At 61.0% G+C, this 111,828-nt stretch carries 115 protein-coding genes, 5 tRNA genes, 3 rRNA genes and 1 riboswitch (1 of these 124 cut by a window edge); of the genes, 37 read left to right on the plus strand and 86 right to left on the minus strand.

All coding sequences use genetic code 11. The annotated features are described in order from the left end of the window. From eat to IMX18_RS21650, 16 genes are all read left to right on the plus strand, one after another. Positions 1 to 135 carry the 3' portion of an ethanolamine permease gene (gene eat, locus IMX18_RS21575; protein ID WP_015268800.1) on the plus strand. Its footprint begins 1,314 nt before the window's first position, so 135 of the gene's 1,449 nt are visible here — the last part of the coding sequence; its start codon lies beyond the left edge, outside the window; it ends in the stop codon at positions 133 to 135. 46 nt (positions 136 to 181) lie between these two features. Continuing rightward, a complete protein-coding gene (locus tag IMX18_RS21580) occupies positions 182 to 1,576 on the plus strand; it encodes an ethanolamine ammonia-lyase subunit EutB (protein WP_013970694.1) in 1,395 nt (464 codons plus the stop codon). Between the two features lie 8 nt (positions 1,577 to 1,584). Further along, positions 1,585 to 2,403, plus strand: a complete 819-nt coding sequence (eutC, locus tag IMX18_RS21585) for an ethanolamine ammonia-lyase subunit EutC (protein ID WP_015268799.1) — start codon at positions 1,585 to 1,587, stop codon at positions 2,401 to 2,403. 108 nt (positions 2,404 to 2,511) lie between these two features. Continuing rightward, on the plus strand, positions 2,512 to 2,970 hold the full coding sequence (locus IMX18_RS21590) for a GNAT family N-acetyltransferase (protein ID WP_003257044.1): 459 nt from the start codon (positions 2,512 to 2,514) through the stop codon (positions 2,968 to 2,970). Positions 2,971 to 3,220: 250 nt separating this feature from the next. Next, the gene (locus IMX18_RS21595) at positions 3,221 to 3,868 is read left to right on the plus strand and encodes a DedA family protein (protein ID WP_015268798.1); all 648 of its coding nucleotides are present in this window, start codon (positions 3,221 to 3,223) and stop codon (positions 3,866 to 3,868) included. 9 nt (positions 3,869 to 3,877) lie between these two features. Beyond that, positions 3,878 to 4,693 carry a M90 family metallopeptidase gene (locus IMX18_RS21600; protein WP_013970691.1) on the plus strand — a complete coding sequence of 272 codons (816 nt, stop codon included), beginning with the start codon at positions 3,878 to 3,880 and terminating at the stop codon, positions 4,691 to 4,693. 93 nt (positions 4,694 to 4,786) lie between these two features. Then, positions 4,787 to 5,314, plus strand: coding sequence for an inorganic diphosphatase (ppa, locus tag IMX18_RS21605; protein WP_003255365.1), 528 nt, complete (start codon positions 4,787 to 4,789; stop codon positions 5,312 to 5,314). A gap of 375 nt (positions 5,315 to 5,689) precedes the next feature. Further along, entirely contained in the window at positions 5,690 to 6,391 is a 702-nt protein-coding gene (locus tag IMX18_RS21610; RefSeq protein WP_015268796.1) for an XRE family transcriptional regulator, read from the plus strand. Between the two features lie 431 nt (positions 6,392 to 6,822). Beyond that, positions 6,823 to 7,974 carry an efflux RND transporter periplasmic adaptor subunit gene (locus IMX18_RS21615; RefSeq protein WP_015268795.1) on the plus strand — a complete coding sequence of 384 codons (1,152 nt, stop codon included), beginning with the start codon at positions 6,823 to 6,825 and terminating at the stop codon, positions 7,972 to 7,974. Beyond that, positions 7,971 to 8,657: an ABC transporter ATP-binding protein gene (locus tag IMX18_RS21620; RefSeq protein WP_015268794.1), complete on the plus strand. Its 687-nt coding sequence runs from the start codon at positions 7,971 to 7,973 to the stop codon at positions 8,655 to 8,657. The genes IMX18_RS21615 and IMX18_RS21620 overlap by 4 nt, the downstream gene beginning before the upstream one ends. After that, a complete protein-coding gene (locus IMX18_RS21625) occupies positions 8,657 to 9,868 on the plus strand; it encodes an ABC transporter permease (protein WP_043936052.1) in 1,212 nt (403 codons plus the stop codon). Before IMX18_RS21620 ends, IMX18_RS21625 begins: the two co-directional genes overlap by 1 nt. Further along, positions 9,868 to 11,064: an ABC transporter permease gene (locus IMX18_RS21630; protein WP_217190802.1), complete on the plus strand. Its 1,197-nt coding sequence runs from the start codon at positions 9,868 to 9,870 to the stop codon at positions 11,062 to 11,064. The genes IMX18_RS21625 and IMX18_RS21630 overlap by 1 nt, the downstream gene beginning before the upstream one ends. Before the next feature lie 332 nt (positions 11,065 to 11,396). Then, the gene (locus tag IMX18_RS21635) at positions 11,397 to 13,166 is read left to right on the plus strand and encodes a copper resistance system multicopper oxidase (protein ID WP_015268791.1); all 1,770 of its coding nucleotides are present in this window, start codon (positions 11,397 to 11,399) and stop codon (positions 13,164 to 13,166) included. A 14-nt stretch (positions 13,167 to 13,180) separates the two neighbouring features. After that, positions 13,181 to 13,486 (plus strand): hypothetical protein, encoded by a 306-nt coding sequence (locus IMX18_RS21640; RefSeq protein ID WP_015268790.1) that lies wholly within the window; start codon positions 13,181 to 13,183, stop codon positions 13,484 to 13,486. Further along, positions 13,476 to 14,423: a copper resistance protein B gene (locus IMX18_RS21645; protein ID WP_015268789.1), complete on the plus strand. Its 948-nt coding sequence runs from the start codon at positions 13,476 to 13,478 to the stop codon at positions 14,421 to 14,423. Before IMX18_RS21640 ends, IMX18_RS21645 begins: the two co-directional genes overlap by 11 nt. A 9-nt stretch (positions 14,424 to 14,432) precedes the next feature. Then, positions 14,433 to 15,110 (plus strand): c-type cytochrome, encoded by a 678-nt coding sequence (locus IMX18_RS21650; protein ID WP_043935276.1) that lies wholly within the window; start codon positions 14,433 to 14,435, stop codon positions 15,108 to 15,110. 172 nt (positions 15,111 to 15,282) lie between these two features. On the opposite strand, the gene IMX18_RS21655 is transcribed toward IMX18_RS21650, so the two are convergent. From IMX18_RS21655 to IMX18_RS21665, 3 genes are all read right to left on the minus strand, one after another. After that, on the minus strand, positions 15,283 to 15,546 hold the full coding sequence (locus IMX18_RS21655) for a DUF3077 domain-containing protein (protein ID WP_015268787.1): 264 nt from the start codon (positions 15,544 to 15,546) through the stop codon (positions 15,283 to 15,285). Between the two features lie 157 nt (positions 15,547 to 15,703). After that, positions 15,704 to 15,946 carry a hypothetical protein gene (locus IMX18_RS21660; protein WP_015268786.1) on the minus strand — a complete coding sequence of 81 codons (243 nt, stop codon included), beginning with the start codon at positions 15,944 to 15,946 and terminating at the stop codon, positions 15,704 to 15,706. A gap of 363 nt (positions 15,947 to 16,309) precedes the next feature. Then, positions 16,310 to 17,515, minus strand: a complete 1,206-nt coding sequence (locus IMX18_RS21665; protein WP_013970683.1) for an RtcB family protein — start codon at positions 17,513 to 17,515, stop codon at positions 16,310 to 16,312. Positions 17,516 to 17,606: 91 nt separating this feature from the next. Beyond that, positions 17,607 to 17,748: riboswitch (FMN riboswitch) on the plus strand. 80 nt (positions 17,749 to 17,828) lie between these two features. On the opposite strand from IMX18_RS21665, the gene ribB reads away from it, so the two are divergent. The 4 genes from ribB (at position 17,829) to dxs (ending at position 21,887) form a co-directional block, all read left to right on the plus strand. Beyond that, positions 17,829 to 18,479, plus strand: coding sequence for a 3,4-dihydroxy-2-butanone-4-phosphate synthase (gene ribB / locus IMX18_RS21670; protein WP_100413291.1), 651 nt, complete (start codon positions 17,829 to 17,831; stop codon positions 18,477 to 18,479). A gap of 197 nt (positions 18,480 to 18,676) precedes the next feature. Then, positions 18,677 to 18,919 (plus strand): exodeoxyribonuclease VII small subunit, encoded by a 243-nt coding sequence (locus IMX18_RS21675; protein ID WP_003255380.1) that lies wholly within the window; start codon positions 18,677 to 18,679, stop codon positions 18,917 to 18,919. Beyond that, complete coding sequence (ispA, locus tag IMX18_RS21680) at positions 18,916 to 19,803, plus strand: (2E,6E)-farnesyl diphosphate synthase (RefSeq protein ID WP_039614624.1); 888 nt, start codon at positions 18,916 to 18,918, stop codon at positions 19,801 to 19,803. Before IMX18_RS21675 ends, ispA begins: the two co-directional genes overlap by 4 nt. A gap of 188 nt (positions 19,804 to 19,991) precedes the next feature. After that, positions 19,992 to 21,887, plus strand: a complete 1,896-nt coding sequence (gene dxs / locus IMX18_RS21685; protein ID WP_024086183.1) for a 1-deoxy-D-xylulose-5-phosphate synthase — start codon at positions 19,992 to 19,994, stop codon at positions 21,885 to 21,887. 115 nt (positions 21,888 to 22,002) lie between these two features. On the opposite strand, the gene IMX18_RS21690 is transcribed toward dxs, so the two are convergent. From IMX18_RS21690 to nrdR, 12 genes are all read right to left on the minus strand, one after another. Further along, positions 22,003 to 22,815 (minus strand): cobalamin-binding protein, encoded by an 813-nt coding sequence (locus IMX18_RS21690; protein ID WP_015268781.1) that lies wholly within the window; start codon positions 22,813 to 22,815, stop codon positions 22,003 to 22,005. Then, positions 22,815 to 23,234, minus strand: coding sequence for a hypothetical protein (locus IMX18_RS21695; RefSeq protein WP_015268780.1), 420 nt, complete (start codon positions 23,232 to 23,234; stop codon positions 22,815 to 22,817). Before IMX18_RS21695 ends, IMX18_RS21690 begins: the two co-directional genes overlap by 1 nt. Beyond that, positions 23,231 to 23,848 (minus strand): GTP cyclohydrolase II, encoded by a 618-nt coding sequence (ribA, locus tag IMX18_RS21700; protein WP_015268779.1) that lies wholly within the window; start codon positions 23,846 to 23,848, stop codon positions 23,231 to 23,233. The genes IMX18_RS21695 and ribA overlap by 4 nt, the downstream gene beginning before the upstream one ends. Positions 23,849 to 24,012: 164 nt before the next feature. Next, positions 24,013 to 24,756 carry a substrate-binding periplasmic protein gene (locus tag IMX18_RS21705; RefSeq protein WP_015268778.1) on the minus strand — a complete coding sequence of 248 codons (744 nt, stop codon included), beginning with the start codon at positions 24,754 to 24,756 and terminating at the stop codon, positions 24,013 to 24,015. Positions 24,757 to 24,772: 16 nt separating this feature from the next. Then, the gene (locus IMX18_RS21710) at positions 24,773 to 25,276 is read right to left on the minus strand and encodes a phosphatidylglycerophosphatase A family protein (protein ID WP_015268777.1); all 504 of its coding nucleotides are present in this window, start codon (positions 25,274 to 25,276) and stop codon (positions 24,773 to 24,775) included. Beyond that, positions 25,273 to 26,241, minus strand: a complete 969-nt coding sequence (gene thiL / locus IMX18_RS21715; RefSeq protein WP_217190804.1) for a thiamine-phosphate kinase — start codon at positions 26,239 to 26,241, stop codon at positions 25,273 to 25,275. The genes IMX18_RS21710 and thiL overlap by 4 nt, the downstream gene beginning before the upstream one ends. A gap of 18 nt (positions 26,242 to 26,259) precedes the next feature. Beyond that, positions 26,260 to 26,760, minus strand: a complete 501-nt coding sequence (gene nusB, locus IMX18_RS21720; protein ID WP_013970674.1) for a transcription antitermination factor NusB — start codon at positions 26,758 to 26,760, stop codon at positions 26,260 to 26,262. Next, complete coding sequence (gene ribH, locus IMX18_RS21725; RefSeq protein ID WP_003255395.1) at positions 26,757 to 27,233, minus strand: 6,7-dimethyl-8-ribityllumazine synthase; 477 nt, start codon at positions 27,231 to 27,233, stop codon at positions 26,757 to 26,759. The genes nusB and ribH overlap by 4 nt, the downstream gene beginning before the upstream one ends. 92 nt (positions 27,234 to 27,325) lie before the next feature. After that, a complete protein-coding gene (gene ribBA, locus IMX18_RS21730) occupies positions 27,326 to 28,417 on the minus strand; it encodes a bifunctional 3,4-dihydroxy-2-butanone-4-phosphate synthase/GTP cyclohydrolase II (RefSeq protein ID WP_003259341.1) in 1,092 nt (363 codons plus the stop codon). Positions 28,418 to 28,435: 18 nt separating this feature from the next. Next, the gene (locus tag IMX18_RS21735; protein WP_003255399.1) at positions 28,436 to 29,101 is read right to left on the minus strand and encodes a riboflavin synthase; all 666 of its coding nucleotides are present in this window, start codon (positions 29,099 to 29,101) and stop codon (positions 28,436 to 28,438) included. A gap of 42 nt (positions 29,102 to 29,143) precedes the next feature. Beyond that, positions 29,144 to 30,274, minus strand: coding sequence for a bifunctional diaminohydroxyphosphoribosylaminopyrimidine deaminase/5-amino-6-(5-phosphoribosylamino)uracil reductase RibD (gene ribD, locus IMX18_RS21740; protein ID WP_015268775.1), 1,131 nt, complete (start codon positions 30,272 to 30,274; stop codon positions 29,144 to 29,146). Positions 30,275 to 30,276: 2 nt separating this feature from the next. After that, positions 30,277 to 30,741: a transcriptional regulator NrdR gene (gene nrdR / locus IMX18_RS21745; RefSeq protein ID WP_003255402.1), complete on the minus strand. Its 465-nt coding sequence runs from the start codon at positions 30,739 to 30,741 to the stop codon at positions 30,277 to 30,279. 106 nt (positions 30,742 to 30,847) lie between these two features. Here nrdR and IMX18_RS21750 point away from each other — a divergent pair, with 106 nt between their 5' ends. Genes IMX18_RS21750 through trxA form a run of 3 tightly spaced genes read left to right on the plus strand, consistent with a single transcriptional unit; the run spans position 30,848 to position 32,876 of the window. Next, on the plus strand, positions 30,848 to 31,300 hold the full coding sequence (locus IMX18_RS21750) for a YbaY family lipoprotein (protein ID WP_217190805.1): 453 nt from the start codon (positions 30,848 to 30,850) through the stop codon (positions 31,298 to 31,300). Beyond that, positions 31,301 to 31,972 carry a class I SAM-dependent methyltransferase gene (locus IMX18_RS21755; protein ID WP_217190807.1) on the plus strand — a complete coding sequence of 224 codons (672 nt, stop codon included), beginning with the start codon at positions 31,301 to 31,303 and terminating at the stop codon, positions 31,970 to 31,972. A 31-nt stretch (positions 31,973 to 32,003) separates the two neighbouring features. Next, a complete protein-coding gene (gene trxA / locus IMX18_RS21760; protein WP_013970670.1) occupies positions 32,004 to 32,876 on the plus strand; it encodes a thioredoxin in 873 nt (290 codons plus the stop codon). 131 nt (positions 32,877 to 33,007) lie between these two features. Here the strand turns inward: trxA and IMX18_RS21765 are convergent, their stop codons facing one another. Further along, complete coding sequence (locus IMX18_RS21765) at positions 33,008 to 33,352, minus strand: hypothetical protein (protein WP_043935270.1); 345 nt, start codon at positions 33,350 to 33,352, stop codon at positions 33,008 to 33,010. Between the two features lie 131 nt (positions 33,353 to 33,483). On the opposite strand from IMX18_RS21765, the gene IMX18_RS21770 reads away from it, so the two are divergent. From IMX18_RS21770 to IMX18_RS21790, 5 genes are all read left to right on the plus strand, one after another. Continuing rightward, entirely contained in the window at positions 33,484 to 34,062 is a 579-nt protein-coding gene (locus IMX18_RS21770; RefSeq protein ID WP_015268772.1) for a DUF2796 domain-containing protein, read from the plus strand. Next, on the plus strand, positions 34,063 to 34,773 hold the full coding sequence (locus IMX18_RS21775) for an ABC transporter ATP-binding protein (protein ID WP_085665379.1): 711 nt from the start codon (positions 34,063 to 34,065) through the stop codon (positions 34,771 to 34,773). Further along, positions 34,773 to 36,038 (plus strand): ABC transporter permease, encoded by a 1,266-nt coding sequence (locus IMX18_RS21780; protein WP_085665378.1) that lies wholly within the window; start codon positions 34,773 to 34,775, stop codon positions 36,036 to 36,038. Before IMX18_RS21775 ends, IMX18_RS21780 begins: the two co-directional genes overlap by 1 nt. Before the next feature lie 150 nt (positions 36,039 to 36,188). Next, the gene (locus IMX18_RS21785; RefSeq protein WP_075044449.1) at positions 36,189 to 36,683 is read left to right on the plus strand and encodes a DUF3299 domain-containing protein; all 495 of its coding nucleotides are present in this window, start codon (positions 36,189 to 36,191) and stop codon (positions 36,681 to 36,683) included. A gap of 109 nt (positions 36,684 to 36,792) precedes the next feature. After that, a complete protein-coding gene (locus IMX18_RS21790) occupies positions 36,793 to 37,476 on the plus strand; it encodes an OmpW/AlkL family protein (protein ID WP_217190809.1) in 684 nt (227 codons plus the stop codon). Here the strand turns inward: IMX18_RS21790 and IMX18_RS21795 are convergent. Next, a complete protein-coding gene (locus IMX18_RS21795; RefSeq protein ID WP_217190811.1) occupies positions 37,464 to 38,669 on the minus strand; it encodes an MFS transporter in 1,206 nt (401 codons plus the stop codon). The genes IMX18_RS21790 and IMX18_RS21795 overlap by 13 nt on opposite strands. Before the next feature lie 102 nt (positions 38,670 to 38,771). On the opposite strand from IMX18_RS21795, the gene IMX18_RS21800 reads away from it, so the two are divergent. Next, the gene (locus IMX18_RS21800; RefSeq protein WP_013970662.1) at positions 38,772 to 39,215 is read left to right on the plus strand and encodes a winged helix-turn-helix transcriptional regulator; all 444 of its coding nucleotides are present in this window, start codon (positions 38,772 to 38,774) and stop codon (positions 39,213 to 39,215) included. A 130-nt stretch (positions 39,216 to 39,345) separates the two neighbouring features. Here IMX18_RS21800 and IMX18_RS21805 read toward each other — a convergent pair whose 3' ends face one another. Together IMX18_RS21805 and IMX18_RS21810 are read right to left on the minus strand one after the other, a co-directional pair. Next, complete coding sequence (locus IMX18_RS21805; protein ID WP_100413295.1) at positions 39,346 to 40,278, minus strand: NAD-dependent epimerase/dehydratase family protein; 933 nt, start codon at positions 40,276 to 40,278, stop codon at positions 39,346 to 39,348. Next, entirely contained in the window at positions 40,271 to 41,155 is an 885-nt protein-coding gene (locus IMX18_RS21810) for a sugar nucleotide-binding protein (protein WP_024086179.1), read from the minus strand. The genes IMX18_RS21805 and IMX18_RS21810 overlap by 8 nt, the downstream gene beginning before the upstream one ends. Positions 41,156 to 41,419: 264 nt before the next feature. Between IMX18_RS21810 and IMX18_RS21815 the strand changes: the two genes are divergently transcribed. Further along, positions 41,420 to 42,460, plus strand: a complete 1,041-nt coding sequence (locus tag IMX18_RS21815; protein ID WP_137137872.1) for a Fe(II)-2OG oxygenase family protein — start codon at positions 41,420 to 41,422, stop codon at positions 42,458 to 42,460. 17 nt (positions 42,461 to 42,477) lie between these two features. Continuing rightward, a complete protein-coding gene (locus tag IMX18_RS21820; protein WP_013970658.1) occupies positions 42,478 to 43,272 on the plus strand; it encodes a TSUP family transporter in 795 nt (264 codons plus the stop codon). Positions 43,273 to 43,280: 8 nt separating this feature from the next. Here IMX18_RS21820 and IMX18_RS21825 read toward each other — a convergent pair whose 3' ends face one another. After that, positions 43,281 to 44,090 carry a helix-turn-helix domain-containing protein gene (locus IMX18_RS21825; protein ID WP_015268762.1) on the minus strand — a complete coding sequence of 270 codons (810 nt, stop codon included), beginning with the start codon at positions 44,088 to 44,090 and terminating at the stop codon, positions 43,281 to 43,283. 178 nt (positions 44,091 to 44,268) lie between these two features. Between IMX18_RS21825 and IMX18_RS21830 the strand changes: the two genes are divergently transcribed. Both IMX18_RS21830 and IMX18_RS21835 read left to right on the plus strand, forming a co-directional pair. After that, positions 44,269 to 45,711 (plus strand): alanine/glycine:cation symporter family protein, encoded by a 1,443-nt coding sequence (locus tag IMX18_RS21830; RefSeq protein ID WP_054572945.1) that lies wholly within the window; start codon positions 44,269 to 44,271, stop codon positions 45,709 to 45,711. 71 nt (positions 45,712 to 45,782) lie between these two features. Beyond that, positions 45,783 to 46,772, plus strand: a complete 990-nt coding sequence (locus IMX18_RS21835) for an asparaginase (protein ID WP_015268761.1) — start codon at positions 45,783 to 45,785, stop codon at positions 46,770 to 46,772. 126 nt (positions 46,773 to 46,898) lie between these two features. On the opposite strand, the gene IMX18_RS21840 is transcribed toward IMX18_RS21835, so the two are convergent. The 9 genes from IMX18_RS21840 to IMX18_RS21880 form a co-directional block, all read right to left on the minus strand. Then, positions 46,899 to 46,994, minus strand: a tRNA-Sec gene (locus IMX18_RS21840). 6 nt (positions 46,995 to 47,000) lie between these two features. Next, entirely contained in the window at positions 47,001 to 48,923 is a 1,923-nt protein-coding gene (gene selB, locus IMX18_RS21845) for a selenocysteine-specific translation elongation factor (protein ID WP_217190812.1), read from the minus strand. Next, complete coding sequence (gene selA, locus IMX18_RS21850) at positions 48,920 to 50,347, minus strand: L-seryl-tRNA(Sec) selenium transferase (protein WP_085721419.1); 1,428 nt, start codon at positions 50,345 to 50,347, stop codon at positions 48,920 to 48,922. Before selA ends, selB begins: the two co-directional genes overlap by 4 nt. Before the next feature lie 158 nt (positions 50,348 to 50,505). After that, positions 50,506 to 51,426, minus strand: a complete 921-nt coding sequence (fdhE, locus tag IMX18_RS21855) for a formate dehydrogenase accessory protein FdhE (RefSeq protein ID WP_217190813.1) — start codon at positions 51,424 to 51,426, stop codon at positions 50,506 to 50,508. A gap of 4 nt (positions 51,427 to 51,430) precedes the next feature. Further along, positions 51,431 to 52,087, minus strand: coding sequence for a formate dehydrogenase subunit gamma (locus tag IMX18_RS21860; RefSeq protein ID WP_100413299.1), 657 nt, complete (start codon positions 52,085 to 52,087; stop codon positions 51,431 to 51,433). After that, positions 52,084 to 53,034: a formate dehydrogenase subunit beta gene (fdxH, locus tag IMX18_RS21865; protein WP_054572947.1), complete on the minus strand. Its 951-nt coding sequence runs from the start codon at positions 53,032 to 53,034 to the stop codon at positions 52,084 to 52,086. Before fdxH ends, IMX18_RS21860 begins: the two co-directional genes overlap by 4 nt. Then, entirely contained in the window at positions 53,034 to 56,102 is a 3,069-nt protein-coding gene (fdnG, locus tag IMX18_RS21870) for a formate dehydrogenase-N subunit alpha (RefSeq protein ID WP_137108957.1), read from the minus strand. Before fdnG ends, fdxH begins: the two co-directional genes overlap by 1 nt. 271 nt (positions 56,103 to 56,373) lie before the next feature. After that, a complete protein-coding gene (locus tag IMX18_RS21875; protein ID WP_015268755.1) occupies positions 56,374 to 57,135 on the minus strand; it encodes an SDR family NAD(P)-dependent oxidoreductase in 762 nt (253 codons plus the stop codon). Between the two features lie 21 nt (positions 57,136 to 57,156). After that, positions 57,157 to 57,942, minus strand: a complete 786-nt coding sequence (locus tag IMX18_RS21880) for a sulfite exporter TauE/SafE family protein (RefSeq protein ID WP_043935263.1) — start codon at positions 57,940 to 57,942, stop codon at positions 57,157 to 57,159. Between the two features lie 199 nt (positions 57,943 to 58,141). Here IMX18_RS21880 and IMX18_RS21885 point away from each other — a divergent pair, with 199 nt between their 5' ends. Beyond that, positions 58,142 to 59,524 carry an aminotransferase-like domain-containing protein gene (locus IMX18_RS21885; RefSeq protein ID WP_100413300.1) on the plus strand — a complete coding sequence of 461 codons (1,383 nt, stop codon included), beginning with the start codon at positions 58,142 to 58,144 and terminating at the stop codon, positions 59,522 to 59,524. Positions 59,525 to 59,667: 143 nt separating this feature from the next. On the opposite strand, the gene IMX18_RS21890 is transcribed toward IMX18_RS21885, so the two are convergent. Further along, entirely contained in the window at positions 59,668 to 60,210 is a 543-nt protein-coding gene (locus IMX18_RS21890) for a single-stranded DNA-binding protein (protein ID WP_013970644.1), read from the minus strand. Between the two features lie 9 nt (positions 60,211 to 60,219). Then, entirely contained in the window at positions 60,220 to 61,614 is a 1,395-nt protein-coding gene (locus tag IMX18_RS21895) for an MFS transporter (RefSeq protein WP_015268752.1), read from the minus strand. 129 nt (positions 61,615 to 61,743) lie between these two features. Between IMX18_RS21895 and uvrA the strand changes: the two genes are divergently transcribed. Further along, positions 61,744 to 64,578: an excinuclease ABC subunit UvrA gene (uvrA, locus tag IMX18_RS21900; protein WP_013970642.1), complete on the plus strand. Its 2,835-nt coding sequence runs from the start codon at positions 61,744 to 61,746 to the stop codon at positions 64,576 to 64,578. A 136-nt stretch (positions 64,579 to 64,714) separates the two neighbouring features. Here uvrA and bfr read toward each other — a convergent pair whose 3' ends face one another. The 54 genes from bfr to tyrS all read right to left on the minus strand — a co-directional run bounded on the left by bfr (position 64,715) and on the right by tyrS (position 108,637). Then, positions 64,715 to 65,179, minus strand: a complete 465-nt coding sequence (bfr, locus tag IMX18_RS21905; RefSeq protein WP_003257116.1) for a bacterioferritin — start codon at positions 65,177 to 65,179, stop codon at positions 64,715 to 64,717. A gap of 164 nt (positions 65,180 to 65,343) precedes the next feature. Then, positions 65,344 to 66,783 carry a catalase gene (locus IMX18_RS21910; RefSeq protein ID WP_217190814.1) on the minus strand — a complete coding sequence of 480 codons (1,440 nt, stop codon included), beginning with the start codon at positions 66,781 to 66,783 and terminating at the stop codon, positions 65,344 to 65,346. Between the two features lie 172 nt (positions 66,784 to 66,955). After that, complete coding sequence (rplQ, locus tag IMX18_RS21915; RefSeq protein ID WP_003255451.1) at positions 66,956 to 67,342, minus strand: 50S ribosomal protein L17; 387 nt, start codon at positions 67,340 to 67,342, stop codon at positions 66,956 to 66,958. A gap of 42 nt (positions 67,343 to 67,384) precedes the next feature. Beyond that, positions 67,385 to 68,386, minus strand: coding sequence for a DNA-directed RNA polymerase subunit alpha (locus IMX18_RS21920; RefSeq protein WP_003255452.1), 1,002 nt, complete (start codon positions 68,384 to 68,386; stop codon positions 67,385 to 67,387). Positions 68,387 to 68,408: 22 nt separating this feature from the next. Beyond that, positions 68,409 to 69,029 (minus strand): 30S ribosomal protein S4, encoded by a 621-nt coding sequence (rpsD, locus tag IMX18_RS21925; protein WP_003257114.1) that lies wholly within the window; start codon positions 69,027 to 69,029, stop codon positions 68,409 to 68,411. Positions 69,030 to 69,044: 15 nt separating this feature from the next. Beyond that, entirely contained in the window at positions 69,045 to 69,434 is a 390-nt protein-coding gene (gene rpsK / locus IMX18_RS21930) for a 30S ribosomal protein S11 (protein WP_003255454.1), read from the minus strand. An 18-nt stretch (positions 69,435 to 69,452) separates the two neighbouring features. Then, positions 69,453 to 69,809: a 30S ribosomal protein S13 gene (rpsM, locus tag IMX18_RS21935; protein WP_003257112.1), complete on the minus strand. Its 357-nt coding sequence runs from the start codon at positions 69,807 to 69,809 to the stop codon at positions 69,453 to 69,455. 131 nt (positions 69,810 to 69,940) lie between these two features. Beyond that, complete coding sequence (gene rpmJ / locus IMX18_RS21940; RefSeq protein WP_002555468.1) at positions 69,941 to 70,057, minus strand: 50S ribosomal protein L36; 117 nt, start codon at positions 70,055 to 70,057, stop codon at positions 69,941 to 69,943. A gap of 28 nt (positions 70,058 to 70,085) precedes the next feature. Then, positions 70,086 to 71,417, minus strand: coding sequence for a preprotein translocase subunit SecY (secY, locus tag IMX18_RS21945; RefSeq protein WP_003257108.1), 1,332 nt, complete (start codon positions 71,415 to 71,417; stop codon positions 70,086 to 70,088). After that, positions 71,418 to 71,852: a 50S ribosomal protein L15 gene (gene rplO, locus IMX18_RS21950; RefSeq protein WP_003257107.1), complete on the minus strand. Its 435-nt coding sequence runs from the start codon at positions 71,850 to 71,852 to the stop codon at positions 71,418 to 71,420. A gap of 3 nt (positions 71,853 to 71,855) precedes the next feature. Next, positions 71,856 to 72,032: a 50S ribosomal protein L30 gene (gene rpmD / locus IMX18_RS21955; RefSeq protein WP_003255463.1), complete on the minus strand. Its 177-nt coding sequence runs from the start codon at positions 72,030 to 72,032 to the stop codon at positions 71,856 to 71,858. 2 nt (positions 72,033 to 72,034) lie between these two features. After that, positions 72,035 to 72,535, minus strand: coding sequence for a 30S ribosomal protein S5 (gene rpsE / locus IMX18_RS21960; RefSeq protein WP_003255465.1), 501 nt, complete (start codon positions 72,533 to 72,535; stop codon positions 72,035 to 72,037). A gap of 3 nt (positions 72,536 to 72,538) precedes the next feature. Beyond that, a complete protein-coding gene (gene rplR / locus IMX18_RS21965; RefSeq protein WP_009397496.1) occupies positions 72,539 to 72,889 on the minus strand; it encodes a 50S ribosomal protein L18 in 351 nt (116 codons plus the stop codon). 10 nt (positions 72,890 to 72,899) lie between these two features. Then, entirely contained in the window at positions 72,900 to 73,433 is a 534-nt protein-coding gene (gene rplF / locus IMX18_RS21970; protein ID WP_009681972.1) for a 50S ribosomal protein L6, read from the minus strand. A gap of 12 nt (positions 73,434 to 73,445) precedes the next feature. Next, complete coding sequence (gene rpsH / locus IMX18_RS21975) at positions 73,446 to 73,838, minus strand: 30S ribosomal protein S8 (RefSeq protein ID WP_009681971.1); 393 nt, start codon at positions 73,836 to 73,838, stop codon at positions 73,446 to 73,448. 209 nt (positions 73,839 to 74,047) lie between these two features. Beyond that, a complete protein-coding gene (gene rpsN / locus IMX18_RS21980; protein WP_013970638.1) occupies positions 74,048 to 74,353 on the minus strand; it encodes a 30S ribosomal protein S14 in 306 nt (101 codons plus the stop codon). A gap of 13 nt (positions 74,354 to 74,366) precedes the next feature. Then, a complete protein-coding gene (gene rplE, locus IMX18_RS21985) occupies positions 74,367 to 74,906 on the minus strand; it encodes a 50S ribosomal protein L5 (RefSeq protein ID WP_003257095.1) in 540 nt (179 codons plus the stop codon). Between the two features lie 20 nt (positions 74,907 to 74,926). Next, a complete protein-coding gene (gene rplX / locus IMX18_RS21990; RefSeq protein ID WP_013970637.1) occupies positions 74,927 to 75,241 on the minus strand; it encodes a 50S ribosomal protein L24 in 315 nt (104 codons plus the stop codon). 11 nt (positions 75,242 to 75,252) lie between these two features. Beyond that, positions 75,253 to 75,621, minus strand: a complete 369-nt coding sequence (gene rplN, locus IMX18_RS21995) for a 50S ribosomal protein L14 (protein WP_002555479.1) — start codon at positions 75,619 to 75,621, stop codon at positions 75,253 to 75,255. A 23-nt stretch (positions 75,622 to 75,644) separates the two neighbouring features. Beyond that, the gene (gene rpsQ / locus IMX18_RS22000) at positions 75,645 to 75,911 is read right to left on the minus strand and encodes a 30S ribosomal protein S17 (protein WP_003255478.1); all 267 of its coding nucleotides are present in this window, start codon (positions 75,909 to 75,911) and stop codon (positions 75,645 to 75,647) included. Positions 75,912 to 75,913: 2 nt separating this feature from the next. Then, on the minus strand, positions 75,914 to 76,105 hold the full coding sequence (rpmC, locus tag IMX18_RS22005; protein ID WP_002555481.1) for a 50S ribosomal protein L29: 192 nt from the start codon (positions 76,103 to 76,105) through the stop codon (positions 75,914 to 75,916). Next, the gene (gene rplP, locus IMX18_RS22010; protein WP_003255479.1) at positions 76,105 to 76,518 is read right to left on the minus strand and encodes a 50S ribosomal protein L16; all 414 of its coding nucleotides are present in this window, start codon (positions 76,516 to 76,518) and stop codon (positions 76,105 to 76,107) included. Before rplP ends, rpmC begins: the two co-directional genes overlap by 1 nt. Positions 76,519 to 76,530: 12 nt before the next feature. Continuing rightward, positions 76,531 to 77,217 (minus strand): 30S ribosomal protein S3, encoded by a 687-nt coding sequence (gene rpsC, locus IMX18_RS22015; RefSeq protein WP_003255481.1) that lies wholly within the window; start codon positions 77,215 to 77,217, stop codon positions 76,531 to 76,533. A 13-nt stretch (positions 77,218 to 77,230) separates the two neighbouring features. Continuing rightward, positions 77,231 to 77,563, minus strand: a complete 333-nt coding sequence (gene rplV / locus IMX18_RS22020; protein WP_003103908.1) for a 50S ribosomal protein L22 — start codon at positions 77,561 to 77,563, stop codon at positions 77,231 to 77,233. Between the two features lie 11 nt (positions 77,564 to 77,574). Next, a complete protein-coding gene (rpsS, locus tag IMX18_RS22025; protein WP_003255482.1) occupies positions 77,575 to 77,850 on the minus strand; it encodes a 30S ribosomal protein S19 in 276 nt (91 codons plus the stop codon). 16 nt (positions 77,851 to 77,866) lie between these two features. Continuing rightward, positions 77,867 to 78,691, minus strand: a complete 825-nt coding sequence (gene rplB / locus IMX18_RS22030) for a 50S ribosomal protein L2 (RefSeq protein WP_015268750.1) — start codon at positions 78,689 to 78,691, stop codon at positions 77,867 to 77,869. Positions 78,692 to 78,705: 14 nt separating this feature from the next. Next, complete coding sequence (rplW, locus tag IMX18_RS22035; RefSeq protein WP_003255484.1) at positions 78,706 to 79,005, minus strand: 50S ribosomal protein L23; 300 nt, start codon at positions 79,003 to 79,005, stop codon at positions 78,706 to 78,708. After that, positions 79,002 to 79,604: a 50S ribosomal protein L4 gene (gene rplD, locus IMX18_RS22040; RefSeq protein WP_008089819.1), complete on the minus strand. Its 603-nt coding sequence runs from the start codon at positions 79,602 to 79,604 to the stop codon at positions 79,002 to 79,004. The genes rplW and rplD overlap by 4 nt, the downstream gene beginning before the upstream one ends. A gap of 12 nt (positions 79,605 to 79,616) precedes the next feature. Then, complete coding sequence (gene rplC / locus IMX18_RS22045) at positions 79,617 to 80,252, minus strand: 50S ribosomal protein L3 (RefSeq protein WP_003257089.1); 636 nt, start codon at positions 80,250 to 80,252, stop codon at positions 79,617 to 79,619. 80 nt (positions 80,253 to 80,332) lie between these two features. Next, positions 80,333 to 80,644 (minus strand): 30S ribosomal protein S10, encoded by a 312-nt coding sequence (gene rpsJ / locus IMX18_RS22050; RefSeq protein WP_003186070.1) that lies wholly within the window; start codon positions 80,642 to 80,644, stop codon positions 80,333 to 80,335. A gap of 141 nt (positions 80,645 to 80,785) precedes the next feature. Continuing rightward, complete coding sequence (gene tuf / locus IMX18_RS22055; protein WP_013970626.1) at positions 80,786 to 81,979, minus strand: elongation factor Tu; 1,194 nt, start codon at positions 81,977 to 81,979, stop codon at positions 80,786 to 80,788. Between the two features lie 27 nt (positions 81,980 to 82,006). Beyond that, positions 82,007 to 84,154: an elongation factor G gene (fusA, locus tag IMX18_RS22060; protein WP_015268748.1), complete on the minus strand. Its 2,148-nt coding sequence runs from the start codon at positions 84,152 to 84,154 to the stop codon at positions 82,007 to 82,009. 30 nt (positions 84,155 to 84,184) lie between these two features. Then, positions 84,185 to 84,655 (minus strand): 30S ribosomal protein S7, encoded by a 471-nt coding sequence (rpsG, locus tag IMX18_RS22065; protein WP_003246741.1) that lies wholly within the window; start codon positions 84,653 to 84,655, stop codon positions 84,185 to 84,187. A 106-nt stretch (positions 84,656 to 84,761) separates the two neighbouring features. Continuing rightward, a complete protein-coding gene (rpsL, locus tag IMX18_RS22070; protein ID WP_003257088.1) occupies positions 84,762 to 85,133 on the minus strand; it encodes a 30S ribosomal protein S12 in 372 nt (123 codons plus the stop codon). A gap of 211 nt (positions 85,134 to 85,344) precedes the next feature. Next, positions 85,345 to 89,544 (minus strand): DNA-directed RNA polymerase subunit beta', encoded by a 4,200-nt coding sequence (gene rpoC / locus IMX18_RS22075; protein ID WP_013970632.1) that lies wholly within the window; start codon positions 89,542 to 89,544, stop codon positions 85,345 to 85,347. Between the two features lie 64 nt (positions 89,545 to 89,608). Then, positions 89,609 to 93,682, minus strand: coding sequence for a DNA-directed RNA polymerase subunit beta (gene rpoB, locus IMX18_RS22080; RefSeq protein WP_013970631.1), 4,074 nt, complete (start codon positions 93,680 to 93,682; stop codon positions 89,609 to 89,611). Positions 93,683 to 93,902: 220 nt separating this feature from the next. Then, positions 93,903 to 94,274, minus strand: a complete 372-nt coding sequence (gene rplL / locus IMX18_RS22085) for a 50S ribosomal protein L7/L12 (RefSeq protein ID WP_013970630.1) — start codon at positions 94,272 to 94,274, stop codon at positions 93,903 to 93,905. Positions 94,275 to 94,352: 78 nt separating this feature from the next. Continuing rightward, positions 94,353 to 94,853, minus strand: coding sequence for a 50S ribosomal protein L10 (gene rplJ, locus IMX18_RS22090; RefSeq protein WP_003257082.1), 501 nt, complete (start codon positions 94,851 to 94,853; stop codon positions 94,353 to 94,355). A 197-nt stretch (positions 94,854 to 95,050) separates the two neighbouring features. After that, entirely contained in the window at positions 95,051 to 95,746 is a 696-nt protein-coding gene (gene rplA / locus IMX18_RS22095) for a 50S ribosomal protein L1 (protein ID WP_013970629.1), read from the minus strand. Next, positions 95,746 to 96,177 carry a 50S ribosomal protein L11 gene (gene rplK, locus IMX18_RS22100; protein ID WP_003255500.1) on the minus strand — a complete coding sequence of 144 codons (432 nt, stop codon included), beginning with the start codon at positions 96,175 to 96,177 and terminating at the stop codon, positions 95,746 to 95,748. Before rplK ends, rplA begins: the two co-directional genes overlap by 1 nt. A gap of 119 nt (positions 96,178 to 96,296) precedes the next feature. Continuing rightward, positions 96,297 to 96,830: a transcription termination/antitermination protein NusG gene (nusG, locus tag IMX18_RS22105; protein ID WP_003255501.1), complete on the minus strand. Its 534-nt coding sequence runs from the start codon at positions 96,828 to 96,830 to the stop codon at positions 96,297 to 96,299. 9 nt (positions 96,831 to 96,839) lie between these two features. Continuing rightward, positions 96,840 to 97,208, minus strand: coding sequence for a preprotein translocase subunit SecE (gene secE / locus IMX18_RS22110; RefSeq protein ID WP_003257081.1), 369 nt, complete (start codon positions 97,206 to 97,208; stop codon positions 96,840 to 96,842). Positions 97,209 to 97,252: 44 nt separating this feature from the next. Then, a tRNA-Trp gene (locus tag IMX18_RS22115) sits at positions 97,253 to 97,328 on the minus strand. A 54-nt stretch (positions 97,329 to 97,382) separates the two neighbouring features. Continuing rightward, positions 97,383 to 98,576: an elongation factor Tu gene (tuf, locus tag IMX18_RS22120; protein ID WP_013970626.1), complete on the minus strand. Its 1,194-nt coding sequence runs from the start codon at positions 98,574 to 98,576 to the stop codon at positions 97,383 to 97,385. 78 nt (positions 98,577 to 98,654) lie between these two features. Next, positions 98,655 to 98,730 (minus strand) — tRNA-Thr (locus IMX18_RS22125). Between the two features lie 29 nt (positions 98,731 to 98,759). Then, positions 98,760 to 98,833 (minus strand) — tRNA-Gly (locus IMX18_RS22130). A gap of 24 nt (positions 98,834 to 98,857) precedes the next feature. Beyond that, positions 98,858 to 98,941 (minus strand) — tRNA-Tyr (locus tag IMX18_RS22135). 152 nt (positions 98,942 to 99,093) lie between these two features. Next, entirely contained in the window at positions 99,094 to 99,519 is a 426-nt protein-coding gene (locus tag IMX18_RS22140) for a hypothetical protein (protein WP_015268745.1), read from the minus strand. Positions 99,520 to 99,526: 7 nt separating this feature from the next. Continuing rightward, the gene (locus IMX18_RS22145; protein ID WP_015268744.1) at positions 99,527 to 100,276 is read right to left on the minus strand and encodes a pantothenate kinase; all 750 of its coding nucleotides are present in this window, start codon (positions 100,274 to 100,276) and stop codon (positions 99,527 to 99,529) included. After that, positions 100,266 to 101,225 (minus strand): bifunctional biotin--[acetyl-CoA-carboxylase] ligase/biotin operon repressor BirA, encoded by a 960-nt coding sequence (gene birA / locus IMX18_RS22150; RefSeq protein ID WP_015268743.1) that lies wholly within the window; start codon positions 101,223 to 101,225, stop codon positions 100,266 to 100,268. Before birA ends, IMX18_RS22145 begins: the two co-directional genes overlap by 11 nt. Positions 101,226 to 101,495: 270 nt before the next feature. Then, positions 101,496 to 101,611: ribosomal RNA gene (rrf, locus tag IMX18_RS22155) — 5S ribosomal RNA — on the minus strand. A 131-nt stretch (positions 101,612 to 101,742) separates the two neighbouring features. After that, positions 101,743 to 104,634, minus strand: a 23S ribosomal RNA gene (locus tag IMX18_RS22160). 317 nt (positions 104,635 to 104,951) lie between these two features. Further along, positions 104,952 to 106,488, minus strand: a 16S ribosomal RNA gene (locus IMX18_RS22165). Together the 16S, 23S and 5S rRNA genes form the textbook arrangement of a ribosomal RNA operon. A gap of 949 nt (positions 106,489 to 107,437) precedes the next feature. Continuing rightward, complete coding sequence (tyrS, locus tag IMX18_RS22170) at positions 107,438 to 108,637, minus strand: tyrosine--tRNA ligase (RefSeq protein WP_013970622.1); 1,200 nt, start codon at positions 108,635 to 108,637, stop codon at positions 107,438 to 107,440. Positions 108,638 to 108,850: 213 nt separating this feature from the next. Between tyrS and IMX18_RS22175 the strand changes: the two genes are divergently transcribed. Then, positions 108,851 to 110,272, plus strand: a complete 1,422-nt coding sequence (locus IMX18_RS22175; RefSeq protein WP_015268742.1) for a peptidoglycan DD-metalloendopeptidase family protein — start codon at positions 108,851 to 108,853, stop codon at positions 110,270 to 110,272. 4 nt (positions 110,273 to 110,276) lie between these two features. Next, on the plus strand, positions 110,277 to 111,368 hold the full coding sequence (locus IMX18_RS22180) for an anhydro-N-acetylmuramic acid kinase (protein ID WP_217190200.1): 1,092 nt from the start codon (positions 110,277 to 110,279) through the stop codon (positions 111,366 to 111,368). A gap of 59 nt (positions 111,369 to 111,427) precedes the next feature. Here the strand turns inward: IMX18_RS22180 and erpA are convergent, their stop codons facing one another. Beyond that, the gene (erpA, locus tag IMX18_RS22185; RefSeq protein WP_015268740.1) at positions 111,428 to 111,778 is read right to left on the minus strand and encodes an iron-sulfur cluster insertion protein ErpA; all 351 of its coding nucleotides are present in this window, start codon (positions 111,776 to 111,778) and stop codon (positions 111,428 to 111,430) included. Positions 111,779 to 111,828: the final 50 nt, after the last annotated feature.

Below are 111,828 nucleotides of genomic sequence, written 5' to 3' on the forward strand. Positions count from 1 at the left end.
GTGGTGATTGGCGCCGCAGTGATCTATGCGGTATTAATTGCCTACTTTGCTTTCTACAGCCGCCACCACCTGGTCGCGGGTACACCGGAAGAGGAATTCGCCGCGATCCAGAAGGCCGAAGAGGCCTTGCACTGATCGCCGCCACCCGCCGCGGGGCAACCCGCGGCTCTGGAGAGTCTGTATGGCAAGTTTCGTACACACGGTCGGCCACCTGGTCTACCGCTTCGACAGCCTCAAGGAAGTGATGGCCAAGGCCAGCCCCGCCCGCTCGGGGGACTACCTGGCGGGCGTCGCGGCCAGCAATGATGGCGAACGGGTCGCCGCGCAGATGGCCCTGGCCAATATCCCGCTGACGCATTTCCTCAACGAAGCGCTGATCCCTTACGAAGATGATGAAGTCACGCGCCTGATCATCGACACTCACGACGCCCAGGCCTTCGCCCCGGTCAGCCACCTGACCGTGGGTGGCCTGCGCGACTGGCTGCTGAGCGAAGAGGCCAACGAGGACAGCCTGCGCAGCCTGGCACCCGGGCTGACGCCGGAAATGGCCGCAGCGGTGTCGAAGATCATGCGCGTGCAGGACCTGGTGCTGGTGGCACAGAAGATCCGCGTGGTCACCCGGTTCCGTGGCACCATGGGCCTGCGCGGGCGCCTGTCGACCCGGCTGCAGCCCAACCACCCGACCGACGAGCCGGCCGGCATCGCCGCCAGCATTCTCGACGGCCTGCTGTACGGCAACGGCGACGCCATGATCGGCATCAACCCGGCCACCGACAGCATCGCCTCGATCTGCGCCCTGCTGGAGATGCTCGACGCCATCATCCAGCGCTACGACATCCCCACCCAGGCCTGCGTGCTGACCCACGTCACCACCTCGATCGAGGCGATCAACCGTGGCGTGCCACTGGACCTGGTGTTCCAATCCATTGCCGGCACCGAGGCGGCCAACGCCGGGTTCGGCATCAACCTGAACGTGCTGCAGGAAGGCTACGAAGCGGGCCTTTCGCTGAAACGCGGCACCCTCGGGCAGAACCTGATGTACTTCGAAACCGGCCAGGGCAGCGCGCTGTCAGCCAACGCCCACCACGGCGTCGACCAGCAGACCTGTGAAACCCGCGCCTATGCCGTGGCCCGCCACTTCAAGCCGTTCCTGGTCAACACCGTGGTCGGTTTCATCGGCCCGGAGTACCTGTACAACGGCAAGCAGATCATCCGCGCCGGCCTCGAAGACCACTTCTGCGGCAAGCTGCTGGGAGTGCCAATGGGTTGCGACATCTGCTACACCAACCACGCCGAAGCCGACCAGGACGACATGGACACCCTGCTGACCCTGCTGGGCGTGGCCGGGATCAACTTCATCATGGGTATCCCAGGCTCCGACGACATCATGCTCAACTACCAGACCACCTCGTTCCATGACGCGCTGTACGCGCGCCAGACCCTGGGCCTGAAGCCCGGGCCGGAATTCGAGGCATGGCTGGCCCGCACCGGCATCTTCACCCAGGCCGATGGCCGGGTGCGCTTTGGTGACAACCTGCCGCCGGCCTTCCGCCAGGCCTTGGCACAGCTTGCATAGGGATGACCATGGACCACCGCACGCCTACCCCCGAAAACCCCTGGCTGGCCCTGCGCAACCTGACCCCGGCGCGCATCGCCCTGGGCCGCACCGGCACCAGCCTGCCTACAGGTGCACAACTGGACTTCCAGTTCGCCCACGCCCAGGCACGCGATGCCGTGCACCTGGCCTTCGACCATGCCGGCCTGGCTACCCAGCTGAGTGACCGCGGGCGCGAAAGCCTGGTGCTGCACAGCGCCGCCAGCGACCGCAACCAGTACCTGCAACGCCCGGACCTGGGGCGACGGCTGAACGAAGATTCGGTTGCCGCGCTGCGCCAGCATGCCCAGGCCAACCCCGGCGGGGTCGACCTGGCCATCGTCGTCGCTGACGGCCTCTCGGCACTGGCCGTGCACCGCCACACCCTGCCGTTCCTGGCGCGCTTCGAGGAACAGGCCGCCGCCGACGGCTGGACCAGCGCCCCGGTGGTGCTGGTGCAGCAGGGCCGCGTGGCAGTGGCCGACGAGGTTGGTGAGCTGCTGGGCGCACGGATGACGGTGATGCTGATCGGCGAACGCCCGGGGCTCAGCTCGCCCGACAGCCTTGGCCTGTACTTCACCTATGCGCCAAAGGTCGGCCTGACCGACGCCTACCGCAACTGCATTTCCAACATCCGCCTGGAGGGCCTGAGTTATGGCATGGCGGCGCACCGCTTGCTGTACTTGATGCGCGAAGCCTGCCGGCGCCAGCTTTCCGGGGTGAATCTGAAGGACGAGGCCGAGGTCCATAGCCTGGAGAGCGAAAACAGCACCGGCCAGAAAGGTAACTTCCTGCTCGGCAAAGGATAAAAAACATGTCACGGAAGGCGGATTGCACTTGCGCCAAGCATTGGGCAGCATGCCTTTGAAAGCTGCTGGCAATCCGCTGTTTCCCCTAATGGACTCTGAGGGCCGCACATGCGCATCATCAAGGCAACCCTGGAACACCTCGATCTGCTTACGCCGATGTTCGTCAAATACCGCGAGTTCTATGGGCAGCTACCCTACCCCGACAGTTCGCGCAGCTTCCTGGAAAAGCGCCTGAAGCGGGATGAGTCGGTGATCTACCTGGCGCTACCCGATGATGATGACGGCAAGCTGCTGGGCTTCTGCCAGCTGTACCCGAGCTACTCGTCGCTGTCGCTGAAGCGGGTATGGATTCTCAACGATATCTACGTGGCCGAGGACTCGCGGCGCATGCTGGTGGCCGACCACCTGATGCGTGAGGCGAAGAAAATGGCCAAGGAAACCAACGCCGTGCGCATGCGGGTGTCAACCAGCGCGGACAATGAGGTAGCGCACAAGACTTACGAATCCATCGGGTTTCGTGAGGATAACGAGTTCAAGAGCTATATCCTGCCGATCAGCCAGGATTGACCTGCACCGGCCCTTTCGCGGGCTCGCCCGCTCCCACAGGTACAGCACAGCCTTAGGAAGCAGTGATATCTCTTTGGGAGCGGGCATGCCCGCGAAAGGGCCGGTACAGGAATACCCCCTGCCGTAACCCCCCGCTACAAACTCCCCGGGCATGATCCTGACTTAGCCGTATAATGGCCCACCTGTCGTGTGTGAAAATTTACCCATCCGCAGGTAACCGAGCCTACGCCCAAGAACACAGGTGCTGTACATGGATTTCAACCCGCTGGACCTTATCCTGCATCTCGATGCCTACCTCGATCTGCTGGTCACCAACTACGGTCCCTGGATCTACGCCATCCTCTTCACCGTGATCTTCTGTGAAACCGGGCTGGTGGTCATGCCCTTCCTGCCTGGCGATTCGCTGCTGTTCATTGCCGGCGCCGTGGCCGCCGGTGGCGGCATGGACCCGTTGCTGCTGGCCGGCCTGCTGATGGCCGCCGCGATCCTCGGCGACAGCACCAACTATGTGATCGGCCGCACGACGGGCGAGCGGTTGTTCAACAACCCCAACTCGAAGATCTTCCGTCGCGACTACCTGCAGCGTACCCACGACTTCTATGAACGCCACGGCGGCAAGACCGTGACCATGGCGCGCTTCCTGCCCATCCTGCGCACCTTTGCGCCGTTCGTCGCCGGCATCGCCCACATGCACTACCCGCGCTTCCTCGGTTTCAGCGTCGCCGGTTCGCTACTGTGGGTCGGCGGCCTGGTGACACTGGGCTACTTCTTCGGCAACGTGCCATTCATCAAACAGCACCTGTCGCTGATGGTGGTGGGCATCATCATCCTGTCGCTGGTACCGATGATCCTCGGCCTGCTGCGTGGCCGTCTGGGCCGCACGGCCAAAGCGCACTGAAACTTGCCGATGTGGTCGTTCAGCGCCTGGCGGCGCAAGCGCACCCTGGCGCGCTATCCCATCACCCCCCAGCAATGGCAGGCCGTGCGCGAGCGCCTGCCAATGCTGGACGGCATCACTGACGAAGAGGATCGCTGGCTGCGTGAAGCCTGCATCCTGTTCCTGCTCGACAAGCACCTCACCTGCCTGCCCGGCGTCGAGCCGGATGACGAGCAGCGCCTGTTGCTGGCGGCCCAGGCGCAATTGCCGCTGCTGCACCTGGGCGAGCTGAACTGGTACCAGGGTTTCCACGAAATCATCCTCTACCCCGACGACTTCAAGAGCCCCCAGCGCCACCGCGATGCCAGTGGCGTGGAGCACGTGTGGGACGGTGAGCACAGCGGCGAAGCCTGGCAGCAGGGCCCGATCATCCTCGCCTGGAGCGGCGTGCTGGCCAGTGGTGGCTGGGAGGCCTACAACCTGGTCATCCATGAACTGGCGCACAAGCTCGACATGCTCAATGGTGATGCCAACGGCCTGCCGCCGCTGCACAGCGGCATGCCCGTGGATGAATGGGCAACCGCCATGCAACAGGCCTATGACGACCTCAACCGCCAGCTGGACGCCAACCCCGACGCCGAAACCGCCATCGATCCATATGCCGCAGAGAACCCCGCAGAGTTCTTTGCCGTAACCAGCGAGTACTTCTTTAGTGCTCCCGACCTGCTGCAACAGGCTTATCCACAGGTCTACCGCCAGTTGTCGCTGTTCTACCGCCAGGACCCGCTGGCGCGCCTGTGCCGGCTGCAGGCCGAACACCCGGAATACCGCGAAAGCCACGCCTGACGGGGCCGCACATCAGGCCAGGCGTGGCATGCCCATGCAGAATGTGCCTATAATCGCCGCCACTTTTTTGGTCAAACACGGGGGCACTGCCCAATGAGCTACAGCAAGATTCCGGCGGGCAAAGACCTGCCGAACGACATCTACGTCGCCATCGAGATCCCGGCCAACCACGCGCCGATCAAATACGAGATCGACAAGGACAGCGATACCCTGTTCGTCGACCGTTTCATGGCTACCCCGATGTTCTACCCAGCCAACTACGGCTTCATCCCGAACACCCTGGCCGATGACGGTGATCCGCTGGACGTGCTGGTCGTTACCCCTTACCCGGTAGCCCCAGGTTCGGTTATCCGCGCCCGTCCGGTCGGCGTGCTGAACATGACCGACGACGGCGGCGGCGACGCCAAGGTCATCGCTGTTCCTCACGACAAGCTGTCGCAGCTGTACGTCGACGTGAAGGAATACACCGACCTGCCAGCCCTGCTGATCCAGCAGATCGAGCACTTCTTTGCCAACTACAAAGATCTCGAGAAGGGCAAGTGGGTCAAGATCGAAGGCTGGGAAGGCGCTGACGCCGCCCGCGCCGCGATCACCAAATCGGTTGCTGCCTACAAGGGCTGATGCCGGTTGCATGAAGAACCCCGCCTCGGCGGGGTTTTTTATGGCCATTCGTCAACACCTGCGTTCGCGGCCCTCTTGTTGAATGACCTGCCTTCGCGGTCGGTTGTAGGAGCGGCCTTGTGTCGCGATCGGGCGCGAAGCGGCCGTAAAATCAGCAAATGCGGTCTCTCAGGTACATCGTGCGGGATGGTTTGGGGCCGCGTCGCGCCCCGTCGCGACACAAGGCCGCTCCTACAGCTACCGCGCCAACGCCTGATGCGGTAATAAATCCTACGCAGTCCTACTCCAACGCCCTACAAACAGGCGCTTTTCACACAAGCTCCATCAACATCCGGTTCATATCCTTGCTGGCACCCCGCCGCTACACTCGCCGCCATGAACACATCCGGTGACAGACTCAAAGCCCTCCTCCACGAATGTGGCCTGACCCCTTCTGATTTCGCCGCCCAGCGCAGCGTCACGCCCCAGCACGTCAACAACTGGCTCAAGCGCGGCGTGCCCCTGGCCCGGCTGGACGAAATGGCGGACCTGTTCTGCGTGCATCGTCGCTGGTTGCGCACGGGCGAAGGCCCCAAACACCACAACCCGATCCTGCGCACCTGCCCACCGGGGCCGGCGCCCGCCAACCCGCCCACGCCGCTATCGGCGCAAGGCGGCCGTACATTGAAGGTGCCCTTTTACGAGCTGCACAACGGCCTGCTGTCGCCCGTGGCCGGCAAACACCTGTGCCTGCCCGCAAAAGCCCTGAAAGGGTTGGGAGTGCATGCCGACGACGCCATCTGCCTGGCCATGCCCGCCAGCAACATGACCCCGCTGATTCCGCTGCAAGCTACCCTGGCCATCGACCTGGGCATGACCCAGGTGGTCGAGGGCGAAACCTATGCCCTGCTGCACAACGGCGTGCTCAGGGTTAACAACCTCAGCCTCGGCCAGCACGGCACGCTGTACCTGCACAGCCATGATCGGCGCAACTATGCGGTCGAACGCTACACCGCCGCCCAGCGCCAGACACAAGGGCTGAAGATACTGGGCTGGGTGTTCCACTGGTCGCATTTCCGCCAGCAACGGCCCGACTGAAACAACCTGTGCCATTTTTTGCTGGGCATCCTGCGCGCGCCCTTGTATGCTACGCCGCACATTCAGCCCCGACCGGCGCAAGCCGCGGTCCAGAGGGCTCGGCGATATCCCACACGGGCATCTGCCATCTCTTTCGGCCCCTTGATGGCCACACAGTTAAGGCGATTGCGGCTTACCATAAATTAGTCGGAAGCGTCCCCGAGAAGCCGGCCACAAGCCGGCTTTTTAATGCCCGCCATTCTCATCCTCTGAACTTTCTGCAGCCTTCCCATGGCCGGGGAATCGCCGTTGCGTGAGCGAAAAAAATCTCATTCGCCATTTTTATGACACTATACTAACGCTCATCCGAAAATCGTCGGATAAATGACGTTTCGCGTGGAGCTTTCACCCTCCTGATCTAGGCTCAAGCCATATGGGAGGAGGTGTAGTCCATGCGCAAATTATTGATTGGCTCGTCGATCCTGGCTTGTCTCGTGGTGTTGGGCGGCTGGTTGAGCCGCCCGCAGCCGTTGCCGGTCAGGCTGCTGGAAGTTGAGCGGGGGCCGGTTGAGACGGTGGTGGCCAACACGCGCGCGGGTACGCTGAAGTCCTGTCGACGCTCGCACCTGTCCTTCAATGTCGGCGGCCAGGTTGCCGAGTTGCTGGTCAGCGAGGGCCAGCGGGTCCAGCCGGGTCAGGTGCTCATGCGCCTGCGGCAGGACGAGCAACAGGCCAGGCTGCAGGAAGCCGAGGCGCGGCTGGAGGCCCAGCGCAACACCCGCGAACAGCGCTGCCAGCAAGCTCTCCTGGACCGACGCGACCTTGATCGCCTGGGCCAGCTGGCCGACCGCAAGTTGATTGCCGCCGATCGCCTCGATCAGGCGGCAACCAAGGCCAACCTGGCGAAGCTGATGTGCAGTGCCAGTGCCGTGTTGATACGCGAGGCCGACGCCAGCCTGCAGTTGCAGCGCTCACTGCTGGAACAGACGACTCTGCGCGCGCCATTCGCCGGCATCGTCGCAGAAATCAACGGCGAACTCGGCGAGTTCGTCACCCCTTCGCCGCCAGGTATTCCCACGCCGCCAGCAGTCGACCTGATCGACGACAGCTGCCTGTATGTAGAGGCACCGATCGATGAGGTGGACGCTGCCCGGGTTCACCCAGGAACCGCCGTACGGATCAGCCTGGATGCCTTCCGTGGTCAGCATTTCACCGGCCGCGTCAGCCGCATCGCGCCCTATGTGCGCGAACTGGAGAAGCAGGCGCGCACCGTCGATGTCGAGGTGCGCTTCGACCAGCCGCCGGCAGACCTGGCCCTGCTCACCGGTTATAGCGCCGATGTCGAGATCCTCCTGGAGCAGCACACGGGTGCCTTGCGCATCCCCACCGAGACCCTGCTGGAGGGGCAGCGCGTGCTGCGATATGACCCGAGCGCCCGGGTGTTGCGCGAGGTGCAGGTGCAAACCGGGCTGAGCAACTGGCGCTGGACCGAGGTGCTTGCAGGGCTGGACGAGGACGCACGCATAGTCGCCAGCCACGAGCAGGAAGGGCTCAAGGATACCGTGGCGGTGATCCCTGTGGATGCCGCGGAGACCGAGAAATGATCCGCCTGCGCGGCGGTAGCCGCAGCTTCCAGTTGGGCGAGCAGCAGGTGATGGGGCTGGATGGCCTGGACCTGGACATCGCCGCCGGTGACTACATGGCGGTGATGGGCCCGTCAGGCTCGGGCAAGTCGACCCTGCTGAACATCCTCGGCCTGCTCGACGCGCCGAGCGCCGGCGAATACTGGCTGCAGGGCGAGGCCACGGCGTCGCTGAGCGAGGCGCGCCGCGCCCAGTTGCGCAGCCGACTGATAGGTTTCGTGTTCCAGTCCTACCACCTGATCGCACGGCTGACGGTGCTGGAAAACATCGAGCTGCCGATGGTCCTCGCCGGCATTGGTGCGGCACAACGGCGCAAGCGCAGCAGCCAATTGGTGGCACGCCTGGGGCTGGGCGAGCGCATTGCCCACCGCCCGGCCGAGCTGTCCGGTGGCCAGCGCCAGCGCGTCGCGATCGCCCGGGCGATGGTCATGCAACCGGCGCTGCTGTTGGCCGACGAACCCACCGGCAATCTCGATAGCCAGGCCGGCGCAGAGGTCTTCAGCCTGCTGGAGGAGCTCAACGGCGAGGGCCTGACCCTGATAGTGGTGACCCACGATGCCAGCCTGGGCGCCCGTGCACAGCGCCAGCTGCACATGCGTGACGGGCGGATCCACAGTATTGCGCCGCAGTGGGCGCGGGCCTGATGCGCGCTGCCGATGCCCTGGGCTTCTGGCTAGGTGCCTTGCGTGGGCATCGCTCACGCAGCCTGATGCTACTGCTGGCCATCGCTATCGGGGTGGTCGCGGTCAATCTGCTCACCGGTCTTGGCGCGGGGGCGCGGGCCTTCGTCCTGAACGAGTTCTCGCTGCTCGGGCGCGACATACTCATCGTTTTCCCGGGGCGCAAGGAAACCACCGGGCGAATGCCGCCGCTCACCGGGCTGACGCCACACGAGTTGACCTTGCAGGATGTCCAGGCCATCACCCGGTTGCCGGGCATCCGCCGGGTCGCGCCGCAGCAGGCCGGGCAGATGGAGGTAATAGTCGGCAACCGCAATCGTGAGGTGCTGACGCTGGGCACCACCCGGGACTTCTTCGCCATTCGCCAACTGACGGTCGTACAAGGCCAGCCCCTACCGACGCTGGACCCTGAGCAGGCTGAAGCCGTCTGCGTGATCGGCGGCAAACTCCGGCGCGAACTGTTCGGGGCTCGCCCGGCCCTGGGTGAATGGTTGCGCGCCGGCGACCGGCGCTTCCGGGTGGTCGGCATTCTCGGTGAGCGGGGCGAATCGTTGGGGATGGATTTCGCCGAGATGTTGATCATCCCGGTGGCCAGTGCACAGGCCTTGTTCAATAGCGAGGGGTTGTCGCGGGTGTTTGTCGAGGTGCATGGTCCGAGCTTTCTCGACCGTAGCAAGCAGCTGATACTCGCCGCGCTCAAGGAGCGTCACGAGGGTGAGGAGGACGTTACCCTGGTCAGCCAGGACAGCCTGCTCAGCGCCTTCGACCAGATACTCGCGGTGCTGACCCTGGCGGTGGCTGGCATTGCCGCGATCAGCCTGCTGGTGGCAGGCATCCTGATCATGAACGTGACCTGGATTGCAGTGAGCCAGCGCAGCGCCGAGATCGGCCTGCTCAAAGCCATAGGCGTGACGGCGGCGCAGCTGCGCCTGCTGTTCCTCGGCGAGGCAGCGCTGTTGGCCCTGACAGGGGCACTGGCAGGGCTGCTGCTGGCCGAAACCTTGCTCTGGCTGGGGCGCCTGGCGTTCGATCTGCCGCTCTATGCCCCCTGGTGGGCGCGGGCTGGAGCAGTGCTGCTGGCACTTGGCACGGCGCTGCTGTTCGCCTGGCTGCCGGCCGCTCGGGCCTCGGCGCTGGAGCCGGTGGCGGCGCTACGCCCGCCGGGGGCGCACTGATGCGCTGGCAAGATGGTTTCCGGCTGACCAGCTCGGCGCTGACCTGCCGCCCGCTGCGCAGCCTGCTGACCCTGCTCGGGGTAGCGATCGGCATAGCCGCCGTGGCGCTGCTCACGGCCATCGGCGAGGGCGTGCGCGGCTATGTGCTGGAGAACTTCTCGCAGTTCGGTACTCGGATCATCACCGTGCGCCCGGGCAAGACCCAGACCAGCGGCCTCGGCGGCCTGCTCGGCAGCGTACGGCCACTGACCATCAGTGACACCGATGCCCTGCGGCGCTTGCCGCATGTCGAGGCAGCTGTGCCGATCATTCAGGGTAGCGGGGATGTCCAGTTCGGCCAGCTGAGCCGGCGCAGCGACATTCTCGGTAGTGGCCATCAATTGGCACAGGCCTGGCGCATGCAGCTGAGCCTGGGCGAGTTCCTGCCCGCGGCCCGTGACGGTCGTTCGCCGCCCTATGTGGTGCTCGGCCATCAGCTGCGTGCCGAGCTGTTCGGTGCGCGCAATCCGCTGGGCGAGTTGATTCGCGTCGGCGGCGTGCGTTTCCGGGTGATCGGCGTGATGGAAAAGAAGGGCCAGTTGCTCGGTTTCAACCTCGACGATATCGCCTACATCCTGGTGGATTGGGCGCAAAGCCTGTTCAACCGCACCGGGGTGGTCAAAGCCCATGTAGTGTTCGGCGCAGGCACCACTTCAAAGGCGTTGAGCCGGCAGATTCGCGAGGTGCTTGGCGAACGGCACGGCGCGGAGGACTTCAGCCTGACCACCCAGGATGACATGCTGCGCAGCTTCAACCGCGTGCTCGGCACCCTGAGCCTGGCCATCGGTGCCTTGGGGGGTATTTCGCTGTTGGTTGGCGCGGTCGGCATTCTCACCATCATGACGACCGCTGTGGGCGAGCGCACGGCGGAAATCGGCCTGTTGCGGGCGATTGGCGCCAGCCCGCGGCAGGTGCTCGGGCTGTTTCTCGCCGAAGCGACGCTGCTGTCCATGGCCGGTGGCTTGCTTGGCCTGCTGTTGATGGGCCTGCTGCTCGGGCTACTGCACCTGGCCATGCCGAGCCTGCCCTTGGCGCTGCATCCGCTGTTTCTGCTACTGGCGCTGCTGCTGGCGGCGGTGCTCGGCATTCTCGCCGGCCTGGCTCCGGCCGTGCGGGCGGCCCGCTTGCATCCGGTGGCGGCGCTGCGCATCGAGTAGCGGCCAGGCCAAAGAGCCCCTTGATGGGGCTGCTTTGCAGCCCTTCGCGGGCACGCCCGCTCCCACAGGTCCCGCGCATGTCCTGGCTACAGCGCCATCCCTGTGGGAGCGGGCGTGCCCGCGAAGGGCCGCAAGGCGGCCCCAGATTCTGCATGCCATGCGCTTCGTCAGTCATACCCACCGCAAGCTGACAGAAAAGTAATCTGAAGCTCAGCCAGCTGACAGCGCAGGTCCGCTAGCGTGAAGGAAGATTGTGGGGCTTCTCGACCCACGGGCTGGGGCGTTCAACCGCCTGAACACCAGCAACTTTTCGACTGACTGGACGCAACGGCATGCAAAGCAAAACCACCAGACGCTCCTTCGTCAAAGGCCTTGCCGCTACCGGACTGCTTGGCGGGCTGGGCATGTGGCGCACGCCGGTCTGGGCCGTGACCAGCCCCGGCCAACCGAATGTGCTGAGCGGCACCGACTTCGACCTCTACATCGGTGAGCTGCCGGTCAACATTACCGGCGCTGCGCGCACAGCGATGGCCATCAACGGCTCCATTCCCGGGCCCATCCTGCGCTGGCGCGAAGGCGATACCGTGACGCTGCGTGTGCGCAACCGCTTGCAGCAGGACACCTCCATCCACTGGCACGGCATCATCCTGCCGGCGAACATGGACGGCGTGCCGGGCCTGAGCTTCCATGGCATCGCCCCCGACGGCATGTATGAGTACAAGTTCAAGGTCCAGCAGAACGGCACCTACTGGTACCACAGCCACTCCGGTTTCCAGGAGCAGGTCGGGGTGTATGGCGCCCTGGTCATCGACGCGAAAGAGCCTGAGCCGTTCACCTATGACCGGGACTACGTGGTCATGCTCAGCGACTGGACGGATGAAGACCCTGCACGGGTGCTGTCCAAGCTCAAGAAGCAGTCCGACTACTACAACTACCACAAGCGCACGGTGGGCGATTTCGTCAACGATGTGAGCGAAATGGGCTGGTCCGCCGCGGTAGCCGACCGCAAGATGTGGGCCGAGATGAAAATGAGCCCCACCGATCTCGCTGACGTGAGCGGCTACACCTACACCTACCTGATGAACGGCCAGGCCCCCGACGGTAACTGGACGGGCGTGTTCAAGCCGGGCGAAAAAATCCGCCTGCGCTTCATCAATGGCTCGGCCATGACGTATTTCGATGTGCGAATTCCCGGCTTGAAGATGACGGTTGTCGCGGCGGACGGGCAGCATGTAAAGCCCGTTTCGGTCGACGAGTTCCGCATTGCCGTTGCCGAAACCTACGATGTCATCGTCGAACCCGAAAGCGAGCAGGCTTACACCATTTTCGCCCAATCCATGGACCGTACCGGGTATTCCAGGGGCACCCTGGCGGTTCGCGAGGGCTTGCAGGCCCCTGTTCCCGCTGTCGATCCACGGCCGACCATTTCCATGAGCGATATGGGCATGGACCATGGCGGTATGGGCGGCATGGATCACGGCAGCATGGCCGGCATGGACCACGATGACATGGCAGGCATGGACCACGGCAGCATGGCCGGCATGGACCATGGCGAAATGGCTGGCACCAGCGCGCCCATGCAGAGCCACCCAGAGTCCGAGACCAACAACCCCCTGGTCGACATGCAAACGATGACCCCGACGCCAAAACTGGGCGATCCGGGCATCGGCCTGCGTGACAACGGCCGCCGTGTGCTGACCTATGCCGACCTGCGCAGCACCTTCCCGGACCCGGACGGCCGCGCGCCTGGTCGCACAATAGAGTTGCACCTAACCGGCCACATGGAAAAGTTCGCCTGGTCCTTCGACGGCATCAAGTTTTCCGATGCCGAGCCACTGCGCCTCAAGTATGGTGAGCGCCTGCGCATCACCCTGGTCAACGACACCATGATGACTCACCCCATCCACCTGCATGGCATGTGGAGCGACCTGGAGGATGAGAACGGCAACTTCATGGTGCGCAAACACACGATCGACATGCCGCCTGGCTCAAAACGAAGCTATCGCGTCACGGCAGATGCCTTGGGGCGTTGGGCCTATCACTGTCACCTGCTGTTCCACATGGAAATGGGCATGTTCCGCGAAGTCCGCGTGGACGAATGAACTGGAGATCCGAGATGAGCAAACCAATGAAACGAAGCGCGTTTTTTCTCTCTGCTGCGATAGCCGGCCTGTTTGCAGTTTATGCCCCATCATCCTGGTCCGACGGCAACGATCAGCAGTCTGCCGATGCCAAGGAAGCCAGGAGTGCCCAAGGCATGGACCATGGCGCCATGAAAGGGATGGATCACAGCTCGATGAAAGGTATGAACCATGACGCCATGAAGGGTATGGACCATGGTTCGATGCAGGGCATGGACCACGGCAAGATGATGGAATCCCATGGCAGTAACAAAGCCAAGGCAGGGAAAGATGCTCAATAGCCTGGCACGACCATCGCTGCTGGCACTGACCGTTACGCTGGGGGCGCTGGGTGCTGCGCCCAGCTTCGCCGCTGAAGAAATGGACCATTCGATGATGGACCACGGCGAGATGGATCATGGCAGCATGCAGGGCATGGACCATGGCGCGATGAATCATGGAGCTATGAATCATGAGGCTATGGACCATTCGACAATGAACCAAGGCTCGGCGGATACACCGACAACAAGCCGTACCCCGATCCCGGTGCTGACCGATGCCGACCGCCAGGCAGCCTTCCCCCCATTGGGTGGGCATCAGATGCACGACAGTGCTATCAACAGCTTCTTCCTGCTGGATCAGCTCGAGTACCAGGATGCGGATGAAGGCAGCACGCTGGCCTGGGATGCTTCTGGCTGGGTAGGCGGCGATATCAACCGGCTGTGGATCCGCTCCGAAGGTGAACGCACCAACGGTGTCACCGAGGATGCCGAATTGCAGCTGCTGTACGGCCGCTCGATCAGCCCATGGTGGGATGTGGTTGCCGGGGTGCGCCAGGACTTCAAGCCTGAATCCCCCCAGACCTGGGCGGCGTTCGGTATCCAGGGCATGGCGCTTTACGACTTCGAAGCCGAAGCCACCGCGTTCATTGGCGAGAACGGCCAGACTGCCGCGCGCCTGGAAGGCGACTACGACATTCTGCTGACCAACCGCCTGATCCTGCAGCCGACCGCTGAAGCCAATTTCTATGGCAAGAACGACCCTGGGCGCGGTGTGGGTTCCGGCCTGGCAAATACCGAAGTCGGGCTGCGCCTGCGCTATGAAATTGTCCGCCAGTTCGCCCCCTACATCGGCATCACCTGGAGCCGCTCCTACGGCAAAACCGCCGATTTCGTCCGCGACGACGGTGGTGATGTGGATGAAGCGCGTTTCGTGGCCGGTATCCGCATGTGGTTTTGAGAACCAGACATGAAAAGAACAATAACAACGCTTGTTGCAGCAGGCGCGGTGGCCAGCGTGGCCGTGCTGGGTGCTGCGTACTCTGGCCTGGTCAATGTGGGGGCCGATGATCCCCATTTCCCCGCCGTGCATGCCTTTCTGGCCATGGCACGGGACCGCTCGATCGCAGTACGGGCCAGGGACATCGAGGTGCCAGACCTGAAAGATGAAGCGCTGATTCGTACCGGCGCCGGTAACTACAATGCCATGTGCATCGGCTGCCACCTTGCCCCTGGCGTCGAGAAGACCGAGCTCAGCCAGGCTCTGTATCCATCACCCCCCAACCTGACCAAAAGCGGGATCGGTAGCGACCCCGCTGCGGCGTTCTGGATCATCAAGCACGGCATCAAGGCCTCCGGCATGCCGGCCTGGGGCAAGAGCATGGGCGATGAATACATCTGGGGCATCGTCGCCTTCCTGGATCAGCTACCCCAGTTGAACGCCCAGCAGTACAAAACGATGGTCGCGGCCAGTGGCGGCCACCAGCATGGTGGTGGCGAAAGTGAAATGCACAACCATGAAGGCCAGCACCGCGGCAACGTGCCTGGCCACCATGGTGAGCAGGCCTCGGGCGCAAGCCAGCATGATGAGGGGCATTCAAAGGCCCATACTCATCGCGATGGCAAGCAGCACATGCATAAAGACTGAAGGCAGGTTACGCAGCACGCGATCCGCCGGGTCCAGCGGGCCAGCAGGTGTATACCGACAGGTTTGCAGCGCCTATGAGACCGAGCGCCGCGCGGGCGGCGCTCGGTCTCATAGGCGCTGAAATTGCTAAGGCGAACACCTTGCGGCCTTCACACAACCTGAAGGCAAACGCTCACTGCCCCATGCCCAGCTCGGCATCATCCATCAGCGCCTTGGCCATCGCACTCAGGTAGTGCGCAGCCCAGATCATCATCGGCTTCTCATCCATCAGGCCGGTGATGGTCAGTTCGCGGACATAGCCCATCAACTCTGAGGACTGCTCGCGGGCATCGCGGCAGGGGATGCCGGGCTCGATGCGGAACAGTGGATGGGTGCCGTGTTCGCCTTGGTAGAAGGTGGTTTTGCCGACGGTGAACTGGGTGTCTTCTGTGGTCATTGTTGAATCCCCCTGAAATTTCTCGACTGCTTGCTCTGGCCCTTTCGCGGGCACGCCCGCTCCCACAGGTACTGTGCAAGTCTTGAGTACTGTGAAGATCCTGTGGGAGCGGGCGTGCCCGCGAAGAGGCCGGAACAGGCAACACATTGCTTAGGCCCTAGTGCAAAGTCCTGGGCCCAGTGGGCATCTGCACCTGAATCAATGCCGACTCCAGCAAAGCCCGCAGCGTCTCCAGTTCATGCATCGACGTCATCATCAAAACCGACGCCGGCGACTTGGGCGGCAGCAGCATGGCCTGATGCACAACGGTCGCAGCGCACAGCGCATAGTCCGTGGCCTGGATCAGGGTGTCTTCAAGGGAATGAATATCGTGGGGTGGATCGGGGACAATCTTAAGCATGGTGACACTCTCTATAGGTTGGCTAGAGCTGCCACTCATGACTTGCAGTGTGATGGGTGGCAGCCACGTACGGGTCTGCAAGACCGGCAGAGAGCAAAATCCGGCAGGTTCGAAAACCTCCCGTACGCAGCCACCATTAAGCGCGCGCAATGGCATGCCATTGGCATCGGTGATCGGCATTTTGCTCTGGACAGGCTTGCAGGCCCGGTCGCTGATTTGGCAACGACAGGGCCACACTAGGCCGCCAGGAACACCACCGCAATGGCTCAAGGGCGCTAGGAAGCTATTTCAGAAACGCCCTACGCGCAACGGGAAAAATCTGATTATTACCGGCGCGATTGAGGGGATGTCGCGGTAAACCCGTCAGCCCTTCACACACACCACCTGCCGCAAGGTGTGCACCACCTCCACCAAGTCCTGCTGCGCGCGCATCACCGCATCGATGTCCTTGTAGGCCATGGGGATCTCGTCGATCACCTCCTTGTCCTTGCGGCATTCCACATGCGCCGTGGCCCGCCGCTGGTCTTCCACGGTGAAGCGGCTCTTGGCCTTGGTCCGGCTCATCACCCGGCCGGCACCATGGCTGCAGGAACAGAAAGACTCCTCGTTGCCCAGCCCTCGCACGATGAAGCTCTTGGCCCCCATCGAGCCGGGAATGATGCCCAACTGCCCTTTCTGCGCCGACACCGCCCCCTTGCGCGTCACCAGCACCTCTCGGCCAAAATGCTGCTCGCGCTGCACATAGTTATGGTGGCAGTTCACCGCTTCCAGGCTGGCCTCGAACGGTTTGCCCAGCGCCTTGCGAGCCGCACCGACCACCGCCAGCATCATCAGTTCGCGGTTCTGCCTGGCGTAGTCCTGCGCCCACTCCACCGCTTCGACGTAGTCGGCGAAATGGCGGCTGCCTTCCTCGAAATACGCCAGGTCCTTGTCCGGCAGGTTGGCCAGGTGCTGGCGCATGTCGGCCTGGGCCAGTTCGATGAACAGGTTGCCGATGGCATTGCCCACGCCCCGGGAGCCGCTGTGCAGCATGAACCAGACGCGGTCGGCCTCGTCCAGGCACACCTCGATGAAGTGGTTGCCGCCGCCCAGCGTCCCCAGGTGATGGCGGTTATTGGTCTTCTCCAGGCGCGGGTACTTGTCGGTGATGGCCTTGAAGCGCCCGGCCAACTGCCCCCAGGCCTTGTCCGCCTTGGCCGGCACATCGGCCCAGGCGCCCTGGTCACGTTTGCCGAAGGTCTTGCCATGCGGCACGGCGTGCTCGATGGCATTGCGCAGGCCATGCAGGTTGTCCGGCAGGTCGCGGGCGTGCAGCGACGTGCGCGCGGCGATCATGCCGCAGCCGATATCCACCCCCACCGCGGCGGGGATGATCGCGCCAACCGTGGGGATCACACTGCCGATGGTCGAGCCCTTGCCCAGATGCACGTCCGGCATCACAGCCAGGTGCTTGAAGATGAACGGCATCCTCGCCGTGTTGAGCAGTTGCTTGCGCGCGTCGTCTTCCACCGGTACGCCGTCGGTCCACAACTTGACCGGCTTGCCGCCGGCAACCTGAAGAATGTCCATGGGGCTGTTCCTCGAATGCATAGCCGAATGATACCGCCAAAGGTCGTAGAGCCGTCGGTTGCCAGCGAGGTGGCAATGTGCTGTATGCTTGGCGGGTCTTCAGGGCGGGGTGAAAGTCCCCACCGGCGGTAAATCGAAAGATGAGCCCGCGAGCGCCCCGGCCATGCCGGGGGTCAGCAGATCTGGTGAGACTCCAGAGCCGACGGTCATAGTCCGGATGAAAGAAGGCGTCAGGCAGGGGCCATCCGGGCGCCCCTGCGCGCGCATTTTGTTCGCCCCGAGACGTTCATCGATCATTCACGAGGAGCGTTTCATGTCCACCATGCACCACCCGCAATTCCCCAATGTCAGCGCCGCCATCGCCGCCTTCAAGGCCGGGCGCCCCGTGCTGCTGCTCGACGACGACGACCGCGAGGACGAAGCGGACATCATCGCCGCCGCCGAGAACATCTCGCTGCAGACCATGGCCATGATGATTCGCGATTGCAGCGGCATCGTCTGCCTGTGCCTGGACGAGGCCACCGTCGACGAACTGCAACTGGCACCCATGGTGCAGAACAACCAGGCACGCCACGGCACCGGCTTTACCGTCACCATCGAGGCGGCGGAAGGCATTACCACCGGGGTGTCCGCCCAGGACCGCATCACCACCATTGGCGCGGCATTGCGCTCTACTGCGGAGCAGCGCCATATCGTCAGCCCGGGGCATGTATTCCCGCTGCGCGCCCGCAATGGCGGGGTGCTGACCCGCCGTGGCCACACCGAAGGCTCGGTGGACCTGGCACGCCTGGCCGGGTTGCGCCCGGCGGCAGTGCTGTGCGAACTGATGAACCCCGATGGCACGATGGCCCGTGGCGAGCAAGTGGCGGTGTATGCGCGGCAATACAATCTGCCGGTGCTGACCATCGAGGAACTGGCGCGGTACCGTGAGGCCATGCTGGAGCTGGAAGCAGAGCCAGCCTGACAGGCCACCTTGGGGCCATTCGCGGGCTTGCCCGCTCCCACAGGTGCACTACAGGTCTTGAAGACTGTGATGTACCTGTGGGAGCGGGCAAGCCCGCGAAAGGGCCCTTGAAACCAACAGCGTTGCCCCTGAAGTTTGCTCCCCCCGCCCCGCTCTGCTAGTGTCGCGCCGTTCTGAATGCCACCGAGACAGTCGCCATGGCCCGCAAAAAAGCCTCCCTCGATTTCGAGCAATCCCTCGCAGACCTGCAAGCACTGGTCGAGCGCCTGGAGAACGGCGAGTTGTCGCTGGAAGAGTCGCTGGCCGCCTTCGAGCAAGGCATCGCCCTGACCCGCGATTGCCAGGGTGCCCTGGCCCAGGCCGAACAGAAGGTGCAAATCCTGCTGGAACGCGATGGCGAACTGGCTGCCCAGCCCTTCGACGCGGAGCCGGAAGCATGATCGGCACCTACCAGGCCAGCTGCCAGGCGCGGGTCGACGCCGCCCTCGAACCGTTGTTCGTCGCCCCGACCAAGGAACTCGAACGCCTTTACGCCGCCATGCGCTACAGCGTGATGAACGGTGGTAAACGCGTTCGTCCGCTGCTGGCTTACGCGGCCTGCGAAGCATTGGGCGCCCCGGCCGAACAGGCCAACGGCGCAGCCTGTGCGGTGGAACTGATCCACGCGTACTCGCTGGTGCATGACGACCTGCCGGCCATGGATGACGACGACCTGCGCCGCGGCCAGCCGACCACCCACAAAGCCTTCGATGAAGCCTGCGCGATCCTCGCCGGCGACGGTTTGCAGAGTCTGGCCTTCAGCGCCTTGCTCGACCCGCGTCTGAGCCCGCAGGCTGACAGCATTCGCCTGGCCATGGTCCAGGCCCTGGCCAAGGCTGCCGGCCCGGCAGGCATGGTCGGTGGCCAAGCCATCGACCTGGGCTCGGTTGGCCTGAAGCTGGACCAGCAGGCGCTGGAGTTCATGCACCGGCACAAGACCGGCGCGCTGATCGAAGCCAGCGTGCGCCTCGGCGCCCTGGCCAGCGCCCGCGCCGAACAAGCGCAACTGGATGCCTTGCAGACCTATGCACAGGCGATCGGCCTGGCCTTCCAGGTGCAGGACGACATTCTCGACGTGGAAAGCGATACCGCCACCCTGGGCAAACGCCAAGGGGCCGATATCGCCCGTGACAAACCGACCTACCCGGCGCTGCTGGGCCTGGAAGCGGCCAAGGCCTATGCAATCGAACTGCGCGACCAGGCGCTGGTCGCACTGCAAGGGTTCGGCGAAAAGGCCGAACCGCTGCGGGCGTTGGCGCGTTACATCGTCGAACGCCGCAACTGATTTGACTGGGGCCGCTGTGCGGCCCTTCGCGGGCAAGCCCGCTCCTACAGGACAGCGCTGCACCTGTGGGAGCGGGCTTGCCCGCAAAGGGCTGCACAGCAGCCCCATGCGACACCCGTCTGAATGGGCAGTATTTCCTACAATGGGGTAAACTGCCGCGTCTTCACACACCTATAACGACTCGCCTGATGCCCACGACGTTTCAAGAGATCCCCCGCGAACGCCCGGTCACGCCGTTGCTCGACCGCGCTGACACGCCTGCCGGCCTGCGCCGGCTGGCCGAAGCCGACCTGGAGACCCTGGCCGACGAACTGCGCCAGGAACTGCTCTACACCGTGGGTCAGACCGGTGGGCATTTTGGTGCCGGCCTGGGCGTCATCGAGCTGACCATCGCCCTGCACTATGTCTTCGACACCCCCGACGACCGGCTGGTGTGGGACGTGGGGCACCAGGCCTACCCGCACAAGATCCTCACCGGGCGCCGTAACCGCATGCTCAGCCTGCGCCAGAAGGACGGCATCGCCGCCTTCCCGCGCCGCAGCGAGAGCGAGTACGACACCTTCGGCGTCGGCCACTCCAGCACCTCGATCAGCGCTGCACTGGGCATGGCCATTGCCGCCCGCCTGCAGAACAGCGACCGCAAGTCGATCGCGGTGATCGGTGACGGCGCGCTGACCGCCGGCATGGCCTTCGAGGCGTTGAACCACGCCCAGGAAGTCAACGCCGACATGCTGGTGATCCTCAACGACAACGACATGTCGATTTCGCGCAATGTCGGCGGCCTGTCCAACTACCTGGCCAAGATCCTCTCCAGCCGCACCTACGCGAGCATGCGCGAAGGCAGCAAGAAAGTGCTGTCGCGCCTGCCAGGCGCTTGGGAAATCGCCCGCCGCACCGAGGAGTACGCCAAGGGCATGCTGGTGCCGGGCACGCTGTTCGAAGAACTGGGCTGGAACTACATCGGCCCGATCGACGGCCACGACCTGCCGACCATGATCGCCACCCTGCGGAATATGCGTGACCTCAAGGGCCCGCAGTTCCTGCACGTGGTGACCAAGAAGGGCAAGGGCTTCGCCCCGGCCGAGATCGACCCGATCGGCTACCACGCCATCACCAAGCTGGAGCCGGCCGACAAACCCGCCGCACCGAAGAAAGCCAGCGGCCCGAAATACTCCGCGGTGTTCGGCCAGTGGCTGTGCGACATGGCTGCCGCCGACAACCGCCTGGTGGGCATCACCCCGGCGATGAAGGAAGGCTCCGACCTGGTCGAGTTCAGCGAGCGCTACCCGGAGCGTTACTTCGACGTGGCGATCGCCGAGCAACATGCCGTGACCCTGGCGGCCGGCATGGCCTGCGAGGGCAGCAAGCCGGTGGTGGCGATCTACTCCACCTTCCTGCAGCGCGCCTACGACCAGCTGATCCACGACGTGGCGGTACAGAATCTTGACGTGCTGTTCGCCATCGACCGCGCCGGCCTGGTCGGCGAAGACGGCCCGACCCACGCGGGCAGCTACGATCTGTCATACCTGCGCTGCATCCCGGGCATGCTGGTGATGACCCCAAGCGACGAAAACGAGCTGCGCAAGATGCTCAGCACCGGCCACCTGTACAACGGCCCGGCGGCTGTGCGCTACCCGCGTGGCACCGGCCCGAACGCGCCGATCAGCGGTGACCTGGAGCCGCTGGAAATCGGCAAGGGCGTGGTCCGTCGCCAGGGCGAGAAAGTCGCCTTGCTGGTGTTCGGCGTGCAACTGGCCGAGGCCATGCAGGTGGCCGAGCAGATCAACGCTACCGTTGTGGACATGCGTTTCGTCAAACCGCTGGACGAGGCGCTGGTGCTGGAACTGGCCGCAAGCCATGAGCTGCTGGTGACCATCGAAGAAAACGCCATCATGGGCGGTGCCGGTGCGGCTGTGGGTGAGTTCCTGGCCAGCCAGGCGATCGTGAAACCGCTGCTGCACCTGGGGTTGCCGGACATCTATGTCGAGCATGCCAAGCCGGCGCAGATGCTGGCTGAGTGCGGGCTGGATGCGGCTGGGATCGAGGCTTCGGTGAAGGCTCGGATGGCCAGGCTCGGGCTTTGAGATTTTGGGGCCGCTTTGCGGCCCATCGCGACACAAGGCCGCTCCTACAGGGGCCGCGCAGTTCTTTGTAGGAGCGGCCTTGCGTCGCGATCGAGGGCGCAGCCCTCGCAAAAGCTTACTTGGACGCCGGCGCGTTAGCCTCGAGCAACGCACACAAACGCGCCGTAGCTTCGATCATCTGCCCACTAGGCCGCTCCAGGCCTTTGTCTGGCACCACCAGTAAACGATCATCGGCAACCGCACGCAGTTGCGGCCAGGCCTTCCAACTCTCCAGCTGCGCCTGATCACCCGCCAGAATGACCTGTGGGTTGCGCAGCAGCACAGACTCCACATTTACCTGCGGCGCCGCCTGGGTGAGATCGGCGAAGACATTACGCGCGCCGCAAACGGCCAGGGCATCGCTGACCACCTGCCGGCCACCGAGCGTGTACAGCGGTCGGTCCCAGACCTGGTAGAACACCTGCAAGGGCTCGTCCCGTCGATACTGCTGGCGCAGCTGCCGCAGCCGGTCACGCAGGGCCTGGGCATACCGATGGCCCTGTTCGGCACGGCCGATTCGTTCGGCGATGGCTTCGATCTGCTCGATCAGCTGGTCGATGTCATGGGGTTCTGCGCTATACGTTGCGATACCCAGGCGCTTGAGCTGGTCGCGTTGGGCCGGCGGCACGCTGCCCGGCCACAGCAGCAACAGGTCGGGGCGCAGGCTGAGCAGGCGTTCGAGGTCCAGTTGCCCCTGGCGCCCCACCGAGGGCAACTCGCGCAGCGCCGCCGGCCGTTCGCCACCGTCGAGCACACCGACCAGCAGGTCATCGGCCTGCAGTTCGAGCATGATCTCGCTCATCGACGGGGCCAGGCTGACCACTCGCAGGGGTTCGGCGGGCAGTGCGGAGCAGACGAGCAGCGCCAGCAGGCCGGGCAGCAGGCGCATCAGCCGAGCTGGCGTGGAATACGATAGAGGTACAGCACCACTGCGGTGGACAACGCCAGCAGGATCTGCGGCACCGCCTCGAGGCCGACCAGCACCGACAAAGCGGCGACCCAGGCCGGGAAGCAGGCATACAACATAGCCAGGCGCCGCACCCGCGCCAGTTCGATCCAGGCGGCGGGCTCTTCTCCAGTGCCGAGCACCTTGGAAGTGGCGATGAGGGCGCGCTTGTAGGCACTAAAGCGCGGCAGGCTGAGGAACATGGTCGCCGCGCCGGCAATGAACAGTGGCATGGCCAGCACCGAGGCCAGCGCATCACCGCCACCGAAGGCCCAGGCCATCACTGGCAGCGGCACCAGGCCCACCGCCAGGTATTGCCACCAGGCCAGCGCCAAGCGCCGCTTGACCTCGGCGCGGGTCACGCCTGAGGCACCTCGCCCTGGTGCTCGTTACCCAGCATGTGGCCCAGCTTGCCGGCCTTGGTTGCCAGGTAGTAGCGGTTGTGCGGGTTGTGCCCGGTGTGCAGCGGTACGCGCTCGGCGACGACGATGCTCATGTCGGTCAGGGCTTTGACCTTGCGCGGGTTGTTGGTCATCAGGCGCAACGACTTCACGCCCAGGTGCTCCAGCATCGGCAGGCACATGGCGTAGTCGCGCTGGTCGGCGGCGAAGCCCAGGCGCTCGTTGGCCTCGACGGTATCGGCGCCACCGTCCTGCAGCTCGTAGGCGCGAATCTTGTTCAGCAGGCCGATGCCACGGCCTTCCTGGCGCAGGTACAGCAGCACGCCACGGCCTTCACGGGCGATGGCCTGCAGCGCGGCTTCCAGCTGCGAGCCGCAGTCGCAGCGCTGGCTGAACAGGGCATCGCCGGTCAGGCACTCGGAGTGCAGGCGCCCCAGCACCGGCTGGCCGTCCGCGATGTCACCCAGGCTGAGCACCACGTGCTCACGGCCAGTGGCTTCGTCGAGGAAGCCATGCATGGTGAAGGTCGCGAAGGGAGTCGGGAGTTTAGAGGCGGCAACAAAGACGACGGGCACGTTGTGCTCCTGGAATAAGTTTAAATTTCTCGTGGGCCGATTGTATCAGCAGGTTGGGGGATGTGGGCTGGCTGAATACCGTGGGGTAAGATCGAAAAGTTCGATGCTTAGCAAAGGTCTGTACTCAATCCTGTGGGAGCGGGCATGCCCATGAAACGGGGCGCTCAATGTGGTTTGCTATCCGGGCTGAACGGATACGGCTGCTGCCAGTGCTCGAAGATCGGCTTCAGCTCACCACTGCGCACCAGCTCGGTCATGCGCTTGTCGAACAGGTCGCGCAGGGCCTTGGCCTGGTCGCTGCGGGCAAAGGCCAGGTACAGCGGCAGTTCGGCCACATGGGTGCGGCGGAAGCGCTCGGGCTGGGAGGTCTGGCCGAGCACATAGTCGATCTCGGTCAGCGCATCGATGTAGAAGTCCACACGGTCATGCTCGAGCATCGGCAGGATGCCTTCGCGGCGCTGGACTTCGCGGAAGTCATGCACATCGGGCAGATAGCTACCGAAGTCGTAGCCACGCACCCAGGCCAAGCGGTAGCGACCTATGGTCTGCCGAGTAGGTACTGGCTTGCTGACCAACCCTAGCGCGTAGATGTGGTCCATGTCGAAGTGCCAGCGCGGGTACAGGTTGTCGTCGTTCTCTTCCTTGTACGAGCCTACCCAGGCGTCAGCCTCGCCACGCTTCACCAGCCCGACCGCACGGCTGTAGGGCGCGCTCTGGGTCACTACCTTGACCCCGGCCGGCTCGAACACCTTGCGCAGCACGTCCCAGGCTACCCCGGTACCGTCGGCGTTGGTGTAGTCGAGCCACTCTTCGCTGACCAGGTGGATCTGCTTCGGCACACCCTCGGCAGCCGCCGCCCACGGGGCAAGGCTCAGCAGCATTGCCAGCAGCACGGTCCTCATGGCCATTCACACGCTCCCTGTATCAGGCAACCGCCCAAACCAGAACCTGCATCCCCAGCCAGGCAAACACGCCAGCCAGGATATCGTCGAGCATGATGCCAACGCCCCCATGCACATGGCGGTCGACCCAGCGGATCGGCCACGGCTTGAGAATGTCGAAGAAGCGGAACATCAGGAACCCCGCCAGCAGCCACTGCCAGCCTTCCGGCACCAGCCAGAGGGTTATCCACATGCCGACGATCTCGTCCCAGACAATGCCTTCATGGTCGTGCACGCGCAAGTCATTGGCGACCTTACCGCATAGCCAGAAGCCGAACAGCATGCTCACGCCCAGCAACAGCCAGTAGCCCCAGTCGGGCAGCATCTGCCACATCGGGATGAACGGTATGGCCACCAGCGAGCCCCAGGTGCCCGGCGCCTTTGGCAAGGTGCCAGAACCGAAACCGAAGGCGATGAAGTGCCACGGGTTGCGCCAGACCGAAGGCGGAACAAACTCCGCAGGCACCTGGTTGGGGTGATCGGTCACGGTGTCTCCCTAAAATGTTGATAGCCGCGTTGCCGCGGGGTGATGTCCTGGCCCTGCCGGTCGCGCAGGCTCACACCCTGCCCTTCGAGCACCCGCCCGATGACGTGGAATGCCGCCAGGCCTTGTGCCTGCAGGGATGAAAGCTCGGCTGGCGGCAAGGTGAACGCCAGCACGTAGTCATCGCCACCGGTCAGCGCCGCATGTACGGCCGCCTCGGCGCCGAGCAAGCCCTGCAGGGCGGATGACACCGGCACCTGCTCCAGGTTCACTTCGAGCGCCACGCGGGAGCCCTTGGCGATATGCCCGCAGTCGGCCAGCAGGCCGTCGGAAATATCCAGTGCCGAAGTTGCACGCCCGCGCAGCAACTGGCCCAGGGCGAGCTGCGGCGACGGCGACCAGTAATGGTCGAGCAACGGTTGCGCCAGCGCGGCATCGGCCTGGCGCTGGCCCAGCACCAGCGGCAAAGCCCCTGCCGCGTTACCCAACTCGCCCCCGACGCAAAGCAGGTCGCCCGGGCGAGCGCCATCACGGCGCAACGCCTGCCCCACCGGAACCCGGCCGAACACGGTCATGGTGATACTCAGGGGGCCGCGAGTGGTGTCGCCACCGATAAGGCTTAGCTGGCAGTGGCCGGCCATGCGGTTGAGGCCGCTGGCGTAGGCTTGCAGCCAGTCGGCGCTGACCTCGGGCAAGGTCAGGGCAAGGGTGAAGCCGATGGGGGTGGCGCCCATGGCAGCCAGGTCGCTGGCCGCCACGGCCAGCGAGCGCTGGCCGAGCAACCAAGGGTCGCACAGAGCCGGAAAATGCACCCCGGCAACCAGGGTGTCGGTGGACACCGCCAGTTGCTCGCCGGCAGGAAGGCCCAGCAAGGCGCAGTCGTCACCAATGCCAAGGGCCACGCCTTCACCGCCTTGCGCACAGGGCGCGGCGGCGAAGTAATGGCTGATCAGCTCGAACTCACCCATGGTCCGCAAGCGCCAGGATCAGCGCTTGTTCGCCTTTACTTCTGCTTCGCGCAGGTTCGGGGCCAGCTTGTCCAGCACACCGTTGACGAACTTGTGGCCATCGGTGGCACCGAAGACCTTGGCCAGCTCGACACCTTCGTTGATCACCACGCGGTACGGTACGTCGACGCGTTTGATGAACTCCCAGGTAGACAGACGCAGCACGGCCAGCTCGACCGGGTCGAGCTCTTCCAGTGCCAAGTCCAGGCATGGCTTCAGGGCGCTGTCGATTTCGCTCTTGATCGCCGGGACCCCATGCAGGATCTCGCGGAAATAAGCGCCGTCGACATCGGAGAAATCGTTATCGACCCGGAACTGCGCTTCGATCTCGTTCAGCGAATGCTGCGCCATGTGCCACTGGTACAGTGCCTGGGTCGCGAGCTTGCGGGCTTCGCGGCGCTTGGCACTCTTCGATGGCTTGCCGGCATCCGCAGGTTTTGGATCGCGCGGGTTGAAACGATCGCTTTCGTCGCTAATCACTTGGCCTCCAACTGCGCCAGCAGGCTGACCATTTCCAGAGCGGACAGGGCAGCTTCAGCACCTTTGTTGCCGGCCTTGGTGCCGGAACGCTCGATGGCCTGCTCGATGGAGTCGACGGTCAGTACGCCGAAGGCCACCGGAACACCGAACTCCATGGACACCTGGGCCAGGCCCTTGGTGCATTCGCCCGCCACGTATTCGAAGTGCGGGGTACCACCACGGATCACGGCGCCCAGGGCGATGATCGCGTCGTAGGCGCCTTGCTGGGCGACCTTCTGTGCCACCAGCGGGATTTCGAATGCACCCGGGGCACGGATGATGGTGATGTCGCTTTCGCTGACACCGTGGCGTACCAGGGCATCAACGGCACCGCTTACCAGGCTTTCGACGACGAAGCTGTTGAAGCGGCCAACCACCAAAGCATAGCGACCTTTGGGGGCGATGAAGGTACCTTCGATGGTCTTCAGGGTCATTCCGATATTCTCATCTTCAAGAGCGAGGCCGCATGCTGGCGGCCTCGACAGGGGTATGGACTCGAGCTGGAGGGCGTCACTGCCGCCTCAAGTCACTCGGAGGGCACGTATTCTACAACTTCCAGATCGAATCCGGATATCGCGTTGAACTTCATCGGCGAACTCATCAGGCGCATCTTGCGCACACCGAGGTCGCGCAGGATCTGCGAACCTGCACCCACGGTGCTGTAGGTGGTCGGTGCCTTGACTGGTGCATCGCCAGCGCTTTCGCGGATGTGCGCCAGCAGCACGTCGCCGTCCAGCGGGTGCCCCAGCAGCAATACCACGCCGCTGCCGGCCTCGGCCACGGCAGCCATGGCGGCGCGCAGGCTCCAGCGGCCCGGTTGCTTGACCAGCAGCAGGTCGCGCAGCGGGTCCATGTTGTGTACGCGGACCAGGGTCGGCTCTTCGGCGCAGATCTTGCCCAGGGTCAAGGCCATGTGCACGTCACCTTCCACCGCGTCGCGGTAGGTGACCAGGTTGAACTCACCCAGCTCGCTCTCGACCGGTTGCTCGGAGACGCGCTGCACGGTGCGCTCGTGGATCATGCGGTAGTGGATCAGGTCGGCGATGGTGCCGATCTTCAGGCCGTGCTCGGCGGCAAACACTTCCAGTTCGGCGCGGCGCGACATGGTGCCGTCGTCGTTCATCACTTCGCAGATCACGCCACTTGGCTCGAAACCGGCCATGCGTGCTAGGTCGCATGCGGCCTCGGTGTGGCCGGCACGGGCCAAGGTACCGCCAGGCTGGGCCATCAGCGGGAAGATGTGGCCAGGGCTGACGATATCTTCGGCCTTGGCGTCCTTGGCAGCGGCCGCCTGCACGGTACGTGCGCGGTCAGCGGCGGAGATGCCGGTGGTGACACCTTCGGCGGCTTCGATCGACACGGTGAACTTGGTGCCGAAGCCCGAGCCGTTGCGCGGCGCCATCAGCGGCAGCTTCAGGGTCTCGCAGCGCTCGCGGGTCATCGGCATGCAGATCAGGCCGCGGGCGTGCTTGGCCATGAAGTTGATGTGCTCAGGCAGGCAGCACTCGGCCGCCATGATGATGTCGCCTTCGTTCTCGCGGTCTTCGTCATCCATGAGGATGACCATTTTGCCCTGGCGGATGTCTTCGACCAGTTCTTCGATGCTGTTGAGCGCCACGCGGCACCCCCTTCTCAATCAGGATTTCAAGAAGCCGTTGGCGGCCAGGAAGCTTTCGGTAATGCCACTGCCCTTGCTCGGTTCGGCAGCCTTGTCACCCAGCAGCAGACGCTCCAGGTAACGGGCCAGCAGGTCGACCTCAAGGTTTACCCGACGCCCTGCACGGTAGTCGGCCATGATGGTTTCGGACAGGGTGTGCGGGACAATGGTCAGCTCGAACTCGGCGCCATTGACCTCGTTGACCGTCAGGCTGGTGCCGTCGACGGTGATCGAACCCTTGTGGGCGATGTACTTGGCCAGTTCCTTCGGTGCACGCACGCGGAACTGGATGGCGCGGGCGTTATCGCTGCGCGAGATGATTTCGCCGACCCCGTCGACGTGGCCGCTGACCAGGTGCCCGCCCAGCCGGGTAGTGGGAGTCAGGGCTTTTTCCAGGTTGACCTTGCTGCCGCTCTTGAGGTCGATGAAGGCGGTGCGCTTGAGGGTTTCGACGCTGACGTCGGCCCAGAAGCCGTCGCCCGGCAGCTCGACGGCGGTCAGGCACACGCCGTTGACGGCGATGCTGTCGCCGAGCTTGACGTCACCCAGGTCGAGCTTGCCGGTTTCGACGTAGACGCGCACGTCGCCACCCTTGGGGGTCAGGCTGCGGATGGTGCCGATGGATTCGATGATGCCGGTGAACATGGGGTCTTCCTCAAAAACGTTTTGCGCAGGGCAAGCCAGGCATTATACGCGGGGTGCCGGCAGGGGGATGGCCGTGACCCGCCAGTCATCGCCCACTGCGCGCATTTCGGTAATTTTCAGCCGCGGCGCTTCGCTCATCTTGTCCAGTGGCCAGTCCAACAGCGGACGGGCCTGGGAACCGAGGAAAGTGCCGGCGACGAACAGCTGGTACTCGTCGATCAGGCCTAGCCGGGAGAAGGCGCCGACCAGGCCGGCACCGGCTTCCAGCAGGACTTCGTTGATGCCGCGGGCCGCCAGTGCCTGCAGCAACGCCGACAGGTCTACCTGGCCATTGTCACCCGGCAAGCTGAGCAGTTCGTGGCCGGCAGCGGCATAGCGCGGGTCATCTGCGACAGCGGTCACCACCAGCGCCGGGCCAGCCTGGAAAAACGGCGCATCCAGCGGCAGGCGCAGGTGGCCATCGATCAGCACGCGCAGCGGTGTGCGGCTGAGAGCCAGGGCAGTGGTTTCGGCATCCAGGCCCAGCTCGGCGCCGCGCACGGTCATCCGCGCGTTGTCGGCCAACACGCTGGTGGCGCTGGTCAGTACCACGCTGGAGCGGGCACGCAGGCGCTGCACCGCCGAGCGGGCGGCCGGGCCGGTGATCCACTGGCTTTCGCCACTGGCCATGGCGGTGCGGCCATCCAGGCTCATGGCCAGCTTGGCGCGAACGAACGGCAGGCCGTGCTCCATGCGTTTGAGGAAACCGGGGTTGAGTGCGCGGGCCTCGGCCTCGAGCACGCCGCTGGCCACTTCGATACCGGCCTCGGCCAGGCGCCGCAGGCCCTGCCCCGCCACTTGCGGGTTGGGGTCCTGCATGGCGGCTACCACCCGTGCCACGCCTGCCTTGACCAGCGCTTCAGCGCACGGTGGCGTGCGGCCATGGTGGCTGCACGGCTCAAGGGTGACATAGGCACAAGCGCCACGGGCACGCTCACCGGCCTGGCGCAGCGCATGCACTTCGGCATGCGGCTCGCCGGCGCGCACATGCCAGCCTTCGCCGACCACCTCGCCATCGCGCACGATCACGCAGCCTACGCGCGGGTTCGGGTGGGTGGTGTACAGGCCCTTGCGCGCCAGCTCCAGCGCGCGGGCCATGTAGTGGGCGTCGAGGATGGCAGCTTGGCTGGGCATGGTCACTCTTTAGCCGGCTCGCGAGCCAGGCGGTCGATTTCTTCGCGGAACTCGTCGAGGTCCTGGAAGCGGCGGTAAACCGAGGCAAAACGGATATAGGCCACTTCGTCGAGCTTGCGCAGCTCGGCCATGACCATCTCACCCACTACCAGCGATTTGACTTCACGCTCGCCGGTGGCACGCAGGCGGCTCTTGATATGCGCCAGCGCAGCTTCCAGGCGCTCGACGCTGACCGGGCGTTTTTCCAGTGCCCGCTGCATGCCGGCGCGCAGCTTTTCTTCGTCGAAGGGTTGGCGCGTGCCGTCCTGCTTGATCAGCCGGGGCAGCACCAGCTCGGCGGTTTCGAAGGTGGTGAAGCGCTCGCCGCAGGCGACGCATTCACGGCGGCGGCGCACCTGCTCGCCCTCAGCGACGAGACGAGAGTCGATTACCTTGGTGTCGTTGGCACCGCAAAAGGGACAGTGCATGGTGGCAGGCAACAAAAAAAGGGAGGGCCATGGTAGCGCATCCCACTGGCAAGACAAGCCAAAGGGGTTAACATCCATGGGAAATCTACCCGTGAAGGACTACCCCATGCACTACCGAGCGCTCGTCGTGCTGTGCTGCGCCGCCCTGCTCGCTGCCTGCGGCAGCGACAGGCCGAAGCCCGACACCCCTCCGGCACCCACGCCAGCCCGCACGGCCAAGCCGGCCACAGTACTGGGCCCGCTGCCGGCCTACCAGCGCGAGCTGAGCGGCACCTTGCTGGAAATCCCCGCCGGTGCCGACGTGGAGCTGGCCTTGCTGGTCATCGACGAACGCGACCGCCCACAACGCTTGCTGGCCAGCAGCAACCTGACCGGCACCGGCCAGGCCCTGCCCTACCAACTGCGCTTCAACCCCGAGGCCTTCCCCGCTGGTGCCCGGGTCGAGCTGCGCGGCCGCGCCAGCAGCTCTGGCCAGCTGATCATGCACCTGCCGCCGGTGCGCATTACCCAGGCCCAGACCCAGGCCATCGGCCCGCTGCGTTTCGAGAAGGCGCCGTAAGTGGCGCCAGTCTCCCTACAACAGCCCCTGCAACAGGCCCTCAGCGGCCTGATCGGCGAAGCGCGTCTTGTCGTCAGCGAGCTGCCCGGCTGCGACCTCAAGCTGTGGCTGATCGACGACCAGAACATGGACCGCGCCTTCAGCAGCGAAGAGACCCGGCGCATTCTTGAAGAACCGCCCTACTGGAGCTTCTGCTGGGCCAGCGGCCTGGCCATGGCCCGTTACCTGGCCCAGCACCCGGAATGGGTAGCCGGCAAGCGCGTGCTAGACTTTGGCGCCGGCTCCGGTATCGCCGGTATTGCCGCCGCCCGCGCCGGTGCGCTGGAAGTGGTGGCCTGCGACCTCGACCCGCTGGCACTCGATGCCTGCCGCGCGAATGCCGCGCTGAACGGGGTGGAACTGGGTTACAGCAGCGATTTCTTCGCCGAAGACGACCGCTTCGATCTGATACTGGTTGCCGACGTGCTGTACGACCGCGCCAACCTGCCGCTGCTGGATGCCTTCCTCGGCCGCGGCCGCCAGGCGCTGGTGGCCGACTCGCGGGTACGCGACTTCAGCCACCCGCTGTACCAGCAGCTGGGTGTGCTGGAAGCGCTGACCCTGCCGGACCTGGCCGAGCCGCACGAATTCCGCCGGGTCAGCCTGTACCACGCCAGCCGCGACACCTTATAGTGGTGTTATCCACGAGTTTGCGAGAGTCGCGATGACCCAAGACACGCCTTACATTTTCGACGCTACCGATGCCACCTTCCAGCAACTGGTTATCGAGAACTCCTTCCACAAACCGGTGCTGGTGGATTTCTGGGCCGAGTGGTGTGCGCCGTGCAAGGCACTGATGCCGCTGCTGGCGAAGATCACCGAGGGTTACCAGGGCGAGTTGCTGCTGGCCAAGATCAACTGTGACGTGGAGCAACAGGTAGTTGCCCAGTTCGGCATCCGCAGCCTGCCGACCGTGGTGCTGTTCAAGGACGGCCAGCCGGTGGACGGTTTTGCCGGTGCGCAGCCGGAATCGGCGATCCGCGCCATGCTCGAGCCGCACGTGCAACTGCCTGCCGCGCCCACCGCCTCGCCGCTGGAGCAGGCCAAGGGACTGTTTGCCGAAAGCCGTTTTGCCGAGGCCGAAGCGCTGTTGCAGGCGCTGCTGGGTGAGGACAACAGCAATGCCGAGGCACTGATCCTGTATGCCCGTTGCCTGGCCGAGCGCGGGGAGCTGGGTGAGGCCCAGGTGGTGCTGGATGCGGTCAAGACTGACGAGCACAAAGCTGCACTGGCCGGTGCCAAGGCACAACTGACCTTCCTGCGCCAGGCCGCCAGTCTGCCGGAAGTGGCTGACCTGAAAAGCCGCTTGGCGCAGAACCCGCAGGATGATGAAGCGGCTTATCAGCTGAGCGTGCAGCAGTTGGCGCGCCAGCAGTATGAAGCGGCGCTGGAAGGGTTGTTGAAGCTGTTCCAGCGTAACCGTGGTTATGAGAACGGGCTGCCGCAGAAGGCGTTGCTGCAGGTGTTCGAGCTGCTGGGCGGTGATCACCCGCTGGTCGGCGTGTATCGTCGCAAGTTGTCGGCGGCGATGTTCTGACAATGCCGGGGCCGCTTTGCGGCCCATTCGCAGCACAAGGCTGCTCCTACACCACGTGTTGCGCAGTCCCTGTAGGAGCAGCCTTGTGCTGCGAATGGGCTGCAAAGCAGCCCCCAAAATCCTGAAAGCCTTCACCCAACCCAGTGATACACCGGCGCGTCCACGCCACTTTCCACCTTGACTTCACTGCTATGCCGCAAGCGCACCAGCAGCCGCTTACCCGCCGCCGTACTTCCCGCCAGCCCTTCGAGCCGATCCAGCAATTCCGGCCCGCTCATCTGCCCCGCCAGGCGCAACACCTCACGCGCCGCAGTCCATTGCCCGTCATCCTGACGCGTTGTCGCCACGGTTTCGGTTGCTGCGGTCTGCGCCACTGCGGGCAATTCGATCTGCCGCCCCAGTTGTGCCCACTCTTCAGGCGCCAGCTCGATGGTCAGGTCCACAGGCCAATCACCAATCTGTCCACGAATTCTCATGCTGCATTCCCTGAACCCAAGTCTAATGCCGCCATCCTACCCCAACATGAAACCTGCGCCACGCAGGCTGGCAGCACGGGGAAAAGCTGTTATAACATAACCCAATCTTCTTGCCCGCTCCGGAGTCATCCATGCGTCGCCTGTTGCTTGCCCTGCCCTTCGCCTTGCTGCCACTGGCCGTGGCCCATGCCCACGATGATGACCACAATCACGACCACGCCCACGGCACCCTCGGCGCCCACGAGCATGGCGTGGCCAAGCTCAATGCCGTGCTCGATGGCAACACTCTGGAGCTGGAGTTGGACAGCCCGGCAATGAATCTGGTCGGCTTCGAACACGCTGCCAACAGCGACGCCGACAAGGCCAAGGTCGCGGCGGTGCGCCAGCAGCTGGAGCAGCCACTGAAGCTGTTCGGCCTGCCCGCCGCTGCCGGTTGCAAGGAAGACCAGCAGGAACTGGAAAGCCCGCTGTTCGGTGATGCCCCGAAAGCCGACGACGATGGTGACGACCACGAGCACAGCCACCAGCACAGCGACATCGGCGCCCATTACCAGCTGACCTGCGCCAACCCCGACAAACTGGCGCAGGTGGACCTCGCTCCGCTGTTCAAGGCGTTCCCGGCTACCCAGAAAATCACCGTTCAACTGATCGGCCCCAATGGCCAGAAAGGCGCGGAAGCCACGCCAGCCAAGGCTGCGGTCGTGTTCTGAATGCGCCAGCCGTTGATCGAACTGCATGACCTGGTCTTCGCCTGGCCCGGACAGCCGGCGCTGCTGGATATTCCGGCATTCCGCCTGGAAGCTGGCGAAGCCCTGTTTCTCAAGGGCCCCAGCGGCAGTGGCAAGACCACATTGCTGGGCCTGCTGGGCGGGGTGAACGTAGCGGGCCAGGGCCGCATCCAGTTGCTCGGCCAGGACCTCGGCCGCCTGGGCCAAGGCGCCCGTGACCGCTTCCGGGTCGACCACACCGGTTATATCTTCCAGCAGTTCAACCTGCTGCCGTTCCTCTCGGTACGCGAAAACGTCGAGCTGCCCTGCCGCTTCTCGCGCAGCCGCAAGGCCCGCGCCGAGCAGCGCCATGGCAGTGTCGACCAGGCAGCCAGCACCTTGCTGGCCCACCTGGGCCTGGACGACCCCGCCCTGCTCGCCCGCCGCGCCGACAGCCTGTCGATCGGCCAGCAGCAACGGGTCGCTGCCGCCCGCGCACTGATCGGCCAACCCGAACTGGTGATCGCCGACGAACCGACCTCGGCGCTGGATGCCGACACCCGTGAAGCGTTCATCCGCCTGCTGTTCGATGAATGCCGCGCCGCCGGTGCCAGCCTGCTGTTCGTCAGCCACGACCAGAGCCTGGCGCCGCTGTTCGACCGCCACCTGTCGCTGGCCGAACTCAACCGTGCCGCCAAGCCCCGGGAGGCCTGATGTACCTGCTCCGCCTTGCCCTGGCCAGCCTGGCCAACCGCCGCTTCACCGCATTCCTCACCGCCTTCGCCATCGCCCTGTCGGTGTGCCTGCTGCTGGCCGTGGAACGGGTCCGTACCGAGGCCCGGGCCAGCTTCGCCAGCACCATCAGCGGTACCGACCTGATCGTCGGCGCCCGCTCCGGCTCGGTGAACCTGCTGCTGTACTCGGTGTTCCGCATCGGCAACGCCACCAACAACATCCGTTGGGACAGCTATGAGCACTACGCCAAGGACCCGCGGGTGAAATGGGCCATCCCCATCTCGCTGGGCGATTCGCACCGTGGTTATCGAGTGATGGGCACTACCGGCGACTACTTCAGCCATTACCAGTACGGCCGCCGCCAGCACCTGGAATTGAGCCAGGGCCGCGCGTTTGCCGATGATCCGTTCGAGGTGGTGCTGGGTGCCGAAGTGGCCGAGGCGTTGCACTACAAGCTGGGCGACAAGCTGGTGCTGGCACATGGTGTCGCCGCGATCAGCCTGGTCAAGCACGATGACAAACCGTTCACCGTGGTCGGTGTGCTCAAGCGCACCGGTACGCCGGTCGACCGCACGCTGCATATCAGCCTGGGCGGCATGGAAGCCATCCACATCGACTGGCACAACGGTGTGCCGGCCCGTGGCGCCGGGCGTATCAGCGCCGAGCAGGCACGGACCATGGACCTGCAGCCGGCCGCCATCACTGCGTTCATGCTCGGCCTGAACAGCAAGATCGCGACATTCAGCCTGCAGCGGGAGATCAATGAATACCGCAGCGAGCCGTTGCTGGCGATCCTGCCCGGGGTAGCCCTGCAGGAGCTGTGGAGCCTGATGGGCACCGCGGAGCAGGCGTTGTTCGTGGTGTCGCTGTTCGTGGTGCTGACCGGCCTGATCGGCATGCTTACGGCGATTCTCACCAGCCTCAACGAACGCCGCAGGGAGATGGCGATATTGCGCTCGGTTGGCGCCAGGCCGTGGCATATCGCAGGGCTGCTGGTGCTGGAGGCACTGTCGCTGGCGGCGATCGGGATCGCTGCCGGGCTTGGCTTGCTGTATGCGGGAATCGCCCTGGCGCAGGGGTATGTGCAAGCCAACTATGGTTTGTATTTGCCGCTGGCCATGCCGAGCGCTCATGAATGGACGTTGCTGGCTATCATACTGGGAGCTGCGCTGTTGATGGGCAGCGTGCCGGCGTGGCGGGCCTATCGGCAGTCGTTGGCCGATGGCTTGTCCATTCACCTCTGAGGGCGTGCAATGATCCAATACCTCACTGCCTTCTTCGCGGGTGAACCCGCTCCCACAAGGTCCACCACAAGCTTCAAAGCCTGTGCAGGACCTGTGGGAGCGGGTTCACCCGCGAAGAGGCCAGTACAGGCAGTACAACTACTCCTGGTCATGCTGCTTTCACTGGCATCGCCCACCTGGGCCTCGGAACCCCGCGAACTTGACTGGCCCGCCCTCATCCCCGAAGGCGCCCCGGTCATCCCGCCCCAACTCGCGCCGCTGCACGACATGTCGCAGCTCAGCAACGCCCTGTCCGCCGAGTCCGCCCCGCCGGCACGCCAGCAGGCACCCGACGCCCCGGTGGTAAAAAGCCTCGACGGCCAGCAGATCAAACTGCCCGGCTACATCGTGCCGCTGGAGGTGAGCGAAGAAGGCCGCACCACCGAATTCCTGCTGGTCCCCTACTACGGCGCGTGCATCCACGTGCCACCTCCACCCTCGAACCAGATCGTGCACATCTTCAGCGAAATGGGCGTGCGCGTAGAAGACCTCTACCAGCCCTACTGGATCGAGGGAAAGCTGCAGGTTAGAGCCTCCAGCAGCGAACTGGCCGATGCCGGCTACCAGATGGAAGCCGAGAAAATATACGCTTATGAGCTGAGATGAGAACTGTTTCGAATTCGTGACGACGCTTCTTTGAGCTGGGTCAAACTTTCTGTTTAACGGCATCCGTACCATTGGACTACTCGATTACTCACGTCCTCTGGGAGCTTCCATGAACAAGTCCTTGCTCAGCGCCGCCCTCGCGGCCCTGGCGCTCGCTGCCCCTGTCGCCCACGCCCACCAGGCAGGCGATATCATCGTCCGCGCAGGAGCCATTACCACAGCTCCCAACGAAAGCAGCGGCGACCTGAAATTCGACGGCAACAAAGTCTCGGGCACCAAGGCGACTCTGGACAGCGACACCCAACTGGGCCTGACCTTCGCCTATATGCTCACCGACCATATCGGCCTCGAGCTGCTGGCTTCCACCCCGTTCAAGCACACCGTCGGCGTCAAAGGCCTGGGCGGCGGCCTGGACGGCAAGCTCGCCGACATCAAGCAGCTGCCACCGACCCTGTCGTTGCAGTACTACCCGATGGAACCGACTTCCAAGTTCCAGCCGTATGCCGGCGTCGGCATCAACTACACCCTGTTCTTCGACGAAGACCTCAGTAGCGCACGCAAGCAGCAGGGCTTCAGCAACCTGAAGCTGCAAGACTCGGTCGGCATCGCCGGTCAGCTGGGCATGGACTACATGATCACCGACAACTTGCTGGTCAACGCATCGGTCTGGTACGTCGACATCGACACCAAGGCCAGCGTCAACGGCCCGAGCGCACTGGGCTACAGCAAGACCAAGGTCGACGTCGATGTCGACCCGTGGGTGTACATGGTCGGCCTTGGCTACAAGTTCTGACCTGAACACTGCAGGGCGGCTTCGGCCGCCCTCGCGCGTTGCAGCCATAGCCAGTACCCCAGCGCCACCGCGCTGATGCCCATCCCAAGCCAACACACCGCTGCCCAACCCCAATGGGCATACACCCAGCTCGCCAGCACTGCCCCCACTCCGCTGCCAAGCGAATAGCAGCACATGTAGGCGCCGATCAACCGGCTGGCCATTGCGCCACGCCCGGCCAGTAGCAGGCTCTGGTTGGTGACATGCACCGCCTGCACGGCAAAGTCCAGCATCAGCACACCCAACCCGAAGGCCATCAGTGAATGCCCGACGAAGGCCGTGGGCAGCCATGACAGCACCAGCAGAACCAGCGCCAGACCGGTGGTGCGCTCCCCCAGCCCCTGGTCGGCCAGGCGACCGGCGCGCGCTGCCGCCAATGTGCCGGCAACACCCGCCAGGCCGAACAGACCGACCTCGGTATGGCTCAGCGCCAGTGGCTCGGCACTCAGGGGCATGACCATGGCACTCCAGAGCACGCTGAACGCAGCGAAGATCAACACGCCGAACAGCCCGCGCTGACGCAGCAGCCGGTCGTGCCGGTACAGCCTGAACTGGGCAACGATCAGCGCCCGGTAGCCAGACCGCAGCGACACCGGTTGCCCCGCGGGCAGGCTGCGCCACAGCACCAGGGCCAGCAGCATCAACAGCCCTGCGGCAATCAGGTACACGCTGCGCCAGCCAGCCAGGTCGGCAAGCCCGCCCGAGACCAGCCGTGCCAGCAGAATGCCCAGCACTATGCCGCTGGTGACGATGCCCACGGCCTGCCCTTGCTGGCCGGGGGCGGCAAGGCTCGCTGCATGCGCCACCATCACCTGCACCATGACCGCCATCAGCCCGGTGATGGCCAGGGCCAGCAGCAATAGCGCCCAGTTGGGCGCCATGCCTACCCCAACCAGCGCCAGGGCCGAGAACAGCAACTGCCCGAGCAACAGGCGCTTGCGGTCGATCAGGTCCCCCAGCGGCACGATCAGCAACAACCCCAGGGCATAGCCCGCCTGGGTCGCGCCCACTACCCAACCGATCTGCTGCTGCGCCACGCCCAGGTCAGCGGCCATCGACTCGAGCAGAGGCTGGGCGAAATACACAGTCGCCACAGCCATGGCGCTGGTGATGGCCAGCAGCAGGGTTATCCAGCGTGTCAGTGCAGGGTTCATCGGGCTGGTCTCGTCAATCTGGTTTCGAATTGAAACCACATACTGGCTATTTAGCAAATGTGGTTTTAATCTGCAACCAGATGATCACGAAAGGCCCCGTCCATGCTCGATGAAAACAATGCGCAATGCCCCGTAGCCCGGGCGCTGGAGGTACTGGGAGACCGCTGGGCGCTGATGATCCTGCGCGACGCATTCGATGGGCTGCGGCGCTTCAGTGAATTCCAGAAGAACCTGGGGCTGGCGAAGAACATCCTCGCCTCACGGCTGAAGTGGCTGGTGGAGAGTGGGCTGCTGACGCTGCAACCGGCGTCGGATGGCAGTGCCTACAAGGAGTATGTGCTGACCGAGAAAGGGCGATCGGTGTTCCCGGTGGTGGTTGGCTTGAGGCAGTGGGGGGAGCGGTTTCTGTTCGAGGCGGGCGAGGTGCGTTCGGAGTTGGTGGATAGTGATACGGGGCAGGCGCTGGAAACACTGCAGGTGCGGGCCCGGGATGGGCGGGTGCTGGCGGCAGGGGATTGCCTGCGAAAAGTGGTGCGGCATGAGTGATTCTGGGGCTGCTGCGCAGCCCATCGCGACACAAGGCCGCTCCTACAGCTACCGCGCAACCTCGGCCTGGCGCGATCGCTGTAGGAGCGGCCTTGTGTCGCGATAGGGGCGCAAAGCGCCCCCAAGAATTTCAGCCCTTACCCAGAAGCCGCGACAAGCCCTCGACCATCGGCGTCGCCTGCGGAAACTCGAACCGCGCCAACAAGCGCTGGTTATCCGCCCGCGAATGGCGAATGTCACCCGAACGTGCCGCCACATAGCTGACCACCGGCAAGCTACCCACCACCTTCTCAAGTGCTGCCAGCAACTGGTTGAGCGAAGTGGCCTGGTTGAGGCCGATATTCACCGCGCCCTCCTCGACCTGCGGCTGCTCCAGCGCCTGCACCATCACCTGCACCAGGTCGCCCACGTAAAGGAAGTCCCGGGTCTGCTCACCATCACCGAACACGGTAATCGGCAAACCCTGCACAGCACGTTGGGAGAAGATGCTGATCACCCCGGAATACGGCGAGGACGGGTCCTGGCGCGGCCCGAAGATATTGAAGAAGCGGAACACCACCGGCTCCAGGCCATGCTGACGACGGTAGAAGTCCAGGTACTGCTCACTGGCCAGCTTGTCCACGGCGTAGGGGGTCAGCGGCGCCTTGGGAGTGTCTTCGGCAATCGACTCGCCTTCACCATTGTTGCCATACACCGCCGCACTGGAGGCGAACAGCACCCGGCGCAGCCCATGCACGCGCATGGCTTCGCACACGTTGAGGGTACCGATGAAATTGCTCTGGTGGGTCCGCACCGGGTCCTCGACCGAGGCCTGCACCGAGGCCACCGCTGCCAGGTGCACCACGGCACTGCAGCCAGCCGTAACCTGCGTAACCAGCTCGGCATCGGCGACATCGCCTTCAACCAGTTCCAGCCGAGGGTGGCCAACCTGCAGGTTGCCCCGCTGGCCAGTGGAGAAATCGTCGAGAATGCGTACGGCGTAGCCTTTCTCCAACAACGCATCGCACAGGTGGGAGCCAATAAAGCCGGCACCGCCGGTGATCAGGATGGGGGCGTCAGCCATGGCGGTAGAACCGGTCCAGTAGAGGCGGCAAGCCGGCGCGCCAGGCGCGCGGCTTGATGCCGAAGGTATGAAGGATTTTCTTGCAGGCCAGTACCGCGTGCTGCGGCTCTTCGCTGGCATCCGGCCGTGCGGCATGTGCCTGCGGCGTCGGCGCCTGCACGGCCAGCTGCCGGTACTGGCCTGCCTCGGCGAGGATCGCCTGGCCCAGCGCCAGCGGCGTGGTCGCCTCGTTGCCGGCGTAATGGTAGGTGCCCCACAGCGGCGCACTGCAATCGAGTTGTTTGAGCACCGACAGGATCACCCGGGCGGCGTCGTCGACCGGCGTAGGGTTGCCACGCCGGTCATCGGCCAGCAGCAGCTCCTGGGGTTGCTCGGCGCGGGTCAGGAAGCGGCCCAACGCCCCGTCGATGCTTTCGTCGAGCAGCCAACCAAAGCGCAACAGCACGTGTTGCGGGCAAGCCGCGCGAACGCTCTGCTCGATGCGCCACAGGGCCTGGCCACGCAGGCCCAGCGGTACCGGCTCGTCCTTTTCGCTGTAGGCCGTGGCCCGAGAACCATCGAACACCCGGTAGCTGGATGGCTGAACCAGGGTGATCTGGTGGTGCTGGCACAGCTCTGCCAACCGCTCCACAGCCCGCTCCTGCTGGGCCAGGCGCTGCTCGCTGACCGACTCGGCCTGGAACCAGTCGAAGTAATAGGCCAGGTTGACCAGTGCATCGGGACGATGATCGTCGAGCAGCTGGGTGAGGCTGGCCGGCGTCCAGCCGTTCTCGGGCGGGCGCGGAGCCAGGAATGCGATGTCCTCCTCGGCCCCAAGACGAATCAGCGCTTGCCCGAGGGCATTGCCACCACCCAACAGCATTAGGCGCATACGCATAGAGTCAGCAGATCCGGAGAGGTTGATTGAAGGAAAGGGGTCATTTTGCGGTTTCCGGGCGGGGAAGTCCAACACCGGACCCGTTCGATGCCACAGGCGGTAGTGATTTCAAAGTTCCACCGTTCAATACCGCAACACGCAGAAATCTCCTACGACATACCAGGAACGAGCTGACTTCCGCGCAACAGCACAACCGCATTGAATAGTTGACTCCCCCACTTGCCAGCCGGGGAGCTTCACAAAAACAAGTACAGGGAACGTTCAATGCCTCGTTCGGAAGTTGCATACCTGGATTTCAGCCCGGAGCAAAGCAAGGCCATAGCCTTTGCAAGCCAGACCATTGCTGACCTGGGTGGCCCAGAGGCCAAAGGAGTAGCACTTCAGGCTCGTATATTCGCCGATCAACTCGAGCAAGCCTTGAGCGTGGAACAGCGTGGGTTGCTACAACGCTTCAGTGAAGGCCAGCTATCTGCCTTGATGTACAGGCATATGCCTTGTGCCGACGAGCCAATACCAGAATATCTGCCCCACATTTCCGCCCTGGCGCAAAACCCACGCTGCCAATACCTTGCCTCACGCAATCAACTGCTGCTGGAGCTCGTGCGCCACCGCAGTTTCGCCTTCGATATAGATAACGAGGGTAAGCAGGTTCGCCTGGTGGGCAACTTCAAGGGCGGTGGCCGCATTCCGCGACTCGACGAAGATCCCTGCCTGAAAGTTGAAACCAGCTCGCATGCGGGCTTGCGCTTGGGGCCGCACACTGAAGCGCCTTACAACTGCTCGACAATTTCCAGCAACGCTCACTCCCCTGCTCCCTCTGCACTGATTCTGACTGCGCGCTGGAACCCCGCCAATGAACCTACGCATGTCTTCCCGCTCCGGGGAATCATTGAACGCTTGGGTAGCATGGGCACACTTGCACTGACTTCAGCGTCTTTCGACTTCACCCGCAGTGACTGCTTCGGTCACGGGCAAGGCAATGCAGGCAAAGCAGTTTCAATACTGCAATTCGAGCCAAATGGTGGTTTCTCTGTTCGTTACAATAGCTATCGCTTCAGTCTGAATGAACGCGCCTGCAGCGCTGCTGCGCGCGCTTTCGACTCCTTTCAAAAAATACTGGATACCACACAACCGTTGGCGTTTGTCCTGCAGCCTGACACCGCACTGCTGATCAACAACAGCCGAGCCTTGCACGGCCGCGACATGGTTCAGGACAACCGGCGCCTGCTTATCCGTCAATTCGGATATTCCCCCTTCGCCGAACCGCTGGTGCTCGCTGAAGACCCGCTGCTGGTGCGTGGCTGATCATAGGAAAACACGCAATGATCGAATTAGATTTAACGCTTGTTCTGACCCTCGCACTGGTGGCACTGATGGCCGGCTTTTTCGATGCTATCGCCGGTGGCGGGGGCCTGATCACGCTCCCGGTGTTGTTCATTGCCGGTATCGAACCCTTGGCGGCAATTGCCACCAACAAGTTCCAGGCGGCTTCGGCTACGGTTTCGGCTACGTGCGCCTTCGCCCGCAAAGGCATGATCGACTGGAGACAAGGCAGTCCAATGGCTGTCATGTCGTTTATCGGAGGGGCGTTGGGTGCCTTGTCGATAACTTACGTGCCCAAAAGCGTTCTGCAGGCGTGCGTTCCACCTCTGCTGATCCTGATAGCCGCCTACTTTGCCTTCAGTCCAAAGCCGAATGAACAAGCGCGCAAGGCAAAGATATCGACCAGCCTGTTCTGCATCACGGTTGCACCGATCATTGGCTTTTATGACGGGATCTTCGGCCCTGGCGTCGGCTCGTTCTTCATGCTGGCCTGCGTGATCCTCTTGGGCCAGCACTTGATACAAGCCGTGTGCACAAGCAAGCTTTTGAACGCAGCCTGTAACCTGGGCGCGTTGTCAGTCTTTTCACTGAGCGGGGCGATCATCTGGCCGCTGGCACTGGCAATGGCATTCGCTGCTTTTGTGGGGGCTCAACTGGGCGCACGCTGCGCAGTACACTTTGGCCCCCGTCTGATCAAGCCATTGCTGGTCTGTGTTTGCTGCATCATGGCAATCAAGTTGCTGCTCGACCCAGGCAACCCTGTTGGCGAGTGGTTACATCAACTTGTTCTCTGAAAAAAGCATCACTCGATTTCGAACAGACTGTTACGCAACGGCCCCACGCTGAGGCGCTCACGCACATCGTCATCTATGCGTGGATCATCCGGCTGGTACAGTTTTACCTGCCGGTAGACATTGATGCGATTGATCTCCTCTCCCAGGTAGTCCCACACAACCCGAGTGCAGGCCGGGTTTCGCCGGTCTCCGCTGGATACGCCGGCCTTCAGGCCGTTGAGGCGGGTAATGCGGCTTTTGAAACTGGGGATGAGGATAGTCTGGCTCATCTCGTTGAACGTCAGCGACTCGTAATCGACCAGGAACATCCGGTCCTGCAGCTGGAACGCCGCTCCCAGATAGCGGCAACGCACCTCGGCATGGGGGTTGGTGGCGCTGGAACGCTCCTGGCGTTCCTGGCGTTCGAAAAGGAACTGCCCGCGCTCCTCCCACAGGTGCACCAATGACACCAGGACCGTGCCCGGAACCGACATGCAGTTGGAATATTCCAGGTAGTAACCGCAATAGCGCGACAGGTTCCCCGCATGGGCGTGCAACGGACGGAACAGATCACTGATCGGGTCGCCAGGCTGCTCGGCCGGGGTCGACACGCGAGCACCGATCAGGCGGCTGAACTGCTCGGGTGGCAAATTCAATTCGTAATCTTCGACCCCGAAGAAATCGCCGATGCGCTTGAGGTTGTAGGCCGTCGGGCGGCTTTGCCCACTCAGGTACTTGTTGAACTGCGCGCGGTTGATCGACAGCTGGCGGCAAACTTCGGAGATAGAGCGGTAGTGGCTGCAGGCCAGTTTGAGGTTGGTAGCGAAATGATCGCTCATGACTCGGGACTCAGGTGACGCGAATGGCGCAATTGTAGCATCAAGTTGCACCAAATCAGAGCAACCCGCGAAATTGTAACCGCTCTTGTCATAGCCAACCATGCGCCCCACGAATAGCGGTGCGCCTGCCGTCCGCTGATCTTTCCACACGAACAATAAGAATCGAGGTCATTTTCCAATGCTCGAAGTACTCAACGATTTCCTCTCGGGGAAACTTCTCATTGTGCTGATCGTAGGGCTGGGTAGCTACTTCACTATCCGCTCCCGGTTCGTCCAGTTCCGCCACTTCGGCCACATGTTCGGTGTGTTCAAGGAATCGCTGCGTGGCCAGGCAGGCCAGCTGAGCTCCTTCCAGGCCCTGATGCTGAGCCTGGCTGGCCGCGTTGGTGCCGGTAACATCGCCGGTGTCGGCATTGCCGTGACCCTGGGTGGCCCGGGCGCCGTGTTCTGGATGTGGGTCACCGCACTGGTGGGTATGTCCAGCAGCTTCTTCGAATGCACCCTGGCCCAGGTCTACAAGCGCGCCGATGGCGACGGCCTGTACCGTGGTGGCCCGGCGTACTACATCCAGCACGGCCTGAAGCTGAAAAGCATGGCCATCGTGTTCTCGGTCCTGCTGCTGGTCACCTACGGCTTCGCCTTCATCGGCCTGCAGTCGTACACCGTGACTCACTCGCTGCAGAACGCCTTCGCCTTCGACCCCAAGCACACCGGCATCGTCCTCGCCGTGCTGCTGGCCATCACCTTCATCGGCGGTATCAAGCGCATCGCCGCGGTGTCGGACCTGCTGGTACCGGTCAAGACCCTGGCGTACATCGGCGTGACCCTGTACGTGATCGGCACCCAGATCGATCACGTGCCAGCCATGCTGGAAACCATCTTCAAGAGTGCCTTCGGCCTCGACCCGGCGTTCGGCGGCCTGCTCGGCAGCGCCATCGTCATGGGCGTGAAGCGTGGTGTGTTCGCCAACGAAGCGGGCCTGGGCAGTGCGCCAAACGTCGCAGCCGTGGCCGCCGTGAAACACCCGGGTGCGCAGGGCGTTGTCCAGGCATTCAGCGTGTTCCTCGACACCTTCGTGATCTGCACCTGCACCGCGCTGCTGATCCTGTTGTCGGGCTTCTACACCCCGGGCTTCGAAGGTGACGGCATCGTCCTGACCCAGAACTCGCTGGCCGCCGTGGTTGGTGACTGGGGCCGCGTGTTCGTCAGCGTGGCACTGTCGCTGTTCGTGTTCACCTGCATCCTCTACAACTACTACCTGGGCGAGAACAGCCTGCAATTCCTCAGCCGCAATCGTGTGGTACTGATGGTATTCCGTGGCCTGGTACTGGCGCTGGTTGTATGGGGCTCGTTGCAGGACCTGTCGACTGTGTTCGCCTTTGCCGATATCACCATGACCTGCCTGGCCTTCGTCAACCTGGTGGCCCTGGCCCTGCTGTTCAAGGTCGGCCTGCGGGTGATGCGCGACTACGACGACCAGCGCAAGGCGGGCGTCGACCAACCGGTGTTCGACTCGGCCAAGTTTGCCGACCTGGACCTGGATCGCAATGCCTGGCCTGCCAATCCGCAGGCGGAAACAGCCACTGACAAAGCAGTCGGCGAAGTCCAGACGCAGCGCTGATATTCTCCCCTGCCAGCCGCCCCGTCCGTGGGCGGCTTACCTTCTTCCGCTCACCGCTACGGATACTTCCCATGCGAGCAGTAAAGAATCTCCTCGTGCTCTATACCGGGGGCACCATCGGCATGCTCGAAACCCCCGAAGGCCTGGCGCCGGCCGGTGGCTTCGAAGCACGCATGCGCGAACACTTTGCCCAGTTGGCCGATGCACCCCAGGTGCAATGGACCTTGCAGGAACTGAACCCGCTGCTCGACAGCGCCAACATGCAACAGCACAACTGGCTGGCGATGCGCGATGCAATCGTCGCAGCGGTAGAGGTGGCTGGCCATGATGGCGTGCTCGTACTGCATGGTACCGACAGCCTGGCCTACAGCGCCGCGGCGTTGTCGTTCCTGCTGCTGGGCCTGCCGGTGCCAGTGCTGCTGACCGGCTCGATGCTGCCTGCAGGTAGCGCGGACAGCGACGCCTGGGGCAACTTGTGCGGCGCACTGCGCCAGTTCGAACAAGGGCTGGAAGATGGCGTGCAACTGTACTTCCATGGGCAGCTGCTGCATGGCTGCCGGGCGTCGAAGCTGCGCAGCGAGGCGTTCGATGCCTTTGCCGCGCTGCCGCGCCATCGTGACAGTGAGCGCGCAACGGCGATCCCTGCCGAGCTTGGCTACAAGCACCCGCGCCAGCCGGTCAACCTGGCGATAGTGCCGGTGTTCCCGGGCCTGCAGGCCGGGCACTTGCAGGCACTGCTGGGCAGCGGCGTGCAGGGTTTGCTGCTGGAGTGCTACGGCAGCGGTACCGGGCCGTCGGATGACCAGGCGTTGCTGGATGCGCTGAGCGCGGCACGCCAGCGGGGTGTGATGCTGGCAGCTATCAGCCAGTGCCCTGAGGGGTCGGTGGTGTTCGATACCTATGCGGCGGGTAACCGCTTGCGCGGGGCCGGGCTGGTCAGTGGCGGGGGCATGACCCGGGAGGCGGCGCTGGCCAAGATGGTTGCGTTGCTGGGGGCCGGGCTGGATGTCGACACGGCGGAGCGGTGGTTTGCCCTGGATCTGTGTGGGGAACGGGCCTGAGTGTTGCCTGGTCTGGCCCTATCGCCGGCAAGCCAGCTCCCACAGGGATAACACAAGGCCTGAGGCCTGTGGAGTACCTGTGGGAGCTGGCTTGCCGGCGATAGGGCCCTGACAGGCAAAGGAAAATGGCGGAAGGCAGCGGGAGTCGAACCTGCCCGGGAACGGCTGCCGTCCCCAACCGGGTTTGAAGCCCGGCCGCGCCACCGGGCGCGATTGCCTTCCTTGAACTCAGTGCCTGGCCTGCTGCTGGGCCAGGGCGCTGTCGGCGCGAATGTGACGCTGATCGGCCACCCTCCGGGTCAGGCCGATGCGGTCGAAGTACTCCAGAATCTGTACACTGCGCTTGCGACCGATGCCCAACATATCGCGAAACGCGGCAACCTGCACTATCGGCGTTTCACTGGCCTGCCCCAGCAGCAGCTCTGCCATGCGCTGTAGCGTCGCCTCGGGGTAGAACAGGTCGCGCACCACCTGGTGCACCAGGCCCAACCGGGCCAGCTTGCGCAGCAACAGGCGCACATCGGCTTCGGCACAATTTTCCTCGCTCGCCAGCGTCCGGACCCAGGGCGGATCGTATTGCCCCGCCAGCAACTTCGGTTGCAGACTCGCCCATAATGCACTGTCGGCTTCGCTCAACTGCACCTTGTGATCGGGCAGGTGCAGCCAAGGCCCGCTGCTGGCAATGGCGCCGTCTTCGAGCAACTCATCCAGCAGGCTGACAAAAGCGGGCCGCTCCAGCGGCAAGGCAGCAAAGCGGCGCAGGCGGTCGCGGTCCGGGCCGAGCTGGTCGGGCTCCTGTTCATGGAACCGCACCAACTGCTCCAGCACCTGGCGCTTGAGCGACTGCCACCGGACACTGGCAAACAGCAGTTGGCCCTGCCGCGTGGCCACCACCAGCACATCTTCCGGCAACTGCCAGGTTTCGCGCAGGCGATTGAACTGCCGTTCCAGACGTTGCGGGTCGATCCCCCCGGGTGCGCTGGCAAGCAGTGCCGGCAAGGCCTGCTCCAGGTCCTCGGCATCACGCAGCACCTGCAATTGGCGCAGGCGCTCATCACTGCGACGCTGACGGCTTGGCGCGAACGGATCGAGTACCTTGCCGCCCCCCAGTGTGCGCTGGGCACGCTGATCGCGCAGCACCAAGCGGTCGCCGTGTACCGCCTGCAGCGGCGCGTTGAGCAGCAACTGGGCGAACATGCGCTGGCCTGCCACCAAGGTTTCACCCTCGAGCAAGGCTACCCGGGCCGTTACATCCTGGGTGCCCAGGTGCACGTGCACAGCGCTGAAATGCTCGAAGGTACGGGTCTCGCCCGGCAACAGGTTCAGCTCGATATCCACCCGCACGCTAGGCGCATGCAGCCACTCGGGCACTAGCCAGTCCCCCCGGCGCACCTGCTCCACCGCCAGGCGTTCGGCAGCAATGTTCAGTGCCACCCGCTGGCCCGCTTCGGCCACCAGTGCGGCCTGGTTCTGCGCATGCAGGCCACGCACCCGCACCGGTTTGCCGGCCTTGCCCAGTAACAAGGTGTCACCGGCACTGACCCGCCCGGCCAGCGCCGTGCCCGTGACCACCACACCCGCACCGGTAACGGCAAAGGCGCGGTCGACGGCCAGGCGGAAACCGCCGCGCACGCTGCGCTGGCACACGCGCTGTTGCGCGGCCAGCAAGGCCTGGCGCAAGGCATCGATACCTTCGCCGGTCACACTGGACAACGGAAACTGCCGCGCACCGGCATATGGGCCCGGCGCGAGAAGTTCGCTGACCTGTGCCTGCACTTCGGCCAGGCGGGCCGGCTCTACACGGTCGCATTTGCTGATCGCCACCAGGGCTTGTGGGATGCCCAGCAACTCGATGATCGCCAGGTGCTCGCGGGTTTGAGGCATCACCCCGTCGTCGGCCGCGACTACCAGCAGCACCAGATCGATACCATGGGCGCCGGCCAGCATGTTGTGGATAAAGCGCTCGTGACCGGGCACGTCGATGAAGCCGGTCAGCGCTGCGCCCTCGGTCAACGCCGCATAGCGATAGCCAAGGTCGATGGTCATGCCACGGGCGCGCTCCTCCTGGCGCTGGTCACCGGCCTGGCCGGTCAGGGCCTGGAGCAGTGCGGTCTTGCCGTGGTCGATGTGGCCGGCGGTACCAACGATCACTGTACCGGCCCCAATTGCAGGGTGGGCAACTGAGCCAGCCACTGGGCCTCGTCATCCAGTTGGCGCAGGTCCAGCCACAGGGCGTCATCGTCGATTCGGCCGAGCACTGGCACGGGCAGACCGCGCAAGGCGCGCTCCAGTACATGCAGGCTGCGCCCGCGCAACTTCTTCGACACCTGCGGGCGCAGGCACAATGCCGCGCTTGGCAGGCGGGCCACCGGTTGGCTGCCACTGCCAATCATGCCCAACGCCGGCTCCACACTGACCGCCCATTGCTCGCCGAGCCGGGCTTTGATTTCAGGGGCCAGGCGCTCGGCCTGGGCCTGGATTTCGGCCTGACTGCGGGTCAGCAGGCGCAGGCTGGGCAGGCGCTCGGCCAGGCGGTCGGGGTTGCGGTACAACGCCAGCACCGCTTCGAGTGCGGCAAGGGTGATCTTGTCGACCCGCAGCGCGCGCTTGAGCGGGTTCTTCTTGATTCTGGCGATCAGCTCCTTGCGCCCGACGATGATTCCGGCTTGCGGCCCGCCCAGCAGTTTGTCGCCGCTGAAGGTGACGATATCGGCGCCGTCAGCCAGGGCCTGACGCACAGTAGGCTCGGCGGGCAGGCCCCAGCGGGTAAGGTCAAGCAGGCTGCCGCTGCCAAGGTCTTCAAGCAACGGCAAGTCATGTTGGTGGGCGATACGCGCCAGCTCGGCGGTGGGCACCTGGGTAGTGAAGCCCTGAATGCTGTAGTTGCTGCAATGCACCCGCATCAGCAGGCCCGTACGCGGGCTGATGGCGGCCTCGTAGTCACGGGCATGGGTGCGGTTGGTGGTGCCGACTTCGTGCAGCTTCACGCCGGCGCGGGCCATGATGTCGGGGATGCGGAAGGCACCGCCGATCTCGATCAGTTCACCGCGTGAGATGATCCCCTCCTTGCGCGCACCCAGGCTGTTGAGCGCCAGCAGCACGGCGGCGGCGTTGTTGTTGACCACGGTGACGGCTTCGGCGCCTGTCAGCTCGCGGATCAGGCCCTCGATCAGATCGTCACGGTCGCCGCGCTTGCCGGTGGCCAGGTCGAATTCCAGGTTGAGCGGGTAGCGGGCGGCGGTCTGCATGGCCTCGATGGCCTCCTCTGGCAACAGGGCGCGGCCGAGGTTGGTGTGCAACACGGTGCCGGTGAGGTTGAACACTCGGCGGACCTGGCTGCGTTGCTGGGTGGCCAAGCGTTCGCCAGTGCGGCCCAGCAGGACTTCAGCGGCCAGTTCGGCGGTGCTGAGCTGGCCGGTGCGGGCGGGGTCGCGCAGGTCGTCGAGCAGTTGCCGCAGGGTGGCGAGGACCGCGTCGCGACCGTGGCGGTCGATCAGCGGGAGGCAGGCTGGGTGGCGCAAAAGGGTGTCGATGGAGGGCAGGCGTGGGGTGTCGCTGGCTAGGCTGGAGGACATGCGGTACTACCTTGGACTGATCCGTTGTCTGTACTGGCCTCTCGCGGGTAAACCCGCTCCTACAAGGGCCGCGCAAGCCTCAAAAGCTGCGCGGGCCCTGTGGGAGCGGGTTTACCCGCGAAGAAGGCGACTCGGTCTTACAGTGTAGACACTCTCCATTACCCGGGTGCGAGCATCAGGTTCGGTGCCAACCGATGGAAGCCCTCCTCGTCCAGGCGAATGTCCAGTGCCAGGCTGGCCAGGTCATCGGCCAGCGGCTCGGCCGCCGCGTCGTTTTCCAGGTAGTTCTGCTTCAGGTAGCTCTCGCACTCCGGGCAGCACTCCGCCCGTAGCGGCGCCTTGCCCGGCGCATGGCGGTCATCGTCAAGGCTGGTATAGCGCAGGTCCTTGCTCGACTCGCAGTACACGCATTTGACCCGCACCACGTGCCATTCGCAGGCACACAGCGAACAAGCCAGGTAGCGCAGGCCATTGTGCTTGCCGCGGTTGCGCACCACCCCGGCCATCGCCGGCGAACCGCAGGCCGGGCACTGGGCCAGGCTGTCGGCGGGCTTGAGCTCTGGCGCGGGCAGCGCCAGCAACCAGCTGGACCAGGCCGCCTGCAAGGCCGCCCCAATGAACGGCACCAGTGCTGCGGGCACTGCGTCGTACTGGCCGGCGAGCAAGGCGATGCCCCAACCCTTGCGTTGATGGTCGTCACTGCTGCGCAGGGTTTGCAGCGCCTCCCCCAACGGACCGCTGGTGTCCGCGTCGAGATGCTCGAGCAAGGACAGCAACCAGACCAGCCATGGCCCTTCACGCACCAGGCTGTCCGCCGCCAGTGGCGGCAAACCATGACTTATGCACAGGCGCTGACGCTCCTCTGCCACCGGCATGCCAGCGGGCGGGTTATCCACAAGCTGCTGCTGGATACGGCACAAACGAGCCACCAGCTTCAGGTATTCGCCAAGGGCATTGCCCTCAGCCAGCTGCTCCAGACGCGCGGCGCGCAGTTCGAACAGGTTGGCGGGGGGCAGGTGCAGAAACGGCGGCATCACTGCCGACGCTTCGATCTGCCCGGGTTCGAGTATCGTGCTCAAGCGCTCATCCTTCTTTTCGTCCGTGATTGCCCGGCGTCTTGTCACCAGTCACTTCGCGGTACCACAACTCATGGTGCTTGCGCGCCCAGGCGCGGCTGACCCAGCCATGCAGCATGGCGCCGATCGAGCCCTTGATCCAGATACCGGCGTAGATGTGCACGATGATGCTGAGGATCAGCACGAACGCCGCCAGGGCGTGGAGCAGCGTAGACAGGCGAATGACCTCGATGCCGAACAAATGGCTGAAGTATGCGCGCCAGATCACCACGCCGCTGACCAGCAGAACCAGCATGCACACCAGCAGGGTCCAGAACAACAGCTTCTGCCCGGCGTTGTACTTGCCGATCGGTGGCACACCCTCCTCCTTGTTGAGCATCACCCGGTCCACCCGGCGCAGCCACAGTCGGTCATTGGCAGTGATGAAATTAGCGCGCCAGAAACGCAGCACCAGGCCGAGGAAGAACACGAACATCGCCACCCCGAGGAAGGGGTGCAGGATGCGTGTCCAGGGCCCACCGCCGAACAGGTTGCTGAGCCAGAACAGCGCCGGATGGAACAGCGCCAGCCCCGACAGGCCAGCCAGGATGAACAGGATCGCGACGACCCAGTGATTGCTGCGCTCGTTGGCGTTGTAGCGCAGGATGGGTTTGTTGTCGTTCATGGTCGCTGCTCCCCTTGCCCACCGGGCTTGGTCGGATCATAGACATGGACCGACGGGTCCACCTGGTGCACGCTTTCATCCGCAGGTGCCGGGTGTTCGTCCTCCTCCACCCGCTGTGGCCCTACCCGCACATAGTGGAAGAACCCGGCCAGCACCGCAGCCCCCATGGCCAGCAGCGCCAGCGGCTTGGTAAAGCCCTTCCACAGCCCCACCAGCGGGCTGATCACCGGCTGGTCCGGCAGGCCGGCGTACAGCTTCGGTGTGTCGGCATGGTGCAGCACATACATCACGTGGGTGCCACCGACGCCGTCCGGGTCGTACAGCCCGGCCTTGTCGTAGCCCCGCGACTTGAGGTCGACGACGCGCTCGGCGGCATGCACCTTCATCTCATCCTTCGTGCCGAACACGATCGCCCCGGTCGGGCAGGTTTTCACGCAGGCCGGCTCCAGGCCCACGGTTACGCGGTCGGAACACAGGGTGCACTTGTACGCCTTGTGGTCCTTCTGCGAAATACGCGGGATATTGAACGGGCAACCGGTGATGCAGTACCCACAACCGATGCAGTGGTCCTGGTTGAAGTCGACGATGCCGTTGGCGTGCTTGATGATTGCTCCCGGGCTTGGGCACGCCTTCAGGCAACCTGGCTCGGCGCAGTGCATGCAGCCATCCTTGCGAATCAGCCACTCCAGGTTGCCGTCGTCGCGCTCGTGCTCGGTAAAGCGCATCAGGGTCCAGGTCTCGGCAGTGAGGTCCTGGGGGTTGTCGTAGGTGCCGTGGTTGTGGCCGACCTCGTCACGCAGTTCGTTCCACTCCGAACACGCCACCTGGCAGGCCTTGCAGCCGATGCACTTGGTGGTGTCGATCAGCTTGGCGACTTCCTGCTGCTGGCGTACCGAAGGCGGTACGGTGGTGGTGGCCGAGCGGGCGATGATGTCTTGGCTGGCCATCAGAGTTTCTCCACTTTGACGAGGAACGACTTGGACTCTGGCGTCTGGGTATTGCCGTCACCCAGGAAAGGCACCAGGGTGTTGGTCAGGTAGCCATGCCGCGTAGCCCCGGTGAAGCCCCAGTGCAGCGGGATGCCGATCTGGTGCACGGTCTGGTTATTGACCTGGAGCGGGCGAATCCGCTTGGTCACTACCGCCACCGCATCGATGTGTCCGCGCTTGCTCGATACCCGCACCCGGTCGCCGGCCTTGATACCTTTCTCGTTGGCCAGCACCTCGCCGATTTCGACGAACTGCTCGGGCTGGGCAATGGCGTTGAGCCGGCAATGCTTGCTCCAGAAGTGGAAGTGCTCGGTCAGCCTGTACGTGGTCGCCGCGTACGGGAACTCGTCGTGCTTGCCGAGGGTGTCCCACACCGAGTCGAATACCCGCCCGGCCGGGTTACTGGTGGCCTTCTTGTTCTGCGGGTGCAGCGGGTTGATGCCAATCGGCGTCTCGAACGGCTCGTAGTGCTCGGGGAACGGGCCTTCGGCCATCTTGTCGATGGCGAAGAACCGCGCCACGCCTTCGGGGTTCATGATGAACGGGTTCATCCCCGCCTCGGGCGGCGAGTCGACCTTGAAGTCGGGCACATCGGTCCCGGTCCAGGCCTTGCCGTTCCACCACACCAGGCGCTTCTTCTCCGGGTCCCACGGCTTGCCTTGCGGGTCGCTGGAGGCACGGTTGTAGAGGATGCGGCGGTTGGCCGGCCAGGCCCAGGCCCAGTTCTGCACTTGGTGCATGCCGTACGGGTCGCTGTTGTCACGGCGAGCCATCTGGTTACCCTGCTCGGTCCAGCTGCCGGAGAAGATCCAGCAACCGGACGCAGTGCTGCCGTCGTCCTTGAGCTGGCCAAAGCCCGCCAGTTGCTGGCCGGCCTTGAGCACTGCGCCAGTCGGATCGGTGACGTCCGTCACCGCCCAGCCGTTCATTTCCTTGGCCAGCTCCTCCGGGGATGGCTCTTCAGGGACCTTGTATGGCCAGTTGATGTTCATCAGCGCGTCAGGATAGGCGCCGCCTTCGGCCTGGTAGCGTCGGCGCAGGCGCAGGAACAGCTCGCTCATGATGTGAACGTCGGTGCGGGTCTCGCCCGGGCCGTCGGCGCCCTTCCAGTGCCACTGCAGCCAGCGGCTGCTGTTGACCAGCGAGCCGTCTTCCTCGGCAAAGCAGGTAGTGGGCAGGCGGATCACTTCGGTCTGGATGTTGGCCGTATCGACATCGTTGAACGGCCCGGCGTTGCGCCAGAACTCCGAGGTCTCGGTGGCCAGCGGGTCCATGATCACCAGCCACTTGAGTTTGCTCAGGGCGGCAGTGACACGGTTCTTGTCCGGCAGCGCGGCAATCGGGTTGAAACCTTGGCACATGTAGCCGTTTACCTTGCCCTGGCCCATCATCTCGAACATGCGCAGCACGTCGTAGGCCGGCACATCGAGCTTGGGCAGCCAGTCGTAGCCCCAGTTGTTCTCCGCCGTGGCATTGGCGCCGTACCACGCCTTCATCAGGCTGACATGGAACTTGCCGTAGTTCTGCCAGTACGACAGTTGGCCAGGACGCAGTGGCTTGGAGGCGCGCTTGTCGATATAGGCGGCATAGTCCTGCTCGGCATCGCCGGCAAGGGTCAAGTAACCCGGCAACGAGTTGGACAGCAGGCCGAGGTCGGTCAGGCCCTGGATGTTGGAGTGCCCGCGTAAGGCATTGACCCCGCCACCCGGCATGCCGACGTTGCCCAGCAGCAACTGCACCATGGCCGCACTGCGGATGATCTGTGCGCCGATCGAGTGCTGCGTCCAGCCAAGCGCATAGAGGATCGTCATGGTCTTGCCCGGTACCGAGCAGGTGGCGATCTCTTCCCAGATCTTCAACATGGCGTCCTGCGGCATGCCACAGGTCATGCTTGCCAGTTCCGGTGTATAGCGGCTGTAGTGCTGCTTCATCAGCTGGAACACGCAGCGCGGGTGCTGCAGCGTCGGGTCGACCTTGGCAAAGCCGTCTTCACCCAGCTCGTAACCCCAGCCGGACTTGTCGGAATACACGCGCTTGGCCTCGTCGTACCCGCTGAACAGGCCATCCTCGAAGCCATAGTTCTCTTTGACGATGAACGACACATCGGTGTAGTTGCGCACGTACTCGTGCTGGATCTTGTCATTGCTCAGCAAGTAATTGATCAACCCGCCCATGAAGGCGATGTCGGTACCGGTACGAATCGGTGCGTAGTAGTCGGCCACCGAAGCGGTACGGGTAAACCGCGGGTCGACCACGATCAGCCGCGCCTTGTTGTGCGCCTTGGCCTCGGTCACCCACTTGAAGCCGCACGGATGCGCTTCTGCTGCGTTGCCACCCATCACCAGGACCAGATTCGCATTGGCGATATCGGACCAGTGGTTGGTCATGGCGCCACGGCCGTACGTCGGGGCAAGACTTGCCACCGTCGGGCCATGTCAGACACGAGCCTGGTTATCGAACCCCAGCATGCCTGTTGCGCGGATGACCTTGTGGGTCAGGTAGCCGGCCTCGCTGGAGGCGGCGGAAGCAGCAAGAAAGCCGGTGGTGAGCCAGCGGTTGACCGTTTGCCCCTGGGCGTTCTTTTCGATGAAGTTGGCGTCGCGGTCCTGCTTCATCAGGTCGGCAACGCGATCGAGCGCCTCGTCCCAGCTGACCCGCACCCACTCCTTGCTGCCCGGCTTGCGTACCTCGGGGTACTGCAGGCGGCTCGGGCTGTGGATGAAGTCCAGCAGGCCAGCGCCTTTCGGGCAGAGGGTGCCGCGGTTGACTGGGTGGTCGGCGTCACCTTCGATATGGATGATGTTCTGTTTGACGTTCTTGCCCGCATCGCCCTGGCTGTACATGATCAGGCCGCAGCCGACCGAGCAGTAAGGGCAGGTGTTACGGGTTTCCTTGGTATGCGCCAGCTTGAAGTGACGCACCTGCTCGGCGAATGCGGGTGTCGGGGCCATGCCCAACGCCGCAAGGCTCGAGCCTCCAAGGCCGACGGCGGCGACCTTGAAGAACTGCCGACGGTTCAGGTCCATCGTGCACTCCTGATCAGGTGGTGGACGCACGGAACATGGCCGGCGCCTCTTGGTAGTCACGGTGGCGGCCAATTGATGGCCGCCAACAGTTAAGACTAGCCAAGAATCGAGAAGGTGCGATGACATGGGTCAGCTGAAGGCGCTGTGTTGCCTGATTCGCGGGTGAACCCGCTCCCACAGTTACTGCACATGCCCGAAGCAAAGCGCTATTCCTGTTGCAGCGGGCGTGCCCGCGAACACCGGCAACGCCCGGCCATCCACCACCGGCCGATCAGCAAAGCGGCAGGTTGCGCACCACGTTCAGCGCCGCACTGCTCTGGGCCACCGGCATGATCTCGATGGTATTGATGTTCACATGCGCCGGCTGCTCGGCAATCCAGGCCACCGTGGCCGCGATGTCCTCGGGCAGGATGGCCTCCACGTCCCGATACAGCGCCTGCACGGCATCCAGATCACCGTTCAGGCGCACCACCGAGAAATCGGTCCCCGAGCACAGCCCAGGCTCGATGTTGCTCACTCGCACGCGGGTGCCCGCCAGGTCGGCGCGCAGGTTGAGGCTGAACTGGCGAACGAAGGCCTTGCTGGCGCCATACACGTTACCGCCCGGGTAGGGATAGGTGCCGGCGATCGAGCCGATATTGATGATCATGCCGCTGTCAGCTTCCACCATCTGCGGCAGGATCTTGTGGGTGACCATGGCCAGGCCAGTGATGTTGGTGTCGATCATCCGCTGCCAGTTTTCCGCACTACTGGCCTGGGCACGGTCCACGCCCAGCGCCAGCCCGGCATTATTGACCAGCAGGTCGACCTGCAGTGACGCATCACTAATCTGCTCGACCGCCTTCTCGAGCGACACCGGGTCGGTGACATCCAGCGCCAGCGGAATGAAATTGACGCCTAGCTCGGCGGCCAGCGCTTGCAGCTTGTCCATGCGCCGGGCGCCACCGATCACGCGGTAGCCTTTGCCGATCAAGGTACGGCAGATGGCGCGGCCAAAGCCCGAGGAGGCGCCGGTTACGAATGCAGTTTTCATCAGTTGTCTCCTATGGAAGGGTCAGGCCAGGTACTTAACGCCCAGGCTGGTGAACAGGCAGAGCATCGAGAACACCAGCGCCTTGCGCACCACTTCGTTGCCCTTGCGCAGGGCCAGTGCACTGCCAAGGTGGTTGCCGAGGATGTTGCAGGCCACCAGCGGCACCGCCAGCAGGTAGACGACCTTGCCGGCAATGACGAAGGCCACCAAAGCGCCGATGTTGGATGCGAAGTTGAAGGTTTTTGAATTGGCCGAGCTGGAGACCAGGTCCATGCGCAGCAGGTAGTGGAACGCGATGATGAACATGCTGCCGGTACCCGGGCCGAAGAAGCCGTCGTAGAAGCCGATGGCCAGACAGGTCAGCGGTACCACGGTGAAGAGCATGCGCGATGACAGTTCGCGCTCCTCGACCGGGCGGTCCTTGGGGGTGAGGAAGATGAGGATGCCGAAGGGGATCAGCGCCAGGATGATCTTGCCCACAGCTTCCTGGGAGATCGAGACGATCAGGTGCGCTCCCAGGTAGGCACCGAGCAACGAGAATGGCACGCCGACCAGCGCCACCTGCCAGACCATCTTGCTGTTGGCCAGGAAGTTGCGAATGGCTGCCAGTGTGCCAACGGTACTGACCAGTTTTTCCTGGCCGAGGGCAACCTGCGGTGGCATGCCGACCAGCAGAAAGCCCGGCACCAGGAACAACCCGCCGCCACCGGCAATGCTGTCTACGAAGCCGGCAACGAAAGCGATAGCCCCAAGCATGAGCACCGCCAGCAACCAGTGTTCCGCCCAGAAAGCGCCCAGAATTTCCATAGCGAAGTCCATCCAGTGGAGTGTCCTGCCAAGCACAACGCAAATGTGCATGTCCCAATCAGCGCGATGATTGTAATTACAACAATTGAATCGATGCAATATCGAATTAAATCGACTCAATGGCGAAGATTGCCATCATTACCCGCATCTTGGCTTTCATGTTAGGCTGCGCGCAATTGCAGAATCTGGTGCCATTTCCATGTGGGTCCCTCAATACGGCGATCAAACCCAGCCGGTTTACCTGATGATCGCTAATGCCCTTGAACAGGACATCGAAAGTGGTCGGCTTGCAGCAGGCGATCGTTTGCCCACCCTCAAAGACCTTGCCGAGGCACTGAATGTAACCCCCGGCACAGTTGGAAGAGCCTACGACGAAGCCGCCAAGCGCGGCCTGGTGGTTGGAGAGGTAGGCCGTGGCACATTTGTCAGGCAGTTGCGACAGCGGTTATCCGCCCCGTCGGTGCACACACCAGCTACTGGCGAAAGCAGCCAGATCGATCTCTCGATCATCAAACCCAACGACGCCCACATGAGTGAGTGGCTGGGTGCGGCGATCAGCGAGCTGGCCACCTCTGCGGACCTGGGACAGGTACTCGACTATGTGACAGAAGGTGGTCACACCTCCCACAAACAAGCAGGTGCAGACTGGATTCGGCGCTGGCTGCCTGGCGCGCGCTGGCAACAAGTTGTACTGACCTCTGGCGCCCAGCATGGACTATTGGTGGCCATAAGCAGCCTGTCGAAGAGCGACGATGTGGTGCTGTGCGAATCGTTCTGCTACCCAGGCATCATCTCCCTGGCCCACAGCATGGGCCGCCGCCTGCGTGGCGTGGCCATGGACGAGCATGGCCTTATTCCCGAGGCATTGCGCGCGGCCTGCCTGGAGCATCGCCCTTCCCTGTTGGTGTGTGTCACCACCCACCAGAACCCCACCAACTCGATCATGCCCCACGCACGGCGCCAGGCCATCGCAGAGATCGCCCGCGAGTTCGACCTGTTCATCGTCGATGACGATATCTACGGCTTCCTTGAACCCGCACCGGATTACCAGCCACTGGCGGCGTACGCGCCAGAACGTTCGGTGTATCTCACCAGCCTGTCCAAAAGTGTGCTGCCGGCGCTGCGTATCGGTTACCTGTACGCCCCACCGCAAACCCTCTCGCGGCTATCGTCGATGGTACGCAGCAGCGTCTGGATGCCATCGCCGTTGATGGCACAACTGGCCAGCAACCTGATCAACAGCGGCATGGCCGACCAGTTGGTGCGAGAACAACAGGAAGAGGCTGCCGCGCGCCAGCAAATGGCCCAGGAGATCCTTGGCAAGTACAAGATCCGCAGCCAGCCCAACAGCTTCCACATCTGGCTGGAGTTGCCCGAGCCGTGGACCAGCGACGAATTCGCCAACCTGGCGCGTAACAACGGCGTCACTGTAGTCAGTGGCAGCCAGTTCCTGCCAGAGCGCAGCCACGCCAGCTGCGGCGTGCGCATCGCCTTGATGGCCCCCAGCCGTCAGGAGTTGGGCTTTGCCCTGACCAAGCTGGTCAGCCTGCTGGACTCGCCAGAGCCACGGTTGTTCTATTGATCAGGCTCGCTATTGGAGTGGCAGTCGGTACCAATTCATTCTCGGGCAAGCCCGCCCACAAAAAGGTACGCGGCACCGCCCATAAAAAAACCCAGAGCAACTGCCCTGGGTTTCTGGTCTTGCCAGACGCCTAACCGTTCTGATCAGAACGGAATATCGTCATCGAAGCTGTCGAAGTCAGCCGCCGGCTGCGGGGCTGGCTGCTGCGGGGCCGGGCGCTGAGGAGCCTGTTGCGGGCGCGGGGCCTGCTGGCGTGGGGCCTGGTTGTACTGCTGCGGCTGGCCGCCACCGTAGTTGCCGCCACCCTGGTTGTACGGGTCACCGCCCTGCTGCTGGTTCTGCGGGCGGCCGCCGAGCAGCTGCATGGTGCCGTTGATGTCGACGATGATCTCGGTGGTGTAGCGCTTGATGCCGTCTTTTTCCCACTCGCGGGTCTGCAGCTTGCCTTCGATGTAGCACTGCGAACCTTTGCGCAGATATTCGCCGGCGATTTCGGCAACCTTGCCGAACAGCGACACACGGTGCCACTCGGTACGCTCGACCTTCTGGCCCGACTGCTTGTCGGTCCACTGCTCGCTGGTAGCCAGGCTCAGGTTGGTCACGGCGTTACCGTTGGGCAGGTAGCGGACTTCGGGATCCTGGCCACAGGTGCCGACCAGAATGACTTTGTTAACCCCACGGGCCATAACGTTCTCCTAGGCTTCGCACGCCGAAGAGGCCGGGTTTACCAGGCGCTCGAGGGTCGTACGGTCCAAAATTTTCGTATCCAGTTTGATATAGATGGCGGCTTCTTCCGCCACCACGACGGCGTCGGTCACACCTGGCACAGCCATCAGGCGCTCGGTCAGGCCGGCTTCCCGGACTGCCTCTGGCGTCAGCGGCATGCGCAGGCTGGTCACATAGGGCGGCTCGTTCATGCGCAAGGCGACGACCAACCAGATGGCACACAGTACCGCACAACCGAGGAACACCATGTTCAGCCCGCCGTGCTGGAACAACCAGCCACCGAGGATTCCTCCCAGGGCAGCGCCGAGGAACTGGCTGGTGGAGTAGACCCCCATTGCCGTCCCCTTGCCACCTGCAGGCGACACCTTGCTCACCAGCGAAGGCAGCGATGCCTCCAGCAGGTTGAATGCAGTAAAGAATACCACGGTGCCGATCACCAGTCCGCGCAAACCGTCAGCCCACTGCCAGAAGAACACCTCCACCAGCAGCAACACACTGACCGCCCCGGCCAGCACGCGTTTCATCTTGCGCTTTTTTTCGCCATAGATGATGAACGGGACCATTGCAAAAAATGAGATGAACAACGCGGTCAGGTACACCCACCAGTGCTGTTCCTTCGGAAGACCGCCGCGCTCGACAAAGGCCAGTGGCAATGCGACGAAGCTGGCCATGAGGATGGCGTGGAGGATGAAGATGCCCACATCCAGGCGCAGAAGGTCCGGATGGCGCAGGGTCGGGCCGATGGCCTGGCGCGCCACACCCGACTCACGGTGCTGCAGGATGCTGTGGGTATTGGGCACCACAAAGGCGATCAGCAGGATGCCGACCAGGGCAAGTCCTGCCGTGGCGAGGAACAATCCTGACAAGCCAAAGGCACGAGTCAGCAATGGGCCGACGACCATGGCGACGGCAAACGAAAGGCCGATGCTCATGCCGATCATGGCCATGGCCTTGGTCCGGTGCTGCTCGCGGGTGAGGTCGGACAGCAGCGCCATGACCGCAGCGGAAATCGCCCCGGCACCCTGCAGGATACGCCCGGCAATCACACCCCAGATGGAGTCGGCCTGGGCCGCCAATACACTGCCCAGGGCAAAGATGACCAGCCCCAGGTAAATCACAGGCCGGCGGCCGATGCGATCGGAAATCATCCCGAACGGGATCTGCAATACGGCCTGGGTCAGGCCATAGGCACCAATGGCCAGGCCGATCAGCGCAGGCGTGGCACCGGCCAGGTCCATGCCGTAGGTGGCCAGCACCGGCAAGACCATGAACATGCCCAGCATACGAAAGGCAAAGACCAGGGCCAGGCCGCCAGCGGCGCGGGTTTCGCCGCCACTCATACGCTCGTTGTGGGTGTCGTGCATGGATTAACCTCGTGTGAACCGGCGGCGATTCTATCAGTCCGACAGCTTGACGGCATCTACGCGACGCTTTGCCGCGTAATGGCAGGGCGCCGTATACTTCCTTGTTTATGCCCGCCGAGCGAGGCCGCAGTGGACAAGATCCTGATTCGTGGGGCACGTACCCACAACCTGAAGAACATCGACCTGACCCTGCCCCGGGACAAGCTGATCGTGATCACCGGCCTATCCGGTTCCGGCAAGTCGTCCCTGGCGTTCGACACTCTGTACGCCGAAGGCCAGCGCCGCTATGTGGAATCGCTGTCGGCCTACGCCCGGCAGTTCCTGTCGATGATGGAAAAGCCCGACGTCGACACCATCGAAGGCCTGTCGCCGGCCATTTCCATCGAGCAGAAGTCGACCTCGCACAACCCCCGCTCCACGGTCGGCACCATCACCGAAATCTACGACTATCTGCGCCTGCTGTACGCTCGCGTGGGTACCCCACGCTGCCCGGATCACGATATCCCGCTGGAAGCGCAAACGATCAGCCAGATGGTCGACCTGGTGCTGGAGCGACCGGAAGGCAGCAAGCTGATGCTGCTGGCGCCGGTGGTGCGCGAGCGCAAGGGCGAGCACCTGGCGGTGTTCGACGAGCTGCGGGCCCAGGGCTTTGTGCGTGCCCGGGTCAACGGCAAGCTCTACGAGCTCGACGAACTGCCCAAGCTGGACAAGCAGAAAAAACACAGCATCGATGTGGTGGTGGACCGTTTCAAGGTCCGCGCCGACCTGCAACAGCGCCTGGCCGAGTCGTTCGAGACCGCGCTCAAGCTGGCCGACGGCATAGCCCTGGTCGCGCCGATGGATGACGAGCCCGGCGAAGAGACGATCTTCTCCGCGCGTTTCGCCTGCCCGGTCTGTGGCCATGCCATCAGCGAGCTGGAGCCGAAGCTGTTCTCCTTCAACAACCCCGCCGGCGCCTGCCCGACCTGCGATGGCCTGGGGGTGAAGCAGTTCTTCGACACCAAGCGCCTGGTCAATGCCGAGCTCACCTTGGCCGAAGGCGCGATCCGCGGCTGGGACCGGCGCAACGTGTACTACTTCCAGATGCTCGGCTCGCTGGCCGCGCATTATGGCTTCAGCCTGGAGGAACCATTCGGCCAGCTTTCGGCCGAGCACCAGAAGGTGATCCTGCAGGGCAGCGGCAAGCAGAGCGTCGACTTCAAGTACCTCAACGACCGTGGCGACATCGTCAAGCGCTCGCACCCGTTCGAAGGCATCGTGCCGAACCTGGAGCGTCGCTACCGCGAGACCGAGTCGGCCACCGTGCGCGAAGAACTGGCCAAGTTCCTCGGCACCCAGCCGTGCCCCGATTGCCGCGGCACCCGCCTGCGCCGTGAGGCAAGGCATGTGTGGGTGGGCGAAAAAACGCTACCGGCAGTGACCAACCTGCCGATCGGTGAAGCCAGCAACTACTTCGGCGAGCTGACTCTGACCGGACGCCGTGGCGAGATTGCGGCGAAGATCCTCAAGGAAATCTGCGAGCGCCTGCAGTTCCTGGTGAACGTCGGTCTCGACTATCTCACCCTGGACCGCAGCGCTGATACCCTGTCCGGTGGCGAAGCGCAGCGTATCCGCCTGGCCAGCCAGATCGGTGCTGGCCTGGTGGGAGTGATGTACATCCTCGATGAGCCGTCCATCGGCCTTCATCAGCGTGACAACGACCGCCTGCTGGCCACCCTCAATCACCTGCGCGACCTGGGCAACACGGTGATCGTGGTGGAACACGACGAGGACGCCATTCGCCTGGCCGACTACGTGGTGGACATCGGCCCTGGGGCCGGCGTGCACGGCGGTCAGATCGTCGCCGAGGGGTCGCCGCAGGAGGTCATGGAGCACCCCGACTCGCTGACCGGCAAGTACCTGTCAGGGCGAAAGAAGATCGTAGTGCCGGCCAAGCGCACGCCGCGCAACAAGAAGCTGCAACTCAAGCTCAAGGGCGCGCGTGGCAACAACCTGCAAAACGTCGACCTTGAAATCCCGATCGGCCTGCTGACCTGCGTGACGGGGGTGTCCGGTTCGGGCAAGTCGACATTGATCAACAACACCCTGTTCCCACTGGCCGCGACCGCCCTGAATGGCTCAAGCAGCCTGGAAGCGGCGCCGCATGCCAGCATGGATGGCCTGCAGCACCTGGACAAGGTAGTGGACATCGACCAGAGCCCGATCGGCCGCACCCCTCGCTCGAACCCGGCGACCTACACCGGCATCTTCACGCCGATCCGCGAGCTGTTCTCCGGTGTGCCGGAATCGCGTTCGCGCGGCTATGGTCCGGGGCGTTTCTCGTTCAACGTCAAGGGAGGCCGTTGCGAGGCCTGCCAGGGCGATGGCCTGATCAAGGTGGAGATGCACTTCCTGCCGGACATCTATGTGCCGTGCGACGTGTGCAAGAGCAAGCGCTACAACCGCGAAACCCTGGAGATCAAGTACAAGGGCAAGAACATCCACGAGGTGCTGGAAATGACCATCGAGGATGCCCGCGAGTTCTTCGACGCAGTGCCGGCGCTGGCGCGCAAGCTGCAGACGTTGATGGATGTGGGGCTGTCATACATCAAGCTGGGCCAGTCGGCGACCACGCTGTCGGGCGGTGAGGCACAGCGAGTGAAGCTGTCGCGCGAACTGTCCAAGCGTGACACCGGCAAGACCCTGTACATCCTCGACGAGCCGACCACGGGCCTGCACTTTGCCGATATTCAGCAGTTGCTGGACGTGCTGCATCGCCTGCGCGACCACGGCAATACCGTGGTGGTGATCGAGCACAACCTGGATGTGATCAAGACCGCGGATTGGCTGGTGGATCTGGGGCCGGAGGGTGGCTCGAAAGGCGGGCAGATCATCGCCTGCGGTACGCCGGAAGAACTGAGTACGATGAAGCAGTCGTATACCGGGCACTACCTGAAACCGTTGCTGGAGCGGGATCGGGCGTAAGGCCTCGGGGGGCGCTTTGCGCCCCTTTCGCGACACAAGGCCGCTCCTACAGGCGATCGCGTAATCTCTGGATTGACGCGATCAAATGTAGGAGCGGCCTTGTGTCGCGATAGGGCTGCAAAGCAGCCCCAGGCTTTTACATCTGCGACTGCAGGTAATTCTCCAGGCCAATGGCCTTGATCAGCCCCTGCTGCTTCTCCAGCCAGTAGGTGTGATCTTCTTCGGTATCAGCCAACTGTGCGCGCAGGATATCGCGGCTGATGTAGTCCTTGTGCAGTTCGCACAGTTCGATGCCTTTGCACAGCGCGCCGCGTACCTTGTACTCGAGCTTGAGGTCGGCCTCGATCATTTCCGGCACGGTGCTGCCCACTTCCAGGTCATCCGCGCGCATGTCAGGGGTGCCTTCGAGCATGAGGATGCGACGCATCAGGGCATCGGCGTGCTGCGTCTCTTCTTCCATTTCGTGGTTGATGCGCTCGTAGAGCTTGGACAGGCCCCAGTCTTCGTACATACGCGAGTGAATGAAGTACTGGTCGCGAGCCGCCAGTTCGCCCTTCAGCAGCGTAACGAGGTAGTTGATTACGTCCGGGTGACCTTGCATCGCCCTGCTTCTCCATGTGAAAACGTCTATGCCATATAGTGTGAACCAGCTTTTGCCTGCGGTCACTGAAAAACCGCGCAATTAGAAGCAAAAAATCGGTTAAACAGTAGTGATATTCATTGAAAAACCGCCCAAATGAGGGCGGTTCTTCTTATCACTTCGACTTAGGCGAGATTGATGCCCAAGGCCTTGGCAACCCCTTCGCCATAGGCCGGATCGGCCTTGAAGAAGTATTGCAGCTGACGCCGGATCACGTCTTCGCTGACGCCTGCCATGGTGCCGGCAATGTTGTTTATCAGCAGGGCTTTCTGCTCATCGTTCATCAGGCGGAACAGCGCGCCGGTGTGGCTGTAGTAGTCGGTGTCCTCGCGGTGGTCGTAGCGGTCTGCCGAACCATTCAGGGCCAGTGCAGGCTCGGCGTGGCTTGGCGACTGCTTCGGCGCATCGCTGTAGCTGTTGGGCTCATAGTTCGGCGCGCTGCCGTAAGTAGCAGTGGCCATGGAACCATCACGCTGGTAGCTGTTGACCGGGCAGCGTGGTGCGTTCACCGGCAGTTGCTGATGGTTGGTGCCCACCCGGTAGCGGTGCGCGTCGGCGTAGGCGAATACCCGCCCTTGCAGCATGCGGTCCGGCGACAGGCCAACACCCGGCACCATGTTGCTCGGGCCAAACGCAGCCTGCTCGACCTCGGCAAAGTAGTTGAGCGGGTTACGGTTGAGCTCCAGCACGCCCACTTCAATCAGCGGGTAGACCTTCTGCGACCAGGTCTTGGTCACGTCGAAGGGGTTTTCGTCGCGGCTGGCAGCCTCGGCCTCGCTCATCACCTGGATGCATACGGTCCAGCGTGGGTAATCGCCCCGCTCGATGGCTTCGAACAGGTCGCGCTGGGCGTAGTCCGGGTCAGTACCTGCCAGGCGCGCAGCATCTGCCGGTGCGAGGTTCTTGATGCCTTGCTGGGTCTTGAAGTGCCATTTGACCCAGGTGCGTTCACCCTTGGCATTGATCAGGCTGTAGGTATGGCTACCGAAGCCGTGCATGTGGCGGTAGCCGTCCGGAATGCCGCGATCGGAGAACAGAATGGTGACCTGATGCAGCGCCTCGGGAGAGTGTGACCAGAAGTCCCACATCATCTGAGCGTTCTTCAGGTTGGATTGTGGGTGACGCTTCTGGGTGTGGATAAAGTCCGGGAACTTCAGTGGGTCACGGATGAAGAACACCGGCGTGTTGTTGCCGACGATGTCCCAGTTACCTTCCTCGGTGTAGAACTTGACGGCAAAACCACGGGGATCGCGCTCGGTATCAGCGGAGCCACGCTCACCACCAACGGTGGAGAAGCGCAGGAAGGTTTCGGTCTGCTTGCCAACCTGTTCAAACAACTTGGCACTGGTGTAACCGGTGATATCGCGGGTGACGGTAAAGGTGCCGTAGGCGCCCGAGCCTTTTGCGTGTACGCGGCGCTCAGGAATGTTCTCGCGATTGAAGTGGGCGAGCTTCTCGATCAGGTGGAAGTCGTCGAGCAGCAGCGGGCCGCGCGGGCCGGCGGAACGGGAATTCTGGTTGTCTGCTACAGGTGCACCGCTGGCGGTGGTGAGAATCTTGCTCATGGGCTCTCCTTATCGGTCTTCAAGCGCCGGCTAATCGGCTCTGGAGAGAGTATTGACGAGCAAGGTTACAAGAACAAATGCATTACATGACTTGAATCAATAGAAATAAACAATACATCTTGAAACAAAAAACCGGGCACTAGGCCCGGTTCTTTGTAGCAGACAGAACGTCTTACTCAGCAGCTTCTACAGCACCGCCGACCGGACGATCAACCAGCTCGACGTACGCCATAGGAGCGTTGTCGCCAGCGCGGAAACCGCACTTCAGGATGCGCAGGTAGCCGCCCTGACGGGTGGCGTAACGCTTGCCCAGGTCGTTGAACAGCTTGCCAACAGCGGACTTCGAACGGGTACGATCGAAGGCCAGACGGCGGTTAGCTACGCTGTCTTCCTTGGCCAGGGTGATCAGCGGCTCGGCAACGCGGCGCAGTTCCTTGGCTTTCGGCAGGGTGGTTTTGATCAGCTCGTGCTCGATCAGCGACACTGCCATGTTCTGGAACATAGCCTTGCGGTGAGAGCTGGTACGGCTCAGGTGACGTCCACTTTTACGATGACGCATGATTCATTCCTTACCAAACACTACGTTCGGTGATTACGACGATCAGGCGGTCGCCTTGTCGTCTTTCTTAAGACTTGCAGGCGGCCAGTTGTCGAGGCGCATGCCGAGAGACAGACCACGAGAGGCCAGGACGTCCTTGATTTCAGTCAGGGACTTCTTGCCCAGGTTAGGAGTCTTCAACAGCTCTACTTCGGTACGCTGAATCAGGTCGCCGATGTAGTAGATGTTCTCCGCCTTGAGGCAGTTGGCCGAACGTACAGTCAGTTCCAGGTCGTCAACAGGACGCAGCAGGATCGGATCGATCTCGTCTTCCTGCTCGACTACGACAGGCTCGCTGTCACCTTTGAGGTCGACGAACGCGGCCAGCTGCTGTTGCAGGATGGTCGCAGCGCGGCGGATAGCCTCTTCAGGATCCAGGGTGCCGTTGGTTTCCAGATCAATGACCAGCTTGTCCAGGTTGGTACGCTGTTCAACACGGGCGTTCTCGACCACATAGGCGATACGACGCACCGGGCTGAACGAAGCGTCCAACTGCAGACGGCCAATGCTACGGCTTTCGTCTTCGTCGGTTTGACGGGAGTCGGCCGGCTCGTAACCACGACCACGAGCTACAGTGAGCTTCATGTTCAGGGCGCCGTTCGACGCCAGGTTCGCGATTACGTGATCGGGGTTGACGATCTCGACATCGTGATCCAGCTGAATATCGGCAGCGGTAACCACCCCCGAACCCTTTTTCGACAAGGTCAGCGTAACTTCGTCACGACCGTGCAGTTTGATAGCCAGGCCTTTCAGGTTCAACAGGATTTCAATGACATCTTCCTGAACACCTTCGATCGCGGAGTACTCGTGGAGTACGCCGTCGATCTCGGCCTCGACTACTGCACAGCCAGGCATGGAGGACAACAGGATGCGGCGCAGCGCGTTGCCCAGGGTATGGCCGAAACCACGCTCGAGAGGCTCGAGCGTAATCTTGGCGCGGGTCGGACTGACTACCTGCACATCAATGTGGCGGGGAGTCAGGAACTCATTTACCGAAATCTGCATGGATGCACCTATTTTCTAGCCCTTACTTGGAGTAGAGCTCGACAATCAGGTTCTCGTTGATGTCGGCAGACAGGTCGCTGCGAGCAGGAACGTTCTTGAAAACGCCCGACTTTTTAGCAGCATCCACGTCAACCCACTCAACGCGGCCACGCTGGGCGCACAGTTCAAGGGCTTGAACAATGCGCAGCTGGTTCAGCGACTTCTCGCGAACCGCGACCACGTCACCCGGACGAACTTGGTAGGATGGAATGTTTACAGTCTTACCGTTGACGCTGATCGCTTTGTGCGAAACCAGCTGACGGGACTCGGAACGAGTCGAGCCGAAGCCCATACGGTAGACGACGTTATCCAGACGGCACTCGAGCAGTTGCAGCAGGTTCTCACCGGTTGCGCCTTTTTTCGAGGCTGCAGCCTGGTAGTAACCGCGGAACTGACGCTCCAGAACACCGTAGATACGACGAACTTTTTGCTTCTCGCGCAGCTGGGTACCGTAGTCGGACTGACGGCCACGGCGCTGGCCGTGGATACCTGGGGCTGCTTCGATGTTGCACTTCGATTCCAGAGCGCGAACGCCGCTCTTCAGGAACAGGTCAGTGCCTTCACGACGAGACAGTTTGCATTTTGGACCAATGTAACGTGCCATTTATCTGTCTCCTGATTACACGCGACGCTTCTTCGGCGGACGGCACCCGTTGTGCGGGATTGGCGTCACGTCGGTGATGCTGGCGATCTTGTAGCCGCAGCTGTTCAGTGCACGAACGGCGGACTCACGACCTGGACCTGGACCCTTGACGTTTACGTCGAGGTTCTTCAGACCGTATTCCAGCGCAGCTTGACCAGCACGCTCAGCAGCGATCTGTGCTGCGAACGGGGTGGATTTGCGCGAACCACGGAAACCCGAACCACCGGAGGTCGCCCAGGACAAAGCGTTGCCCTGACGGTCGGTGATGGTCACGATGGTGTTGTTGAAAGAGGCATGGATGTGGGCGATGCCATCAACCACTGTCTTTTTGACTTTCTTACGAGGACGAGCAGCAGGTTTTGCCATGTCTATATTCCTGGGCGATTACTTGCGGATCGGCTTACGCGGGCCCTTACGGGTGCGTGCGTTGGTCTTGGTGCGCTGACCGCGAACCGGCAGACCTTTACGATGACGCAGGCCGCGGTAGCAACCCAGGTCCATCAAGCGCTTGATCTTCATGTTGATGTCACGACGCAGGTCACCTTCGGTGGTGAACTTCGCGACTTCGCCACGCAGGGTTTCGATTTGCTCGTCGCTCAGATCCTTGATCTTAGCGGCTGGGTTTACACCAGCGTCTGCACAGATCTTCTGTGCAGTAGTGCGACCGACACCATAGATGTAGGTCAGCGAGATAACAGCATGCTTGTTATCTGGAATGTTGACGCCTGCAATACGGGCCATTCAGTGGGACTCCAATTGACAGCTACCTACGCCCCGGAAGCCAAGAAATAGGGCGCGAGATAATATCGCTGTAGAAACGAATAATCAACCCAGCAGCACACTAGCTGCTGGGTTTGAAGCGCAGATCACACTCAGCCTTGGCGCTGTTTGTGACGCGGTTCCGCGCTGCAGATCACTCGTACGACGCCTTCGCGACGGATGATCTTGCAGTTACGGCACAGCTTTTTCACCGATGCACGAACTTTCATTACCGACTCCTCGAACCTTAGGGGCGTATCAGCGCAGCAGACCGCTGCCACCGTAGCCTTTCAGGTTGGCTTTCTTCATCAGGGATTCGTACTGGTGCGAAACGAGGTGCGATTGTACTTGGGACATGAAGTCCATCACAACCACTACCACAATCAGCAACGAGGTCCCGCCAAGGTAGAACGGCACATTTGCTGCCACCACCAGGAACTGGGGCAGAAGGCAGACGGCCATCATGTAAAGAGCACCGAACATGGTCAGACGGGTCAGAACGCCATCAATGTAGCGTGCCGACTGCTCACCAGGACGGATACCCGGAATAAAGGCACCGGACTTCTTCAGGTTTTCCGCTACGTCTTTCGGGTTGAACATCAGCGCTGTGTAGAAGAAGCAGAAGAAAATGATCCCTGCACTAAACAGCAGAATGTTCAACGGCTGACCAGGAGCGATCGACTGCGAGATGTCCTGCAGCCAGCCCATACCTTCGGACTGACCGAACCAGGCACCCAGCGAAGCCGGGAACAGCAGAATGCTGCTCGCGAAAATGGCCGGGATAACCCCCGCCATGTTCACCTTCAGCGGCAAGTGGCTGGTCTGCGCAGCGAAGACCTTGCGGCCCTGCTGACGCTTGGCGTAGTGAACGGCGATACGACGCTGACCACGCTCAATGAACACCACAAAACCGATAATCGCTACTGCCAGCAAACCGATAGCGACCAGGGCGAAAATGTTGATATCGCCTGTGCGCGCAGACTCGAAAGACTGCCCGATTGCTCTCGGAAGACCGGCAACGATACCCGCGAAGATCAACATCGAGATACCGTTGCCCACACCGCGCTCGGTGATCTGCTCGCCCAGCCACATCATGAACATCGCGCCTGCCACGAAGGTGGAGACGGCAACGACATGGAAGCCCAGGCCTACAGAAAACGCAACGCCCTGGTTGGCCAGGCCAATGGACATGCCAATGGCTTGAACCAGTGCCAGGATAACGGTGCCGTAGCGGGTGTACTGGCTGATCTTGCGACGGCCAGCTTCACCTTCCTTCTTCAACTGTTCCAGTTGCGGGCTGACCGCCGTCATCAGCTGCATGATGATCGATGCCGAGATGTACGGCATGATCCCCAGTGCAAAGATGCTCATGCGCTCAAGCGCGCCACCGGAAAACATGTTGAACAAGCTAAGAATGGTCCCCTCATTCTGCCGAAACAGATCCGCCAGACGGTCTGGATTGATGCCAGGAACCGGGATATGCGCACCTATCCGATAGACGATGATCGCCATAAACAGAAAGCGCAGACGAGCCCAGAGTTCCGACATCCCGCCCTTACCGAGCGAAGAGAGAGCACCTTGCTTAGCCATTTATTCCTCGAACTTGCCGCCAGCTGCTTCGATAGCCGCACGCGCACCCTTGGTGGCTGCGATACCCTTGATGGTGACTGCGCGAGTGACTTCGCCAGACAGCATGATTTTCACGCGCTGTACGTTCTGGCCGATCACGTTGGCATCCTTCAGGGATTGCACGGAGATCACGTCGCCTTCCACCTTGGCCAGCTCGGACAGACGCACTTCGGCGCGGTCCATGGCTTTCAGGGAAACGAAGCCGAACTTCGGCAGACGACGGTGCAGCGGCTGTTGACCGCCTTCGAAGCCAGGAGCGATCGAACCACCCGAACGGGAAGTCTGACCTTTGTGGCCACGGCCGCCGGTCTTGCCCAGACCGCTACCGATACCACGACCTGGACGATGCTTCTCGCGACGGGAACCCGGCGCTGGACTCAGATCATTGAGTTTCATCGATTAACCCTCGACCTTCAGCATGTAGTAAGCCTTGTTGATCATCCCGCGGTTTTCGGGAGTATCCTGGACTTCTACAGTGTGACCGATGCGACGCAGACCCAGGCCCTTAACGCACAGCTTGTGGTTAGGCAGACGGCCCGAGACGCTCTTGATCAGCGTTACTTTTACGGTTGCCATGATCAGAAGATCTCCTCGACGCTCTTGCCGCGCTTGGCAGCAATGGATTCAGGAGATTGCATGGCTTTCAGACCCTTGAAGGTGGCGTAAACCACGTTCACAGGGTTGGTCGAACCGTAGCACTTGGCCAGAACGTTCTGAACACCAGCAACTTCCAGGACAGCACGCATTGCGCCACCGGCGATGATACCGGTACCTTCCGAGGCAGGCTGCATGTAAACCTTCGAGGCGCCGTGGGCAGCCTTGGTGGCGTACTGCAGGGTGGTGCCCTTCAGGTCAACCTGGATCATGTTGCGGCGAGCAGCTTCCATGGCTTTCTGGATCGCGGCAGGTACTTCGCGCGATTTGCCACGGCCGAAGCCAACACGGCCCTTACCATCACCTACCACGGTCAGCGCGGTGAAGGTGAAGATACGGCCGCCTTTTACGGTTTTGGCAACGCGGTTAACTTGAACCAGCTTCTCGATGTAGCCTTCGTCGCGCTTTTGATCGTTATTTGCCATAACTTAGAACTCCAGCCCGCCTTCACGAGCAGCATCGGCCAGCGCTTTGACGCGGCCATGGTACTTGAAGCCGGAACGGTCAAAGGCAACTTGAGATACACCGGCGGCTTTCGCACGCTCAGCTACCAGCTTGCCAACCTTAGTGGCCGCGTCGATGTTGCCAGTGGCGCCATCACGCAGTTCTTTGTCCAAGGTCGAGGCGCTTGCCAGAACCTTGCTGCCGTCGGCCGAAATGACCTGGGCGTAGATGTGCTGCGAGGAGCGGAACACGCACAGGCGCACGACTTCGAGTTCGTGCATCTTGAGACGTGCTTTGCGAGCGCGACGCAGTCGAGTAACTTTTTTGTCGGTCATTTGCTAGGCCCTACTTCTTCTTGGCTTCTTTACGACGGACTACTTCGTCCGCGTAACGCACACCCTTGCCTTTGTAAGGCTCTGGCGGACGGAAGTCGCGGATTTCAGCGGCCACCTGACCCACCAGCTGCTTGTCGATACCCTTGATCAGGATGTCGGTCTGGCTTGGGGTTTCAGCGGTGATACCGGCTGGCAGTTCGTAGTCCACTGGGTGCGAGAAGCCCAGGGCCAGGTTCAGGACGGTGCCCTTGGCCTGTGCCTTGTAACCAACACCGACCAGCTGGAGCTTGCGCTCGAAGCCTTGGCTTACGCCCTGGACCATGTTGTTCACCAGAGCGCGGGTGGTACCGGCCATGGCGCGAGCTTGCTGGTCACCGTTACGAGCGACGAAACGCAGCTCGCCAGACTCTTCGGTAACTTCAACAGACGAGTGAACGTTCAGTTCGAGAGTGCCTTTGGCACCCTTCACCGAAAGCTGCTGACCGGCGAATTTGACTTCGACGCCTGCTGGCAGCTTAACGGGGTTCTTAGCGACGCGAGACATGCCTATCTCCCCTTAGAACACTGTGCACAGAACTTCGCCGCCGACACCGGCAGCGCGCGCAGCGCGATCAGTCATCACACCTTTGTTGGTGGAGACGATAGACACGCCCAGACCGCCACGTACTTTCGGCAGTTCTGCGACGGACTTGTACTGGCGCAGGCCTGGACGGCTGGAGCGCTTCAGTTCCTCGATGACCGGACGGCCTTCGAAGTACTTCAGTTCGATCGACAGGGAAGGCTTGGCCTCACCAGTTACCTGGTAGCCGGCGATGTAACCTTCGTCTTTCAGAACTTTGGCAACCGCGACCTTCAGGGTGGAGGAAGGCATGCTTACGACGGACTTTTCAGCCATCTGGGCATTACGGATGCGAGTTAGCATGTCCGCTAACGGGTCCTGCATACTCATGGGCTAGATGCTCCTGATACAAGAATTATTAGCCTTGCGGCTATCACAACCACCCGAGCGGACAGGGCAAAAAACCCAGGCTCAGGTGAGCCGGTCATTCTAGACACAAGGTAGAAACGAAACAAGCCCCATATAGGGGCTTGTTTGTTGGCGAGGTCACCGGCGGTCGGAAGATTGCTCCCCTTCCGCCGGGATCCAGCCTGCTGCGATTACCAGGAGGCCTTGACCAGACCTGGTACGTCACCGCGCATTGCAGCTTGACGCAGCATGTTACGGCCCAGGCCGAACTTACGGTATACACCGTGAGGACGACCGGTCAGGCGGCAACGGTTGCGCAGACGCGAAGCGCTGGCATCACGTGGCTGCTTCTGCAGGGCGACAACGGCAGCGAAACGCTCTTCAGGAGAGGCGTTCAGGTTGACGATGGTCGCTTTCAGCTCGGCACGCTTTTTGGCGTACTTGGCTACCGTGAGCTGACGCTTCAGCTCGCGGTTTTTCATGCTCTTCTTGGCCATTTTCCTACTCCAATCAGTTGCGGAACGGGAACTTGAAAGCACGCAGCAGAGCGCGGCCTTCGTCGTCCGAACGAGCAGTGGTGGTCAGGGTGATGTCCAAACCGCGCAGAGCATCGATCTTGTCGTAGTCGATTTCCGGGAAGATGATCTGCTCTTTCACGCCCATGCTGTAGTTGCCACGGCCATCGAAGGACTTGGCATTCAGGCCGCGGAAGTCGCGAACCCGAGGCAGGGAGATCGCCAGCAGGCGGTCCAGGAATTCGTACATCTTGTCGCGACGCAGGGTCACCTTGACACCGATCGGCCAGCCTTCACGGACTTTGAAGCCCGCGATGGATTTACGAGCGAAAGTCACGACCGGCTTTTGACCGGTGATCTTTTCCAGGTCGGCAACAGCGTGCTCGATGACTTTCTTGTCGCCGATCGCTTCGCCCAGACCCATGTTCAGGGTGATCTTGGTAACGCGCGGAACTTCCATCACGTTCGACAGCTTAAGTTCTTCCTTAAGCTTAGGAGCGATTTCGTTCCGGTAAATCTCTTTCAGTCGTGCCATGGTCTTCTACCTAGCAGTGTTCAAGCATCAACCGCTTTTTGGGTCGACTTGAAGACACGAATTTTTTTACCGTCTTCTACTTTGAAACCAACGCGGTCAGCCTTGTTGGTTTCGCCGTTGAAGATGGCAACGTTGGAAGCGTGCAGAGGCGCTTCTTTTTCGACGATACCGCCCTGTACGCCCGCCATCGGGTTAGGCTTGGTATGACGCTTGACCAGGTTCACACCACCAACAACCAGACGGTTGTCAGCCAGAACCTTCAGCACCTTACCGCGCTTACCTTTGTCTTTGCCGGCGATCACGATGATCTCGTCGTCACGACGAATCTTTTGCATGTCGGATCTCCTTACAGCACTTCAGGGGCGAGCGAGACGATCTTCATGAACTTCTCGGTACGAAGTTCACGGGTCACTGGCCCGAAGATGCGAGTGCCGATCGGCTCTTGCTTGTTGTTCAGCAGAACAGCAGCGTTGCCGTCGAAACGAATGATGGAACCGTCAGCGCGACGAACACCGTGACGGGTGCGCACGACAACAGCAGTCATCACTTGGCCTTTCTTGACCTTACCGCGCGGAATTGCTTCCTTGACGGTTACCTTGATGATGTCACCGATGCCGGCGTAACGGCGGTGCGAACCACCGAGCACCTTGATGCACATGACGCGACGAGCGCCGCTGTTATCGGCCACATCGAGCATGGATTGAGTCTGAATCATAAAATTTCTCCGACCCCTAGCCCTTAGACTTCAACAGCGCGTTCGAGGACTTCAACCAGTGCCCAGGACTTGGTCTTGGCCAGCGGACGGGTTTCACGGATGGAAACCTTGTCGCCGATCTTGCACTGGTTGGCTTCGTCGTGCGCGTGCAGCTTAGTCGAACGCTTAACGTATTTACCGTAGATCGGGTGCTTTACGCGACGCTCGATCAGAACGGTGATGGTCTTGTCCATTTTGTCGCTGACGACACGGCCAGTCAGCGTACGGACGGTTTTTTCAGCTTCAGCCATGATCACTTACCTGCCTGCTGGTTGAGCACAGTTTTCACGCGAGCGATGTCACGCTTAACTTGCGAGAGCAGGTGCGACTGCCCCAACTGGCCAGTTGCTTTCTGCATACGCAGATTGAACTGGTCGCGCAGCAAGCCGAGCAGTTGCTCATTCAGTTGCTGTGCCGATTTTTCACGAAGTTCATTCGCTTTCATCACATCACCGTCCGCTTAACAAAGGAGGTGGCGAGAGGCAGCTTTGCAGCAGCCAGGGCGAAAGCTTCGCGCGCCAGCTCTTCAGAAACACCCTCGATTTCATACAGGACTTTGCCTGGCTGAATCTGGGCAACCCAGTATTCCACGGAACCCTTACCTTTACCCATACGAACCTCGAGAGGCTTCTTGGAGATCGGCTTGTCCGGGAACACACGGATCCAGATCTTACCGCCACGTTTTACGTGACGGGTCAGCGCACGACGTGCGGACTCGATCTGGCGAGCGGTGAGGCGACCGCGAGCAACAGCTTTCAGGGCGAATTCGCCGAAGCTGACTTTGCTACCGCGCAGTGCCAGACCACGGTTGTGGCCAGTCATCTGCTTGCGGAATTTTGTACGCTTTGGTTGCAACATTTGGCGTACCCCTTACTTAGCAGCTTTTTTACGAGGCGCTGGTGCTTGTGGTTTCAGTTCTTCTTGGCGACCACCAATAACTTCGCCTTTGAAGATCCAAACCTTCACACCGATCACACCGTAAGTGGTGTGAGCTTCGTAGGTGTTGTAGTCGATATCGGCACGCAGGGTGTGCAGAGGCACACGACCTTCGCGATACCACTCGGTACGAGCAATCTCAGCACCGCCGAGACGACCGCTCACCTGGATCTTGATGCCCTTGGCACCAATACGCATGGCGTTCTGTACGGCGCGCTTCATGGCGCGACGGAACATTACGCGGCGCTCCAGCTGCTGAGCTACGCTCTGCGCAACCAGCATAGCGTCGAGTTCCGGCTTGCGGATCTCTTCGATGTTGATGTGCACAGGCACACCCATCTGCTTGGTCAGGTCCTGACGCAGCTTCTCGACATCTTCACCTTTCTTACCGATAACGATACCGGGACGAGCGGTGTGGATGGTGATGCGTGCAGTTTGAGCCGGACGATGAATATCGATACGGCTTACGGACGCGCTTTTTAGTTTGTCTTGGAGGTACTCACGCGTTTTCAGATCCTTCAACAGGTAATCTGCGTAAGTAGCACCGTCTGCGTACCAGACGGAGGTGTGCTCCTTGACGATTCCCAGGCGAATGCCAGTGGGATGTACTTTCTGACCCATCTGATCGACTCCGTTACTTGTCCGCAACCTTGACAGTGATATGGCAAGACCGCTTGACGATGCGATCAGCACGGCCTTTGGCACGTGGCATGATGCGCTTCAGCGAACGCCCTTCGTTGACGAAGACGGTGGAGACCTTCAGGTCATCAACGTCTGCGCCTTCGTTGTGTTCGGCGTTGGCAACGGCCGACTCGAGGACTTTCTTCATGATTTCAGCGGCTTTTTTGCTGCTGAAGGCCAACAGGTTGAGCGCTTCGCCCACCTTCTTCCCGCGGATCTGGTCGGCGACCAAGCGGGCTTTCTGGGCGGAGATGCGAGCGCCCGACAACTTAGCGGCTACTTCCATTTCCTTACCCCTTAACGCTTGGCTTTCTTGTCAGCCACGTGCCCGCGATAGGTGCGGGTACCGGCGAACTCGCCCAGTTTGTGGCCGACCATGTCTTCGTTCACCAGAACTGGGACATGTTGACGACCGTTGTGTACCGCGATGGTCAGACCGACCATTTGTGGCAGGATCATCGAACGGCGCGACCAGGTTTTAACTGGCTTGCGATCGTTCTTCTCCACCGCCACTTCGACCTTCTTCAGCAGGTGAAGATCGATAAAAGGACCTTTTTTCAGAGAACGTGGCACTGTCGTATCCCTCTAGTTACTTGCGACGACGGACGATCATGTTGTCGGTACGCTTATTACCACGGGTCTTCGCACCCTTGGTTGGGAAGCCCCATGGCGATACCGGATGACGACCACCGGAGGTACGACCTTCACCACCACCATGTGGGTGGTCAACCGGGTTCATGGCAACACCACGAACGGTTGGGCGAACGCCGCGCCAGCGTTTGGCACCAGCTTTACCCAGCGAACGCAGGCTGTGCTCGGAGTTCGAGACTTCGCCCAGGGTCGCACGGCACTCAGCCAGTACTTTACGCATCTCACCGGAACGCAGACGCAGAGTCACGTAGACGCCTTCACGAGCGATCAGCTGAGCCGAAGCACCAGCGGAACGAGCGATCTGAGCACCTTTACCCGGCTTCAGTTCGATGCCGTGAATGGTGCTACCTACTGGGATATTGCGCAGCTGCAGGGAGTTACCGGCCTTGATTGGGGCCAGGGCACCTGCGATCAGCTGGTCACCAGCGCTCACGCCTTTAGGGGCGATGATGTAGCGACGCTCACCGTCTGCGTAGCACAGCAGGGCGATGTGAGCAGTACGGTTCGGGTCGTATTCGATACGCTCGACAGTGGCTGGAATGCCATCTTTGTCGTTGCGACGGAAGTCGACCAGACGGTAATGCTGCTTATGACCACCACCAACGTGACGAGTGGTGATGCGGCCATTGTTGTTACGACCACCAGACTTCGATTTTTTCTCGATCAGCGGTGCGTGAGGAGCGCCTTTGTGCAGCTCCTGGTTGACCACCTTGACCACGAAACGGCGGCCAGGGGAAGTCGGTTTGCATTTAACGATTGCCATGATGCACCCCTTCCTTACTCAGCACTGCTGCTGAAATCGAGATCTTGGCCTGGCTGAAGGGAGACGATCGCCTTCTTCCAGTCATTACGCTTGCCCAGACCACGTGCGGTACGCTTGGTTTTACCCAGAACGTTAACAGTCGACACGTTTTCAACCTTTACGTTGAACAGGCCTTCGACAGCTTTCTTGATTTCCAGCTTGGTTGCATCGGTAGCAACCTTGAATACGAACTGGCCTTTTTTCTCAGCCAGAACGGTAGCCTTCTCGGAAACGTGCGGGCCAAGGAGGACTTTGAATACGCGTTCCTGGTTCATCCCAGCAGCTCCTCGAATTTCTTCACGGCCGAGACAGTGATCAACACTTTCTCGTATGCGATCAGACTGACCGGGTCGGAACCTTGTACGTCACGTACGTCAACGTGCGGCAGGTTGCGAGCAGCCAGGTACAGGTTCTGATCAACAGCGTCGGAAACGATCAGTACGTCGTTCAGACCCATGCCGTTCAGCTTGTTCAGCAGATCTTTGGTTTTCGGTGCTTCAACAGCGAAGTCCTGAACCACGACCAGACGGTCGCTACGCACCAGCTCAGCGAGGATGGAGCGCAGGGCTGCGCGGTACATCTTCTTGTTGAGCTTCTGCGAGTGATCTTGAGGGCGAGCTGCGAAGGTTACACCACCGCCACGCCAGATCGGACCACGAGTGGTACCAGCACGAGCACGGCCAGTACCCTTCTGACGCCATGGGCGCTTACCGCCACCAGCCACGTCGGAACGGGTCTTCTGCTGCTTGGTGCCCTGACGGCCGCCGGCCATGTAGGCCACGACTGCTTGGTGTACCAGCGTCTCGTTGAATTCGCCACCGAAAGTCAGTTCGGAAACTTCGATCGCCTGAGCGTCATTTACATTGAGTTGCATGTCAGTTTCCCCTTAACCGCGAGCCTTGACAGCTGGACGTACAACCACGTCGCCGCCAGTAGCGCCTGGAACGGCACCCTTGACCAGCAGCAGGTTGCGTTCAGCGTCTACGCGAACTACTTCCAGGGACTGAACAGTCACGCGCTCGGCGCCCATGTGACCGGACATTTTCTTGCCCTTGAACACACGACCAGGAGTCTGGCACTGGCCGATGGAACCTGGGACACGGTGCGACACGGAGTTACCGTGGGTGTTGTCCTGGCCACGGAAGTTCCAGCGCTTGATGGTACCGGCGAAGCCTTTACCTTTGGACTGACCAGTAACGTCTACCAGCTGGCCTGCAGTGAAGAGTTCAGCTTTGATCAGATCGCCAGCCTGGAAATCGCCTTCTTCAAGACGGAACTCCCAGACACCGCGACCAGCGGCAACGTTGGCCTTGGCGAAGTGGCCTGCCTGAGCGGCAGTCACGCGCGAAGCACGACGCTCGCCGACAGTGACTTGCACTGCACGGTAGCCATCGGTTTCTTCAGTTTTGAACTGGGTGACGCGATTCGGCTCGATCTCGATGACCGTGACCGGAATGGAGACACCTTCTTCGGTGAAAATGCGGGTCATACCGCACTTGCGACCGATTACACCAATAGTCATGTTGTAAACCTCATGAGTGTACGGGGCTTTCACCCGCTATGGCCGCCCATTTCAGAGCGTTACACGACCAGACCGAAGTCTTAGCCGAGGCTGATCTGTACTTCCACACCTGCCGCCAGATCAAGCTTCATCAGCGCATCAACGGTTTTATCCGTTGGCTGGACGATGTCCAGAACACGCTTATGAGTGCGGATCTCGTACTGGTCACGCGCGTCTTTGTTGACGTGCGGGGAAACCAGAACGGTGAAACGCTCTTTGCGGGTAGGCAGTGGAATTGGACCACGCACTTGTGCACCAGTACGTTTCGCGGTTTCCACGATTTCCTGGGTGGATTGGTCGATCAGGCGATGGTCGAAAGCCTTCAACCTGATACGGATTTGCTGATTTTGCATTGGATTTCAGACTCCAGGCTGTTCCCAACGGACGCACTACGCCCGCTAAAAGGAGGCGTGATTCTATAGACGCCCCCATTTAGTGTCAACCCAATAAAAAAAACCCCCGCTGAGCGGGGGTTTTTTCAATCGGTCGAGTGATTACTCGATGATTTTTGCTACGACGCCGGCGCCGACGGTACGACCGCCTTCACGGATAGCGAAGCGCAGACCGTCTTCCATTGCGATGGTCTTGATCAGGGTGACAGTCATCTGAATGTTGTCACCTGGCATTACCATTTCAACGCCTTCCGGCAGTTCGCAGTTACCGGTCACGTCAGTGGTACGGAAGTAGAACTGAGGACGGTAGCCTTTGAAGAACGGAGTGTGACGACCGCCTTCTTCCTTCGACAGAACGTAGACTTCTGCGGTGAACTTGGTGTGCGGCTTGACCGAACCTGGCTTGACCAGAACCTGGCCACGCTCAACGTCGTCACGCTTGGTACCACGCAGCAGAACGCCGCAGTTCTCGCCAGCACGACCTTCGTCCAGCAGCTTGCGGAACATCTCAACACCGGTGCAGGTGGTGGTGGTGGTGTCACGCAGACCAACGATTTCCAGCGGATCCTGAACGCGGACGATACCACGCTCGATACGACCGGTAACAACGGTACCACGACCCGAGATCGAGAATACGTCTTCGATCGGCATCAGGAACGGCTGGTCAACGGCACGAACTGGCTCAGGGATGTAGGCATCCAGAGTTTCTACCAGCTTCTTGACAGCGGTAGTACCCATTTCGTTGTCGTCTTTGCCTTCCAGGGCCATACGAGCCGAACCGATGATGATCGGGGTATCGTCGCCTGGGAAGTCGTAGGTGGACAGCAGGTCGCGAACTTCCATCTCGACCAGTTCCAGCAGCTCGGCGTCGTCTACCAGGTCAGCCTTGTTCAGGAAGACCACGATGTAAGGAACGCCTACCTGACGGGACAGCAGGATGTGCTCACGGGTTTGTGGCATCGGACCATCGGCGGCCGAGCAAACCAGGATCGCGCCGTCCATCTGGGCAGCACCGGTGATCATGTTCTTCACGTAGTCAGCGTGACCTGGGCAGTCAACGTGAGCGTAGTGACGAATGTTCGAGTTGTACTCGACGTGAGCGGTGTTGATGGTGATACCGCGCGCTTTTTCTTCCGGAGCCGAGTCGATCTTGTCGAACTCAACGACTGCCGAACCGAAAACTTCGGAGCAGACGCGAGTCAGAGCTGCGGTCAGAGTGGTCTTACCGTGGTCAACGTGGCCGATGGTGCCGACGTTAACGTGGGGAAGGGAACGATCAAATTTTTCTTTAGCCACGACAGTGAACCTCTTGCCTAAAGGGGATTAGCCTTGTTTTTTAACGAGTGCTTCGACGATGTTCGACGGAGCTTCGGCGTATTTGGAGAATTCCATGGAGTAGCTTGCGCGACCCTGAGACATGGAACGAACGTCGGTTGCGTAACCGAACATCTCTCCGAGCGGAACTTCAGCGCGGACGACACGGCCAGAGACCGATTCATCCATACCCTGGACCAGACCACGACGACGGTTCAGGTCACCCATCACGTCACCCAGGTAGTCTTCCGGAGTTACAACTTCGACCTTCATGATCGGCTCGAGAACCACGCCACCGCCCTTCTGGGCCAGTTGCTTGGTTGCCATCGAAGCGGCGATCTTGAACGCCATTTCGTTGGAGTCGACGTCGTGGTACGAACCGTCGAATACCGCGGCCTTCAGGCCGATCAGAGGATAGCCGGCAACAACGCCGTTCTTCATCTGCTCTTCGATACCCTTCTGGATCGCAGGGATGTATTCCTTAGGAATCACACCACCAACGACTTCGTTGGCGAACACCAGACCTTCGGTGATGTTGCCCTTGTCGTCCTGATCCGGCTCCGAGAAACGGATCCAGCAGTGACCGAACTGACCACGACCGCCCGACTGACGAACGAACTTGCCTTCGATCTCGACGTTGGACTTGGTGATCTTCTCGCGGTACGAAACCTGCGGCTTGCCGATGTTGGCTTCGACGTTGAACTCGCGCTTCATGCGGTCAACGAGGATGTCCAGGTGCAGCTCACCCATACCGGAGATGATGGTCTGACCAGTTTCTTCGTCGGTCTTGACGCGGAACGACGGGTCTTCCTGGGCCAGCTTGCCCAGTGCGATACCCATCTTCTCCTGGTCAGCCTTGGTTTTCGGCTCTACGGAGAGCGAAATCACAGGCTCCGGGAAGTCCATACGTTCGAGGATGATCGGCTTGTCGGCGTTGCACAGGGTGTCACCAGTGGTGACGTCCTTCATGCCGATCAGAGCGGCGATATCGCCCGCACGCACTTCCTTGATCTCTTCACGCTGGTTGGCGTGCATCTGCACCATACGACCAACGCGCTCTTTCTTGCCCTTGACCGAGTTGATGACGGAGTCACCGGAGGTCAGGAAGCCCGAGTAAACGCGAACGAAGGTCAGAGTACCAACGAACGGGTCGGTGGCAATCTTGAACGCCAGAGCCGAGAACGGCTCATCGTCGTCAGCATGACGCTCGTCGTACTGCTCTGGGGTGACTTCATCCTTCGGCACTTCGGCCAGATCAGGATGGATACCCTTGATCGCAGGAATTTCGGTCGGAGCAGGCAGGTAGTCGATAACGGCGTCGAGAACCAGGGGAACGCCCTTGTTCTTGAACGACGAACCGCAGACAGCCGGAACGATCTCGCTGGCCAGGGTGCGCGCGCGCAGGCCTGCCTTGATTTCTTCGACGGTCAGCTCACCTTCTTCAAGGTACTTGTTCATCAGCTCTTCGCTGGCTTCGGCGGCGGCTTCAACCATGTTGTTGCGCCATTCGTTAGCCAGGTCGACCATGTCCGCTGGAATTTCTTCTTCGCGGTAGGTGGTGCCCTTGTCGTCTTCGTTCCAGTAGATGGCTTTCATCTTGATCAGGTCGACCTGACCCTGGAAGTCGTCTTCTGCACCGATAGCCAGCTGGACCGGAACCGGGGTGTGACCCAGGCGGTTCTTGATCTGACCGACAACGCGCAGGAAGTTGGCACCAGCACGGTCCATCTTGTTCACGTAGACAACACGTGGAACGCCGTACTTGTTGGCCTGACGCCATACGGTTTCGGACTGCGGCTCAACGCCGGAGGTACCGCAGAACACAACGACCGCGCCGTCGAGTACACGCAGCGAACGCTCTACTTCAATGGTGAAGTCAACGTGGCCGGGGGTATCGATGACGTTTACGCGGTAGTTGTCGTACTGACCACGGGAACCTTTCCAGAAGGTGGTAACGGCAGCGGAGGTAATGGTGATACCGCGCTCCTGCTCCTGCACCATCCAGTCGGTGGTCGCGGCGCCGTCGTGCACCTCGCCCATTTTGTGGCTCAGACCTGTGTAGAACAGGATCCGCTCGGTAGTGGTAGTCTTGCCCGCGTCAACGTGGGCGCAGATACCGATGTTACGGTAGCGGTTAATTGCTGTAGTACGAGCCATAAAGCCCTCGCAAAATGATTGATGCTTGAATTAGAAGCGGTAGTGCGAGAACGCTTTGTTGGCCTCGGCCATACGGTGCACGTCTTCACGCTTCTTGACTGCAGCACCCTTGCCTTCAGCAGCATCCAGCAGTTCGCCGGCCAGGCGCAGGGCCATCGACTTCTCGCCGCGCTTGCGGGCGTAGTCTACGAGCCAGCGCATTGCCAGAGCGTTACGACGGGACGGACGAACTTCAACCGGAACCTGGTAAGTGGCACCGCCAACACGGCGGGACTTAACTTCGACCAGCGGAGCGATGGCGTCGAGAGCTTTCTCGAAGATTTCCAGGGGGTCGCTGTTCTTGCGTGCTTTGACGGTATCCAGGGCACCGTAAACGATGCGCTCGGCTACGGCCTTCTTGCCGCTTTCCATCACGTGGTTCATGAACTTGGCGAGAATCTGGGATCCGTACTTCGGATCGTCAAGGATCTCACGTTTTGCTGCTACACGACGTCTTGGCATGATAAGCCCTCAAACGGTCTTCAGGTTAGCCCGGGACCAGGTCTTTCGACCCCTGCCCGACCTTACTCTTATCGACTCAAATAAATGGATGTCTGCAAACGGCCGATTACTTCGGACGCTTGGTACCGTACTTCGAACGACCCTGGTTACGGCCTTTAACGCCCGAAGTATCCAGAGAGCCGCGAACGGTGTGGTAACGAACACCTGGCAAGTCTTTTACACGGCCGCCACGGATCAGGACGACGCTGTGCTCTTGCAGGTTGTGGCCTTCACCACCGATGTACGAGGAAACCTCGAAACCGTTGGTCAGACGCACACGGCATACTTTACGCAGTGCCGAGTTAGGTTTTTTCGGCGTGGTGGTGTACACGCGGGTGCACACGCCACGACGCTGCGGGCAGTTCTGCAGCGCAGGTACGTCGGATTTCTCGACGGTACGCTTACGCGGCTGACGTACCAGCTGGTTGATAGTTGCCATCTACTAGCTCCACTGATTGTCTTGCGACGCTATTGTCTTGCAAGAAAGCCAAAAATTGGCGAGACGGAGCCTCACCAAATTTAAGGGTACAAAAGTCTAAAGAGGATCTTGCACCCAGTCAAGACGAGGCCCCGGCCCTCCCCGCCCGATCATCGGCAACATTTCATGTCGCCGCTGATCGCTCGGGGCTTGCCGGGGCCCTGCCCTGTACTTAGTTACCGCTGGAGTTCAGCGCTTCGGTCAGTGCGGCTTCCACCTCACTGGCGCTCACACGCAGCGGCTTGTCGGCATCACGGCGACGCTTACGCTCGCTGTGGTAGGCCAGACCAGTACCGGCCGGAATCAGACGACCCACGACCACGTTCTCTTTCAGGCCGCGCAGGTAGTCGCGCTTGCCGGTTACCGCCGCTTCGGTCAGTACGCGGGTGGTTTCCTGGAAGGAAGCCGCGGAGATGAACGACTCGGTCGACAGCGAGGCCTTGGTGATACCCAGCAGCACGCGGGAGAACTTGGAGATGAACTTGTCCTCGCTGGCGAGACGCTCGTTCTCTACCAGTACCTGGGTCAGTTCCATCTGGTCGCCCTTGATGAAGCTGGAGTCACCCGACTCGGTGATCTCGACCTTGCGCAGCATCTGACGCAGGATGGTCTCGATGTGCTTGTCGTTGATCTTAACGCCTTGCAGACGGTAAACGTCCTGGATCTCGTTGACGATGTACTTCGCCAGCGCGCTCACACCCAGCAGACGCAGAATGTCGTGCGGATCGCTCGGGCCGTCGGAGATAACTTCGCCGCGGTTTACCTGTTCGCCTTCGAAGACGTTCAGGTGGCGCCACTTCGGAATCAGCTCTTCGTACGGATCGCTACCGTCGGTCGGGGTGATGACCAGACGACGCTTGCCCTTGGTCTCCTTGCCGAACGCGATGGTGCCGCTGACTTCAGCCAGAATCGAGGCCTCTTTCGGACGGCGCGCTTCGAACAGGTCGGCAACGCGCGGCAGACCACCGGTGATGTCACGGGTCTTCGACGTTTCTTGCGGGATACGCGCGATAACGTCACCAACACCGATCTGGGCACCGTCAGCCACGCCGACGAGGGCGTTGGCCGGCAGGAAGTACTGGGCAGGTACGTCGGTACCTGGCAGGTACAGATCCTTGCCAGAAGCGTCGACCATCTTGATAGCAGGACGGATTTCCTTGCCAGCGGCAGGGCGATCCTTGACGTCCAGTACTTCAATGTTGGTCAAACCCGTCAATTCGTCAGTCTGACGCTTGATGGTGATGCCTTCTTCCATGCCAACGAAGGTCACGGTACCTTTCAGTTCGGTAACGATCGGGTGGGTGTGCGGGTCCCACTTGGCGACGATAGCGCCAGCTTCGACCTTTTCACCTTCCTTGACCGAAATTACCGCACCATAAGGCAGCTTGTAGCGCTCACGCTCACGACCGAACTCGTCGGCAATGGCCAACTCGCCCGAACGCGATACGGCAACCAGGTTGCCATCGGCACGTTCTACCTGCTTCAGGTTGTGCAGACGCACCATACCGCCGTTCTTCACCTGGACGCTGTCGGCAGCCGAGGTACGGCTTGCAGCACCACCGATGTGGAACGTACGCATGGTCAGCTGGGTACCCGGCTCACCGATCGACTGCGCAGCGATAACGCCGACAGCTTCACCGATGTTCACCTGGTGACCGCGAGCCAGGTCACGACCGTAGCACTTGGCGCAGATGCCGTAACGGGTTTCGCAGTTGATCGGCGAACGCACGACCACTTCGTCGATGCTGTTCAGCTCGATGAATTCGACCCACTTCTCGTCGACCAGGGTACCGGCCGGAACGATGACGTCCTCGGTGCCTGGCTTGAACACGTCACGGGCGATGACACGACCCAGCACACGCTCACCCAGCGGTTCTACAACGTCACCACCTTCGATGTGCGGGGTCATCAGCAGGCCCTGGTCGGTGCCGCAGTCGATCTCGGTAACAACCAGATCCTGGGCAACGTCTACCAGACGACGAGTCAGGTAACCGGAGTTGGCGGTCTTCAGTGCGGTATCCGCCAGACCCTTACGAGCACCGTGGGTCGAAATGAAGTACTGCAGAACGCTCAGACCTTCACGGAAGTTCGCAGTGATCGGCGTCTCGATGATGGAGCCGTCCGGCTTGGCCATCAGGCCACGCATACCGGCCAGCTGACGGATCTGGGCTGCGGAACCCCGCGCACCGGAGTCAGCCATCATGTACATCGAGTTGAAGGACTCTTGCTCGACTTCCTTGCCTTCGCGATCGATGACCTTCTCTTTCGAGAGGTTGGCCATCATCGCCTTGGACACTTCGTCGTTCGCCTTCGACCACAAGTCGATGACCTTGTTGTACTTCTCGCCCTGGGTTACCAGACCGGAGGCGTACTGGCTCTCGATTTCCTTCACTTCGTCGGTAGCGGTACCGATGATGCGTGCTTTCTCGTCCGGGATAACGAAGTCGTTAACACCGATCGAAACGCCGGAAATGGTCGAGTAAGCGAAACCGGTGTACATCAGCTGGTCAGCGAAGATAACGGTCTCTTTCAGACCAACCACGCGGTAGCACTGGTTGATCAGCTTGGAGATCGCCTTTTTCTTCATCGGCTGGTTGACCACGTCGTAAGGCAGGCCTGCCGGTACGACCTGGAACAGCAGCGCACGGCCGACGGTGGTGTCGACGATGCGGGTGTTCTTGACCACGGAGCCGTCACGCTCTTTCACGGTTTCGTTGATACGAACCTTGATTTTCGCGTGCAGGGCAGCCTCGCCGGCGCGGAATACGCGGTCGACTTCCTGCAGGTCGGCGAACACGCGACCTTCGCCCTTGGCGTTGATGGCTTCACGGGTCATGTAGTACAGACCCAGTACCACGTCCTGCGACGGAACGATGATTGGCTCACCGTTGGCTGGCGACAGGATGTTGTTGGTCGACATCATCAGCGCGCGCGCTTCGAGCTGGGCTTCCAGGGTCAGCGGCACGTGAACGGCCATCTGGTCACCGTCGAAGTCGGCGTTGTACGCGGCACAGACCAGCGGGTGCAGCTGAATAGCCTTGCCTTCGATCAGAACCGGTTCAAATGCCTGGATACCCAGACGGTGCAGGGTCGGTGCGCGGTTGAGCAGCACGGGGTGTTCGCGGATCACCTCGGCGAGCACGTCCCACACCTCTGGCAGCTCACGCTCGACCATCTTCTTGGCAGCCTTGATGGTGGTCGCCAGACCACGCATTTCCAGCTTGCCGAAAATGAACGGCTTGAACAGCTCGAGAGCCATCTTTTTCGGCAGACCGCACTGGTGCAGACGCAGGGTCGGGCCTACGGTAATTACCGAACGGCCGGAGTAGTCCACACGCTTACCGAGCAGGTTCTGACGGAAGCGACCTTGCTTACCTTTGATCATGTCGGCCAGGGACTTCAGCGGACGCTTGTTCGAGCCAGTGATGGCGCGACCGCGACGGCCGTTGTCCAGCAGGGCGTCGACCGCCTCCTGCAGCATGCGCTTTTCGTTGCGCACGATGATGTCCGGCGCCGACAGATCCAGCAGGCGCTTCAGACGGTTGTTACGGTTGATCACGCGACGATACAGGTCGTTCAGGTCAGAGGTCGCGAAGCGGCCGCCATCCAGCGGTACCAGCGGACGCAGGTCCGGCGGCAGCACTGGCAGGACGGTCAGGACCATCCACTCAGGCAGGTTGCCCGAACCCTGGAACGCTTCCATCAGCTTCAGGCGCTTGGACAGCTTCTTGATCTTGGTTTCCGAGTTGGTCTGCGGAATCTCTTCGCGCAGGCGGCCGATCTCGTGCTCTAGGTCGATAGCGTGCAGCAGCTCGCGGACAGCCTCGGCACCCATGCGGGCGTCGAAGTCATCACCGAACTCTTCCAGCGCTTCGAAGTACTGCTCGTCGTTCAGCAGTTGGCCTTTTTCCAGGGTGGTCATGCCCGGGTCGATAACGACGTAGCTCTCGAAGTAGAGCACGCGCTCGATGTCACGCAGGGTCATGTCCATCAGCAGGCCGATACGGGACGGCAGCGACTTCAGGAACCAGATGTGGGCAACCGGCGAGGCCAGTTCGATGTGCGCCATGCGCTCACGACGAACTTTTGCCAGGGCGACTTCAACGCCGCACTTCTCGCAGATCACGCCGCGGTGCTTGAGGCGCTTGTACTTACCGCACAGGCACTCGTAGTCCTTGACTGGGCCAAAGATCTTGGCGCAGAACAGGCCGTCACGCTCAGGCTTGAACGTACGGTAGTTGATGGTTTCCGGCTTCTTAACTTCACCGAACGACCACGAACGGATCATTTCAGGCGACGCCAGACCGATGCGGATGGCGTCGAACTCTTCGACTTGACCCTGGTTTTTCAGCAAATTCAGTAGGTCTTTCAAGGCCTTTCCTCCTGGCGGAGCAGGGAGCGGGCATTACCTGCCCCACTCCCCTTCGCGTCACGTGTTATTCGGTTTCCAGATCGATATCGATACCGAGCGAACGGATCTCTTTGATCAACACGTTGAAGGACTCGGGCATGCCCGGCTCCATACGGTGATCGCCATCCACGATGTTCTTGTACATCTTGGTACGGCCGTTCACGTCGTCCGACTTCACTGTGAGCATTTCTTGCAGGGTGTATGCCGCGCCGTATGCTTCCAGCGCCCACACTTCCATCTCCCCGAAACGCTGACCACCGAACTGCGCCTTACCACCCAGCGGCTGCTGGGTAACCAGGCTGTAGGAACCAGTGGAACGCGCGTGCATCTTGTCGTCCACCAAGTGGTTCAGCTTGAGCATGTACATGTAACCAACGGTCACAGGACGCTCGAACTTGTTGCCGGTACGGCCATCGAACAGCACCATCTGGCCGCTCTCTGGCAGGTCGGCCAGCTTCAGCATGGCCTTGATCTCGCGCTCCTTGGCACCGTCGAAGACCGGGGTAGCCATTGGCACGCCCTTCTTCAGGTTGTGGGCCAGGGCCAGGATCTCTTCGTCGGTGAACTCGTCCAGGTTTTCCTGACGACCGCCGATCTCGTTGTAGACCTCGGTCAGGAACACGCGCAGTTCAGCGGCCTTGCGCTGCTCTTCGATCATGCGGTCGATCTTCTCGCCCAGACCTTTGGCCGCCAGGCCCAGGTGGGTTTCGAGGATCTGACCGACGTTCATACGCGAAGGTACACCCAGCGGGTTCAGTACGACATCGACCGGAGTACCGTTGGCGTCGTGCGGCATGTCTTCGACCGGCATGATTACCGAGACGACACCCTTGTTACCGTGACGACCGGCCATCTTGTCACCCGGCTGGATGCGACGGCGGATTGCCAGGTAAACCTTGACGATCTTCAGTACGCCCGGTGCCAGGTCATCACCCTGCTGCAGCTTGCGCTTCTTGTCTTCGAACTTGTCGTCCAGCAGACGGCGACGATCGACGATGTACTGCTGAGCCTTTTCCAGCTGCTCGTTCAGTGCATCTTCGGCCATGCGCAGTTTGAACCACTGCCCGTGCTCCAGACCATCCAGCACTTCGTCAGTGATCACGGTGCCTTTCTTCAGGCCCGCGCCACCGTCGACCACCTGGCCGTTCAGAGCAGAACGCAGACGCTCGAAGGTTGCACCTTCGACGATGCGGAACTCTTCGTTGAGGTCCTTGCGGATCTCGTCCAGCTGCATCTTCTCGATGGCCAGAGCGCGGCTGTCGCGCTCGACGCCATCACGGGTGAAGACCTGTACGTCGATGACGGTACCCTTGGTGCCGGTTGGCACGCGCAGGGAGGTGTCCTTAACGTCGCTGGCCTTCTCACCGAAGATTGCGCGCAGCAGTTTTTCTTCCGGAGTCAGCTGGGTTTCGCCTTTTGGCGTTACCTTGCCGACCAGGATGTCGCCAGCGCCGACTTCGGCACCCACGTAGACGATACCGGCTTCGTCCAGCTTGTTCAGTGCGGCTTCACCCACGTTCGGGATGTCCGCAGTGATTTCCTCTGGGCCAAGCTTGGTGTCACGCGCCACACAGGTCAGTTCCTGGATGTGGATGGTGGTGAAGCGGTCTTCCTGAACCACACGCTCGGACAGGCAGATGGAGTCTTCGAAGTTGAAGCCGTTCCACGCCATGAACGCGATGCGCATGTTCTGACCCAGTGCCAGTTCACCCATGTCGGTGGACGGGCCGTCGGCCATGATGTCGCCACGCTGAACCTTGTCACCCTTGCTCACCAGCGGACGCTGGTTGATGCAGGTGTTCTGGTTCGAACGGGTGTACTTAGTCAGGTTGTAGATATCCACACCTGCTTCGCCGGTTTCCACTTCGTCGTCGGCAACGCGAACAACGATACGGCTGGCGTCGACCGAGTCGATCACGCCACCGCGACGAGCAACCACGCAGACACCGGAGTCACGGGCAACGTTGCGCTCCATGCCGGTACCTACCAGCGGCTTGTCGGCGCGCAGGGTCGGTACAGCCTGACGCTGCATGTTCGAACCCATCAATGCACGGTTGGCGTCGTCGTGCTCGAGGAACGGAATCAGCGACGCAGCGACGGAAACAACCTGCTTCGGCGAAACGTCCATCAGGGTGACGTCTTCCGGCGCCTTGACGGTGAATTCGTTCAGGTGACGAACAGCTACCAGCTCATCGATCAGCTGCTTCTTCTCGTTCATCGCGGCCGAAGCCTGGGCGATGACGTGATCCGCCTCTTCAATGGCCGACAGGAACACGATGTCGTCACTGACCACGCCTTCCTTCACTACGCGGTACGGGCTTTCCAGGAAGCCGTACTGGTTGGTGCGGGCATAGGCTGCCAGGGAGTTGATCAGACCGATGTTCGGACCTTCAGGGGTCTCGATCGGGCACACACGGCCGTAGTGGGTCGGGTGTACGTCACGGACTTCGAAGCCGGCACGCTCACGGGTCAGACCGCCTGGGCCGAGTGCGGAGACGCGGCGCTTGTGGGTGATCTCGGAGAGCGGGTTGTTCTGGTCCATGAACTGGGACAGCTGGCTGGAACCGAAGAACTCTTTCACCGCTGCCGCAACCGGCTTGGCGTTGATCAGGTCTTGCGGCATCAGGCCTTCGCTTTCCGCCATCGACAGGCGTTCCTTGACCGCGCGCTCGACACGCACCAGGCCAACGCGGAACTGGTTCTCGGCCATCTCACCGACGCAACGTACACGACGGTTACCCAGGTGGTCGATGTCGTCGACGATGCCTTTGCCGTTACGGATGTCGACCAGGGTCTTCAGAACCTCGACGATATCTTCCTTGCTCAGCACGCCCGAACCTTCGATCTCGGTACGACCGATCCGACGGTTGAACTTCATGCGGCCAACGGCGGACAGGTCGTAACGCTCGGCGCTGAAGAACAAGTTGTTGAACAGGGTCTCGGCAGCATCCTTGGTTGGCGGCTCGCCAGGACGCATCATGCGGTAGATCTCGACCAGGGCTTCCAGCTGGTTGCTGGTGGTGTCGATCTTCAGGGTGTCGGAGATGAACGGACCGCAATCGATGTCGTTGGTGTACAGGGTCTCGATACGGACGACCTGAGCCTTGGCGACCTTGATCAGCAGTTCAGTGGTCATCTCGGTGTTGCATTCAGCCAGGATCTCGCCGGTAGCCGGATGCACAATAGCCTTGGCAGTAGTGCGGCCCAGGACGTATTCCATTGGAACGTCCAGCTGCTTGACGCCGGCCTTCTCGAGCTGGTTGATGTGGCGCGCAGTAATACGGCGGCCCTGCTCGACGATGACTTTGCCGGTTTCGTCATGGATATCCATGACTGCAACCTCACCACGCAGACGCTGCGGTACCAGTTCCAGGCTGAGTTTCTCGCCGGAAATGTGGAACACGTTGGTGGTGTAGAAGGTGTTCAGCACTTCTTCAGTGCTGTAACCCAGGGCACGCAGCAGCACCGAGGCCGGCAGTTTGCGGCGACGGTCGATACGCACGAACACGCAGTCCTTCGGGTCGAACTCGAAGTCCAGCCAGGAGCCGCGGTAAGGGATGATGCGAGCGGAGTACAGCAGCTTGCCGGAGCTGTGAGTCTTGCCACGATCGTGGTCGAAGAACACACCAGGCGAACGGTGCAGCTGGGAAACGATCACACGCTCGGTACCGTTGATAACGAAGGTACCGTTCTCAGTCATCAGGGGGATTTCACCCATGTAGACTTCTTGCTCTTTGATGTCCTTGATCGCTTTGTTCGACGATTCCTTGTCGAAGATGATCAGGCGCACCTTGACCCGCAGTGGGACCGCGAAGGTCACGCCACGCAGGACACATTCCTTCACATCGAAGGCGGGTTCGCCCAGGCGATAGCCTACGTACTCCAGGGCAGCATTGCCGGAGTAGCTGATGATCGGGAATACCGATTTGAAGGCCGCGTGCAGGCCGACGTCGCGGAACTGATCCTTGGATGCTCCCGCTTGCAGGAATTCGCGATACGAATCCAGCTGGATGGCCAGGAGGTAAGGCACATCCATGACGTCCGGCAACTTGCTAAAGTCCTTGCGGATACGTTTTTTCTCAGTGTATGAGTAAGCCATCAGCGTTCCCCAGCTTGGTCACCTGCTTGTTTGGCTTCTCCCGGCGGGAGCAGCCAGAAAATCGTGCAAACCTCTTGGTTTGCGCCACCCACATGGGTGTCTTGCAGCTTGTTATCGGGGCCGGCCTGACCGGCCACCAATAACGGAAAAAGGCCGGTGGCATAAGCCACCAGCCATCAGCCCTTCGCTCAACGCTCGGACTGGAGTCGCAAGGTCGAGATTACTTCAGCTCGACTTTAGCGCCAGCTTCTTCCAGCTTCTTCTTCGCGTCTTCAGCGGCTTCTTTCGAAACGCCTTCAGCGATAACCTGAGGAGCGCCGTCGACTTTCTCTTTGGCTTCTTTCAGGCCCAGACCGGTCAGTTCACGAACGGCCTTGATCACGTTTACTTTCTTGTCGCCAGCTTCGGTCAGAACGACGTTGAACTCGGTCTGCTCTTCAACAGCGGCAGCAGCGCCAGCAGCTGGGCCAGCAGCAACAGCGGCAGCAGCGGTAACGCCGAAGGTTTCTTCCATCGCTTTGATCAGTTCAACAATTTCCAGAACAGTTTTCTGGCCGATCGCTTCGATGATTTGTTCGTTAGTCAGAGACATGACTTAAATCCTGTATTGGGGTGACAGCCTACGCAGCCATCAAATTAAACGTATGATTTTGAAAGAGTTGCGCGTGCCTTAGGCAGCAGCAGCTTCTTTCTGGTCGCGCAGAGCTGCCAGGGTACGAGCCAGCTTGCTGGTTGCACCTTGGATTACGCTCATCAGCTGTGCGATAGCCTCGTCGCGGGTTGGCAGGGTTGCCAGCACGTCGATCTGGTTAGCGGCAAGGAACTTGCCGTCGAACGCAGCTGCCTTGATCTCGAACTTGTCCTGACCCTTGGCGAACTCTTTGAACAGACGAGCAGCAGCGCCCGGGTGTTCGTTGGAGAAAGCAATCAGGGTCGGGCCTTTGAACGCGTCGTTGAGGATCGAGAATTCGGTGCCTTCAACAGCGCGCTTCAGCAGGGTGTTACGTACGACACGTACGTATACGCCAGCTTCGCGGGCCTCTTTACGGAGTCCGGTCATTGCGCCTACAGTCACACCACGGGCATCAGCCACGACAGCGGACAGAGCGACTTTGGCAGCCTCGTTGACTTCAGCGACGATGGCCTTCTTGTCTTCGAGTTTAATTGCCACGGGTTTACTCCTGGTTTTTACCGTTTCATCTGGCCGAAGCCGGATGTCGTTTTGGTGTCTGATTCGGTAACGAATCGGGAGCACCATCTGCGTGGGCTGGTATTTTAAGGCTTGCGCCGCCTACGGTCTTGGATAGCCCCCGCCAGGCAGGGACCCCAATTTTTGCTGGTGGCGCGACAGGTCGCGCCACCATGTTCTTACACGTTCAGCGAGCTCTGATCGATGACCAGACCTGGGCCCATGGTGGTGCTCAGGGTAACGCGCTTGACGTAGATACCTTTCGAGGAAGCTGGCTTGATACGCTTCAGATCAGCGATCAGGGCTTCAACGTTTTCCTTCAGCTTGCCGGCTTCGAAGCCGACCTTGCCAACGGAGGTGTGGATGATACCGTTCTTGTCGGTACGGTAGCGAACCTGACCAGCCTTGGCGTTCTTGACAGCGCCGGCTACGTCTGGGGTCACGGTACCAACTTTCGGGTTAGGCATCAGGCCGCGAGGACCCAGAACCTGACCCAGTTGACCTACAACGCGCATGGCATCAGGCGATGCGATGACGACGTCATAGTTCAGGTCGCCGCCTTTCATTTCGGCAGCCAGATCGTCCATACCTACGCGGTCAGCGCCGGCAGCCAGAGCGGCTTCAGCAGCTGGACCCTGGGTGAAGACAGCAACGCGAACGGTCTTGCCAGTGCCGTGTGGCAGCACGGTAGCGCTACGTACGACCTGGTCAGATTTACGCGGGTCAACACCAAGGTTAACGGCGATGTCGTAGGACTCTACGAACTTGGCAGCCGGCAGCGAAGCCAGCAGAGTGGCCGCTTCTTCGAAGTTGTAGGCCTTGCCTGCTTCGATTTTCTCGGCGATTGCCTTTTGGCGTTTGGTCAGCTTAGCCATTACACACCCTCCACGTTCAGGCCCATGCTGCGGGCAGAGCCAGCGATGGTGCGTACAGCAGCGTCCAGGTCAGCGGCAGTCAGATCAGCCTGTTTAGCTTTGGCGATGTCTTCCAGCTGAGCACGGGTAACGGTACCGACTTTAACGGTGTTCGGGCGAGCCGAACCACTGGTCAGGCCAGCAGCTTTCTTCAGCAGAACCGAGGCAGGGGTGCTCTTGGTCTCGAAGGTGAAGCTACGGTCGCTGTAGACAGTGATGATCACAGGAGTCGGCAGGCCGGCTTCTTGACCCTGGGTACGGGCGTTGAAGGCCTTGCAGAATTCCATGATGTTCACACCGTGTTGACCCAGTGCTGGACCAACGGGTGGGCTTGGGTTGGCCTGGCCGGCCTTAACTTGCAGCTTGATGTAAGCCTGAATCTTCTTAGCCATGAGCTACTCCAAAATCGGGTACGAACGCCTGTTGGCTCCCCGGATGACTTGCGTTTTATCCCAGTGACGACAAAACCCCGCAGCACACAGGGCTGCGGGGTATGGGATGCTTCGTCCGCCTAGACCTTTTCGACCTGGCTGAACTCGAGCTCCACCGGAGTAGAGCGACCGAAAATGAGCACCGCTACCTGCAGGCGACTCTTTTCGTAGTTAACCTCTTCGACACTACCATTGAAGTCAGCGAACGGACCGTCAATGACTCGAACCACTTCACCCGGCTCGAACAGCGTCTTCGGCTTCGGCTTGTCGCTACCGTCGGCAACGCGACGCAGGATAGCCTCTGCTTCTTTATCGGTGATCGGCGCAGGCTTGTCTGCGGTGCCGCCAATAAAGCCCATCACACGAGGGGTGTCCTTGACCAAGTGCCAAGTCCCTTCGTTCATCTCCATCTGGACCAGTACATAGCCAGGGAAGAATTTACGCTCACTCTTGCGCTTCTGGCCATTGCGCATTTCGACGACTTCTTCGGTCGGGACCAAGATCTCGCCGAAACCGTCTTCCATGCCAGCCAGCTTGACGCGCTCGATCAGGGAGCGCATTACATGCTTCTCGTAACCCGAGTAAGCATGCACAACATACCAACGCTTAGCCACGGGACACCTTTAGCCAACGATCAAGGAGACCGCCCAGCCGAGCAGGGAATCAAGACCCCACAGCAGCAGTGCCATAACCAGCACGACAGCCACGACAATCAGCGTGGTCTGGGTGGTTTCCTGGCGGGTCGGCCACACGACTTTACGAATCTCGGTACGAGCTTCCTTCGCCAGCGCAAAGAACGACTTGCCCTTCGCAGTCTGCAGAGCTACAAAGCCCGCGACAGCAGCCAGGACGAGAAGTGCAAGGACGCGATACAGGATCGGGGAGGCGGAGTAATACTGGTTACCCACTACACCGACAACCACCAAAGCCACTACAGCCAGCCACTTGAACAGATCAAAACGCGATTCTTGGGCTTCAGTTTTGGGAGTCATCGAGGAGGATCCTGTGAGAAGAAAGCCATCACACCGAGGTGAAATGGCAGGTCAGGAGGGAATCGAACCCCCAACCTACGGTTTTGGAGACCGTCGCTCTGCCAATTGAGCTACTGACCTGTAACGCTGTATCAGGCCGGCCATTATACCGGCCTGATCAAGTAAATCAACTACTTATTCAATAATTTTTGCTACGACGCCGGCGCCGACGGTACGACCGCCTTCACGGATAGCGAAGCGCAGACCGTCTTCCATTGCGATGGTCTTGATCAGGGTGACAGTCATCTGAATGTTGTCACCTGGCATTACCATTTCAACGCCTTCCGGCAGTTCGCAGTTACCGGTCACGTCAGTGGTACGGAAGTAGAACTGAGGACGGTAGCCTTTGAAGAACGGAGTGTGACGACCGCCTTCTTCCTTCGACAGAACGTAGACTTCTGCGGTGAACTTGGTGTGCGGCTTGACCGAACCTGGCTTGACCAGAACCTGGCCACGCTCAACGTCGTCACGCTTGGTACCACGCAGCAGAACGCCGCAGTTCTCGCCAGCACGACCTTCGTCCAGCAGCTTGCGGAACATCTCAACACCGGTGCAGGTGGTGGTGGTGGTGTCACGCAGACCAACGATTTCCAGCGGATCCTGAACGCGGACGATACCACGCTCGATACGACCGGTAACAACGGTACCACGACCCGAGATCGAGAATACGTCTTCGATCGGCATCAGGAACGGCTGGTCAACGGCACGAACTGGCTCAGGGATGTAGGCATCCAGAGTTTCTACCAGCTTCTTGACAGCGGTAGTACCCATTTCGTTGTCGTCTTTGCCTTCCAGGGCCATACGAGCCGAACCGATGATGATCGGGGTATCGTCGCCTGGGAAGTCGTAGGTGGACAGCAGGTCGCGAACTTCCATCTCGACCAGTTCCAGCAGCTCGGCGTCGTCCACCAGGTCAGCCTTGTTCAGGAAGACCACGATGTAAGGAACGCCTACCTGACGGGACAGCAGGATGTGCTCACGGGTTTGTGGCATCGGACCATCGGCGGCCGAGCAAACCAGGATCGCGCCGTCCATCTGGGCAGCACCGGTGATCATGTTCTTCACGTAGTCAGCGTGACCTGGGCAGTCAACGTGAGCGTAGTGACGAATGTTCGAGTTGTACTCGACGTGAGCGGTGTTGATGGTGATACCGCGCGCTTTTTCTTCCGGAGCCGAGTCGATCTTGTCGAACTCAACGACTGCCGAACCGAAAACTTCGGAGCAGACGCGAGTCAGAGCTGCGGTCAGAGTGGTCTTACCGTGGTCAACGTGGCCGATAGTGCCGACGTTAACGTGGGGAAGGGAACGATCAAACTTTTCCTTAGCCATCGATACAATCCTCCGCAGAAGAAATAGTCTTGCGCTGATAAAACAAAGGCAGATATTTTCATATCTGCCTTGTTTATATGGAGCTCTTGAGCGGACTTGAACCGCTGACCTCACCCTTACCAAGGGTGTGCTCTACCAACTGAGCTACAAGAGCGAAACACTTTGTGCAAAATCCAGCAAACTTGGAGCGGGTAGCGGGAATCGAACCCGCATCATCAGCTTGGAAGGCTGAGGTTCTACCACTAAACTATACCCGCGGAGCTTGCGGCTCTCGCTAAAACTGGTGGAGGGAGAAGGATTCGAACCTTCGAAGCTCTCGCAACGGATTTACAGTCCGTCCCCTTTGACCGCTCGGGAATCCCTCCAGATGTGGCCGGCATTCTATTTGTCTGCCGCCCTAGTGTCAAGCGTTTTTTCAAATTTTTTCAATCAAATCTGAAACTTAGCTGCTTTGACACTGCTTCCAGTTCTGCCACCTGAGTGGTCTTCCCTGTGAAGCGGGCGCCATTCTATCAAGCTATTCGCCAGTTGCAATACCCTGGCAGAAAATAATTTTGTGTTTTAAGTCTTTGAAATCGTTGGAAAGAGTCGCAAGGACGGTTTGGTCCAGCAAACGCTCGCTTTCCGGGGCAACCTTGAGCCAACGACCGTCCGCCCCTGGCAGCTGCCCCACCACCGGCAGCGTGGCAATATCCAAGCTCATCAAACGCTGACGCAGCGCATCGAGCTGCCCCTGCCCCATCACACCACCGACCACCAGGCACTCGTCCCGCCGCTTGGGCGGTGCCGACACCCCTGTTTCGCGCAACAGGCGGATTTCTTGCTGATTGCCCTTGTACAGCGACAAGGGCGCGACTTCCTTGACCTTCAGCGGGGCTTCCTGCTGGTGCCACACGTAATAGAAGACGTTAAGCACCAGTAACAGCAGAAACAACCAACGCATAGGCACCTCAATCCAATGGGCAGGCCATGGCCAGGCCTACGAAAACCAGGTCAGGCACGACACGCGCCTGGGGGACGGCCTCCTTTACCAGCGGCGCATCGCCACCTGTGAGGAACACCGTGAAATCCTCCCCCCACAATGCACGCGCCTGTTCGAGCTGGGTACGCGCAAAACCCTGAAGCATCAACACGCAACCGCGCTCGACCGCCTCGACCGTCGAGCGTCCCGGCGCCAGACTGGCCAATGCCCGCTCGGCGGAAGCATCGTCATAACGGATACGCCGGGTGTGCGTACGCAACTGGCTACGCATCAATGGCATCCCCGGGCAGATGTAGCCACCCAGATGCTCGCCATTCGCCGCCACGAAATCCGCTTTTGCAGCGGTCCCCAGATCAATGACCAGGCAGGCGCCCCTGGCCAAGTGAAAGGCTCCTAGCGCCGCCAACCAACGGTCCATGCCCAGGCGCTGGTAATCGTCATAGCCATTGCGCACACCCGCCATTTCCCGGGCCGGGTGCGCCACCCGTGCCTGCACGGCAAACGCCTGGGCAATCAGCGCGCAAAGCGCATCGGTTTCGTCCTCACTGCGCACACTGACAATGCGGCAACCGCTGAGACGCACCGAAGCCAGTGCAGCCACTTCGGCCACCAGCGCCTGATCGGAGTCGACGATACCGCCGCTTTCAATCACTGCATCAGCGACATGGATTACTCGCCATTTGATGAAGCTGTTACCGCAATCGAGCTCAAGAATCATCACGCAACCTCAAACTGAGCTCACCACCACTGAAGCTCTTCTCCACCCCGTCCACCTCAAGGCGCAAGCCGCCCTGCCCGTCGACGCCAAGAACCACGCCATCAATACGCGTGCTACCGGCAACCAGAGAAACACTGCGCCCCTGCCAGAGGTGCGCCTGTTCCCATTCTTCCTGGAATGCGGCAAACCCATAGCGACGATGCCGTGCCAATTCGTGCTGCAACTGCTGACTGAGCAACGCTACCAGCCGGTTACGGTCTATTGCCGCACCTATTTCGCGACGCATCGAGGTCCACATCTGGTCGACCTGATCGTTGGTTTGCATGTTCACATTGATGCCAATACCCAGCACCACATGACAAACATCTGCCGGGTCGCCCACTAACTCCAGGAGGATACCGGTGATCTTTTGCCCGCGAACGAGGACATCGTTGGGCCATTTGAGCCCCACATCCCTTACACCAAAAGCCTGCAGGGTACGCATTACCGCCAATCCAACCACCAGGCTCAAGCCCTCGAGCTGGCGCATGCCACCATCCACGCGGAGAACCAGGCTGTAATAGAGGTTTTCGGCAAACGGGCTGACCCACTGCCGACCGCGCCGACCACGGCCGGCGCTCTGGCGCTCGGCCAGGACCAGGAATGGAGCGATCTGCCCTTCCCCGGCGAGCCGCAAGCCTTCGGCATTGGTCGAGTCGATGGTTTCGTGGATGAACACGGGCCAACGCTCGCCTTCGGCAAACTCGGAGATCGCCTGTGCATCGAGCAAAGCCAGTGGCGCCGCCAGCTGATAGCCGCGCCCACGAACCTTGTGAATGGTGAGGTTCAGTTCGCTCTCCAGGTGCTGCAGCTGCTTCCAAACGGCGCTGCGACTTACCCCGAGGGCCGACCCCAGAGCTTCTCCGGAATGGAACCGACCATCCTTGAGGAGATTCAACAACTTCAGCATGCCAGTCTCGACTTGGAATAAGGCAGGCATGATAGCTATGGGCCGTTGGCTTGCATAGGAAAAGGGCCCGCCGGCAGGGCGATGGGGATCCTGCAGCATACCCTGAAGACCCCGCCGCACTTATGGGCTTTCGCCGCAAAGCAGGCGACGCGGTGGATGGCACCGGCCTTGCTGGTGTTCGCAGGTGAACCCGCTGTATGCCCGGGAATTTTTGCGCCACAAAGACAAAACCCCTACCTGCATGTGCAGATAGGGGTTTTGCGAAATGAATCTTGACGATGACCTACTCTCACATGGGGAAACCCCACACTACCATCGGCGATGCATCGTTTCACTGCTGAGTTCGGGATGGGATCAGGTGGTTCCAATGCTCTATGGTCGTCAAGAAATTCTGTTGCCAGAATGTCCAGATGGACAGCCCAGCGAATTCGGATATGCGATATTTGTGATGTTGCGAACTTTCGGTTGTTTCGTCTTCACCACCGCAATCTGCGTTAGCAAATTGCTTGGGTGTTATATGGTCAAGCCTCACGGGCAATTAGTATTGGTTAGCTCAACGCCTCACAGCGCTTACACACCCAACCTATCAACGTCGTAGTCTTCGACGGCCCTTCAGGGGATTCAAGATCCCAGTGAGATCTCATCTTGAGGCAAGTTTCCCGCTTAGATGCTTTCAGCGGTTATCTCTTCCGAACATAGCTACCCGGCAATGCCACTGGCGTGACAACCGGAACACCAGAGGTTCGTCCACTCCGGTCCTCTCGTACTAGGAGCAGCCCCTCTCAAATCTCAAACGTCCACGGCAGATAGGGACCGAACTGTCTCACGACGTTCTAAACCCAGCTCGCGTACCACTTTAAATGGCGAACAGCCATACCCTTGGGACCGGCTTCAGCCCCAGGATGTGATGAGCCGACATCGAGGTGCCAAACACCGCCGTCGATATGAACTCTTGGGCGGTATCAGCCTGTTATCCCCGGAGTACCTTTTATCCGTTGAGCGATGGCCCTTCCATACAGAACCACCGGATCACTAAGACCTACTTTCGTACCTGCTCGACGTGTTTGTCTCGCAGTCAAGCGCGCTTTTGCCTTTATACTCTACGACCGATTTCCGACCGGTCTGAGCGCACCTTCGTACTCCTCCGTTACTCTTTGGGAGGAGACCGCCCCAGTCAAACTACCCACCATACACTGTCCTCGATCCGGATAACGGACCTGAGTTAGAACCTCAAAGTTGCCAGGGTGGTATTTCAAGGATGGCTCCATGAGAACTGGCGTCCCCACTTCAAAGCCTCCCACCTATCCTACACAAGCAAATTCAAAGTCCAGTGCAAAGCTATAGTAAAGGTTCACGGGGTCTTTCCGTCTAGCCGCGGATACACTGCATCTTCACAGCGATTTCAATTTCACTGAGTCTCGGGTGGAGACAGCGCCGCCATCGTTACGCCATTCGTGCAGGTCGGAACTTACCCGACAAGGAATTTCGCTACCTTAGGACCGTTATAGTTACGGCCGCCGTTTACCGGGGCTTCGATCAAGAGCTTCGCTTGCGCTAACCCCATCAATTAACCTTCCGGCACCGGGCAGGCGTCACACCCTATACGTCCACTTTCGTGTTTGCAGAGTGCTGTGTTTTTAATAAACAGTCGCAGCGGCCTGGTATCTTCGACCGGCATGGGCTTACGGAGCAAGTCCTTCACCCTCGCCGGCGCACCTTCTCCCGAAGTTACGGTGCCATTTTGCCTAGTTCCTTCACCCGAGTTCTCTCAAGCGCCTTGGTATTCTCTACCTAACCACCTGTGTCGGTTTGGGGTACGGTTCCCAGTTATCTGAAGCTTAGGAGCTTTTCTTGGAAGCATGGTATCAACCACTTCGTCGCCTAAAGGCAACTCGTCATCAGCTCTCGGCCTTGAAATCCCGGATTTGCCTAAGATTTCAGCCTACCACCTTAAACCTGGACAACCAACGCCAGGCTGGCCTAACCTTCTCCGTCCCTCCATCGCAATAACTGGAAGTACAGGAATATTAACCTGTTTTCCATCGACTACGCTTTTCAGCCTCGCCTTAGGGACCGACTAACCCTGCGTCGATTAACGTTGCGCAGGAAACCTTGGTCTTTCGGCGTGCGAGTTTTTCACTCGCATTGTCGTTACTCATGTCAGCATTCGCACTTCTGATACCTCCAGCAAGCTTCTCAACTCACCTTCACAGGCTTACAGAACGCTCCTCTACCGCGTCATCAAAGATGACACCCGTAGCTTCGGTGCATGGTTTGAGCCCCGTTACATCTTCCGCGCAGGCCGACTCGACTAGTGAGCTATTACGCTTTCTTTAAAGGGTGGCTGCTTCTAAGCCAACCTCCTAGCTGTCTAAGCCTTCCCACATCGTTTCCCACTTAACCATGACTTTGGGACCTTAGCTGACGGTCTGGGTTGTTTCCCTTTTCACGACGGACGTTAGCACCCGCCGTGTGTCTCCCATGCTCGGCACTTCCAGGTATTCGGAGTTTGCATCGGTTTGGTAAGTCGGGATGACCCCCTAGCCGAAACAGTGCTCTACCCCCTGGAGTGATACATGAGGCGCTACCTAAATAGCTTTCGAGGAGAACCAGCTATCTCCGAGCTTGATTAGCCTTTCACTCCGATCCACAGGTCATCCGCTAACTTTTCAACGGTAGTCGGTTCGGTCCTCCAGTCAGTGTTACCTAACCTTCAACCTGCCCATGGATAGATCGCCCGGTTTCGGGTCTATACCCAGCGACTAAACGCCCTATTAAGACTCGCTTTCGCTACGCCTCCCCTATTCGGTTAAGCTCGCCACTGAATATAAGTCGCTGACCCATTATACAAAAGGTACGCAGTCACCTAACAAAGTAGGCTCCCACTGCTTGTACGCATACGGTTTCAGGTTCTATTTCACTCCCCTCTCCGGGGTTCTTTTCGCCTTTCCCTCACGGTACTGGTTCACTATCGGTCAGTCAGTAGTATTTAGCCTTGGAGGATGGTCCCCCCATATTCAGACAAAGTTTCTCGTGCTCCGTCCTACTCGATTTCATTGACAAGAGATTTTCGTGTACGGGGCTATCACCCACTATGGCCGCACTTTCCAGAGCGTTCCACTAATCTCAAATCAACTTAAGGGCTGGTCCCCGTTCGCTCGCCACTACTAAGGGAATCTCGGTTGATTTCTTTTCCTCAGGGTACTTAGATGTTTCAGTTCCCCTGGTTCGCCTCTTGCACCTATGTATTCAGTACAAGATACTCAGCTTATGCTGAGTGGGTTCCCCCATTCAGAGATCTCTGGATCACAGTCTGTTTGCCGACTCCCCAAAGCTTATCGCAGGCTACCACGTCTTTCATCGCCTCTGACTGCCAAGGCATCCACCGTATGCGCTTCTTCACTTGACCATATAACCCCAAGCAATCTGGTTATACTGTGAAGACGACATTCGCCGAAAATTCGCATGTTGCTCTTTCGAGCAGAACTCACAAATTTTACCTTAGCCTGATTAACCAGCAGTGAAACTGGTCATCAGTCTATATCTATCACATATCCGAATTTTTAAAGAACGATCTGACAAAAGTCAGAAATCAACATTCGAAACGAATGCTCATTTCCAAGTTCTGACCAGGAACAACACAAGATCCATACAGGATCTTGATCGTCTTCAACCATGAATCAAGCAATTCGTGTGGGAGCTCATCAGCAGGCTGATGTCGTCGATTAAGGAGGTGATCCAGCCGCAGGTTCCCCTACGGCTACCTTGTTACGACTTCACCCCAGTCATGAATCACACCGTGGTAACCGTCCTCCCGAAGGTTAGACTAGCTACTTCTGGTGCAACCCACTCCCATGGTGTGACGGGCGGTGTGTACAAGGCCCGGGAACGTATTCACCGCGACATTCTGATTCGCGATTACTAGCGATTCCGACTTCACGCAGTCGAGTTGCAGACTGCGATCCGGACTACGATCGGTTTTGTGAGATTAGCTCCACCTCGCGGCTTGGCAACCCTCTGTACCGACCATTGTAGCACGTGTGTAGCCCAGGCCGTAAGGGCCATGATGACTTGACGTCATCCCCACCTTCCTCCGGTTTGTCACCGGCAGTCTCCTTAGAGTGCCCACCATAACGTGCTGGTAACTAAGGACAAGGGTTGCGCTCGTTACGGGACTTAACCCAACATCTCACGACACGAGCTGACGACAGCCATGCAGCACCTGTGTCAGAGTTCCCGAAGGCACCAATCCATCTCTGGAAAGTTCTCTGCATGTCAAGGCCTGGTAAGGTTCTTCGCGTTGCTTCGAATTAAACCACATGCTCCACCGCTTGTGCGGGCCCCCGTCAATTCATTTGAGTTTTAACCTTGCGGCCGTACTCCCCAGGCGGTCAACTTAATGCGTTAGCTGCGCCACTAAAATCTCAAGGATTCCAACGGCTAGTTGACATCGTTTACGGCGTGGACTACCAGGGTATCTAATCCTGTTTGCTCCCCACGCTTTCGCACCTCAGTGTCAGTATCAGTCCAGGTGGTCGCCTTCGCCACTGGTGTTCCTTCCTATATCTACGCATTTCACCGCTACACAGGAAATTCCACCACCCTCTACCGTACTCTAGCTCGCCAGTTTTGGATGCAGTTCCCAGGTTGAGCCCGGGGCTTTCACATCCAACTTAACGAACCACCTACGCGCGCTTTACGCCCAGTAATTCCGATTAACGCTTGCACCCTCTGTATTACCGCGGCTGCTGGCACAGAGTTAGCCGGTGCTTATTCTGTCGGTAACGTCAAAACAGCAAGGTATTAACTTACTGCCCTTCCTCCCAACTTAAAGTGCTTTACAATCCGAAGACCTTCTTCACACACGCGGCATGGCTGGATCAGGCTTTCGCCCATTGTCCAATATTCCCCACTGCTGCCTCCCGTAGGAGTCTGGACCGTGTCTCAGTTCCAGTGTGACTGATCATCCTCTCAGACCAGTTACGGATCGTCGCCTTGGTGAGCCATTACCTCACCAACTAGCTAATCCGACCTAGGCTCATCTGATAGCGCAAGGCCCGAAGGTCCCCTGCTTTCTCCCGTAGGACGTATGCGGTATTAGCGTTCCTTTCGAAACGTTGTCCCCCACTACCAGGCAGATTCCTAGGCATTACTCACCCGTCCGCCGCTGAATCAAGGAGCAAGCTCCCGTCATCCGCTCGACTTGCATGTGTTAGGCCTGCCGCCAGCGTTCAATCTGAGCCATGATCAAACTCTTCAGTTCAATACTGCTTGGGTTTTTAAGAAACCCTAAACTTGGCTCAGCAATCTCAAATGACTATGTGATTTCTCGCATGGCCACTTGTGATGCTGATAATCTTTGTGACTATCAGTCCGTACTCACAAGCACCCACACGAATTGCTTGATTCGATTTGTTAAAGAGCGTTTGGTTAAGAGCCTTTCGTCTCAACCGAGGCGCGCATTCTACGCTTTCCTCATTTGCTGTCAAGCGTTTATTTTGAAGTTTTTGCGAGAAACTCGTTTAGCTTCAAACACTTGACTCACTGCGATCTCTCGTAGCGGGAGGCGAATCATACAGCGTTTAGAAGCGCTGTCAACCATCATCTCAACCGCTGCCGATCATTCGATCGAAGCGCTCCTGACACTACCTGAATCGCCTAACTAATTGATTTGCAAGAAGTTTTGCGCTTCGACTACGTCAGAAGTGGGGCGCATTATAAGGGGATTCAGAAGGCGGTCAAGGATTAATTTCATTTATTTGAAATATCCCAGGCGAAGACCTTATAAAGGCCACCAGATGTTCGCCACAACACCTTCTGCGCCTATGAGATCGAGCGTCGCCCGCGCGGCGCTTCGCAGCACAAGGCTGCTCCTACATCTGTTTCGGGCCAGTCACGCCTGTGCCTGCGCACGCGACCGCCTTGTTTGCCCGACGCGACATCGAGGTGGACGCCAAGGCGGTCGCGTGCCGTTCTCACAGGAATAATTGGCCCGAAACAAACGGTAGGAGCAGCCTTGTGCTGCGAAGCGCCGCGCGGGCGGCGCTCGATCTCACAGGCGCCAGAAAACCCAAGACAGCCACCTCTCAAAGCCAATGCCATCTCAAGACAGGCACCCGGCAGCCCTGACACAACCAACAACCAACAACCCAAAAACAAAGCGGGGAGGCCTACCGACCTCCCCGCTTTTACATAGCTACACCTACCGGCTATCACTCAGCCTTGAGGGTAACCCGAGCAAACGACTTCTTGCCCGCCTGGCACACATGGGTTGCACCCAGCGCAAACACGAAGTCACGATCGACCACCGCGCCATCAACCTTGACCGCACCACCACTCAGCAAATCACGCGCCTGAGCCGAGTTCTTCACCAGGCCAGCCCGGTTCAGCACGGCAGCAATTGGCAGGCTTTCAGCCGCAGCCACTTCGACCTCCGGCAGATCTTCCGGCAACTCGCCCTCCTTCATGCGGTTACCCGCGGCACGGTGAGCATTGGCCGCAGCCTCCTCGCCATGGAAGCGTGCAACGATCTCTTCCGCCAGCTTGATCTTGATGTCGCGTGGATTTGCGCCATTGGCGACGTCGGTACGGAACTGCTCGATCTCTTCCATGGAACGGAAGCTCAGCAGCTCGAAGTAGCGCCACATCAGGGTATCCGGGATCGACACCAACTTGCTGTACATAACCCCCGGTGCTTCCTGGATACCTACATAGTTACCCAGCGACTTGGACATCTTCTTCACGCCGTCGAGCCCTTCGAGCAGCGGCATGGTCACGATGTTCTGCGCCTCCTGGCCATAGGCGCGCTGCAGTTCACGCCCCATCAGCAGGTTGAACTTCTGGTCAGTGCCACCGAGTTCGACATCAGCCTTCAGTGCCACCGAGTCATAGCCCTGCACCAGCGGGTACAGGAACTCGTGGATGGCAATAGGCTGGTTGGTGGTGTAGCGCTTGTCGAAGTCATCGCGCTCGAGCATGCGCGCCACGGTGTACTGCGACGCCAGTCGAATGAAATCAGCCGGAGTCAGCTTGTCCATCCAGGTGGAGTTGAATGCAACCTCGGTCTTGGCCGGGTCAAGGATCTTGAACACCTGCTGCTTGTACGTCTCGGCGTTTTCCAGCACCTGCTCGCGGGTCAGCGGCGGGCGCGTGGCGCTCTTGCCGCTCGGGTCGCCGATCATGCCGGTGAAGTCACCGATCAGGAAGATGACCTGATGCCCCAGATCCTGGAACTGGCGCAGCTTGTTGATCAGCACCGTGTGCCCAAGGTGCAGGTCAGGCGCGGTCGGGTCGAAGCCGGCCTTGATGCGCAGAGGTTGGCCGCGCTTGAGCTTCTCCACCAGTTCCGACTCGACCAGTACTTCTTCCGCGCCGCGCTTGATAAGCGCCAGCTGCTCTTCAACCGACTTCATAGACAAACCCGCAAGGCTCAGATTCAGGGGGAGCCAACCATACAAGATCGGCCGTCAATTACAAGTTTCGCAAAGGAATGTGACCCGAGCCCGGGCTTGCGGCGTCTACGCGCCCTTGCGTGAAAATGGTTTTGGTTATATTTTATACAGTTATTTCATCTTCATCATGTCATTCATCTTTTCCATTTCACCTTTTTCAAAGTCACCTTGCCCATGACCAACGAACCGCCTAAAGCGCCCCCGCTTTATCCGAAAAGCCATCTGTTGGCCGCCAGCGGCATAGCCGCCCTGCTCAGCCTGGCCCTGCTGGTATTTCCTTCCAGCGAAGTGGAAGCCAAGAAAACCACCCTCAACCTCGAGCTGGAGAGCCCTGCCGAGCAGTTGAAGGACGAATCCCGCGCTGCGCCGCTGGTGCAGGCAGAAGGTGAGCAAGGCTCACCATTCGCCCAGATCGAAGAGGCCGCCCCCGAGACCCAGAAGGCCGAGCAGGAAGCCCCTGCGGCCGAACCGGTCGTCGAAGCTGCCAAGCAGCCCAGCCACCGTGAAGTCACCGTGGCCCGTGGCGACACCCTTTCCACACTGTTCGCCAAGGTCGGCCTGCCGAGTAACGCGGTGCACGACCTTCTGGCCAGCAACAAGCAGGCCAAGCAGTTCAGCCAGCTCAAGCATGGCCAGGTGCTGCAGTTCGAGCTTGACAAGGACGGCCAGCTGGCCAGCCTGCACAGCAAGGTCAGCAACCTCGAAACCATTCGCCTGACCAAGACCGACAAGGGCTATACCTTCAACCGCGAGATCAGCAAGCCGGTCGTGCGTACCGCCTACGCCCACGGTGTGATCAAAAGCTCGCTGTCGGCCTCGGCCCAACGTGCCGGCCTGTCCCACAGCATGACCATGGACATGGCTCGCGTGCTGGGTTACGACATCGATTTCGCCCAGGACATCCGCCCGGGCGATGAATTCGACGTGGTCTACGAGCAGAAGGTGATGGACGGCAAGGTCGTCGGTACCGGCAACATCCTCTCCGCGCGCTTCACCAACCGCGGCAAGACCTACACCGCCGTGCGCTATACCAACAAGCAGGGCAACACCAGTTACTACACCGCAGATGGCAACAGCCTGCGCAAGGCATTCATCCGCACCCCGGTCGACTTCGCCCGCATCAGCTCGCGCTTCTCTGCCGGCCGCAAGCATCCGATCCTGAACAAGATCCGTGCCCACAAAGGCGTCGACTACGCCGCCCCACGCGGCACTCCGATCAAGGCAGCCGGTGACGGCCGCATCGAACTGGCCGGGCGTCGCGGTGGTTACGGCAATACCGTGATCATCCAGCACGGCAACCGCTACAAGACGCTGTATGGCCACATGCAGGGCTTTGCCAAGGGCATCAAGACCGGCAGCTCGGTCAAGCAGGGCCAGATCATCGGCTACATCGGTACCACCGGCTTGTCCACCGGACCGCATCTGCACTACGAGTTCCAGGTCAACGGTGTGCACGTTGACCCGCTGAGCCAGAAAGTGCCGATGGCCGACCCGATTGCCAGGAACGAACGCCAGCGTTTCCTGCAGCAGAGCCAGCCCTTGATCGCCCGCATGGATCAGGAAAAGGCCACCCTGCTCGCAGCGAACAAGCGCTAAGCACATGGCGCTATACTTGGGGGTGATGTCCGGCACCAGCCTCGATGGCCTGGACATTGCCTTGATCGAACAAGGCGAGCAGCTCGAACTGCTCGCCACCCACTACCTGCCCATGCCCGGCGACCTGCGCCAGGAACTGCTGGGCCTTTGCAGCAGCGGCCCTGACGAGATCGCCCGCGCTGCACTGGCGGAAAACCGCTGGGCCAGCCTGGCAGGCGAAGGCATCTGCCAACTGCTGGCCAGGCAAGGACTGCCGGCCGGAGCCATCCGCGCCATCGGCAGCCACGGCCAGACCATTCGCCACGAACCTGCACGCGGCTTTACCGTGCAAATCGGCAACCCGGCGCTGCTGGCCGAGCTTACCGGTATCAGCGTGGTCGCCGACTTCCGCCGCCGCGATGTGGCCGCCGGCGGCCAAGGTGCGCCACTGGTGCCGGCCTTCCATGAAACCCTGTTCAGCCATCTGGGCCAGCGCCTGGCAATTCTCAACGTGGGCGGCTTCAGCAACCTCAGCCTGATCGAACACGACAAGCCAGTCCACGGCTTCGACTGCGGCCCGGGCAACGTGCTGCTGGATGCCTGGATCGAACGCAAGCGCGGCCAGGCCTACGATGCGGATGGGGCTTGGGCTGCCTCGGGCTTGGTGCAAGCCGGCTTGCTCAGCGCACTGCTGGCCGACCCGTTCTTCGCCGGAATCGGCCCGAAGAGCACCGGTCGCGAAGTATTCAACCTGCCCTGGCTGGAAGGTCACCTGGCCCGCCTGCCCGCTTACCGCGACGAGGACGTACAGGCAACTTTGCTGGAACTGACCGCACGCAGCATCATCGACTCGTTGAGCAACGCCCAGCAAGGCACCGAAGCGCTGCTGGTCTGCGGTGGCGGTGCGCGCAACGGCGCCCTGATGGCACGCCTTGGCCAGTTGCTGCCCGACGCCCGTGTCGCCAGCACCGGCGCCCATGGCGTGGACCCGGACTGGGTCGAAGCCATGGCCTTCGCCTGGCTGGCCCACTGCTGCCTGGAAGGCATCGCTGCCAATCGCCCTAGCGTGACAGCGGCCAAGGGCCTGCGCGTACTCGGCGCAATCTACCCGGCCTGAACGTTACGCCAGAAAGCAAAACGCCGCGCAATTGCGCGGCGTTTTCGTATGGCCAGGCCTCAGATCGAGAACGAGGAGCCGCAGCCACAGGTGGTGGCAGCGTTCGGGTTCTTGATCACGAAGCGCGAGCCTTCCAGACCTTCCTGGTAATCCACCTCGGCGCCGGCGAGGTACTGGAAGCTCATTGGGTCGACCACAAGGGAAACACCTTCGCGCTCGACGATGGTGTCGTCTTCAGCCACGTCTTCATCGAAGGTGAAGCCATATTGGAACCCCGAGCAGCCACCACCGGTGACGAACACGCGCAGCTTCAGACGATCGTTGCCTTCCTCGGAAACCAGGTTCTTCACCTTTTGCGCAGCGCCGTGGGTGAATTCCAAAGCGGTGGGGGTGAAGGTTTCGACGCTCATGTTGATTCTCCCGGCGTGGTAGCCGCCATAAAACTCGATGACGCGCATTA

This window comes from Pseudomonas shirazica, from assembly GCF_015168335.1.
Taxonomy (GTDB): domain Bacteria; phylum Pseudomonadota; class Gammaproteobacteria; order Pseudomonadales; family Pseudomonadaceae; genus Aquipseudomonas; species Aquipseudomonas asiatica.

What these genes read in the sequence shown, in the direction of transcription:
- IMX18_RS21580 (WP_013970694.1), top strand. Translation starts at nt 182, where the DNA reads ATGGCAAGTTTCGTACACACGGTCGGCCACCTGGTCTACCGCTTCGAC.
- eutC (WP_015268799.1), top strand. Translation starts at nt 1,585, where the DNA reads ATGGACCACCGCACGCCTACCCCCGAAAACCCCTGGCTGGCCCTGCGC.
- IMX18_RS21590 (WP_003257044.1), top strand. Translation starts at nt 2,512, where the DNA reads ATGCGCATCATCAAGGCAACCCTGGAACACCTCGATCTGCTTACGCCG.
- IMX18_RS21595 (WP_015268798.1), top strand. Translation starts at nt 3,221, where the DNA reads ATGGATTTCAACCCGCTGGACCTTATCCTGCATCTCGATGCCTACCTC.
- IMX18_RS21600 (WP_013970691.1), top strand. Translation starts at nt 3,878, where the DNA reads ATGTGGTCGTTCAGCGCCTGGCGGCGCAAGCGCACCCTGGCGCGCTAT.
- ppa (WP_003255365.1), top strand. Translation starts at nt 4,787, where the DNA reads ATGAGCTACAGCAAGATTCCGGCGGGCAAAGACCTGCCGAACGACATC.
- IMX18_RS21610 (WP_015268796.1), top strand. Translation starts at nt 5,690, where the DNA reads ATGAACACATCCGGTGACAGACTCAAAGCCCTCCTCCACGAATGTGGC.
- IMX18_RS21615 (WP_015268795.1), top strand. Translation starts at nt 6,823, where the DNA reads ATGCGCAAATTATTGATTGGCTCGTCGATCCTGGCTTGTCTCGTGGTG.
- IMX18_RS21620 (WP_015268794.1), top strand. Translation starts at nt 7,971, where the DNA reads ATGATCCGCCTGCGCGGCGGTAGCCGCAGCTTCCAGTTGGGCGAGCAG.
- IMX18_RS21625 (WP_043936052.1), top strand. Translation starts at nt 8,657, where the DNA reads ATGCGCGCTGCCGATGCCCTGGGCTTCTGGCTAGGTGCCTTGCGTGGG.
- IMX18_RS21630 (WP_217190802.1), top strand. Translation starts at nt 9,868, where the DNA reads ATGCGCTGGCAAGATGGTTTCCGGCTGACCAGCTCGGCGCTGACCTGC.
- IMX18_RS21635 (WP_015268791.1), top strand. Translation starts at nt 11,397, where the DNA reads ATGCAAAGCAAAACCACCAGACGCTCCTTCGTCAAAGGCCTTGCCGCT.
- IMX18_RS21640 (WP_015268790.1), top strand. Translation starts at nt 13,181, where the DNA reads ATGAGCAAACCAATGAAACGAAGCGCGTTTTTTCTCTCTGCTGCGATA.
- IMX18_RS21645 (WP_015268789.1), top strand. Translation starts at nt 13,476, where the DNA reads ATGCTCAATAGCCTGGCACGACCATCGCTGCTGGCACTGACCGTTACG.
- IMX18_RS21650 (WP_043935276.1), top strand. Translation starts at nt 14,433, where the DNA reads ATGAAAAGAACAATAACAACGCTTGTTGCAGCAGGCGCGGTGGCCAGC.
- IMX18_RS21655 (WP_015268787.1), bottom strand. Translation starts at nt 15,546, where the DNA reads ATGACCACAGAAGACACCCAGTTCACCGTCGGCAAAACCACCTTCTAC.
- IMX18_RS21660 (WP_015268786.1), bottom strand. Translation starts at nt 15,946, where the DNA reads ATGCTTAAGATTGTCCCCGATCCACCCCACGATATTCATTCCCTTGAA.
- IMX18_RS21665 (WP_013970683.1), bottom strand. Translation starts at nt 17,515, where the DNA reads ATGGACATTCTTCAGGTTGCCGGCGGCAAGCCGGTCAAGTTGTGGACC.
- ribB (WP_100413291.1), top strand. Translation starts at nt 17,829, where the DNA reads ATGTCCACCATGCACCACCCGCAATTCCCCAATGTCAGCGCCGCCATC.
- IMX18_RS21675 (WP_003255380.1), top strand. Translation starts at nt 18,677, where the DNA reads ATGGCCCGCAAAAAAGCCTCCCTCGATTTCGAGCAATCCCTCGCAGAC.
- ispA (WP_039614624.1), top strand. Translation starts at nt 18,916, where the DNA reads ATGATCGGCACCTACCAGGCCAGCTGCCAGGCGCGGGTCGACGCCGCC.
- dxs (WP_024086183.1), top strand. Translation starts at nt 19,992, where the DNA reads ATGCCCACGACGTTTCAAGAGATCCCCCGCGAACGCCCGGTCACGCCG.
- IMX18_RS21690 (WP_015268781.1), bottom strand. Translation starts at nt 22,815, where the DNA reads ATGCGCCTGCTGCCCGGCCTGCTGGCGCTGCTCGTCTGCTCCGCACTG.
- IMX18_RS21705 (WP_015268778.1), bottom strand. Translation starts at nt 24,756, where the DNA reads ATGGCCATGAGGACCGTGCTGCTGGCAATGCTGCTGAGCCTTGCCCCG.
- thiL (WP_217190804.1), bottom strand. Translation starts at nt 26,241, where the DNA reads ATGGGTGAGTTCGAGCTGATCAGCCATTACTTCGCCGCCGCGCCCTGT.
- ribH (WP_003255395.1), bottom strand. Translation starts at nt 27,233, where the DNA reads ATGACCCTGAAGACCATCGAAGGTACCTTCATCGCCCCCAAAGGTCGC.
- IMX18_RS21735 (WP_003255399.1), bottom strand. Translation starts at nt 29,101, where the DNA reads ATGTTCACCGGCATCATCGAATCCATCGGCACCATCCGCAGCCTGACC.
- ribD (WP_015268775.1), bottom strand. Translation starts at nt 30,274, where the DNA reads ATGCCCAGCCAAGCTGCCATCCTCGACGCCCACTACATGGCCCGCGCG.
- nrdR (WP_003255402.1), bottom strand. Translation starts at nt 30,741, where the DNA reads ATGCACTGTCCCTTTTGCGGTGCCAACGACACCAAGGTAATCGACTCT.
- IMX18_RS21750 (WP_217190805.1), top strand. Translation starts at nt 30,848, where the DNA reads ATGCACTACCGAGCGCTCGTCGTGCTGTGCTGCGCCGCCCTGCTCGCT.
- trxA (WP_013970670.1), top strand. Translation starts at nt 32,004, where the DNA reads ATGACCCAAGACACGCCTTACATTTTCGACGCTACCGATGCCACCTTC.
- IMX18_RS21765 (WP_043935270.1), bottom strand. Translation starts at nt 33,352, where the DNA reads ATGAGAATTCGTGGACAGATTGGTGATTGGCCTGTGGACCTGACCATC.
- IMX18_RS21770 (WP_015268772.1), top strand. Translation starts at nt 33,484, where the DNA reads ATGCGTCGCCTGTTGCTTGCCCTGCCCTTCGCCTTGCTGCCACTGGCC.
- IMX18_RS21775 (WP_085665379.1), top strand. Translation starts at nt 34,063, where the DNA reads ATGCGCCAGCCGTTGATCGAACTGCATGACCTGGTCTTCGCCTGGCCC.
- IMX18_RS21780 (WP_085665378.1), top strand. Translation starts at nt 34,773, where the DNA reads ATGTACCTGCTCCGCCTTGCCCTGGCCAGCCTGGCCAACCGCCGCTTC.
- IMX18_RS21785 (WP_075044449.1), top strand. Translation starts at nt 36,189, where the DNA reads ATGCTGCTTTCACTGGCATCGCCCACCTGGGCCTCGGAACCCCGCGAA.
- IMX18_RS21790 (WP_217190809.1), top strand. Translation starts at nt 36,793, where the DNA reads ATGAACAAGTCCTTGCTCAGCGCCGCCCTCGCGGCCCTGGCGCTCGCT.
- IMX18_RS21795 (WP_217190811.1), bottom strand. Translation starts at nt 38,669, where the DNA reads ATGAACCCTGCACTGACACGCTGGATAACCCTGCTGCTGGCCATCACC.
- IMX18_RS21800 (WP_013970662.1), top strand. Translation starts at nt 38,772, where the DNA reads ATGCTCGATGAAAACAATGCGCAATGCCCCGTAGCCCGGGCGCTGGAG.
- IMX18_RS21805 (WP_100413295.1), bottom strand. Translation starts at nt 40,278, where the DNA reads ATGGCTGACGCCCCCATCCTGATCACCGGCGGTGCCGGCTTTATTGGC.
- IMX18_RS21810 (WP_024086179.1), bottom strand. Translation starts at nt 41,155, where the DNA reads ATGCGTATGCGCCTAATGCTGTTGGGTGGTGGCAATGCCCTCGGGCAA.
- IMX18_RS21815 (WP_137137872.1), top strand. Translation starts at nt 41,420, where the DNA reads ATGCCTCGTTCGGAAGTTGCATACCTGGATTTCAGCCCGGAGCAAAGC.
- IMX18_RS21820 (WP_013970658.1), top strand. Translation starts at nt 42,478, where the DNA reads ATGATCGAATTAGATTTAACGCTTGTTCTGACCCTCGCACTGGTGGCA.
- IMX18_RS21825 (WP_015268762.1), bottom strand. Translation starts at nt 44,090, where the DNA reads ATGAGCGATCATTTCGCTACCAACCTCAAACTGGCCTGCAGCCACTAC.
- IMX18_RS21830 (WP_054572945.1), top strand. Translation starts at nt 44,269, where the DNA reads ATGCTCGAAGTACTCAACGATTTCCTCTCGGGGAAACTTCTCATTGTG.
- IMX18_RS21835 (WP_015268761.1), top strand. Translation starts at nt 45,783, where the DNA reads ATGCGAGCAGTAAAGAATCTCCTCGTGCTCTATACCGGGGGCACCATC.
- selA (WP_085721419.1), bottom strand. Translation starts at nt 50,347, where the DNA reads ATGTCCTCCAGCCTAGCCAGCGACACCCCACGCCTGCCCTCCATCGAC.
- IMX18_RS21860 (WP_100413299.1), bottom strand. Translation starts at nt 52,087, where the DNA reads ATGAACGACAACAAACCCATCCTGCGCTACAACGCCAACGAGCGCAGC.
- fdxH (WP_054572947.1), bottom strand. Translation starts at nt 53,034, where the DNA reads ATGGCCAGCCAAGACATCATCGCCCGCTCGGCCACCACCACCGTACCG.
- IMX18_RS21875 (WP_015268755.1), bottom strand. Translation starts at nt 57,135, where the DNA reads ATGAAAACTGCATTCGTAACCGGCGCCTCCTCGGGCTTTGGCCGCGCC.
- IMX18_RS21880 (WP_043935263.1), bottom strand. Translation starts at nt 57,942, where the DNA reads ATGGAAATTCTGGGCGCTTTCTGGGCGGAACACTGGTTGCTGGCGGTG.
- IMX18_RS21885 (WP_100413300.1), top strand. Translation starts at nt 58,142, where the DNA reads ATGTGGGTCCCTCAATACGGCGATCAAACCCAGCCGGTTTACCTGATG.
- IMX18_RS21890 (WP_013970644.1), bottom strand. Translation starts at nt 60,210, where the DNA reads ATGGCCCGTGGGGTTAACAAAGTCATTCTGGTCGGCACCTGTGGCCAG.
- IMX18_RS21895 (WP_015268752.1), bottom strand. Translation starts at nt 61,614, where the DNA reads ATGCACGACACCCACAACGAGCGTATGAGTGGCGGCGAAACCCGCGCC.
- bfr (WP_003257116.1), bottom strand. Translation starts at nt 65,179, where the DNA reads ATGCAAGGTCACCCGGACGTAATCAACTACCTCGTTACGCTGCTGAAG.
- IMX18_RS21910 (WP_217190814.1), bottom strand. Translation starts at nt 66,783, where the DNA reads ATGAGCAAGATTCTCACCACCGCCAGCGGTGCACCTGTAGCAGACAAC.
- rplQ (WP_003255451.1), bottom strand. Translation starts at nt 67,342, where the DNA reads ATGCGTCATCGTAAAAGTGGACGTCACCTGAGCCGTACCAGCTCTCAC.
- IMX18_RS21920 (WP_003255452.1), bottom strand. Translation starts at nt 68,386, where the DNA reads ATGCAGATTTCGGTAAATGAGTTCCTGACTCCCCGCCACATTGATGTG.
- rpsD (WP_003257114.1), bottom strand. Translation starts at nt 69,029, where the DNA reads ATGGCACGTTACATTGGTCCAAAATGCAAACTGTCTCGTCGTGAAGGC.
- rpsK (WP_003255454.1), bottom strand. Translation starts at nt 69,434, where the DNA reads ATGGCAAAACCTGCTGCTCGTCCTCGTAAGAAAGTCAAAAAGACAGTG.
- rpsM (WP_003257112.1), bottom strand. Translation starts at nt 69,809, where the DNA reads ATGGCCCGTATTGCAGGCGTCAACATTCCAGATAACAAGCATGCTGTT.
- rpmJ (WP_002555468.1), bottom strand. Translation starts at nt 70,057, where the DNA reads ATGAAAGTTCGTGCATCGGTGAAAAAGCTGTGCCGTAACTGCAAGATC.
- secY (WP_003257108.1), bottom strand. Translation starts at nt 71,417, where the DNA reads ATGGCTAAGCAAGGTGCTCTCTCTTCGCTCGGTAAGGGCGGGATGTCG.
- rplO (WP_003257107.1), bottom strand. Translation starts at nt 71,852, where the DNA reads ATGAAACTCAATGATCTGAGTCCAGCGCCGGGTTCCCGTCGCGAGAAG.
- rpmD (WP_003255463.1), bottom strand. Translation starts at nt 72,032, where the DNA reads ATGGCAACCGTAAAAGTAACGCTGATCAAGAGCGTCTCGGGCCGTCTG.
- rpsE (WP_003255465.1), bottom strand. Translation starts at nt 72,535, where the DNA reads ATGGCAAATAACGATCAAAAGCGCGACGAAGGCTACATCGAGAAGCTG.
- rplR (WP_009397496.1), bottom strand. Translation starts at nt 72,889, where the DNA reads ATGACCGACAAAAAAGTTACTCGACTGCGTCGCGCTCGCAAAGCACGT.
- rplF (WP_009681972.1), bottom strand. Translation starts at nt 73,433, where the DNA reads ATGTCTCGCGTCGCTAAGAACCCCGTTAAGCTGCCAGCAGGCGTCGAA.
- rpsH (WP_009681971.1), bottom strand. Translation starts at nt 73,838, where the DNA reads ATGAGTATGCAGGACCCGTTAGCGGACATGCTAACTCGCATCCGTAAT.
- rpsN (WP_013970638.1), bottom strand. Translation starts at nt 74,353, where the DNA reads ATGGCCAAGAAGAGCATGAAAAACCGCGAGCTGAAGCGTCAGCTCACG.
- rplE (WP_003257095.1), bottom strand. Translation starts at nt 74,906, where the DNA reads ATGGCACGACTGAAAGAGATTTACCGGAACGAAATCGCTCCTAAGCTT.
- rplX (WP_013970637.1), bottom strand. Translation starts at nt 75,241, where the DNA reads ATGCAAAAGATTCGTCGTGACGACGAGATCATCGTGATCGCCGGCAAA.
- rplN (WP_002555479.1), bottom strand. Translation starts at nt 75,621, where the DNA reads ATGATTCAGACTCAATCCATGCTCGATGTGGCCGATAACAGCGGCGCT.
- rpsQ (WP_003255478.1), bottom strand. Translation starts at nt 75,911, where the DNA reads ATGGCTGAAGCTGAAAAAACCGTCCGTACGCTGACTGGCCGTGTCGTC.
- rpmC (WP_002555481.1), bottom strand. Translation starts at nt 76,105, where the DNA reads ATGAAAGCGAATGAACTTCGTGAAAAATCGGCACAGCAACTGAATGAG.
- rplP (WP_003255479.1), bottom strand. Translation starts at nt 76,518, where the DNA reads ATGTTGCAACCAAAGCGTACAAAATTCCGCAAGCAGATGACTGGCCAC.
- rpsC (WP_003255481.1), bottom strand. Translation starts at nt 77,217, where the DNA reads ATGGGTCAGAAAGTACATCCCACTGGCATTCGCCTGGGAATCGTCAAG.
- rplV (WP_003103908.1), bottom strand. Translation starts at nt 77,563, where the DNA reads ATGGAAGTAGCCGCTAAGTTGTCGGGCGCTCGCATCTCCGCCCAGAAA.
- rplB (WP_015268750.1), bottom strand. Translation starts at nt 78,691, where the DNA reads ATGGCAATCGTTAAATGCAAACCGACTTCCCCTGGCCGCCGTTTCGTG.
- rplW (WP_003255484.1), bottom strand. Translation starts at nt 79,005, where the DNA reads ATGAACCAGGAACGCGTATTCAAAGTCCTCCTTGGCCCGCACGTTTCC.
- rplD (WP_008089819.1), bottom strand. Translation starts at nt 79,604, where the DNA reads ATGCAACTCAATGTAAATGACGCTCAGGCGATCGAAGTTTCCGAACTG.
- rplC (WP_003257089.1), bottom strand. Translation starts at nt 80,252, where the DNA reads ATGACTATTGGTGTAATCGGTCGCAAGTGCGGTATGACCCGCATTTTC.
- rpsJ (WP_003186070.1), bottom strand. Translation starts at nt 80,644, where the DNA reads ATGCAAAATCAGCAAATCCGTATCAGGTTGAAGGCTTTCGACCATCGC.
- fusA (WP_015268748.1), bottom strand. Translation starts at nt 84,154, where the DNA reads ATGGCTCGTACTACAGCAATTAACCGCTACCGTAACATCGGTATCTGC.
- rpsG (WP_003246741.1), bottom strand. Translation starts at nt 84,655, where the DNA reads ATGCCAAGACGTCGTGTAGCAGCAAAACGTGAGATCCTTGACGATCCG.
- rpsL (WP_003257088.1), bottom strand. Translation starts at nt 85,133, where the DNA reads ATGGCAACTATCAACCAGCTGGTACGTCAGCCGCGTAAGCGTACCGTC.
- rpoB (WP_013970631.1), bottom strand. Translation starts at nt 93,682, where the DNA reads ATGGCTTACTCATACACTGAGAAAAAACGTATCCGCAAGGACTTTAGC.
- rplL (WP_013970630.1), bottom strand. Translation starts at nt 94,274, where the DNA reads ATGTCTCTGACTAACGAACAAATCATCGAAGCGATCGGCCAGAAAACT.
- rplA (WP_013970629.1), bottom strand. Translation starts at nt 95,746, where the DNA reads ATGGCTAAGCTGACCAAACGCCAAAAGGCAATCGCCGAGAAAATCGAA.
- rplK (WP_003255500.1), bottom strand. Translation starts at nt 96,177, where the DNA reads ATGGCTAAGAAGATTCAGGCTTACATCAAGCTGCAAGTTAAGGCCGGC.
- secE (WP_003257081.1), bottom strand. Translation starts at nt 97,208, where the DNA reads ATGACTCCCAAAACTGAAGCCCAAGAATCGCGTTTTGATCTGTTCAAG.
- tuf (WP_013970626.1), bottom strand. Translation starts at nt 98,576, where the DNA reads ATGGCTAAGGAAAAGTTTGATCGTTCCCTTCCCCACGTTAACGTCGGC.
- IMX18_RS22140 (WP_015268745.1), bottom strand. Translation starts at nt 99,519, where the DNA reads ATGCGTTGGTTGTTTCTGCTGTTACTGGTGCTTAACGTCTTCTATTAC.
- IMX18_RS22145 (WP_015268744.1), bottom strand. Translation starts at nt 100,276, where the DNA reads ATGATTCTTGAGCTCGATTGCGGTAACAGCTTCATCAAATGGCGAGTA.
- birA (WP_015268743.1), bottom strand. Translation starts at nt 101,225, where the DNA reads ATGCTGAAGTTGTTGAATCTCCTCAAGGATGGTCGGTTCCATTCCGGA.
- tyrS (WP_013970622.1), bottom strand. Translation starts at nt 108,637, where the DNA reads ATGAAGTCGGTTGAAGAGCAGCTGGCGCTTATCAAGCGCGGCGCGGAA.
- IMX18_RS22175 (WP_015268742.1), top strand. Translation starts at nt 108,851, where the DNA reads ATGACCAACGAACCGCCTAAAGCGCCCCCGCTTTATCCGAAAAGCCAT.
- IMX18_RS22180 (WP_217190200.1), top strand. Translation starts at nt 110,277, where the DNA reads ATGGCGCTATACTTGGGGGTGATGTCCGGCACCAGCCTCGATGGCCTG.
- erpA (WP_015268740.1), bottom strand. Translation starts at nt 111,778, where the DNA reads ATGAGCGTCGAAACCTTCACCCCCACCGCTTTGGAATTCACCCACGGC.